Source organism: Ralstonia sp. PBBBR1, assembly GCF_002256165.1.
Taxonomy (GTDB): domain Bacteria; phylum Pseudomonadota; class Gammaproteobacteria; order Burkholderiales; family Burkholderiaceae; genus Ralstonia; species Ralstonia thomasii.
Map to the genome: position 1 here is coordinate 278,747 of NZ_NKIL01000003.1, position 115,343 is coordinate 394,089.

General features: G+C 61.8%; 95 protein-coding genes and 2 pseudogenes (2 of these 97 running past the window's edge). 48 read left to right on the forward strand and 49 right to left on the reverse strand.

Annotated features, from left to right (window positions below):
* From CFE42_RS04905 to mprA (CFE42_RS04925), 5 genes are all read left to right on the forward strand, one after another.
* A protein-coding gene (locus CFE42_RS04905) for an NAD kinase (RefSeq protein WP_004631655.1) crosses the window boundary here: on the forward strand, positions 1 to 19 show its final stretch. 920 nt of this gene lie to the left of the window's left edge; the window shows 19 of its 939 coding nt (coding positions 921–939); the start codon falls outside the window, past its left edge; it ends in the stop codon at positions 17 to 19.
* Positions 20 to 29: 10 nt separating this feature from the next.
* Positions 30 to 1,736, forward strand: coding sequence for a DNA repair protein RecN (gene recN, locus CFE42_RS04910; RefSeq protein ID WP_004631654.1), 1,707 nt, complete (start codon positions 30 to 32; stop codon positions 1,734 to 1,736).
* Between the two features lie 93 nt (positions 1,737 to 1,829).
* Entirely contained in the window at positions 1,830 to 2,288 is a 459-nt protein-coding gene (locus CFE42_RS04915; RefSeq protein ID WP_004631652.1) for a hypothetical protein, read from the forward strand.
* A 264-nt stretch (positions 2,289 to 2,552) separates the two neighbouring features.
* Entirely contained in the window at positions 2,553 to 4,196 is a 1,644-nt protein-coding gene (mprA, locus tag CFE42_RS04920) for an MprA protease, GlyGly-CTERM protein-sorting domain-containing form (RefSeq protein ID WP_004631650.1), read from the forward strand.
* A gap of 190 nt (positions 4,197 to 4,386) precedes the next feature.
* Entirely contained in the window at positions 4,387 to 6,354 is a 1,968-nt protein-coding gene (mprA, locus tag CFE42_RS04925) for an MprA protease, GlyGly-CTERM protein-sorting domain-containing form (protein ID WP_004631649.1), read from the forward strand.
* 97 nt (positions 6,355 to 6,451) lie between these two features.
* On the opposite strand, the gene rrtA is transcribed toward mprA (CFE42_RS04925), so the two are convergent.
* Together rrtA and glnE are read right to left on the reverse strand one after the other, a co-directional pair.
* On the reverse strand, positions 6,452 to 7,072 hold the full coding sequence (rrtA, locus tag CFE42_RS04930; protein WP_004631647.1) for a rhombosortase: 621 nt from the start codon (positions 7,070 to 7,072) through the stop codon (positions 6,452 to 6,454).
* The gene (gene glnE / locus CFE42_RS04935; protein ID WP_004631645.1) at positions 7,069 to 9,912 is read right to left on the reverse strand and encodes a bifunctional [glutamate--ammonia ligase]-adenylyl-L-tyrosine phosphorylase/[glutamate--ammonia-ligase] adenylyltransferase; all 2,844 of its coding nucleotides are present in this window, start codon (positions 9,910 to 9,912) and stop codon (positions 7,069 to 7,071) included. The genes rrtA and glnE overlap by 4 nt, the downstream gene beginning before the upstream one ends.
* Positions 9,913 to 10,088: 176 nt before the next feature.
* Between glnE and CFE42_RS04940 the strand changes: the two genes are divergently transcribed.
* The 5 genes from CFE42_RS04940 to CFE42_RS04960 all read left to right on the forward strand — a co-directional run bounded on the left by CFE42_RS04940 (position 10,089) and on the right by CFE42_RS04960 (position 19,289).
* Positions 10,089 to 14,369: a YhdP family protein gene (locus tag CFE42_RS04940; RefSeq protein WP_004631643.1), complete on the forward strand. Its 4,281-nt coding sequence runs from the start codon at positions 10,089 to 10,091 to the stop codon at positions 14,367 to 14,369.
* 5 nt (positions 14,370 to 14,374) lie between these two features.
* Positions 14,375 to 15,256, forward strand: a complete 882-nt coding sequence (locus CFE42_RS04945) for a carbon-nitrogen hydrolase family protein (protein ID WP_004631642.1) — start codon at positions 14,375 to 14,377, stop codon at positions 15,254 to 15,256.
* A 29-nt stretch (positions 15,257 to 15,285) separates the two neighbouring features.
* Complete coding sequence (gene tldD, locus CFE42_RS04950) at positions 15,286 to 16,749, forward strand: metalloprotease TldD (protein WP_004631641.1); 1,464 nt, start codon at positions 15,286 to 15,288, stop codon at positions 16,747 to 16,749.
* A gap of 388 nt (positions 16,750 to 17,137) precedes the next feature.
* The gene (aroG, locus tag CFE42_RS04955; RefSeq protein WP_004631640.1) at positions 17,138 to 18,217 is read left to right on the forward strand and encodes a 3-deoxy-7-phosphoheptulonate synthase AroG; all 1,080 of its coding nucleotides are present in this window, start codon (positions 17,138 to 17,140) and stop codon (positions 18,215 to 18,217) included.
* A 169-nt stretch (positions 18,218 to 18,386) separates the two neighbouring features.
* The gene (locus tag CFE42_RS04960) at positions 18,387 to 19,289 is read left to right on the forward strand and encodes a mechanosensitive ion channel family protein (RefSeq protein ID WP_004631639.1); all 903 of its coding nucleotides are present in this window, start codon (positions 18,387 to 18,389) and stop codon (positions 19,287 to 19,289) included.
* A 73-nt stretch (positions 19,290 to 19,362) separates the two neighbouring features.
* Here the strand turns inward: CFE42_RS04960 and CFE42_RS04965 are convergent, their stop codons facing one another.
* A complete protein-coding gene (locus CFE42_RS04965) occupies positions 19,363 to 19,920 on the reverse strand; it encodes a cob(I)yrinic acid a,c-diamide adenosyltransferase (RefSeq protein WP_004631638.1) in 558 nt (185 codons plus the stop codon).
* A gap of 118 nt (positions 19,921 to 20,038) precedes the next feature.
* Between CFE42_RS04965 and CFE42_RS04970 the strand changes: the two genes are divergently transcribed.
* The 10 genes from CFE42_RS04970 (at position 20,039) to CFE42_RS05015 (ending at position 29,838) form a co-directional block, all read left to right on the forward strand.
* On the forward strand, positions 20,039 to 21,457 hold the full coding sequence (locus CFE42_RS04970) for an FAD-linked oxidase C-terminal domain-containing protein (protein WP_004631637.1): 1,419 nt from the start codon (positions 20,039 to 20,041) through the stop codon (positions 21,455 to 21,457).
* Between the two features lie 27 nt (positions 21,458 to 21,484).
* The gene (locus CFE42_RS04975) at positions 21,485 to 22,375 is read left to right on the forward strand and encodes a LysR substrate-binding domain-containing protein (RefSeq protein WP_004631636.1); all 891 of its coding nucleotides are present in this window, start codon (positions 21,485 to 21,487) and stop codon (positions 22,373 to 22,375) included.
* A gap of 493 nt (positions 22,376 to 22,868) precedes the next feature.
* A complete protein-coding gene (locus CFE42_RS04980; RefSeq protein WP_004631634.1) occupies positions 22,869 to 24,362 on the forward strand; it encodes an FAD-linked oxidase C-terminal domain-containing protein in 1,494 nt (497 codons plus the stop codon).
* Positions 24,363 to 24,424: 62 nt separating this feature from the next.
* On the forward strand, positions 24,425 to 25,558 hold the full coding sequence (gene glcE / locus CFE42_RS04985) for a glycolate oxidase subunit GlcE (protein ID WP_004631633.1): 1,134 nt from the start codon (positions 24,425 to 24,427) through the stop codon (positions 25,556 to 25,558).
* 12 nt (positions 25,559 to 25,570) lie between these two features.
* Entirely contained in the window at positions 25,571 to 26,827 is a 1,257-nt protein-coding gene (gene glcF / locus CFE42_RS04990; protein ID WP_004631630.1) for a glycolate oxidase subunit GlcF, read from the forward strand.
* Between the two features lie 52 nt (positions 26,828 to 26,879).
* Positions 26,880 to 27,257, forward strand: coding sequence for a CidA/LrgA family protein (locus CFE42_RS04995; RefSeq protein WP_004631629.1), 378 nt, complete (start codon positions 26,880 to 26,882; stop codon positions 27,255 to 27,257).
* On the forward strand, positions 27,254 to 27,985 hold the full coding sequence (locus CFE42_RS05000) for an LrgB family protein (protein WP_004631621.1): 732 nt from the start codon (positions 27,254 to 27,256) through the stop codon (positions 27,983 to 27,985). The genes CFE42_RS04995 and CFE42_RS05000 overlap by 4 nt, the downstream gene beginning before the upstream one ends.
* 170 nt (positions 27,986 to 28,155) lie before the next feature.
* On the forward strand, positions 28,156 to 28,551 hold the full coding sequence (locus tag CFE42_RS05005; RefSeq protein WP_004631619.1) for a VOC family protein: 396 nt from the start codon (positions 28,156 to 28,158) through the stop codon (positions 28,549 to 28,551).
* A gap of 67 nt (positions 28,552 to 28,618) precedes the next feature.
* On the forward strand, positions 28,619 to 29,098 hold the full coding sequence (locus CFE42_RS05010) for a cupin domain-containing protein (RefSeq protein ID WP_004631617.1): 480 nt from the start codon (positions 28,619 to 28,621) through the stop codon (positions 29,096 to 29,098).
* 41 nt (positions 29,099 to 29,139) lie between these two features.
* A complete protein-coding gene (locus CFE42_RS05015) occupies positions 29,140 to 29,838 on the forward strand; it encodes a YafY family protein (protein ID WP_012436369.1) in 699 nt (232 codons plus the stop codon).
* Between the two features lie 11 nt (positions 29,839 to 29,849).
* Here the strand turns inward: CFE42_RS05015 and CFE42_RS05020 are convergent, their stop codons facing one another.
* The 9 genes from CFE42_RS05020 to CFE42_RS05060 all read right to left on the reverse strand — a co-directional run bounded on the left by CFE42_RS05020 (position 29,850) and on the right by CFE42_RS05060 (position 39,273).
* The gene (locus CFE42_RS05020) at positions 29,850 to 30,347 is read right to left on the reverse strand and encodes a glutathione peroxidase (protein ID WP_004631613.1); all 498 of its coding nucleotides are present in this window, start codon (positions 30,345 to 30,347) and stop codon (positions 29,850 to 29,852) included.
* Between the two features lie 94 nt (positions 30,348 to 30,441).
* Positions 30,442 to 33,678: a PilC/PilY family type IV pilus protein gene (locus CFE42_RS05025; RefSeq protein ID WP_004631611.1), complete on the reverse strand. Its 3,237-nt coding sequence runs from the start codon at positions 33,676 to 33,678 to the stop codon at positions 30,442 to 30,444.
* Between the two features lie 29 nt (positions 33,679 to 33,707).
* A complete protein-coding gene (locus CFE42_RS05030) occupies positions 33,708 to 34,277 on the reverse strand; it encodes a pilus assembly PilX N-terminal domain-containing protein (RefSeq protein ID WP_004631610.1) in 570 nt (189 codons plus the stop codon).
* A gap of 2 nt (positions 34,278 to 34,279) precedes the next feature.
* Positions 34,280 to 35,317, reverse strand: coding sequence for a PilW family protein (locus CFE42_RS05035; RefSeq protein ID WP_004631609.1), 1,038 nt, complete (start codon positions 35,315 to 35,317; stop codon positions 34,280 to 34,282).
* Complete coding sequence (gene pilV / locus CFE42_RS05040; RefSeq protein WP_004631607.1) at positions 35,314 to 35,910, reverse strand: type IV pilus modification protein PilV; 597 nt, start codon at positions 35,908 to 35,910, stop codon at positions 35,314 to 35,316. The genes CFE42_RS05035 and pilV overlap by 4 nt, the downstream gene beginning before the upstream one ends.
* Complete coding sequence (locus tag CFE42_RS05045; protein WP_004631605.1) at positions 35,907 to 36,380, reverse strand: GspH/FimT family pseudopilin; 474 nt, start codon at positions 36,378 to 36,380, stop codon at positions 35,907 to 35,909. Before CFE42_RS05045 ends, pilV begins: the two co-directional genes overlap by 4 nt.
* Before the next feature lie 8 nt (positions 36,381 to 36,388).
* Positions 36,389 to 36,826 carry a type IV pilin protein gene (locus CFE42_RS05050; protein WP_004631602.1) on the reverse strand — a complete coding sequence of 146 codons (438 nt, stop codon included), beginning with the start codon at positions 36,824 to 36,826 and terminating at the stop codon, positions 36,389 to 36,391.
* Positions 36,827 to 37,023: 197 nt separating this feature from the next.
* Positions 37,024 to 38,163, reverse strand: a complete 1,140-nt coding sequence (locus tag CFE42_RS05055) for a PilT/PilU family type 4a pilus ATPase (RefSeq protein ID WP_004631601.1) — start codon at positions 38,161 to 38,163, stop codon at positions 37,024 to 37,026.
* 66 nt (positions 38,164 to 38,229) lie between these two features.
* On the reverse strand, positions 38,230 to 39,273 hold the full coding sequence (locus tag CFE42_RS05060; RefSeq protein ID WP_004631600.1) for a type IV pilus twitching motility protein PilT: 1,044 nt from the start codon (positions 39,271 to 39,273) through the stop codon (positions 38,230 to 38,232).
* 122 nt (positions 39,274 to 39,395) lie between these two features.
* Here CFE42_RS05060 and CFE42_RS05065 point away from each other — a divergent pair, with 122 nt between their 5' ends.
* Entirely contained in the window at positions 39,396 to 40,112 is a 717-nt protein-coding gene (locus CFE42_RS05065; RefSeq protein WP_004631599.1) for a YggS family pyridoxal phosphate-dependent enzyme, read from the forward strand.
* A gap of 30 nt (positions 40,113 to 40,142) precedes the next feature.
* The gene (proC, locus tag CFE42_RS05070; protein WP_004631598.1) at positions 40,143 to 40,967 is read left to right on the forward strand and encodes a pyrroline-5-carboxylate reductase; all 825 of its coding nucleotides are present in this window, start codon (positions 40,143 to 40,145) and stop codon (positions 40,965 to 40,967) included.
* 65 nt (positions 40,968 to 41,032) lie between these two features.
* Here the strand turns inward: proC and ubiA are convergent, their stop codons facing one another.
* From ubiA to CFE42_RS05090, 4 genes are all read right to left on the reverse strand, one after another.
* Positions 41,033 to 41,908 (reverse strand): 4-hydroxybenzoate octaprenyltransferase, encoded by an 876-nt coding sequence (gene ubiA, locus CFE42_RS05075; RefSeq protein ID WP_004631597.1) that lies wholly within the window; start codon positions 41,906 to 41,908, stop codon positions 41,033 to 41,035.
* Between the two features lie 67 nt (positions 41,909 to 41,975).
* Positions 41,976 to 44,141, reverse strand: coding sequence for a catalase/peroxidase HPI (katG, locus tag CFE42_RS05080; protein ID WP_004631596.1), 2,166 nt, complete (start codon positions 44,139 to 44,141; stop codon positions 41,976 to 41,978).
* 128 nt (positions 44,142 to 44,269) lie between these two features.
* Positions 44,270 to 44,770, reverse strand: coding sequence for a Dps family protein (locus CFE42_RS05085; protein ID WP_004631595.1), 501 nt, complete (start codon positions 44,768 to 44,770; stop codon positions 44,270 to 44,272).
* 174 nt (positions 44,771 to 44,944) lie between these two features.
* Complete coding sequence (locus CFE42_RS05090; protein WP_004631590.1) at positions 44,945 to 45,187, reverse strand: hypothetical protein; 243 nt, start codon at positions 45,185 to 45,187, stop codon at positions 44,945 to 44,947.
* A gap of 760 nt (positions 45,188 to 45,947) precedes the next feature.
* Between CFE42_RS05090 and CFE42_RS05095 the strand changes: the two genes are divergently transcribed.
* Both CFE42_RS05095 and CFE42_RS05100 read left to right on the forward strand, forming a co-directional pair.
* Positions 45,948 to 47,156: an AAA family ATPase gene (locus CFE42_RS05095; protein WP_004637055.1), complete on the forward strand. Its 1,209-nt coding sequence runs from the start codon at positions 45,948 to 45,950 to the stop codon at positions 47,154 to 47,156.
* Between the two features lie 290 nt (positions 47,157 to 47,446).
* Positions 47,447 to 48,280: a metallophosphoesterase gene (locus tag CFE42_RS05100; protein WP_004637054.1), complete on the forward strand. Its 834-nt coding sequence runs from the start codon at positions 47,447 to 47,449 to the stop codon at positions 48,278 to 48,280.
* A 35-nt stretch (positions 48,281 to 48,315) separates the two neighbouring features.
* Here CFE42_RS05100 and CFE42_RS05105 read toward each other — a convergent pair whose 3' ends face one another.
* The 4 genes from CFE42_RS05105 to tcmP form a co-directional block, all read right to left on the reverse strand.
* On the reverse strand, positions 48,316 to 49,578 hold the full coding sequence (locus tag CFE42_RS05105; RefSeq protein WP_004637053.1) for a three-Cys-motif partner protein TcmP: 1,263 nt from the start codon (positions 49,576 to 49,578) through the stop codon (positions 48,316 to 48,318).
* Between the two features lie 79 nt (positions 49,579 to 49,657).
* Entirely contained in the window at positions 49,658 to 50,416 is a 759-nt protein-coding gene (locus tag CFE42_RS05110; RefSeq protein ID WP_004637052.1) for a phage Gp37/Gp68 family protein, read from the reverse strand.
* The gene (locus tag CFE42_RS05115) at positions 50,413 to 51,051 is read right to left on the reverse strand and encodes a S24 family peptidase (protein WP_004637051.1); all 639 of its coding nucleotides are present in this window, start codon (positions 51,049 to 51,051) and stop codon (positions 50,413 to 50,415) included. The genes CFE42_RS05110 and CFE42_RS05115 overlap by 4 nt, the downstream gene beginning before the upstream one ends.
* A gap of 100 nt (positions 51,052 to 51,151) precedes the next feature.
* Entirely contained in the window at positions 51,152 to 52,006 is an 855-nt protein-coding gene (gene tcmP / locus CFE42_RS05120; RefSeq protein WP_037045066.1) for a three-Cys-motif partner protein TcmP, read from the reverse strand.
* A gap of 462 nt (positions 52,007 to 52,468) precedes the next feature.
* Here tcmP and CFE42_RS05125 point away from each other — a divergent pair, with 462 nt between their 5' ends.
* Both CFE42_RS05125 and CFE42_RS05130 read left to right on the forward strand, forming a co-directional pair.
* Positions 52,469 to 52,822: a hypothetical protein gene (locus CFE42_RS05125; RefSeq protein WP_004637049.1), complete on the forward strand. Its 354-nt coding sequence runs from the start codon at positions 52,469 to 52,471 to the stop codon at positions 52,820 to 52,822.
* Between the two features lie 313 nt (positions 52,823 to 53,135).
* Entirely contained in the window at positions 53,136 to 54,593 is a 1,458-nt protein-coding gene (locus CFE42_RS05130; RefSeq protein ID WP_004637048.1) for a hypothetical protein, read from the forward strand.
* On the opposite strand, the gene CFE42_RS05135 is transcribed toward CFE42_RS05130, so the two are convergent.
* The 5 genes and pseudogenes from CFE42_RS05135 to CFE42_RS05155 all read right to left on the reverse strand — a co-directional run bounded on the left by CFE42_RS05135 (position 54,552) and on the right by CFE42_RS05155 (position 59,093).
* Positions 54,552 to 55,130 (reverse strand): hypothetical protein, encoded by a 579-nt coding sequence (locus CFE42_RS05135; RefSeq protein ID WP_037045063.1) that lies wholly within the window; start codon positions 55,128 to 55,130, stop codon positions 54,552 to 54,554. The two genes, CFE42_RS05130 and CFE42_RS05135, sit on opposite strands and share 42 nt — an antisense overlap.
* A 42-nt stretch (positions 55,131 to 55,172) precedes the next feature.
* A pseudogene (locus tag CFE42_RS05140) lies at positions 55,173 to 55,625 on the reverse strand (TniQ family protein); the annotation flags it as partial.
* Entirely contained in the window at positions 55,622 to 56,527 is a 906-nt protein-coding gene (locus CFE42_RS05145; protein ID WP_004637046.1) for a TniB family NTP-binding protein, read from the reverse strand. The gene CFE42_RS05145 and the pseudogene CFE42_RS05140, both read right to left, overlap by 4 nt.
* Positions 56,520 to 58,442, reverse strand: a complete 1,923-nt coding sequence (locus CFE42_RS05150) for a Mu transposase C-terminal domain-containing protein (RefSeq protein WP_004637045.1) — start codon at positions 58,440 to 58,442, stop codon at positions 56,520 to 56,522. Before CFE42_RS05150 ends, CFE42_RS05145 begins: the two co-directional genes overlap by 8 nt.
* A 3-nt stretch (positions 58,443 to 58,445) precedes the next feature.
* Entirely contained in the window at positions 58,446 to 59,093 is a 648-nt protein-coding gene (locus CFE42_RS05155; RefSeq protein WP_004637044.1) for a heteromeric transposase endonuclease subunit TnsA, read from the reverse strand.
* Between the two features lie 441 nt (positions 59,094 to 59,534).
* Between CFE42_RS05155 and CFE42_RS05160 the strand changes: the two genes are divergently transcribed.
* A complete protein-coding gene (locus tag CFE42_RS05160) occupies positions 59,535 to 60,458 on the forward strand; it encodes a cation diffusion facilitator family transporter (RefSeq protein WP_004637006.1) in 924 nt (307 codons plus the stop codon).
* Here CFE42_RS05160 and CFE42_RS05165 read toward each other — a convergent pair.
* Positions 60,455 to 62,062, reverse strand: a complete 1,608-nt coding sequence (locus tag CFE42_RS05165) for an ATP-binding protein (protein ID WP_004637004.1) — start codon at positions 62,060 to 62,062, stop codon at positions 60,455 to 60,457. The two genes, CFE42_RS05160 and CFE42_RS05165, sit on opposite strands and share 4 nt — an antisense overlap.
* A gap of 77 nt (positions 62,063 to 62,139) precedes the next feature.
* Here CFE42_RS05165 and CFE42_RS05170 point away from each other — a divergent pair, with 77 nt between their 5' ends.
* Complete coding sequence (locus CFE42_RS05170) at positions 62,140 to 62,745, forward strand: response regulator transcription factor (RefSeq protein ID WP_004637002.1); 606 nt, start codon at positions 62,140 to 62,142, stop codon at positions 62,743 to 62,745.
* Between the two features lie 29 nt (positions 62,746 to 62,774).
* On the opposite strand, the gene CFE42_RS05175 is transcribed toward CFE42_RS05170, so the two are convergent.
* Positions 62,775 to 65,942 carry a CusA/CzcA family heavy metal efflux RND transporter gene (locus CFE42_RS05175; RefSeq protein ID WP_004637000.1) on the reverse strand — a complete coding sequence of 1,056 codons (3,168 nt, stop codon included), beginning with the start codon at positions 65,940 to 65,942 and terminating at the stop codon, positions 62,775 to 62,777.
* Positions 65,943 to 65,954: 12 nt separating this feature from the next.
* A complete protein-coding gene (locus CFE42_RS05180) occupies positions 65,955 to 67,175 on the reverse strand; it encodes an efflux RND transporter periplasmic adaptor subunit (RefSeq protein ID WP_004636997.1) in 1,221 nt (406 codons plus the stop codon).
* Between the two features lie 136 nt (positions 67,176 to 67,311).
* Here CFE42_RS05180 and CFE42_RS05185 point away from each other — a divergent pair, with 136 nt between their 5' ends.
* Entirely contained in the window at positions 67,312 to 68,829 is a 1,518-nt protein-coding gene (locus CFE42_RS05185) for an efflux transporter outer membrane subunit (RefSeq protein ID WP_012436851.1), read from the forward strand.
* A gap of 53 nt (positions 68,830 to 68,882) precedes the next feature.
* Here the strand turns inward: CFE42_RS05185 and CFE42_RS05190 are convergent, their stop codons facing one another.
* The 4 genes from CFE42_RS05190 to CFE42_RS05205 all read right to left on the reverse strand — a co-directional run bounded on the left by CFE42_RS05190 (position 68,883) and on the right by CFE42_RS05205 (position 74,257).
* On the reverse strand, positions 68,883 to 69,671 hold the full coding sequence (locus CFE42_RS05190; RefSeq protein ID WP_004636992.1) for a hypothetical protein: 789 nt from the start codon (positions 69,669 to 69,671) through the stop codon (positions 68,883 to 68,885).
* Between the two features lie 801 nt (positions 69,672 to 70,472).
* A complete protein-coding gene (locus CFE42_RS05195) occupies positions 70,473 to 72,116 on the reverse strand; it encodes an Nramp family divalent metal transporter (protein ID WP_004636989.1) in 1,644 nt (547 codons plus the stop codon).
* Positions 72,117 to 72,159: 43 nt separating this feature from the next.
* Entirely contained in the window at positions 72,160 to 72,366 is a 207-nt protein-coding gene (locus CFE42_RS05200) for a hypothetical protein (RefSeq protein WP_004636987.1), read from the reverse strand.
* 394 nt (positions 72,367 to 72,760) lie between these two features.
* A complete protein-coding gene (locus tag CFE42_RS05205; RefSeq protein ID WP_004636985.1) occupies positions 72,761 to 74,257 on the reverse strand; it encodes a carbohydrate porin in 1,497 nt (498 codons plus the stop codon).
* 1,041 nt (positions 74,258 to 75,298) lie between these two features.
* Here CFE42_RS05205 and CFE42_RS05210 point away from each other — a divergent pair.
* From CFE42_RS05210 to CFE42_RS05235, 7 genes are all read left to right on the forward strand, one after another.
* Complete coding sequence (locus CFE42_RS05210) at positions 75,299 to 75,634, forward strand: universal stress protein (RefSeq protein WP_238563854.1); 336 nt, start codon at positions 75,299 to 75,301, stop codon at positions 75,632 to 75,634.
* A gap of 475 nt (positions 75,635 to 76,109) precedes the next feature.
* Positions 76,110 to 77,300: an AAA family ATPase gene (locus CFE42_RS05215; RefSeq protein WP_004632791.1), complete on the forward strand. Its 1,191-nt coding sequence runs from the start codon at positions 76,110 to 76,112 to the stop codon at positions 77,298 to 77,300.
* A gap of 107 nt (positions 77,301 to 77,407) precedes the next feature.
* The gene (locus tag CFE42_RS05220; protein ID WP_004632793.1) at positions 77,408 to 77,797 is read left to right on the forward strand and encodes a hypothetical protein; all 390 of its coding nucleotides are present in this window, start codon (positions 77,408 to 77,410) and stop codon (positions 77,795 to 77,797) included.
* A gap of 232 nt (positions 77,798 to 78,029) precedes the next feature.
* Positions 78,030 to 79,028, forward strand: coding sequence for an ABC-three component system protein (locus CFE42_RS05225; RefSeq protein WP_004632796.1), 999 nt, complete (start codon positions 78,030 to 78,032; stop codon positions 79,026 to 79,028).
* Complete coding sequence (locus CFE42_RS23885; RefSeq protein ID WP_004632798.1) at positions 78,982 to 79,209, forward strand: ABC-three component system middle component 6; 228 nt, start codon at positions 78,982 to 78,984, stop codon at positions 79,207 to 79,209. Before CFE42_RS05225 ends, CFE42_RS23885 begins: the two co-directional genes overlap by 47 nt.
* Positions 79,200 to 80,927 carry a DUF2326 domain-containing protein gene (locus CFE42_RS05230; protein WP_004632800.1) on the forward strand — a complete coding sequence of 576 codons (1,728 nt, stop codon included), beginning with the start codon at positions 79,200 to 79,202 and terminating at the stop codon, positions 80,925 to 80,927. The genes CFE42_RS23885 and CFE42_RS05230 overlap by 10 nt, the downstream gene beginning before the upstream one ends.
* Before the next feature lie 281 nt (positions 80,928 to 81,208).
* On the forward strand, positions 81,209 to 82,666 hold the full coding sequence (locus CFE42_RS05235) for a hypothetical protein (protein WP_238563818.1): 1,458 nt from the start codon (positions 81,209 to 81,211) through the stop codon (positions 82,664 to 82,666).
* Here CFE42_RS05235 and CFE42_RS05240 read toward each other — a convergent pair.
* From CFE42_RS05240 to CFE42_RS05265, 6 genes are all read right to left on the reverse strand, one after another.
* Entirely contained in the window at positions 82,625 to 83,695 is a 1,071-nt protein-coding gene (locus CFE42_RS05240; protein ID WP_004632804.1) for a TniQ family protein, read from the reverse strand. The two genes, CFE42_RS05235 and CFE42_RS05240, sit on opposite strands and share 42 nt — an antisense overlap.
* On the reverse strand, positions 83,692 to 84,588 hold the full coding sequence (locus CFE42_RS05245; RefSeq protein ID WP_238563819.1) for a TniB family NTP-binding protein: 897 nt from the start codon (positions 84,586 to 84,588) through the stop codon (positions 83,692 to 83,694). The genes CFE42_RS05240 and CFE42_RS05245 overlap by 4 nt, the downstream gene beginning before the upstream one ends.
* A 1-nt stretch (position 84,589) precedes the next feature.
* A complete protein-coding gene (locus tag CFE42_RS05250) occupies positions 84,590 to 86,512 on the reverse strand; it encodes a Mu transposase C-terminal domain-containing protein (protein WP_004632808.1) in 1,923 nt (640 codons plus the stop codon).
* Positions 86,513 to 86,515: 3 nt separating this feature from the next.
* Positions 86,516 to 87,160 (reverse strand): heteromeric transposase endonuclease subunit TnsA, encoded by a 645-nt coding sequence (locus CFE42_RS05255; RefSeq protein WP_004632810.1) that lies wholly within the window; start codon positions 87,158 to 87,160, stop codon positions 86,516 to 86,518.
* Positions 87,161 to 87,548: 388 nt separating this feature from the next.
* Positions 87,549 to 88,607 (reverse strand): DMT family transporter, encoded by a 1,059-nt coding sequence (locus tag CFE42_RS05260; protein ID WP_004632812.1) that lies wholly within the window; start codon positions 88,605 to 88,607, stop codon positions 87,549 to 87,551.
* A gap of 49 nt (positions 88,608 to 88,656) precedes the next feature.
* On the reverse strand, positions 88,657 to 88,878 hold the full coding sequence (locus tag CFE42_RS05265; RefSeq protein ID WP_004632814.1) for a hypothetical protein: 222 nt from the start codon (positions 88,876 to 88,878) through the stop codon (positions 88,657 to 88,659).
* A gap of 174 nt (positions 88,879 to 89,052) precedes the next feature.
* On the opposite strand from CFE42_RS05265, the gene CFE42_RS05270 reads away from it, so the two are divergent.
* The 4 genes from CFE42_RS05270 (at position 89,053) to CFE42_RS05285 (ending at position 92,991) form a co-directional block, all read left to right on the forward strand.
* The gene (locus tag CFE42_RS05270) at positions 89,053 to 89,331 is read left to right on the forward strand and encodes a metal/formaldehyde-sensitive transcriptional repressor (RefSeq protein WP_004632816.1); all 279 of its coding nucleotides are present in this window, start codon (positions 89,053 to 89,055) and stop codon (positions 89,329 to 89,331) included.
* A 7-nt stretch (positions 89,332 to 89,338) separates the two neighbouring features.
* Positions 89,339 to 90,643, forward strand: a complete 1,305-nt coding sequence (gene dmeF / locus CFE42_RS05275; protein WP_004632818.1) for a CDF family Co(II)/Ni(II) efflux transporter DmeF — start codon at positions 89,339 to 89,341, stop codon at positions 90,641 to 90,643.
* Between the two features lie 125 nt (positions 90,644 to 90,768).
* Positions 90,769 to 91,725: a hypothetical protein gene (locus tag CFE42_RS05280; protein WP_004632820.1), complete on the forward strand. Its 957-nt coding sequence runs from the start codon at positions 90,769 to 90,771 to the stop codon at positions 91,723 to 91,725.
* Between the two features lie 342 nt (positions 91,726 to 92,067).
* A complete protein-coding gene (locus CFE42_RS05285) occupies positions 92,068 to 92,991 on the forward strand; it encodes a cation diffusion facilitator family transporter (RefSeq protein ID WP_004632823.1) in 924 nt (307 codons plus the stop codon).
* Between the two features lie 62 nt (positions 92,992 to 93,053).
* Here CFE42_RS05285 and CFE42_RS05290 read toward each other — a convergent pair whose 3' ends face one another.
* From CFE42_RS05290 to CFE42_RS05315, 5 genes and pseudogenes are all read right to left on the reverse strand, one after another.
* Positions 93,054 to 94,697 carry an NRAMP family divalent metal transporter gene (locus tag CFE42_RS05290; RefSeq protein WP_004632824.1) on the reverse strand — a complete coding sequence of 548 codons (1,644 nt, stop codon included), beginning with the start codon at positions 94,695 to 94,697 and terminating at the stop codon, positions 93,054 to 93,056.
* Between the two features lie 43 nt (positions 94,698 to 94,740).
* Positions 94,741 to 94,947, reverse strand: a complete 207-nt coding sequence (locus tag CFE42_RS05295; RefSeq protein WP_004632825.1) for a hypothetical protein — start codon at positions 94,945 to 94,947, stop codon at positions 94,741 to 94,743.
* Positions 94,948 to 95,183: 236 nt separating this feature from the next.
* Entirely contained in the window at positions 95,184 to 96,614 is a 1,431-nt protein-coding gene (locus CFE42_RS05300) for a carbohydrate porin (protein WP_004632826.1), read from the reverse strand.
* 379 nt (positions 96,615 to 96,993) lie between these two features.
* Positions 96,994 to 97,420 (reverse strand): annotated as a pseudogene (locus CFE42_RS23890) (universal stress protein).
* A gap of 91 nt (positions 97,421 to 97,511) precedes the next feature.
* Positions 97,512 to 97,673 carry a hypothetical protein gene (locus CFE42_RS05315; protein WP_004632828.1) on the reverse strand — a complete coding sequence of 54 codons (162 nt, stop codon included), beginning with the start codon at positions 97,671 to 97,673 and terminating at the stop codon, positions 97,512 to 97,514.
* Between the two features lie 253 nt (positions 97,674 to 97,926).
* Between CFE42_RS05315 and CFE42_RS05320 the strand changes: the two genes are divergently transcribed.
* On the forward strand, positions 97,927 to 99,900 hold the full coding sequence (locus tag CFE42_RS05320; RefSeq protein WP_004632829.1) for an APC family permease: 1,974 nt from the start codon (positions 97,927 to 97,929) through the stop codon (positions 99,898 to 99,900).
* A 709-nt stretch (positions 99,901 to 100,609) separates the two neighbouring features.
* Here the strand turns inward: CFE42_RS05320 and CFE42_RS05325 are convergent.
* Positions 100,610 to 101,557 (reverse strand): LysR substrate-binding domain-containing protein, encoded by a 948-nt coding sequence (locus CFE42_RS05325; protein WP_004632830.1) that lies wholly within the window; start codon positions 101,555 to 101,557, stop codon positions 100,610 to 100,612.
* A gap of 159 nt (positions 101,558 to 101,716) precedes the next feature.
* Between CFE42_RS05325 and CFE42_RS05330 the strand changes: the two genes are divergently transcribed.
* A complete protein-coding gene (locus CFE42_RS05330; protein ID WP_004632831.1) occupies positions 101,717 to 102,880 on the forward strand; it encodes a metallophosphoesterase in 1,164 nt (387 codons plus the stop codon).
* A gap of 254 nt (positions 102,881 to 103,134) precedes the next feature.
* Here the strand turns inward: CFE42_RS05330 and recG are convergent, their stop codons facing one another.
* On the reverse strand, positions 103,135 to 105,282 hold the full coding sequence (recG, locus tag CFE42_RS05335) for an ATP-dependent DNA helicase RecG (protein ID WP_004632832.1): 2,148 nt from the start codon (positions 105,280 to 105,282) through the stop codon (positions 103,135 to 103,137).
* Between the two features lie 131 nt (positions 105,283 to 105,413).
* Between recG and queA the strand changes: the two genes are divergently transcribed.
* The 5 genes from queA (at position 105,414) to secF (ending at position 111,127) form a co-directional block, all read left to right on the forward strand.
* Complete coding sequence (gene queA, locus CFE42_RS05340; RefSeq protein WP_004632833.1) at positions 105,414 to 106,484, forward strand: tRNA preQ1(34) S-adenosylmethionine ribosyltransferase-isomerase QueA; 1,071 nt, start codon at positions 105,414 to 105,416, stop codon at positions 106,482 to 106,484.
* 2 nt (positions 106,485 to 106,486) lie between these two features.
* Positions 106,487 to 107,638, forward strand: coding sequence for a tRNA guanosine(34) transglycosylase Tgt (tgt, locus tag CFE42_RS05345; RefSeq protein WP_004632834.1), 1,152 nt, complete (start codon positions 106,487 to 106,489; stop codon positions 107,636 to 107,638).
* A 105-nt stretch (positions 107,639 to 107,743) separates the two neighbouring features.
* Positions 107,744 to 108,076 carry a preprotein translocase subunit YajC gene (gene yajC / locus CFE42_RS05350; protein WP_004632835.1) on the forward strand — a complete coding sequence of 111 codons (333 nt, stop codon included), beginning with the start codon at positions 107,744 to 107,746 and terminating at the stop codon, positions 108,074 to 108,076.
* 110 nt (positions 108,077 to 108,186) lie between these two features.
* On the forward strand, positions 108,187 to 110,076 hold the full coding sequence (gene secD / locus CFE42_RS05355; RefSeq protein WP_004632836.1) for a protein translocase subunit SecD: 1,890 nt from the start codon (positions 108,187 to 108,189) through the stop codon (positions 110,074 to 110,076).
* A 79-nt stretch (positions 110,077 to 110,155) separates the two neighbouring features.
* Positions 110,156 to 111,127 carry a protein translocase subunit SecF gene (gene secF / locus CFE42_RS05360; protein WP_004632837.1) on the forward strand — a complete coding sequence of 324 codons (972 nt, stop codon included), beginning with the start codon at positions 110,156 to 110,158 and terminating at the stop codon, positions 111,125 to 111,127.
* A gap of 99 nt (positions 111,128 to 111,226) precedes the next feature.
* Here secF and CFE42_RS05365 read toward each other — a convergent pair whose 3' ends face one another.
* The 4 genes from CFE42_RS05365 to purB form a co-directional block, all read right to left on the reverse strand.
* Entirely contained in the window at positions 111,227 to 111,823 is a 597-nt protein-coding gene (locus CFE42_RS05365) for a YceI family protein (protein WP_004632838.1), read from the reverse strand.
* A 63-nt stretch (positions 111,824 to 111,886) separates the two neighbouring features.
* The gene (locus CFE42_RS05370; RefSeq protein WP_004632839.1) at positions 111,887 to 112,459 is read right to left on the reverse strand and encodes a YceI family protein; all 573 of its coding nucleotides are present in this window, start codon (positions 112,457 to 112,459) and stop codon (positions 111,887 to 111,889) included.
* Between the two features lie 99 nt (positions 112,460 to 112,558).
* The gene (locus tag CFE42_RS05375; protein WP_004632840.1) at positions 112,559 to 113,140 is read right to left on the reverse strand and encodes a cytochrome b; all 582 of its coding nucleotides are present in this window, start codon (positions 113,138 to 113,140) and stop codon (positions 112,559 to 112,561) included.
* Positions 113,141 to 113,402: 262 nt separating this feature from the next.
* On the reverse strand, positions 113,403 to 114,776 hold the full coding sequence (gene purB / locus CFE42_RS05380; protein ID WP_004632841.1) for an adenylosuccinate lyase: 1,374 nt from the start codon (positions 114,774 to 114,776) through the stop codon (positions 113,403 to 113,405).
* A gap of 239 nt (positions 114,777 to 115,015) precedes the next feature.
* On the opposite strand from purB, the gene CFE42_RS05385 reads away from it, so the two are divergent.
* Positions 115,016 to 115,343: the 5' portion of a glutathione S-transferase gene (locus tag CFE42_RS05385; RefSeq protein WP_012436387.1), read on the forward strand. It continues 281 nt past the right edge of the window; the window shows 328 of its 609 coding nt (coding positions 1–328); it begins with the start codon at positions 115,016 to 115,018; its stop codon lies off the right edge, out of view.

Below are 115,343 nucleotides of genomic sequence, written 5' to 3' on the forward strand. Positions count from 1 at the left end.
TGAAGACAACCGGCTCTAACACCCTTTCCATGCTGCGCAGCCTCACCATCCGCGATTTCGTCATCGTTCACGCGCTGGATCTTGATCTGGCCGACGGTTTCACCGTGTTCACGGGCGAGACGGGCGCGGGCAAATCCATCCTGATCGACGCACTCGCACTCACGCTGGGCGAGCGCGCCGATGCGGCCGTCGTGCGCGAAGGCGCGCCGCGTGCCGACATCACCGCCGAGTTCGACGTGCATCCGCATGTGGCCGCATGGCTGGAGGCGCACGAACTGCACGACGACGAGGGCGTGATCCTGCTGCGCCGCACGGTCGATGCCGCCGGCCGCAGCAAAGCCTTCATCAACGGCGCGGCAGTCACGCTGGCGCAGTTGCGCGAAGTAGGCGAGCAACTGGTCGACATCCACGGCCAGCATGCCCATCAACTGCTGCTCAAGACGGATGCGCAGCGCAGCCTGCTCGACGCCCACGCAGGCCTGGAAGGTGCCGTGCGCGTCGTCAGCGAGCACTTCCGCGAATGGCACGCCGTGGTGCGCGCACGCGAAGCCGCCGAGCAGCAGTCGCGCGAAGCCCAGCTCGAACGCGAGCGCATCGAATGGCAGGTCAACGAATTGCAGAAGCTCGCCCCCCAACCCGGCGAGTGGGAAGAGGTCCAGGCCGAGCACCACCGTCTGTCACACGCAGCCAGCCTGATCGAAGGCACGCGCGCGGCGCTGGATGGCTTGTCCGAATCGGAAGGTGCGGTGCTCACGCAACTGGGCACGACGCTCCATACGCTGCGTGAACTGGCCGAGATCGATCCGGCGCTTGCCGATGTGCTGGCCGCGCTGGGGCCGGCCGAGGTGCAGATCCAGGAAGCGGTGCATACGCTCGCTCGCTATGCCGATCGCGCGGAACTGGATCCGGACCGCCTGGCCGAAGTCGATGCGCGCATGCAGGCCCTGCACACGATGGCGCGCAAATACCGCGTGGCTCCTGAAACGCTGCCGGCTGAACTGGCGGAGCGCCAGGCGCAACTCGCTGCGCTGCAAGCCGCGTCCGATCTGGATGCGCTGCAAGCCCAGGAAGCGCAAACGCACGCCGCATATATGTCGGTCGCGCAAGCGCTGTCGCGCGACCGCGCCAAGGCCGCGCGCGAGCTGGCGGACGCGGTGACCGGCGCCATGCAAGGCCTCTCCATGGCCGGTGGGCGCTTTGACATCGCGCTGCACGCGCTGGAACACGGCGGCGCGGCGGGGCTGGAGCAGGTCGAATTCCTCGTTGCCGGGCATGCGGGTGTTTCACCGCGGCCGCTGGCGAAGGTCGCCTCGGGCGGTGAGCTGGCGCGCATCAGCCTGGCCATCTCGGTGATCGCCAGCGAGGCGAGCCCGACGCCCACGCTCATCTTCGACGAAGTCGATTCCGGCATCGGCGGTGCAGTGGCCGAAGTCGTGGGACGACGCCTGCGCGAACTCGGCATGCGCCGCCAGGTGCTGTGCGTCACGCACCTGCCCCAGGTGGCGGCGCTCGCCAATCACCACATTCAGGTCGCCAAGCAGACGGTGGCCGGCAGCACGCGCTCTGACCTCGTGGTCCTGGACGCCACGGGCCGCGTGGACGAGATCGCCCGCATGCTGGGCGGGGCGTCGCTCACCGACACCACGCGCCGCCATGCAGACGAGATGCTCACCGCAGGCCGTGCACAATCGGCGCCAGAATCCTCGGCGCGGAAATCCCGCCGCGTGGCGCAGTGATCGCCTATACCGGAACCATGACTGCCATGGCTGGTAGGAAGGTTCCGGCAGCACTGGCCACAGACACCCACTATCGAATCCAAGGAGAACCTCATGGCCCGCATGGCCCAATCATCGGCTGCCCGCCCTCGATTCCTGCTGTCGTCCGCCAAGCCTGCGGTGGCGGTGGCTCTTGGCCTGTGCCTGCTGGCCGCGTGCAAGTCCGTGCCGGCCATTGATCCGGGCAAGCCGCCTGCCATGGACCCCGCCTCGGCCAACACCCAGCCGCCGGCTTCCGCGTCAGCTGCGCACAGTCTGGGCGACGTCATCATCGGCCTGAGCACGCCGACCACGTCGTCTGCCACCGTGCAAGGCCTGCTGGATGCTGCCGGCGCACGCGCAACGCCACGGCTGGCGTTTGCCGTGGTACGGCCGATGTCGGGCGGGTTCTGGGTGGTGCGCGCCAGTTCGGGCGATGCATCGGCCACGTTGGATGGCGCGGTGGCAGCGTTGCGCAGCACGCCCGGCATCGCTTCGGCCGACCCGGACCGCGTCGTGAAGATCCAACGCTGAACCGCCGCAAGATCGCTCCACACTGTGAATCATCGGGCGCCGTCTGGCGTCCGGTTTCCAGCTTCACATCCCCTCACCCGGCCCGTATTCTGCTTCGGTTGCGGCGCACAGACCGGCTCTTTTCCGCTCGCAAACGTGATCGGCCATCGCCACCACACCAGGTGGGCGAGTCGCGTGCTACCTTTGGTTTTGTGTAACGGTGTGTCAACGATCACATCGTGACGACGTTTCTCATGACAACGAGACACCACGGAGCACGTGCTGATGACCCCCTCCCTCTTCCGGTTGAAGTCTTGGCTCCGCGCAGGCGCCAGCCTTGCCTGTGTTGCCTGGGTGGCGAGCAGCCAATTCGCCACAGCTGCCACACCGCAGCCGCAATACACCGGTGACCTGATCATCAAATGGCGCGACGACACGAGCGGCACGCGCAAGACGCTCTCGGCCAGCGAGGCGAGCAACCGCTTGCTGTCGGTCGCGCAGGCCGCGGGTAGCACGCTGCAGGTCAAGCGCACGCTGGCCACCAACGCGCAACTCATGCGCACCGGCCTGACCGACGCCGCGAGCATCCAGGCCACCGTCGACAAGATCGCGCAGGACGCCCGCGTGGCCTATGTGGTGCCCGATCGCATCCTGCGGCCCAACACCGTTCCGAACGATCCGCTGTTCGCCACGCAGAACAACCTGGCCGCGCCGGCGCTGGTGCCGGGCGGCATCAACGCGGCCGCGGCATGGAGCATCACGCAGGGCTCGACGGGCATCGTGGTGGCGGTGGTCGATACCGGCTACACCGATCACCCCGATCTGTCCCCCAAGATCCTGCCGGGCTACAACTTCATCTCGGACCCGGCGCGCGCGGGTAACTCCTTTGGCCGAGGAACGGACGCGCACGACCTAGGCGACATCGTTACGTCAGCTGACGTTCCCAAGATTTCCGGCTGCACGACCAATGACATTAGCAATCCGCCTGCAAGTAGCTGGCACGGCACCGAGGTCAGCAGCGTGCTCGCCGCCCAGACAAACAATGCGCTCGATATCGCGGGGGTCGGCTGGAACACGCCGATCGTGCCGGTACGCGTGTCGGGCAAGTGCGGTGCGCTGCTGTCGGACACGGTCGACGGCATGTTGTGGGCGGGCGGCATCAACGTGTCTGGCGTGCCGGCCAACGCCAACCCGGCGCGTGTTGTGAACGTGAGCCTGGGCAGCGTTGGCCAATGTTCGGCCGCAGAACAAGACGCAGTGAATCAGTTGGCCGCACGCGGCACCATCGTCGTAGCTGCTGCCGGCAACGAAGCCGCGCAGACCGTTGACGCACCGGCCAATTGCTCAGGAGCGATCGCCGTCACCGCGCACGTCGACAGCGGCGAGAACGCCAGCTACGCGAACGTGGGGCCGCAGGTGGCGCTGTCCGCGCCGGGGGGTGGCTGCGGCAACTCGAAGGTCGTAACAACGACAAATCCCGCGACTTGTGCGGAGCCCGTTTCCGTCATCCAGGCCGACTCCAACGATGGCACACAAAGCGTCGGCAACCCCACGGTCAAGTCGGTGGCAGGTACAAGTTTCTCGACACCGGAAACCGCCGGCACTATCGCGCTGATGCTTAGCGTGCAACCCCAGTTGTCGAACGCGCAGATATTGGCTGGCCTGAAGCAGACCGCGCGGCCGCACCCGAGCGGCACGTTTTGCGCCGTAAACACCGGCATCTGCGGCGCAGGCCTGCTGGATACCGCCGGTGCCGTCGGCTATGCCCAGAACACGGCCCCGGCTGGCGCGGGCAGTGGCACGACGGGGTCGGGGGGATCGACCGGGAGTACTAGCAGCGGTGGCGGTGGTGCCATTCCGCTGGCCGGTGCCGCACTGCTGCTAGTGCTGGGGCTCGCATGCCGGCGCAAGCGTGCGTTACCACATTGACGCCGCCTTTGGCCTAGCAAGACCGCCTCGCCTGTCGAGGCGGTTTTCATTTGTACCGCTTCCGCACACCCCTTTTAGCGCCGGATATTAGGGTTTATACCTAATACGATCTACGCCACGCTGCCTCAATCCTTTTGGACAATGCAAACGTAAACGTTGCAATTCCTAACAAGAAGACAGGGCTGCTCTGATGAAGGCGATGGTTTCCGGGGGTGTAGCGCAGGCGCTGATGGCGCTTGGGCTGGTGTCGTATCACGTTGCGCCGGCGCTGGCCGTGGAAAAATCCACGACGTTCAATACGCAGCTGCAATGGGTGACGCAGCTGGTCGTGAAAGAAAAAAGCACGGGATTGAAGACGCAATCGATTGCAACCGACGGCGCGGCAACACGCGCAGACGTGGTAGCCGTGCAACGCTGGTCGGCGGCAGCGCAGTTGCCGATGACGTACAAACGCCCAATGTCGGGCGGGGCACACGTACTGACGCTGCCCAAGATCATGACGCTGGAAGACGCCCAGACCGTTGCGCAGCGCATGGAAGCCAGCGGCGAGTTCGAATATGTGTCGCCCGACCGCATCATGCGGCCGATGGCACTGGCCACCGATCCGCTGTTCGGCCAGCAATGGAACCTGCTGGCACCGACCGCCAGCGCGCCCGGCGGCGCCAACGTGACGGCCGCATGGGATACCACCACCGGCGTCAGTACCGTTGGCGTTGGCATTGTCGATACCGGCATCCGCGCAGACCATGCCGACTTTGTCGGGCTGAACTTCGGCACGGGCCGCAACTTCGTCAGTAGCACCGCCATGACCGGCAGCGCCGATCCGAAGACAGGCAACACGATTCCTTCCGGATTCGTCAACAACGGCGCCAACAACACGCTCACGAATACCGACCCGTCCGACCCGGGCGATTGGGTGAGCAGCAGCGACGCCGCGTCGTATCCGACGTTCTGCGGCAGTTCGGCAAGCAACAGCAGTTGGCATGGCACCTTCGTTGCCGGCCAGATCGGAGCGCAGCGCAACAACGGCATCGGCATCGCGGGCATTGCCCCTCATGTGCGTGTGCAGATGGCGCGGGCCATGGGTAAGTGCGGCGGCTCGACGTCCGACATCATGGACGCGGTGACGTGGCTGTCGGGCGGCTCGGTGCCGGGCGTCACCAACAACCCGACGCCGGTCAAGGTCATCAATATGAGCCTGGGCGGCCCCGGCAGTTGCTCGACGCTGGAGCAGAACAGGATCACCGCAGCGCGTGCGTTGGGCGTGACGATTGTGGTGGCCACCGGCAACGAGGCTGGGCCCGTGGATGCGCCCGCCAATTGCACGGGCACCATCGCCGTGACAGCGCACTCGCTGGAAGGCGACAACGCGTTCTATGCCAACGTCGGTGGACAAACGGCAATCAGCGCGCCTGGCGGAGGCTCGGGCACGGTCATTCCCGGTTCCGCCAGCAAAATTGTGTCGCTGTCCAACTCGGGCACGACAACGCCTGTGGCGTCGCCTGCGGGCGATGCCTACGCCCAGGACATCGGCACGTCGATGGCCACACCGCATGTGGCTGCGACCGCGGCGCTGATGCTGTCGGTTCAGCCTGCGCTCACGCCAGACAACATCACGGCGATCATCAAGCAATCGGCACGACCGTTCGTGGCCGGCACTTACTGTGCAACGCACGCGGGCGTGTGCGGCGCCGGTACGCTGGATGCCGGCGCAGCCGTCGCGCAGGCGCAAGGGTCACCGACCGTGCATGCGGCTGCATCGGCGTCGAGCGTCACTGCCAACACGGTCGTCACGCTGACGTCCGTCGGCGGCGCCGGCTACAACAAGACGACCAGCAGCACCGTCTGGGCCCAGACCGCCGGAACCCCCGTCACCCTGACGACCGCAGGCCCCGACGCAAACGGCGTCAGCACAGCCACGTTCACGCCGGGCGTTGCGGGCGTGTACAGCTTTAGCGTGACGTTGACGAACAGCTCCGGCGCTACCGCCTCCGATACAGCGAGCGTGACTGCTACGGCGGCGGCGGCGACATCGGGCTCGGGTAGCGGCACCGCGACGAATAGCAGCAGTGGCGGCGGCGGTGGCGCGCTTCCCCTGTGGCTGGCAGGCTTGCTGCTCGCCAGCGGAGTGGTCACCTTCCGCCGTCGCAAGGGCTGATCGAGCAATCTCGCGATCGTCTAAACGCAAAAACGGACACCCTAGCTCCACCAGCGTGTCCGTTTTTCCGTGCATCGGCACGTGACTTCTCTGCCGATCAGCGCGGCGCCTGCCTGCTGCCTTGCGAGCCCCACTCCCCCAGCACCCACACCAGCAATCCGCTCACCGCACCAAACGCATGAGCGATGCGCACCACGCCAAACCCCCAGTGCGGGTCATAGGCGACGGGCGACAGCCACGATTGCTCGAGCCACACTTTCACCAGCACGCCCACACACAGCGCCACGCCAATCCAGCGCGAGAAGCGATCTTCGGCCCCGTCGGCGGACGGTTTCAGCAGCCGCAGCCCGCCCCATGCCGCCAGACCATGCAGCGCGCCAGAGAGCCCGCCGTACCACTGCACCGTCGGCCGAGTGAGCAAAGCGATCTGTACGAGCACGCCGCACACCACCAACGCTCCAACGATGGCTTGCGGCCGCAACACGCGCGCCAGCAGCAGGATGAGCCCCACCGCGGCCATTGCATCCGCCAGCCAATGCCACGTGTCCAGATGCACCCACATGGCGGTCAAGATGCGCCACCACTGCCCCGCGCGCACGGCCTCGCGTTGATACAGCCCGAACGCGTACAGCCACGGCACGAACGAGAACGCCGCCGACAGCGCAGCCACAACGGCGCACGCGCCCCATGTGTGCAGCGCGTGCCGATGCGCCGTCATTGCGCGGGCCCGAACACCTGCTCCCACAATGCACGCACGTGGCCGGCTTCGCGCGCGCAGGTGCCGACGGGTACGCGCGCGGCGGACTGCCCGTCAAGCCGCAACTTGTGCTGGCGTGCGCGGAAATCACGGTAGGCATCGGCCACCTGCGCGGCCGCCGTCGCGTCAATCAACCCGAGTTCGCCAGCCATGCGTAGCAGCGCGATATTTCCCTTGTTGAGGGTCAGCTCGGCATGCGCCGCGCTGTGCAACAGCACCAGGAATTGCACGGTGAACTCGATATCGACCATGCCCCCGCGATCGTGCTTGAGATCAAACAGCCCGGTCGGGTTCGCATGGCCTTCCGCCACGCGTTCGCGCATGGCCACGATCTCGTCGCGCAGCGGCCCGGGATCGCGCTCCTGGCGCAACACGGCGGTACGCAGCGCCTCGAAACGCTCGCCGATTTCCGCATCGCCCGCGCAGAAGCGTGCACGCGTGAGCGCCTGGTGTTCCCACACCCACGCAGCGTTGTCGCCCTCGCGCATCTGATAGCGGCGGAAGGCTTCGAAGTGCGTGACCATCAAACCCGCCGCACCGTTCGGTCGCAAGCGCGTATCGACGTCGAACAGCGTGCCCGCGGCGGTATGGCTGGTCAGCCACGTGATGAGTTTGCGCGCGAATGACGCGTAGACATCGGGTGCGCGTTCGTCATCGTCGTCATACAGGAAGATGATGTCGAGGTCTGACGCATAGCCGAGTTCCTTGCCGCCCAGCCGCCCGTAGGCAACCACGGCAAAACGTGGCACCTCCCGATGGCGGGTGGCGACCTGCTGCCAGACGGTTTCAAGCGTGAGGTCCAGCACGGCGTCGGCCAGATCGGAGAGCCGGTCGCTGATGTGCTCGACACTCAGCATGCCCTGCAGGTCCTGTAGCAGCACGCGGAAAGTTTCTGCATGGTGCTCCTGGCGCAGGATGTCCATCTGCATCTCGACGTGGTCGGACGCTGCCTGCAGGCGCTCTCGCACGCGCGCCCTGAACGCTGGCCAGTCGGGCTCGGCCGACAGCGCTTCCACATCGAGCAGCTCATCGAGCAGTTGCGGATGGCGTGTGAGGTAGTCCGCCGCCCAGCGCGATGCATGGAGCGTGTGGGCCACGCGCTCCATGGCCTGCGGGTATTCGCTCAGCAGCGACAGGTACGACGAACGCCGGCTGATCGCATCAAAGAAATCGAGAAAGCGCGCGATGGTGACATCGGCATCGGTCTGCCGCGATGCCTGATCAAGCGCACGGTTGATCAGCAAGTCGAAACGCTGCCGGCTGACTTCGGACAACGCCCGATAACGCGGCGAATTGCGCGTTGCACGCAGCCGCTCCAGCACGCTCTCCGGATTTGCATAGCCGAGTTCGGCGAGTTGTACGCGGGCGGTTTCCGTGTGCTCGTCGTCGAGCAGGTCTGCGTGCCAGACCGCGGCGCACGGCGGCTGGCTGTCCTGCTTGTCGGAGAAGGTCTGCTCGAAATGCTGTGCAACTTCGTCCTGATACGTCTCAAGCGTGGTGACCAGCGCCGCATAGTCGTCAAAGCCCATCATGTGCGCCACGCGCAGTTGGTCTTCCGGCGAGCCCGGCAGGTTGTGCGTCTGCGCGTCTTCGATGTACTGCAGGCGATGTTCAAGCTGGCGCAGGAAGCGGTACGCCTCGGTCAGGCGCTCCACCGCTTCGGGCTCGATCAGGCCGCGCTCCGCCGCCACCCGCAGCACCTCCAGCGTGGGCCGCACGCGCAGCCCGAAATCCTGCCCGCCGCGAATGAGCTGAAACACCTGCGCGACAAATTCGATCTCGCGGATGCCGCCGCGCCCGAGCTTGATGTTGGGCGAGCGCGCCTGCAGGTGGCCCGTGTCATCGCGCTGCTGGTTGGCACCGTTGCTGCGCTTGGCTGCCTCGTTGCGGATCTGCGCATGCAGCGCGCGAATGGCGGAGATCACGCCGTAATCGAGATAGCGCCGGAACACAAACGGGCCCGTCACGCGATCCAGCTGCTGGATCACGCGGGCGGCATGCGGGCTGGTCGGGTCGGTGATCACGCGGCCCTTGATCCAGGCGTAGCGCTCCCATTCGCGGCCCTGCACAACGAAATACTCCTCCAACATGCCGAGGCTGCACGCGAGCGGCCCCGCATCGCCGTTCGGACGCAGGCGCATGTCGACGCGGAAGACGTAGCCATCCTCTGTCACATCGGCCAGCGCGTTGATCAGCCGCCGGCCAAGCTTCGTGAAATATTCATGATTGGAGAGGGGGCGCGCCCCCCCCTGGGTGTCGCCGTCGTCGTCGTAGAGAAAGATCAGGTCAATGTCGGACGAGACGTTTAGTTCCCGCCCACCCAGCTTGCCCATGCCGACCACCACCAGTTCCTGCACCTCGCCGGAGGATTGCCCGATCGGCTGGCCGTGCAGGGCGCTCAGTTCCTGGCCGATCACGGAAACGGCCGTGCGCACGGCAAACTCGGCCAGGTCGGTCATCGTGCCCGTCACCTCATCGAGCGTCGCGGCGCCGGACAGATCGCGCTCAACCAGTGCACCGAAGACTTCATTGCGCAACAGGCGCAAGGCGCGCTTGAGCGCCGCCTCAGCCTCCACGGCCCTGGTATCGAACAGTTCAGTGAAGCGCGCCAACAGCCACGCCATGTCAATCGGATGGCTGGCGCCAGCCTGCACACGCTCGGCCCATCCTTCGCGCGCTTGCGCCTGGCGCTGTAGATAACGGGAATAGGCGAGTGCAAAGGGCAGCGCGGCAGCGGCGCCCTGCGGCGCGCGGGCTGGAGCTTTCAGAAATGGCTGGGCGGACAAGGCGGAATCGGTCATGCGAACCCATCGAGCATTGGCGGAAGCATCCATTCTCGCTGAAATGCATGCAAGACCGGCAGTGGCCAGAGACTCCGCGGGCATCGGGTGTGCTTGCCCACTGCTTGCCGCTCCGCCAGCGCGCCGCCCGGGCTCCAAATGTGGCGCCGCCTCCTGAATATCGGATAATCCGCATCATGCCTCGCCCGTCCCAGCCCCCAGAATCGCCGAAGTCCGATGGTGGACACGCCAGCACCCTGTCCACACGCGGGGTGGGCCGGCCCTCGGCCTGGGCATGGCTGGTATGGCTCGCCCGCCGGGTCGGCGCGGGCATCGGGGCTGCTTTTCGCGCCCCGATCTGGCGCAAGCTGTGGCGGGTGCTCTGGAAGACGGCCGCCGCGCTGGCCGTCTTGGCCGTCGTCGGCATGCTGGCGGTGCGCTTCATCCTGTGGCCGCGCGCGAGCGTGGCGCGCGAATGGATGCAGCGCGAGGCGTCCAGCGCACTGCACGCCACGGTGGACATCGGCTCGCTTGAGACCTACTGGGAGGGCTGGCACCCGGCATTCCGCGCCCAGCGCATCGACGCGCACGACACCGCGGGCCGCCGCACCTTCGCGATACAGGACGTGCAGGCGCGGCTGTCCTGGCGCTCGTTGCTGCGCATGCAGATCACCTTTGCCGCCCTGCACGCCAGCCAGGCCGACGTGCTGGTACGGCGCGATACGCAGGGCGCCCTGCTCGTCGCCGGCATGCCGCTCGGCCCCGACACCGGCGGCGACAGCAATTTCCTTGATCAGTTGCTCTCCCAGGGCGACATCGATTTCCAGCAAGGCGCCGTCCGCTGGCTTGACGAACAGCAGAAGCTGCCTGAAGTGGCGCTGGGCAATGTGCGGGTGCAGCTACGCAGCGGCCCGACGCGCCACCGGCTGGAGGCCAGCGGAACCTCGGCCACGCTGTTCAACGGTCCCATCAAACTGCACGCCGATTTCCGTCACGACCTGCTCGCCCGGCCCGGCGACTGGCGCCACTGGCACGGCCAGGCCTCCTGGCAGGTCGATACGCTGCAGTTGGCTGCCGTGCAGCGCTACGTGCCCGTGCTGGCCGCCGCCAAGAGCGGCACGCTCACCTCCGACGGCTCGGTGGAGTTCGCCGGCGGCGTGTTCACGCGCAGCCAGGCACGCCTGACCGGGCAACAGCTTGATCTCCAGGTCCGCAAGGATCTGGACCCGCTGCAGCTGCGCAGCCTCCAGGCGCTGGCCACGCATCAGCGCAACGCGCGAGGCGAGCACGCCTTGCGCCTCGACACGCTGCTCTGGCAACCGCTGAACCCGCCCGCCCAACCGCCGTCGGTACCCGAACTGGCAGGCCCCGGCATCCAGGCGCCGACCAACCCGGCTGGCACGCCGCGCGGCGTGCGCAATGTCACCGTCGGGTGGGCGCTCGACGCGCGCGATGCGCTGCGCAGCCTGCAGGTCAAGGCCACGACACTGGATTTGGCCGACCTGCGCAACATCGCCACCGCGCTGCCGCTGCCCGCCGGCGTGCTCGAACCACTGCGGACAAAGCAGCCGTCCGGCCGCATCGACGATCTGGACATCAACTGGCAGCGCGATGTCTCCCGCTGGCGGCCAAATACGCCGGCGCCGGTGCACTTCACCGGCCGCGCCACGATGCGCCAGGTCTCGTTCGGCCCCGGTGCGCTGCCCGCGGTACCGCCGGGCCAGCATCCCGAGCCAGCCGTGCCCGGCGTTGAAAACCTCTCCGGCAACGCCGTCTTCTCCGACGACAAGGGCACGCTGCGCATCGAGTCCAACGACACCGCCCTACTGCTGCCTGGCACCTTTGCCGACGCGCGCGTGCCGCTGGACCGGCTACAGGGCACGTTCAACTGGACATATCGCAAGCAGGAACTGGTTGTCGCCAGCGACAACCTCGCGCTCTCCAACGACGACCTGTCAGCGCGTATCACGGGCAGCTATCGCCACGCGCCAGACACCAGCCATCTCGGCACCATCGACCTGAAAGGCACGCTCGACCGTGCCAACGTTCCGCGTGTGCCGCGCTACCTGCCGCTGTCGATCGGACAGCATCTGCGCGACTACCTGGGCGGTGCGCTGCAAGCCGGCACGGCGAATAACGTCGGGTTCGCACTGGCAGGTGATCTGCACGACTTTCCGTTCCGTCCGCCGCACAAAGGTGTCTTCCGCGTGGAAGTGCCGATCCAGGACGTAACTTACCAATCAGCGCCGGCCGAAGCCGGGCACAACCTGCCGGGCCGCGTGCCCACGCACCCGGGCGACTGGCCGGCGTTCACCAACATCGACGGGACAGTGATCTTCGATCGCGCGTCCCTGGCCTTCAAGGTTGCGCGCGCCAAGGTGATGGGTGTGAACTTGCAGGACGTGAATGGCAGGCTGCCCGACATGGGCGACCACAACCCGCTACTCACCATCGAGGGCCGCGGCGACGGCGCCACGCAAAACTTCCTGCAATACGTTGAGGCCAGCCCCATCGGCCAGTGGATCGGCCACTTCACCAAGGACGCGCGCGCCCAGGGCAACGCCACGCTGGCGCTCAAGCTGGACCTGCCGCTGCACGAGATGCATTCGACGCGCGCCCAGGGCAGCGTCACGTTCCTGCGCAATGACGTCACGCTGGTTCCGCAGGCGCCGCCGCTCACCGATGTCAACGGCGCGCTGACCTTCACGCAAAAAGGCATCGGTTTCGACAACCTGCGCGCGCGCTTTGCCGGCGGCGAAATCCGCCCCACGGGTGGCACCGCGCCCGATGGCACGATCCGCATCCAGGTGGCGGGCACCGCATCGGCGCAAGGGCTGCGTGAAACGACGCCGGAAAACAGCCCGGTGGCCGCCGTCGCCCGCTCGCTGGAGGGCAGCGCCCCGTACAGCGCGACCATCAGCGTCAAGCAGCATCGCCCCCTGATTCAGGTGCAGTCCGACCTCACGCCGATGACGGTGCGTCTGCCGGCGCCGCTCAACAAGGCCGCCGGGCAGCCGTTGCCGGTGCGTTTCGAGATGCAGCCGCTGGCTTCCAACAACGCCGTCGACGAAATCGTTTTGCAGGTCGGCAATATCGTCAGTGCGCGCTACGAGCAACGCAGCACGGGCAACGGCGTCGAGGTGCTGCGAGGCGGGATCGGCGTGCGGCAACCGGTGCCGCAACCGCAGGAGGGCGTGCAGGCCAACCTGGCGCTGGATCAACTGGACATCGACGCCTGGCGCCATGTCTTTGCCGCACCCGCCGCAGACAAGAGCGCCGGCCAGATTGCCGCCGAACATGCCACCAATGCTCCAAACGCCTCCGACAGCCACAGCGCGTATCTGCCCAGCCACCTGAGCGCCCGCGCGCAAACGCTGCGCATCCTGGGCCGCGACTTCAACGCCGTGCGCATCGATGCCACGCGCGACGGCCCCAACTGGCAATCGACCATCGATTCGCGCGAGATTGCAGGCAGCGCGCGCTGGCACGCCGAAAGCGCCGCCGTGCCCTTCGGCGAGCTGACGATGCGCCTGTCGCGCATGAGCATCCCAGACGCCAAGGAAGAGACGGCGCTCACCGAATCGCTGGCCAGCAGCTCGCAGGAAATTCCATCGCTCGACCTCGTCGCCGACAAATTCGACCTACGCGGCAAGGCGCTCGGCAAGCTGGAGATCAAGGCGCGCAGCCAGATCACCGACGGTGCGCCGGTGTGGACGCTCGAAACGCTGAAGATCGAGCAGCCTGCTGCCACGCTCACGGCCCACGGTACGTGGCGCATCCCGCGACGCCTGCGCGGCGGCGGTGATGATCCGGAGCGCCGGACGCTGCTCGACTTCAACCTTGACCTGCGCGACACCGGCGAGCTGCTGCAAAAAATGGGCTTCGCCAAGGTGATCGACGGTGCCAAGGGCAAGCTCGAAGGCCGCGTGGTCTGGCGCGGCTCGCCCATGTCGATCGACTACCCGACGCTCAACGGCCGCATGGCGCTGAACCTGGAGCGCGGCCAGTTCCTCCCGGTCGATCCGGGCCTGGCCAAGCTGGCGGGCGTGCTGAGCCTGCAGGGGCTGCTGCATTTCGCGACCGACCTGCGCAGCGCCACCGGGCGCGGCACGCCGTTCGAGAGCGTGGCAGCCACCGGCACAATCGCCAGCGGCATCGCCCACACTGAAGATTTTGCCGTCAAGGGCCCGCAATTCCAGGTGGCCATGCAGGGCTCGGCCAACATCCTGGATGAAACGCAGGACCTGCGCGTCAAGGTCACGCCCAAGGTGGACGCCACGTCGGCCTCGCTGGCGGCGGCGTTCATCAATCCGGCCATCGGGCTGGGCACGCTGGCCGCGCAGTTGGTCCTGGGCGATCAGCTGTCGAAGGCATTCGTCACGCAATACCGCGTGACCGGCAGCTGGGCCGATCCGAAGATCGAGAAAGTCGCATCCAACAGCAATTCGGGCAGCCAATCGCAAACCTCGGCAAAATAGGCGCCATGACCTCGACCACCGTTGCTCCGGCCCCCGTCGCATCCGGTATGGATGCGCCTTTCGATGCGCCTTTCGATGCACCTTTTCGCGTCGCCGCCATCCAGACCGTGACGGCCATCGACGTGGACGTCAACCTGGCGCGGGCAGACGCCCTGCTGGCCGAGGCGGCCGCCCAAGGTGCGCAACTCGCGCTGCTGCCCGAGTACTTCTGCATGATGGGCCGCAAGGACACCGACAAGGTCGGCATCCGCGAAGCCGACGAAGACGGCCCGATCCAGACCTTCCTTGCCGATGCCGCGCGCCGCCACAAGCTGTGGCTCGTCGGCGGCACGTTGCCGATGTGGTGCGAAGACGCACAGCGCGTGCGCAATACGTCGCTCGCATTCAACCCGGCCGGATTGCGGGTCGCACGCTACGACAAGATCCACCTGTTCAACTTCGTACGCGGCGAAGAACGCTACGACGAAGCCCGCACCATCGAGCCCGGCGCCACGCCGGTCGCCTTCGATGCGCCGTGCGGCCGCGTGGGCATGTCGGTGTGCTACGACCTGCGCTTTCCCGAGCTGTACCGGGCGCTGGCGTCGCAGGGCAACCTGAACTTGATTCTGATGCCGGCGGCCTTCACCTACGTGACGGGCGCCGCGCACTGGGAAATCCTGCTGCGCGCCCGCGCCATCGAGAACCAGTGTTATGTGCTGGCCTCCGCTCAGGGCGGGCGCCATGAAAACGGCCGCCGCACGTGGGGGCACTCCATGTTGATCGACCCGTGGGGGGAAATCATCGCCTCCGTTCCTGAGGGCGAAGGGGTTGCCATCGGCGACATGGACCCCGCCCGCATCGCCCAAGTGCGCCGGGATCTGCCGGCGCTCAAGCACCGCGTGATGTAAGCCAATCGAATTTTTTGCGAGAACCGACCATGAACGCAGGCGACATCGCCATCCAGAACCTGTCCATCGCGCGCCGCGTGCTGCTCGATCCGTACGGCCTTGATGAAGCGCATCTGCAGCGCGCGCTGGCCGACATCTTCACGCACCGCGTGAACTATGCCGACCTCTACTTCCAGTACACGCGCAACGAGGCGTGGAGCCTGGAAGAAGGCATCGTCAAATCCGGCAGCTTCAGCATCGACCAGGGTGTGGGCGTGCGCGCCGTCTCGGGCGACCGCACCGCGTTTGCGTATTCCGACGACATCAGCCTGCCCGCGCTGATGCAGGCTGCCGGTGCCACGCGCACCATCGGCAAAGCTGGCGCCGGCCGCGTGAAGGTGGCGGGCAGCCTTGCCAGCACCCCGGGCAGCCACTCGCTCTATGCACCGAACGACCCGCTCGATTCGATGACGGCCTCCGAAAAGGTTGCCCTGCTCGAGCGGATCGAAAAGCTCGCCCGCGCCAAAGACCCGCGCGTGGTGCAGGTGATGGCCGGCCTGGCCGGTGAATACGACGTGATGCTCGTTGCGCGCAGCGACGGCGTGATCGCCGCGGATGTGCGCCCGCTGGTGCGCATTTCCGTCACCGTCATCGCCGAGCAGAACGGGCGCCGTGAAATGGGTAGCTCCGGCGGCGGCGGCCGCTATGCCTATGGCTACTTCACCGACGAACTGCTGCGCGAATACGTGGACGAGGCGGTCTCTTCCGCGCTCGTCAACCTGGAAGCCAAGCCGGCACCGGCCGGCACGATGACGGTGGTGCTCGGCCCGGGCTGGCCCGGCGTGCTGCTGCACGAGGCCATCGGCCACGGGCTCGAAGGCGACTTCAACCGCAAGGGCTCGTCGGCGTTTTCCGGCCGCATGGGCGAACGCGTGGCGGCCAAGGGCGTCACCGTGGTCGACGACGGCACGCTGGCCAACCGCCGCGGCTCCCTGAACCTCGATGACGAAGGCAACCCCACGCAGTGCAACACGCTCATCGAAGACGGCATCCTCACCGGCTACATGCAGGACACGCTCAACGCGCGTCTGATGAAGATGCCCGTGACCGGCAACGCGCGCCGCGAGAGCTACGCCGCCCTGCCGATGCCGCGCATGACCAACACCTACATGCTGGGCGGCGACAAGGATCCGCAAGAGATCATCGCGAGCGTCAAGAAGGGCCTGTATGCGGTCAACTTTGGCGGCGGCCAGGTCGACATCACCAACGGCAAGTTCGTGTTCTCGGCCAGCGAGGCCTACATGATCGAGGACGGCAAGATCACCGCTCCGGTCAAGGGCGCGACGCTGGTCGGCAGCGGCCCGGAATCGCTCAAGCACGTGACCATGATCGGCAACGACATGCGCCTCGATTCGGGTATCGGCGTGTGCGGCAAGGAAGGCCAGAGCGTGCCGGTGGGCGTCGGTCAGCCGACGCTGCGCATGGAGAACATGACGGTGGGCGGCACGGCTTAATCGCCCTGAAACCGTCGTCTTGACGCCGCAGGCCCGGAAAATCCGCGCTTGCGGCCCTCAAAAAAAGGGTTTATAAAGACGGTTCGATTGGTGCGGCGCAGTAGTTCCAAGTCACCCGCGCGCCACAATTTTTCCTGCATTGCCTGGTTTTCCTCTCATGTCCTTCGCCAAGTTTTTTTACTTTTACTTTTGGCATCTCGCACCGCTGGCGGAAGGAGAGGGGCGCTTGCAGCAAAAATAAAGCACCCAGCAGATACCGAAAACCGCCAGCGACCCTGGCGGTTTTTTTTCGCCCAGTCACCTGCCCCACCCCGGCACCGACGCGAAACATGATCCGAACACAGTAGACGTTTCCAATAGAACTCAAGACACATCCCCGGAGCTTTCCATGCCGAAGAACACCGACGATTTGCGCATTCGCGAACTGAAAGAGCTGACGCCGCCCTCACATCTGATCCGCGAATTCCCGTGCAGCGACACCGTGTCCGACCTGATCTACCAAAGCCGGAACGCGATGCACCGCATCCTGCACGGCATGGACGACCGCCTGATCGTCATCATCGGCCCCTGCTCCATCCACGACACCAAGGCAGCGATGGACTACGCCCGCCGCCTGGTCGAGCAGCGCGAGCGCTTCAAGAACGAGCTGGAAATCGTGATGCGCGTGTACTTCGAGAAGCCGCGCACAACCGTCGGCTGGAAGGGTCTGATCAACGATCCGCACATGGACGGCAGCTTCAAGATCAACGACGGCCTGCGCACCGCGCGCGAGCTGCTGATGAACATCAACGAACTGGGCCTGCCCGCCGGCACCGAATACCTCGACGTGATCAGCCCGCAGTACATCGCCGATCTGGTGAGCTGGGGCGCCATCGGCGCGCGCACCACCGAAAGCCAGGTGCACCGCGAACTGGCTTCCGGCCTGTCGTGCCCGGTCGGCTTCAAGAACGGCACCGACGGCAACGTGAAGATCGCCGTGGACGCCATCAAGGCCGCATCGCAGCCGCACCACTTCCTGTCGGTCACCAAGGGCGGCCACTCGGCCATCGTGTCGACGGCAGGCAACGAGGATTGCCACATCATCCTGCGCGGCGGCAAGGCGCCCAACTATGACGCGGCCAGCGTGCAGGAAGCCTGCGACGCCATCTCCAAGTCGGGCCTGGCCGCGCGCCTGATGATCGACGCATCGCACGCCAACAGCAGCAAGAAGCACGAGAACCAGATTCCGGTGTGCGAAGACATCGCCCGCCAGATGGCTGCCGGTGACAACCGCATCGTCGGGGTGATGGTGGAATCGCACATCAATGCCGGCCGCCAGGACCACGTGCAAGGCACGCCGGTGTCCGACCTGGCCTACGGCCAGAGCGTGACCGACGCCTGCATCGGCTGGGACGATTCGGTGAAGGTGCTGGAAACGCTGGCCGACGCCGTGCGCAAGCGCCGTCTGGTACCGGGCAGCGGCAACTAAGACGCCCTCAGGCGTGATTGGAAAGGACGCCTGCGGGCGTCCTTTTTCTTTGCGCGCGCATCAAAGCGCAGATCTATAACAAATGTGAGCGAAGCGTATCAAAGTCACACAAGTGCGTTGTCTTTGACATATCGTAGGTGGGTTTCCCCCTGCTCTTTCGGAGGCACCCATGGCAGACAACCTGGCGGACACCGCCGTCAACACCGCAAGCAAGTACCAGGCAATCGTGGCGCAATACGCCACCGACGTCGGCATGAAGATCCTCGGCGCGATCGTTTTCTGGGTAGTCGGCCGCTGGCTGATCAATCTGGCGGTGCGCATGGTGGAAGGCTCGTTGAGCCGACAGAAGGTCGATCCGACCGTGCTGCGGTATGTCGGCTCCATCATCACCGTCACGCTGAATGTGCTGCTGGTGATCGGCATCCTCGGCTATTTCGGCATCCAGACGACGACGTTCGCGGCGCTGATTGCCGCAGCCGGTGTGGCGATCGGCATGGCATGGTCGGGCCTGCTGTCGAACTTTGCTGCGGGCGCGTTCCTGATCGTGCTGCGGCCGTTCAAGGTGGGCGACTTCGTGACGGCCGGCGGCGTGACGGGCACCATCAAGGAGATCGGCCTGTTTGCCACGACCATCAACACGCCAGACAACGTGGTCAGCATTGTCGGCAACGGCAAGATCTTCGCGGACACGATCCAGAACTACACCTCCAACCCCTTCCGCCGCGTCGAGCTGAAGGCACAACTGGCCGGAAGCGCCGACCACCGCGCCGCCATCGCGCTGCTCAAGGAGAAGGTGGCCGCCATTCCCAACGTGCTGACCGAACCGGCGGTCGATGTTGAAATCCTGGAATTCAACCTGGTTGGGCCGGTGCTGGCCGTGCGCCCGTACACGCACAACGACAACTACTGGCAGGTCTATTTCGACACCAACCGCACCATCAAGGAAGCGCTGGCCGAAGCCGGCTTCCCGGCGCCGACGCCATCGCAGGCGCTGACCATCACCACGCCGGGGCAATTGGCGGGGCTGGCCGCCGTGGCGCAAAGCACGACGACACCAACGAGCGTGAACTAAGTCAGCGCTGCAAGAAAATGGCCCGGCGAGTTGCCGTCACTCGCCGGGCCGTTTTGTTTGGTGCCGACGGTGATTACGCCGGCTTGTGCTCGTCGCGTTTCCAGAGGACGTCCGTGCCGCCATCTGCGCGATTGAGCACGCGCGCCAGCACGAACAGCAGGTCCGACAGTCGATTGACGTATTGGCGCGGCGCCTCGCCAATGGTCTCGGCGCGGCCGAGTGCGACGATGCTGCGCTCGGCACGGCGCGCGACGGTGCGGCAGACATGCGCCTGGGCCGCAGCGCGGCTGCCGCCGGGCAGGATGAATTCGGCCAACCGCGGAAGATCGGCGTTGTAGTCGGCCAGCCATTGGTCGAGCCGCAACACGTGCGCGGTCGTCACCATCGTGTAGCCCGGAATGCAGAGTTCGCCACCCAGATCGAACAGGTCGTGCTGGATGGCGGTGAGCGCCGTGCGCACGCCGTCGGGCAGCGTTTCCGTCAGCAGCACGCCGATGTGCGAGTTCAGCTCGTCGACGTCGCCGATGGCGGCGATGCGCAGGCTGTCCTTGTCCGTGCGGCTACCGTCGCCGAGGCCGGTGGTGCCGTCGTCGCCGGTGCGTGTGGCGATCTTCGATAAGCGGTTGCCCACGGTGCGTCTCCCTGTATCGCGTCAATGTTGGTGGCGCCATTATCGCAAGGGCGGTACGACCCCGGCGTTAGAATGACAGCCCGAGCCGGCTTCAGACCGCTGCCCCACGCGAGACGCCATGAACCATCCAGCCCCGCCCTCCCATATCATCCGCAAGCCGATTCCCCCGGCCATGCTCGACGCGCTGCGCACCCGCTTCGGCGATCGCGTCTCCATGAGCGAAGCCGTGCGCGCCCACCACGGCCGCGACGAATCCGCCTACGACCCGATGCTGCCCGACGCCGTCGTCTTCGCGCAGACCACCGAGGAAGTCGCTGCCGTCGCCAGGCTCTGCTTCGAGCACGAGATTCCGCTGATCCCGTATGGCGCCGGATCGTCGCTCGAAGGCCATCTGCTGGCCGTGGCCGGTGGCGTGAGCCTCGATCTCTCGCAGATGAACCACGTGCTGTCGGTGCACCCCGAAGACCTGACGGTGACGGTCGAGCCGGGCGTCACGCGCAAGCAGCTCAATACCGAGATTCGCGATACCGGTTTGTTCTTCCCGATCGACCCGGGCGCGGATGCATCCATCGGCGGCATGTGCGCGACGCGCGCTTCGGGCACCAACGCCGTGCGTTACGGCACGATGCGCGAAAACGTCCTGAACCTGACGGTGGTCACCGCTGACGGCCGCATCATCAAGACGGCCAACCGCGCACGTAAATCGTCGGCGGGGTATGACCTCACACGCCTGTTCATCGGCAGCGAGGGGACGCTTGGCATCATCACCGAGATCACGCTGAAGCTGTATCCGCAGCCCGAAGCGGTATCCGCGGCCGTGTGCGCCTTCCCGAGCATGGGCGATGCGGTGTCGGCAGTGATCGACACTATCCAGATGGGCGTGCCGATTGCGCGCGTGGAGTTTGTCGATGCGCTGGCCATCCGCGCGATCAACCAGTACGACAAGCTCACGCTGCCCGAGATGCCGACGCTGTTCTTCGAGTTTCACGGCTCGGAGCACGGCGTGCAGGAGCAGGCCGAGACCGTCCAGCAGATCGCTGCTGAACACAAGGGCCAAGGCTTCGAATGGGCCACGCGCCCCGAAGACCGCAGCCGCCTGTGGAACGCTCGCCACAACGCCTATTTCGCCTTTCTGCAACTCAAGCCGGGCTGCCGCGCCGTCACCACCGACGTATGCGTGCCGATCTCGCGCCTGGCTGAATGCGTGGTCGAGACCGAGAAGGACCTGCTTGCCAGCGCGCTGCAGCTGCCCGCCCCCATCGTCGGCCACGTGGGCGACGGCAACTTCCACGTTGCGCTGCTGATCGACCCAAACAAGCCGGAAGAACTGGAAGAGGCCGAGCGCATCAACCAGCGCATCGTCGCCCGTGCAATTGCCATGGACGGCACCTGCACGGGCGAGCATGGCGTGGGTCTGCACAAGATGGACTTCCTCATCGCCGAACACGGCAACGATGCGATCGACCTGATGCGCAGCATCAAGCAGGCGCTGGACCCGAAGCACGTCCTGAACCCCGGCAAGATCTTCCACCTGTAACCGATTCACCTACCAGCGACCGCCCGCATGTCTTCCGTCTTCAAGCGCGTTCCTCCGCTGCATCTGTTGATTGCCTTCGAGGCCGGGGCGCGCCATGCGAGCTTCGCGCGCGCGGCCGAAGAACTGTCCGTCACGCCCAGCGCGGTATCGCACCGCATCAAGAATCTGGAAGAGCTGTGGGGCGAAGACCTCTTCGTGCGCACGGGCACGGCGTTGCGGCTGACCGCCGCGGGCACGCGCTACCTGCGCAGTGTGCAAGTGGCGCTCGACACCCTGCACGAACTGGCACGGCCGGAATTCAGCAAACAGCGCGCGCGGCTGCGCGTGGCGATTCCGCCCACGTTCGGACGCCAGCACCTGGTGTCGCGTCTGCCGGAGTTCAACGCGCTGTACCCGCACATCGATCTGGAACTGCATCTCTCCATCCCGTTCCTCGACGTGAAAGCCGAGGACACCGATGTCGAAATCCGCTACGGCACCGGCCGCTATCCGGACCTGAAGACCACGCTGCTGCTCAACGAGCCGGTCTTCCCGGCGTGCGGGCGGGCCTACTTCGAGCAGATCAGCGGCAACACCATCACCGAAGCGTCGCAGTTGCTGAACCTCACGCTGCTGCGCAGCCCGCTGGAGCCCTGGCGCCCATGGTTCGAGGCGGCCGGGCTGGACGCGGCGGAGCCTGCGACCGGCTCGCTGTTCAACGACATCGGCCTAATGCTCGAAGCCGTCGCCTCCAACCAGGGCGTGGCGCTGGTGCGTCAAGCCATGGCGCGCAACTGGCTGGCTTCGGGGCAGATCGTGCGGCTGCTGGACATCGAATCGGCGTCGCCACATGCTTATTACATTGTCCAGCGCGAGCAGGCGCCGATGAAGCCCGAGGCGCGGCATTTTGTGGATTGGTTGCTTGGGCTGGATTGGTAAGCCGCTCAGCGGCCGGCCCCCGAGCCTCGCGGCTGGGTCTCGAACTACCGGATTCGAAACTTTTAGTTTCGACGTTGAAGCCCTGAACCCTCAGCGCTGATGAAAAAAACAGCAACGTCGGGGCAAAAAGCGTCATGGGTCGAGCCCCAGGGCCTCGAAGTTGACGTTCCGAACGTCATCGTTGCTGCTTTTTTCATCAACGCCGATCCTATTTGCCTCACGCGCGAGGTACCTGAACCTCGGATTCGATACTTTTAGTGTGAAGCTCGGTGCTTTGCACCCCACCGTCGGCGGTTGAAGGCTCGATCGTGGAGGTCAGGCTCGCGCGAATGGGCAATGAAACCTTGCTGCCCCGCGATGAACCGCATTGGCCGCTCCGGCGAGCCAAATTCATCGCAGCAAAAGTCCTTAACACGCCGCATGGCGCGGCGGCCGGGCTATAGTGCCCTCCATCCCGGCCACCGCTGCCGGGCACAACGATGAGAGACACCCCATGAACGCATCGCTGCCCGCCACCGCTCGCGATCCGTCTGCCCTGCAGGCTGAGCTGACCGCCGCGCTGTCCCAGATCGTGTCCGACGACGCGCTGCTCTGGGAGCGCGAAGACACCACCCCGTATGAATGCGACGGCTTGGCCGCTTACCGGCAGGTGCCGCTGGCCGTCGTGCTCCCGGATACCGAGGCGCAGGTCGTCGAAATCCTGCGCGTGTGCCACCGCATGGGCGTGCCCGTGGTGCCGCGCGGCGCGGGGACGAGCCTGTCGGGCGGTGCGATGCCGACGCCGGGCGGGCTGGTGCTGTCGCTGGCCAAGTTCAAGCGCATCATCAAGGTGGACCCATACACGCGTACGGCGGTGGTCCAGCCGGGCGTACGCAACCTCGCCATTTCGGAAGCCGCCAACCCGCACGGGTTGTATTACGCGCCCGATCCGTCATCGCAGATTGCCTGCACCATCGGCGGCAACGTGAACGAGAACTCCGGCGGCGTGCATTGCCTGAAGTACGGCCTGACCGTGCACAACGTGCTGCGCGTGCGCGCCGTGATGATGGACGGCGAGGTGGTTGAATTCGGCAGCGAGGCGCCCGACGCCCCCGGCCTGGACCTGCTGGCCACGGTGATCGGCTCCGAAGGCATGCTGGCCGTGGTGACGGAAGTGACCGTGCGCCTGATCCCCAAGCCGCAACTCGCGCAGGTGATCATGGCGAGCTTCGACGACGTGGAATCCGGCGGCAACGCCGTGGCCGACGTGATTGCCGCGGGCATCATCCCGGCGGGGCTGGAAATGATGGACAAGCCCGCCACCGCTGCCGTTGAGGAATTCGTCTGCGCCGGCTACGACCTCGACGCGGCCGCCATCCTGCTGTGCGAATCCGACGGCACGCCCGAAGAAGTGGCCGAAGAGATCGCGCGCATGAGCGAAGTGCTGCGCGCCTCCGGTGCCACGCGCATCCAGGTCTCGCAAAGCGAAGCCGAGCGCCTGAAGTTCTGGAGCGGTCGCAAGAATGCCTTCCCGGCAGCCGGGCGCATTTCGCCGGACTACTACTGCATGGACGGCACCATCCCGCGCAAGCACATTGGCACGCTGCTACGGCGCATCCAGCAGATGGAGCAGAAGTACGCCCTGCGCTGCATCAACGTGTTCCACGCGGGCGACGGCAACATGCACCCGCTCATCCTCTTCAACGGCGAAGACCAGGACGAATGGCACCGCGCCGAACTGTTCGGCTCCGACATCCTCGAGACCTGCGTGGAACTCGGCGGCACCGTAACGGGCGAGCACGGCGTGGGCGTGGAAAAGCTCAGTTCGATGTGCGTGCAGTTCTCGGCAGAAGAACGTGACGCATTTCTGCGCGTGAAGGCGGCTTTTGACCCGGTGCGTTTGCTGAACCCCGACAAGGCCATCCCCACGCTCGCGCGCTGCGCCGAATACGGCAAGCTGCACGTGCGCAACGGCCTGCTGCCCCACCCCGACTTGCCGCGTTTCTGATCGCCGCCTGACCATTCCGAAGCCGCACGCAGCGAACAAGCCGTTGCGCCCGAAGGTTCAACATGCCCATCACGTCTGACACCGCCCTTTCGCCCGCGCTCGCACGCTTTCGCGACGCCATTACGCAGGCCGCAAGCAACCGCACGCCGCTCACCCTGCGCGGCGGCGGCACAAAGGATTTCTATGGCCGCGCGCCCGCACCCGACGGCACCGTGCTCGACACGCGCGAGTGGTCCGGCATCGTCGATTACGACTGCGCAGAACTCGTCATCACAGCGCGCAGCGGTACACCGCTGGTCGAGATCGAAGCCGCACTGGCCGAGCACAAGCAGATGCTGGCGTTCGAGCCGCCCCACTTTGCTGCGAATGGCCGACAGGCAACGGTAGGCGGTGCGTTTTCATCCGGCCTGTCCGGCCCGCGCCGGCAGTCGGTGGGCGCGCTGCGCGACTTCGTGCTCGGCGCTGTCGTCATGGACGGCCGCGGCGACATGCTCAACTTTGGCGGCCAGGTGATGAAGAACGTGGCCGGGTACGACGTCTCGCGCCTGATGGCCGGTGCACTCGGCACGCTCGGCTTGATCGTGCAGGTGTCGCTCAAGGTGCTGCCGATGCCGTTCTGCGATGCGACGCTGCGCTTTGCCATGGCACAAGGCGAGGCCATCGACACACTCAACCGCTGGGGTGGCCAGCCGTTGCCGATTGCGGCGTCCGCGTGGATCGACGGTGCCCTGTGGGTGCGCCTGAGCGGTGCCGATGCGGCCGTGCGCGCAGCCATCGCCAAGCTCGGCGGCGAGCGTGTCGAGGACGCAGAAGGGACCGCGTTCTGGCGCGACCTGCGCGAGCAATCGCATGCGTTTTTCGCGCGTGCCGTGCAAGGCAGCCTGCCGTTGTGGCGCATCGCTTTGCCCCCTGCCACACCGCCGCTGGCGCTCGGCCATGCGTCGGCCGATGAGCAGCTCGTCGAATGGGGCGGCGGCCAGCGCTGGTGGATCGACACCGCCAACACCTCCGCCGACGCCATCCGCGATGCAGCACGCAAGGCCGGCGGCCACGCCACGCTGTTCCGCAACGGCGACCGCGCCAGCGACATCTTCACGCCCGTCGCCCCGCCGTTGATGGCCGTGCATAAACGCCTGAAGGACAGCTTCGATCCGCACGGCATCTTCAACCCGGGCCGTCTGTACGCCGACTTCTAACGCAAGCCCATCATGCAAATCACGCTCGCGGCGTTCCTGCGCAACACCCCCGACGGCGAAGAAGCCCAAAGCATCGTGCAGAAGTGCGTGCACTGCGGTTTCTGCACGGCCACCTGCCCGACCTACCAACTGCTCGGCGATGAGCTGGACGGCCCGCGCGGGCGCATCTACCTGATGAAGCAGGTGCTGGAGGGCCAGCCCGCCGGCGCCGCTACACGCCTGCACCTCGACCGCTGCCTGACCTGCCGCAACTGCGAATCGACCTGCCCGTCCGGCGTGACCTACGGGCGCCTGGTGGAGATCGGCCGCAAGATCGTCGATGACCAGCTCGACGCGAAAGGCGGGGTGGGCTCAATGCGACGCCCGTTGGGCGAGCGCGCCGTGCGCTGGGCGCTGCGCGAGGGCCTGACGCGGCCGGCGCTGTTCGGCTCCGCGCTCAAGCTCGGACAGGCGGTGCGGCCGATGTTGCCGCCAGTGCTGCGCAACAAGGTTCCGGCCCGGCAGCCGCACGCCGGCACGCGACCCGGCACCGTGCACGCTCGCAAGATGCTGCTGCTTGAAGGCTGCGTGCAACCCGCCATGTCGCCCAACATCAATGCCGCCACGGCGCGTGTCTTCGACAAGCTGGGCGTGCAGCTCATCAGCGCGGACCGCGCCGGCTGCTGCGGCGCCATCCGTTATCACATGAACGACCATGCGGGCGGCCTCGGCAACATGCGCGCCAACATCGACGCATGGTGGCCGCATATCGAGGCCGGCGCCGAGGCCATCGTCATGACGGCCTCCGGCTGCGGCGCGATGGTCAAGGAATACGGCCACCTGCTGCGCGATGACCCCGCCTATGCCGAACGCGCGGCGCGCGTGTCCGCGATGACGCGCGACCTGTGCGAGGTGCTGCCGGCGTTCTCGCAGCAGCTCCTGCAGAAGACCAAACCCGAAGCACAACGGCCACGCGTGGCGTGGCACCCGCCCTGCACGCTGCAACACGGCCAGCAGATTCGCGGCGCAGTGGAAACGCTGCTCGCCTCGCTGGGCGTGGACGTCAAGCTCTGCGCCGACAGCCACCTGTGCTGCGGCTCGGCCGGCACCTATTCGGTGCTGCAACCGGAACTTGCCTATCGCCTGCGCGATGACAAGCTCGCCAAGCTGCAAGCCACGCAGCCTGAGCGCATCGTCTCCGCCAACATCGGCTGCCTGACGCATCTGCAGAGCGGCACGGACACGCCGGTCGAACACTGGATCGAGCTGGTCGACCGCATGCTGGCCTGAAACGAACGCAGCCGGGTTCTATACTTGGCGCTTCGTTTTGCCCGGAGGCCCCATGCTGCAAACCTTCGCGATCCTGTTGACGTTCCAGTCGGTGGGAGAGTTGTTGACGTATTCGCTGCACCTGCCGGTGCCCGGTCCGGTGATCGGCATGGTGTTGCTGGTCATCTACCTGCTGGTGGACAAGGGCCGCGTGCTCGAAGTCATGCAGGGCACCGTCCGTGAACTGCTGCGTCACCTGACCATCCTGTTCGTGCCGGCCGGCGTGGGCGTCATGACGCAACTGAACCGCATCGGGCAGGAATGGCTGCCAATCGTGGTGGCGACCGTCGTATCGACGTGGCTGTCGATTGCCGCCGGTGCGCTCGTGACGCGCGCGCTGATGCGCCGCACGGGGGACCACGGCGAAGGCCAGGAGGAGCTGGCCCCATGAACGCGATGGCTCCCAACCTGCACCAACTCTGGGTCTATCTGGCCGCCAGCCCGCTGCTCGGCCTGACCGCCACGCTCATCGCGTACCTGATCGGCGTGCGCCTTCATGAACGCAGCCGCTTTAACCCGATGGTCAACCCGCTGCTGATTGCGGTTGTCATCCTGGGCACGCTGCTGACCGTGACGGGCACGCCGTACAAGACCTACTTTGACGGCGCGCAGTTCGTGCACTTCCTGCTGGGGCCGGCGACGGTGGCGCTGGCGGTGCCGTTGTTTCAGCAGTGGGCGAAGCTGCGCCGCCACGCGGTGCCGCTGATGGCTGGGCTCCTTGCAGGGTCGGTCGTCGCGGTGGTGTCAGCCGTGGGCATCGCGTGGCTGTTGGGCGCATCGCCGGAAACGCTGCGCTCGATGGCGCCGAAATCGGTGACGATCCCGATCGCCATGGGCATCTCGGAGAAGATTGGCGGCGCGCCGACCATCACGGCGGTGCTGGTGCTCATTACCGGCATTGTCGGGGCGACGACCACGACGCGGCTGCTGAACCTGCTGCGCGTGCGCGAGTACAGCGTGCGTGGTTTTGCCACCGGCATCGCGGCGCACGGCATTGGTACGGCCCGCGCGTTTCAGGTCAATCCGGAAGCGGGGGCGTTCTCGGCGCTGGGCATGGGCCTGAACGGCGTGCTGACGGCCGTGCTGGTGCCGCTGCTGGCGGGTTGGATTCCGCACTGAATCGCTCCTCCCTCCGCCCGGTATTCACTGCCTGGGCAATCTGCAACACGCTTTGCCACCCTCCTGAACGCTCCTGACAGAACGCTGTCAGGAGCCCCCCGCCAGAATCGCTCCACCTTAACCGGCAACGGCACTCCCAACCGCCTGAGCCACCTAACGGAGCGAACATCATGGCAAGCGTCATCAACTGGTTTGAAATTCCCGCCAACGATTTCCCGCGTGCGGTGAAGTTTTACGAGAACGTCTTCGACACGCAGCTCAAGCAGGAAGATATGGGCGACCTGACCATGGGCGTGTTTCCGGCGGGTGAGACGACCATCCACGGTGCGCTGGTCAAGGGGGAGGGCTTTGCGCCGTCCGACAAGGGCAGCGTGGTCTACCTGAACGCGCCCAACCTGGATGCCGTGCTCGAGCGCGTGAACGGCAGCGGCGGCCAATGCGTCTTTGGGCCGATGACGCTGCCCGACCACATGGGCCGCATCGCCCACATCGTCGACACCGAAGGCAACCGCATCGGCCTGCACGAGCCGGATGCCAAGACGCAGGCGTACCTGCTGCAGCAGTAACAGCAGTAACGCTCCCCAAGGCCAGTGCGCGGGCGCCGGCCTTCACCAAGAGACAGAGAAGAACACCATGCCGAGCCAATCCCCGTATCTCATGCGTGCCGCGGATGTCACCGCGCGCACGCAGTCGTTTTCGCACCCCTGGAACAGCCTGTCGGAAATTCACGGCACCATGATGGGCCGGCTGCTCGGGCTCAAACGTACCGGCGTGAATTTCGCGCGCGTGCCGCCGGGCAAGGAGTCGTTCGTCTATCACTCGCACCAGCGCGAGGAGGAATGGATCTACATCCTTTCCGGCGAAGCGCAGGCCGAGATCGACGACAGCATCTTCACCGTGCGCGGCGGCGATTTCATGGCCTTCCCCACAGGCGTCGCGCATCACCTGCGCAACTGCGGCAAGGACGATCTCGTCTATCTGTGCGGCGGCGAACATCTCAACATCGAGATTGCCGATTTCCCGCGACTGGGCAAGCGCATGCTGCGCCGTGGGGAGCAGGTCGATATCGTCGACATCCACCCGCAGCGCGAGTTGACGCCCTTCGGCGCGTAGGGGATATGGCGCGCATTGCACCCGGGCCCAAGCCCACTACAATGCCGCGCATGACCCGCCGCGCCGACCGCCTGTTCCAGATTGCCCAGATCCTGCGAGGCCGCCGTTTGACCACGGCGGCCATGCTGGCCGACCGCCTCGGCGTGTCGGAGCGCACGGTGTATCGCGATATCCGCGATCTATCCGTCTCAGGCGTACCGATCGAAGGGGAGGCCGGTATCGGCTACCGCATGCGGGCAGGCTACGACCTTGCGCCGCTCATGTTCACCGCCGACGAAGTCGAAGCGCTCGTGGCCGGCGCACGGATGATCAAGGCGTGGAGTGGTGGCACCATGGCCGACTCGGTGGAAGCCGCACTGGAAAAGCTCATGGGCGCCCTGCCCGCGGAGCGCCGCTCCGAGGCCGAGACCACGCGCATCTTCGCGCCCGGCTACGGCATGGGCAGCGAGGTCAAGCAGGTATTCGACACGCTGCATGCAGCGCTTGGCCGCCACGCTGTTGCGCGGCTTGCTTACCGCGACGCGCAGGGCCAGTTGACCGAGCGCTGCATCCAACCGCTCGGCCTGTTCTTCTGGGGACAAGTCTGGCTGGTGGCCGCCTGGTGCGAACATCGTCAGGACTACCGCACCTTCCGCCTCGACCGCTGCGTCAAGGTCGACATTCTGGAGCGCCACTTTGCCGAATCCGCCGAGCGCTCGCTGGCGGATTTCATGCGCAAGGTGCGAGGCTCGTCGGATTGACGACCGCAACGTCAGGCGGGATCGGGCTCCGCCAGCAGCCGCTCAATATCGTCGGCAATCTCTTCCGGCTTGGTCATGGGCGCGTAGCGCTTGTAGACCGTGCCGTCGCGGCGCAGCAGGAACTTGGTGAAATTCCATTTGATGGCTCCGATACCGAGCACGCCGGGCTTTTCCGAGGTCAGCCACTTGTAGAGCGGATGCGCGGTGGAGCCATTCACGTCGATCTTGCCGAACATCGGAAACGAGACGCCGTAGTTCTTTTCGCAGAAGGCGCCGATTTCGTCTTCGCCGCCCGGTTCCTGCTTGCCGAACTGGTTGCACGGAAAGCCGAGCACCTCCAGCCCTTTGTCGTGCAGCCGCTTGTACACCGCCTCCAGCCCCGCGTACTGCGGGGTGAATCCGCACTTGCTCGCCGTGTTCACGATCAGCAGGACCTTGCCCTTGTACTGCGACAGCGGCACGCGCTGGCCGGTTAACGAATCGGCCTCGAATGCATAGACGTCACTCATGGCTACTCTCCGGATGGTTGCGGGAACGGAAATGCTCCGGCATCTGGCCGGAATTGTAACGGCCCGCGCGGGGCGGGCCGTTGGGAGATGCAGGTCAGTGCCTGTCGGTTTCGGAGAACCAGAATGTGCGCTTGCGTTTGCCAAGGCCTTTAGGTGTCACCTGGACGGGCGCCAGCGCGGAGCCGCCTGCGCCCGTTCCCGTCTGGTTGCCACACCCGAAGCACACCGGCACCGGCGTCGTACCGCCACTGCCGTTGTTCACCAGCACCACGCCATAGACCGACGAGGGCGGGAACCCGCCACCGTCCAGCACCACCGAGCGATTCGGGTTCTGGCCAGTGCCTGTCAGGAAGCTCACCGAATACGTGCGGGCGATGCCCAAGTTCGGGTAGCACGCGCCGGCGGACGGAACCGCCGGGGTGTTGGTCCCGAACGTGGTGTAGCCAGCCACCGTGAGGGGGGCGTTCACGACCTTCTCGCCCGGATTCGGCAGCGTGATGTAGAAGCCTGAGCCCGTCCCGCTGTACGCCGTCGAAGTCGAATCTACGAGGTTGGCTTCCGTCAATGGCACCCAACCAGCCGGCACGGGGCCAAGATTCGGGTCTTTCAACATATAGAAGCGGTTGACCACGTTGTAGGCGGTGCCCGGCGTTGTAGAAGCCGAATATAGCGGGTGCTCGCGATCGCCGGTGCCGGCAATGACGGCGTTGAAACCGGCGGTGGGCACGACATCGGGCGCATAGAAGAACTTGCGCGCGTTGTTGGTGTTGGCAGCGCCGCCGAGCGACGCGAACTGCGTCAGTGCCCAGTTGGCGGGGGCGTTGCCAGCGGAGCTTTGGAAGTCCACCCGCCAGATGTTGCCACCAACGTCGCCCACGTAGGCCATCTGGATGTAACCGCTACCTGTGCGATCGACCGTAGTGACATCCGAGGCAATCGAACGGGTCAGGCCGGTGTTCTTCACACACACGCCCGCCATGCCAGCGCAGTTCGGCAAGGCGCTCCAGACCGGCGCGCCGCTGTAGGCATCGAGCACAATGATGCCTCGACCCATGGTATCGGTGCCGGGTGCGGGGTCGCTGTCTTCGGAAGACGCATCGTAGCCGGCGCCCATGATCAGTACAGGGTTGGCGTAACCGGCCACGCGCATCAGTCTCGGCTTGGACCACGTCTGACCCAGCTCCGGAATATCGGTGTTGCTGCGCGACCAGAGATAGCGCGGGTTGGCGGGGTCGGTTACCTCCAGGGCGTAAATCAAGCTACCGCCACGCCGTGCGGTCAAGTAGATGATGGTGCGGGCGCTTCCCGAAATGCGCTGGTCTTGCATGACGGTCGTACTGCCGTCGAAAAAGTCATCACGCATCGTCGGTGTCGGCGTAATGCCGTTCGGCGTAGTGGACAGCTTCACCTGTGGCGAGTTGGCATAGAGCCGGCTCAGCTTGCCAATGAACTCGGGCGGGATGAAGCCCCACAGCTCGCCACCAGGTCGCACCCCGTTGATACCCGTCGTCTGATTGCCATTAATGGCATGGAAGACACCATCATTGGCGCCATAGAACACCACGATGCCGGTGCTGCCTCCGTAGTTGATGACCACCGGCCGGGAATGCAGCACATCACCGTGGATGGACGGGCGGATCGTCACGGGCGAGCCCGGGCCAGTTTCGGCTTCCTGCCCCGCGACCGTCGAATTGTCCAGCGCCTGAACATCGCGGCCGCGCACCCAGTTGATGAAGTTGGTCTGCTCGCTCGACGCGATGGTGGGCGCGCCGTTCGTGCTGTTGTATGAGTTGATGGCGTTGAGCCCGCTGGTGCCGGTCAGCCATGTGTTGGCCGTGTCGAACGTTGGCATAGCCGTGCTGGTCGGGCAAGTGCCCTTGCCGTTGCAGGTAAGCAGCGTGCGGCTGCCCTGGCTGGTCAGGAATAATGCGCGCAGCATTTCACCAGCGCCGCCTTTTTCGACGATCTCACCGTCGGGTGAGTCAAAGGCCCAACCCTTGCTGGACGGGCTGTTTTGCCAGAAACCCTTGGTCGGCCAATTGCTGATGCTGCTGCCATAACCGCTTGAGCCAAAAGACAGCGGCGGGTCGGCGGTCCAGAAGCTGATGGCGCTGGGCGACATGAACCCCGTGCCCGCATTGCTCAGCGCGGCCTTGCCGACTGAATCCAGCAACTGGAGGTTACCGTTGGTGTCGAAGCCCACCTGGTACTGCTTGAGGTTGCCCATCCAGCGCGGGGCTGCCGTCGCATCGGGGCGAAACATCCCGATGTACACCTGGTTCAGGAACTGGCCTTGCGCGTTCACGGCAGCCGGCAAGCTGACCGATGCGAACACACTGTTGACCGCCTGGATTTCATTGAGGATCGACAGCAGCGCATCCTGAAGGCCCGCCACATCGCCAAGCTGAACGGTGTAGGCCTTGCCGCCACCATTGGTGGCCATGCTGTTATCGAAGTTGACGTAGTCCTGATTCTTGCCGTCCGTCACCGTGATGGCGTAGGTGATGACGTTCTGCGGGTTGGCCGTGTTGGCCGTGCCTTGCAGGTCGCTCTGGTACATATAGCGCGACCACTCGTCACCCCAGTTCGACGCGTACTTGCTATTGATCGCGATTTGCGTCGTCTGTGCAGCCGTGGGCGTGGGCACGGCCGCTTGAAGCGCCGCCAACATCTTCGGATCGCTCTCGGCAGGGTGGCCGCTGTTGGTCGCGTTGCCAATGTAGATGACGAAATTTCGTTGGCAAGGGTTACTGATGGGCGATGTGTACTGCGTGCCAGACAGGCCCGCCACCTTGGTGTTCTGGTAACCCGCGTAGAACGCCCAGGCTTCCTGCATGGCGCCGGCTGTCTGCACATTGTTGCCGCCGGTCAGGTCCGTAGCGAACTGGTTTTGGATGTACGACAGCAGGCTGTTGACGCCGTTGTTGTCCATCAATTGCAGCGTCTGCGCCGACCTGGGATTCGCAGAAGGGAACGTGAACAATCCGCCGGGGCTCTTGGGGTCAAACAACATCAGACCCAGATTGACGTTGCCCAGCAAAGACGGATTGCTCGCAATCGACTGTGCGGCGCCGTAGAGGGCACACTGCTCAGCGCCGGAGCTCTTTGTTGGGTTGGCCACAGTCAGCCCAGTCGCCGAGCAGGTGAACGTCGCGTTGGCGTCTGAGTTAGAGCCATCGTCAAAGATGATCACAACGTTGGGCTTGCCGGCGTTCTGCTGCAGCCCCGTGTACAGATCAATGTCTTCGGCACTGGCAAGTTGAGCGCCTGACAGCGCGAGTGCAAAAGTTGCCGTCGCGGCAAAGGCAAGTCGTTGGGCAAAGGAGCGCATATGGGTTCTTCCTGGCTTTGCGCGTGGGCTTACGGACATGCCGCGCCGGTCAGCACGCGAACCGCAACGCCCTGATGCAGCGTCGTGTTCACGGCCGTACCGTTGGCATCGTTGACGGTGGCGGCAACATCCCACTGCGTCGCACTGCAATTCGACATCCCGCCTGGCGTACCGGCGGCGGTGAGGATGCCCGTGTCCGAGTTGTTGTTTACGCCGCTGAAGCAGGACGAGTCAGCGGCAAAGTTCGGGCTCGTCGTATTTGTAGTCAGCTGCGTATTTGCAATGGGCTTGGTGGCAACACAAGCAGGCGCAGCAACCTGCGCGGTGTAGTCCGCCTTGCCATCGCCGTTGACGTCCACCGGCACGTTGGTGGCGACCGGGTTGGAGGTGAAATCCGCGCTGATGACCTGCTCAATGCCCTGCTGCGCCGCGCTGCGGGCCTCCAGACCATATTGCTGGTTGGCGGCGATCTTGGTGTTGATCACGCCCGAGTTCATCATCATCACGACAATGCCCATGAAAATCGCCAGGAAGATCAGCGTGACAACGAGGGTCACGCCCGACTGACGTGCCGATTGGCGAACCGATAAGCGCCGCATGGCTACTCCCGTGGGCCGGCCACATTGGCGACGCGCGCGAGTTGCGCGTAGACGTGCCGTTTGTAGCCATCTTTGAAAGGTGGGGTGAGCGTACCGCGGCCCAGATCGTAGGACCGCGTATCCGTCCAGCCCGGTGACACGCCCAGCGTGCGCGCAAGCACGTTGATGCGCACGGCCGTCACGTTGCTCCAGTTGGTCGCGGCAGACGCGAGCCAGTTGTAGCCCCCCACGTTGTTGCATGCAGTGCTGTTGTCGATGCCGGGATTGGCAACGTAGCAATCGGGCGAACCGTTGCCGTCCATATCCACGCCATAGGCGAAATGCACGTCGTCGATGCCCTGGGCGACCGAGTTTGGGGGCTGCATTGCGCCGCTGGAAAACTCAACCATCTTGAGCGTGGGAATGCTGTCGCCGCCCGTGCCACAGCGGTCACACGTGGCCAGGTAGAACGCACGCACACTGACCTGGCGAAGGTCTGCGGGCTTGCTGCAGGTCTTTTCCTTGAGCGTGAAGTCCGTTGCGGTGGCGCTGAATACAAAAGGCGCCGTGTCGGTGCCGCAGAACGAATCCTGCAGATAAGCCTGCCCTGCCGCTACGGCGCTCGCAGAAGTAATGGTGCTCGACACGCGACGCACCACCAGGATTTCCGAGTTGGGCGACAGGTTGGGCAAGCATGGCGCCGCATTCGCACCGGGCACGTAACCGTAGATGGCCACGGGCACCGTTGCCGGGCTATTGCTGAAGCCGAGCGCATTGATGGCAGCGGCGCAGACATCGGGCGTGGCAACGGCGGAGGTACCCAGCAGATTCAGATCACCGAGGAAGCCGCCGAGCCCAACTTCCTGGCTGATGATGTCGAGCGCATAGCGCCCATTCTCGATCTGCGTGGCGCTGTTGCCCAGCTGCACGCGCGATTGCGAGGTCGAGGCATACAAGCTCGCCAGCGCGGTCAGCAGCAGCAGCCCCAGCGTCATGCCGACCATCAATTCGATCAGCGACATCCCGCGCTGCAGACGCCGCAGCGTGCGATTGCCCATCATGACAGCACCCCCATGCGCACCTGCACGCTGATGGCGCGGCGGTAGCCATCGCTACCGAAATTGCCGCTGCCGCATGGCAGTGACGGCACCACGGTCTTGACCAGGCCTTGCCACGCGACCGTCACGCGATAGACCTGGTTGACGGTGTCGATGGCTTCGATGCAGCCGCGCGCGCCAATCATGGCGCCCAGGGCAACGGTGCCGCTTGCAGCGGTCTCGGTATTGCCCAGCAGCGCATTGTTCCAAGCTGTGAGATCGGATGTGACAGTGGCTTGCTGTGCGGCCGAGCCCGTCGTGCAGCTGGGCGCCGAGATGCCACCCGTGCCGGCAGTGGTCATCGCGCCGGCCACAGCGTAGCAGGCGGCCACCTGGCGGTTGGCATTGAGCCGCGCCGCCATGTCCTGCAGCAGCGTCAGGGCCTGCACGCGCTGGTAGGACTCCATCTCGGACTGGTTCGAGCGGACCATCATTCCGGCCGCGCCCAACAGCGCCACCAGCAGGATCACCACCGAAATCAGGATCTCGATCAGGGTCGTGCCGCGCTGCCCGCGCTTGCCCAACCGGCGATGTGACAACCGTGCAATGGCGCTCATGAGCACGTCCCCGAAACCACGGCGATGCGGCCGCTGCCGCCCACTTGCACGCAGCTAGGCGAGACCGATTGCGACGAACTCGTCGGCGTAACCTGGAACGTGACACCGCCTGCAGTGGGGCGACCATCGTTGCCGAACGACAGCGTGTTGCCGTTGCTCGCCGCAATGGTGACGCCGCTGTACGGCCCGAACGTGCGGATCACCGTGGCGGACGGGCCTACCTTCAGTGTCCAGCCGCTCGCCCAAGTGCTCGTGGTCGAAACGGTGGCGATGGCGTTCTGCTTGACCGCTTCCGCACGCGCCAACGACACGGCGGACGACAGGTCGAACGATGCATTGCGTGTTGCCTGGGTCGCGATCATGCCGGAGAACGACGGCACCGCAATCGTCACGAGGATGGCGAGCACGGCCAGCGTGACCATCAGCTCGGTGAGCGTGAAACCTTGAGTGGGCTTGCGCAGAGTAGTCATGGCTCGCCTCACTTCCAGCAGTTGGAGGCGCCTGTGGACGCCACCTTGGCACCGGTGTTGGTCAGCGTGAGTGTGCCGCAGGCGGCGTCGTTCGCCTGCTGCGAGCCCTGCGGAGTCGCCGCCAGTTGGTAAGACGGCGGCACGCTGCTGGCGCTCAGCGTGAAGGTGTAGTTGGGTGAAACGTTCGCCGGGACGTTGCTGGCGTATTGCAGCGTTGTCAGGTCAGGCGCATAGGCGCGATTGTCGAGCAGGAAGCGCTCCTGCGCGGCCGCCACTTCCTGCATGAAGGATTCCGCCGCTGCCCGATTGGAGCGGACGATGTACTGGACGTAGCTGGGATACGCAATGATCGCCAGGATGCCGACAATGGCCACTGTGATCATGAGCTCAATCAGCGTAAAGCCCCGCGCCGCCCGCGCGCGCTGACACCTCGGCTTGCTTGCCACGTTTTCACCCACCCGGATTTGCTGTTGCTTTTATCGTTTTGATGCGCGCCCGCCGATGACCTGGCAAGCCCACCCACCGCTTATACGGCAATTCTCAGCAAATATTAAGAAAAGTTAATGACGACGGGTGGGTACAGGGCGAAGCGCAAACGTTGTGCGCCGCAAATTACCTCAAATGGTGTAGCGCCTGGACCACATCAGACGACATTCAAATGCTCGGTGCCGGCAGACAGGTCCGTCTGCCCGCCCCGCTTGCTGTGCAGTTTGATCTGCAGCCGCAGATCGTTGAGAGAGTCGGCATTACGCAGCGCGTCTTCGTACGTGATCTTGTTTTCTTCGTACAAATCGAACAGCGCCTGGTCGAACGAGATCATCCCTTGCTCGCGGGATTTCTTCATGACCTCCTTCAGCTCGTGCACCTCGCCCTTGAAGATGAGGTCTTGCACCAGCGGGGTCGCCAGCATGATCTCGACGGCCGGTACGCGCCCCTTCTTGCCCTGACGCGGCAGCAGGCGTTGCGCAATCATCGCGCGCAGGTTCAGCGACAGGTCGATCAGCAGCTGCTGACGCTTCTCTTCCGGGAAGAAGTTGATGATCCGGTCGATCGCCTGGTTCGAGCTGTTGGCGTGCAGCGTGGCAAGGCACAGGTGGCCGGTTTCCGCGTACTGGATGGCGTATTCCATCGTGTCGCGATCCCGGATTTCGCCGATCAGGATCACGTCCGGCGCCTGCCGCAGCGTGTTCTTCAGCGCCACGTGCCACGACTCGGTATCCACACCCACCTCGCGCTGCGTCACCACGCAGTTCTGGTGCGCGTGAACGTATTCCACCGGGTCTTCAATGGTGATGATGTGGCCGTACGAATTCGCATTGCGATAACCCACCATCGCGGCCAGCGAGGTCGACTTGCCCGAGCCCGTGGCGCCCACGACGATCACGAGGCCGCGCTTGCTCATCACGATCTCATTGAGGATCGGCGGCAGGTCCAACTCGCCCAGCGTCGGGATCTTCGTGTTGATGGTCCGCAGCACCATGCCGGCGCGACCTTGCTGCATGAACGCCGACACGCGGAATCGCCCGGCGCCCGGCGCCGTGATGGCGAAGTTGCATTCCGAGCTGTCTTCGTACTCGCGCAGCTGCTTCTCGTTCATGATCGCCTTGACCAGACCGACGGCCTGCTGGGCATTCAGCGGCTGCTGCGAGATCGGCGTGACCTTGCCGTCCACCTTGATCGCGGGCGGAAATTCTGCCGTGATGAACAAGTCCGAGCCACGGCTGTTCACCATCAACTGCAAGAGTTCGTGGATGTATTTGGTGGCGGCTTCGCGGTCCAGCATGGCGTGCCCCTCCTGGAAAGAATTGGAAAGCGCGCTGACGTGTCAGTCAGCGCATCCGTTCGCGCATCAGCTCACGAACGCGTCTGGGTTCTTGGCAATGGCGCGCGCGTCTGCGTAGTTGATCGCCGAGCGCTTGATCAGCTCCGACAGGCACTGGTCGAGCGTCTGCATGCCCATGCCGCTGCTGGTCTGCATCATCGAGTACATCTGCGAGATCTTGTTCTCGCGGATCAAGTGACGAATGGCCGGCGTGGCAATCATGATTTCGTGCGCCGCGATCCGGCCCGAACCATCGCGCGTCTTGAGCAGCGTCTGCGAGATCACCGCCTCCAGCGATTCGGAAAGCATGGTCCGGACCATCTCTTTTTCGTCCGACGGAAACACGTCGACGACCCGGTCGATGGTCTTGGCTGCCGAGCTGGTGTGCAGCGTGCCGAACACCAAGTGGCCGGTTTCTGCGGCGGTAAGCGCGAGGCGAATGGTTTCAAGGTCACGCAATTCGCCGACCAGCACCACATCCGGGTCTTCACGCAGCGCCGACTTCAGCGCGTTGGCGAACGAATGGGTATGGGGCCCTAGTTCACGCTGGTTGATCAGGCTCTTCTTCGATTCGTGCACGAATTCGATCGGGTCCTCCACCGTGAGGATGTGGCCCATGTCGTTTTCGTTGCGGTGGTTGACCATCGCGGCAAGCGTCGTCGACTTGCCCGAACCGGTCGGGCCCGTGACAAGCACCAGGCCGCGCGGCTTCATCGCCAGGTCGGCAAACACGGCGGGCGCTTTCAGGTCGTCCAGCGAGAGCACCTTCGACGGAATCGTCCGGAACACGGCCGAAGCGCCGCGATTCTGGTTGAACGCGTTGACCCGGAAACGCGAGAGCCCCGGGATCTCAAACGAGAAGTCGACTTCCAGGTTTTCTTCGTAGACCTTGCGCTGCCCGTCGCTCATGATGTCGTACACCATGGAGTGCACGTCCTGGTGCGTGAGCGGGGGCACGTTGATCCGGCGCATGTCGCCGTGGATCCGGATCATCGGCGGCAGTCCGGCCGACAGGTGCAAGTCCGACGCCTTGTTCTTGGCGGAAAACGCCAGAAGCTGCGCGATGTCCATTTTATAATGACCCCCGACTTTTTTATGTCGCCCGGGCGTCGCAATGGCGCCTCCAGACGCGCTCCGAGCCGTTCTTTCGACGTGCCGGAACCTTGTTTATTTGTAACAAACGTCGCCGGATTATGTCTGTAATCGCCGCCAACTTGCAAGCCGTGCGTCAACGGATCACAACGGCCTGCACACTGGCTTCGCGCGATGCTGCAGGTGTCACATTGTTGGCTGTATCCAAGACGTTCGACGCCGATGCCGTACGTGCCGCACATGCCGCCGGGCAACGCCTCTTTGGCGAAAACTATGTGCAGGAAGGCATCGCCAAGATCGACGCGCTGGCCGACCTGCGCACGGGCGCCGACCCGATCCGCTGGCACTTCATCGGCCCCCTGCAGAGCAACAAGACACGCGCCGTGGCCGAGCAGTTCGACTGGGTGCACAGCATCGACCGCCTCAAGATCGCCGAGCGCCTGTCGGCCCAGCGCCCCAACACGTTACCGCCGCTGCAGGTCTGTCTTGAGATCAACATCAGCCGCCAGGCCAGCAAGCATGGCCTGCTGCCCGATTTCGATGAAGTGCTTGCCGTGGCACGAGCCGTCTCGGCGCTGCCACGTCTGCAATTGCGCGGTCTGATGGCCGTGCCCGAGCCGAGCGATGACCCCGCCGCGCAGCGCAAGCCCTTTGCTGATCTGCGAGCCCTGGCGGATCGGCTGCGCGAGACCGGCATCCCGCTCGATACGCTGTCGATGGGCATGTCCGCCGACCTGGAAGATGCGATTGCCGAAGGCGCCACGATTGTGCGCGTCGGCAGCGCCATCTTCGGCGCGCGGCATTATGCAAACGCCTGAATTCCTGTTTTTTTTCACACCACCACACTCATGCTCGACACTCTGAAACTCGGCTTCATCGGCGGCGGCAACATGGCGGCGGCCCTCATCGGCGGCCTGATCGCCAAAGGCGCACACGGCGCCAACATCGTGGTGGTGGACCCGACCGAACCGGCCCGCAGCCGCGCCGAACACACCTGGGCCGCTCGCACCGCTGCCGCCCCCGGCGCAGAACTGGCCGACCGCGACGTGATCGTCCTGGCAGTCAAACCGCAGCAGATGCGCGAGGTCTGTGCGCAACTCGCGCCGCATCTGGGCGACAGCCTGGTGCTGTCGGTGGCGGCGGGCATCCGCATCCAGGATCTGTCGCGCTGGCTGAATGGCCATGCACGTGTGGTGCGGGCAATGCCGAATACGCCGGCGCTCTCGGGGCTGGGTATGACCGGCTTGGCCGCCAACGCTGGCTTGTCCGACGCCGACCGCGCAACCGCCAGCGCCATCGCCAATGCCGTGGGCAAGAGCGTTTGGGTGCCAGCCGAAGCGCAGATTGATGCGGTGACTGCCATCTCGGGCAGCGGCCCCGCATACGTGTTCTATTTCATCGAGGCCATGCAGCAGGCGGCGCAGGAGCTTGGGCTGTCGGCTGAGGATGGGCGCACGTTGGCGGTGGAGACGTTTATTGGCGCGGCCACGCTGGCAGGCCAATCGTCCGAGCCGGTGGAGGTGCTGCGCGAGCGTGTGACGTCCAAGGGCGGGACGACGTATGCGGCGCTCACTTCAATGGAAGGCGCCGATATCAAGGCAGCCTTTGTGCGGGCCATGCATGCTGCGGCGGCTCGCGGCAAGGAGATGGGGGAGGAGTTTGGGCGGGATTGAGGGTACTGGTCCATCCCCGGTATCGTCCCCGGCAGGGGATGAAATCGGGGACGCACCACCAACACCTAGCGCAGCAAATACGCCCCCGCCACCCCGGCAAACAAACAGGCCCCCAGCCAATTGTTATGCCGGAAAACAAAAAAGCACTTCATCCGATCACGCGTCTGTAGCATCGGGAAATACCAAAGCGACAACGCCACGGCAGCGGCAAACCCAATCCAGTACGCCACGCTGAGTGCCATCACATGGCCAGCCCAGGCCATGATCCCGAAGAACCCCGCGTAGCACAGCATGATCGCCGCCACGTCAAAACGTCCAAAAGTAATGGCTGAGGTTTTGATGCCGATGAGCAAATCGTCATCGCGGTCGACCATCGCGTACGCCGTGTCGTAGGCGACGGCCCAGAAGACATTGCCGGCAAGCATCAGCCACGCCAGCACCGGCACCTGATCCTGCACCGCCGCGTACGCCATCGGAATCCCAAACCCGAACGCAATGCCGAGGTACGCCTGCGGAATCGCGAAGAACCGCTTGAAGAACGGATACGTGCCGGCAATCACGATGGCGGCCACCGACATCCACTTGGTCAGCGCATTGAGTGGCAGGATCAACGTGAAGGCGATGAGCGAGAGCACCGCGGCTACCGCCAGCGCCTCCCAGGGGGCAATCAGGCCCGCGGTGATCGGCCGCTCCTTGGTGCGTTTGACGTGCTTGTCAAAGTCACGATCCGCCCAGTCGTTGACCGCGCAACCGGCCGAGCGCATCAGGAACGTGCCGACCGTGAAGATCACCACCAGCGACACCGGCGGATGGCCATCGGCGGCCATCCATAGCGCCCACAGCGTCGGCCACAGCAGCAGCAGCGTGCCGATCGGTTTGTCCATGCGCATCAGGCGCGCATAGAGCATGAGGCGGCTGGGTTGGGCAGCGGACGATTGCATGGAAATCACCAAAGAAAAATGGCGCCTGCACGAGGCAAGGCGCCATTTTAGTCCCGCCGAAAGCAGCTTAGGCGGCGGCCAGATCGAACCGGTCGAGATTCATCACCTTGACCCACGCGGCCACGAACTCGCTGATGAACCGCTCCTTACCGTCGGCGCTGCCGAACACCTCGGCCAGCGCACGCAGGATCGAGTTCGAACCGAACACCAGATCGACGCGCGTGCCGGTCCACTTGCGCTCGCCCGTCTTGCGGTCATAGCCCTCGTAGATGTCGCCGGCAGGCTTCCATTCGGTGTTCATGTCGAGCAGGTTGACGAAGAAGTCGTTCGTCAGCGCGCCGGGCGTGCTGGTAAAGACGCCATGCTGGCTGCCATCCGCGTTGATGTTGATGGCGCGCAGGCCACCGATCAGCACGGTCAACTCCGGTGCCGTCAGCGTCAGGAGTTGAGCCCTGTCGAGCAGCAGCACTTCGCCCGGCACCGCAAACTGCGTCTTCTGGTAATTGCGGAAACCGTCGGCCACGGGTTCGAGCACCGAGAAGGACGTGGCATCGGTCTGCTCGGCCGTCGCATCCACGCGGCCCGGCGTGAACGGCACGGTGATCGTCGTGCCGGCGGCCTTGGCGGCCAGCTCGATACCAACGCTGCCTGCCAGCACGATCACATCCGCCAGCGAAGCCTTGCCGGAGGCGCGTTGAATTTCCTCCAGCTTGGCCAGCGTGCCGGCCACCGGCTGGTTGACCGCCCAATCTTTCTGCGGCGCCAGCCGAATGCGCGCGCCGTTGGCGCCGCCACGCTTGTCCGACCCGCGGAAGGTCGAGGCAGACGCCCACGCCACGGCAACCAGTTCGGATGCCGACAGACCAGAAGCGGCAATCTTTGCTTTGAGATCGGCGATATCGGCCTCGGTCGGCTTGTGCGTCGCCGTCGGCAGCGGGTCTTGCCAGATCAGGTCTTCACGCGGCACTTCGGGGCCGAGGTAACGCGACTTCGGGCCGAGGTCACGGTGCGTGAGCTTGAACCAAGCGCGGGCAAAGGCTTCAGCAAACGCCTGCGGGTTGTCCAGGAAGCGGCGCGAGATCTTTTCGTATGCCGGATCAAAACGCAGCGACAAGTCGGTCGTCAGCATCGTCGGGCGGCGCTTGGGCGAATCGGGCGTCGGGCCCGGAATGATCGCCTCGGCGTCTTTGGCCACCCATTGCAGCGCGCCGGCGGGGCTCTTTTCCTGCACCCATTCGTACTTGAACAGGTTCTCGAAGAAGAAGTTGCTCCATTGCGCGGGTGTTTGCGTCCAGGTGACTTCGAGCCCGCTGGTGATCGCATCCGCGCCCTTGCCGGTGCCAAAGGTGCTGGCCCAGCCCAGGCCTTGGGCTTCCAGCGGCGCGGCCTCGACATCGGCGCCAACGTGGCTTGCTGGGCCCGCGCCGTGGGTCTTGCCGAAGGTGTGACCGCCGGCGATCAGCGCAACGGTTTCTTCGTCGTCCATCGCCATGCGGGCGAAGGTCTCGCGGATGTCCTTGGCGGCCGCGAGCGGATCACCATGGGCGTGCTCCGGGCCTTCCGGGTTCACGTAGATCAAGCCCATCTGCACGGCGGCGAGCGGGTTCGCGAGGTTGCGCTCGCCCGAATAGCGCGTGGCTTCCAACCACTTGGTCTCGTTGCCCCAATACACATCGTTGTCCGGTTCCCACGTGTCTTCACGGCCGGCGGCAAAGCCGAACGTGCGGAAGCCCATGGTTTCAAGCGCAACGTTGCCGGTCAGGATCAGCAGGTCGGCCCACGAGATGGCCTGGCCGTACTTCTGCTTGATCGGCCACAGCAGGCGGCGCGACTTGTCGATGTTGACGTTGTCGGGCCAGGAGTTGAGGGGTGCAAAACGTTGCTGGCCGCGCCCTGCGCCGCCACGGCCATCGCCCGTGCGGTACGTGCCGGCGGCATGCCAGGCCATGCGGATGAACTGCGGGCCATAGTGGCCAAAGTCTGCCGGCCACCAGTCTTGCGAATCGGTCATGAGGCGGCGCAGATCGGCCTTGAGCGCGTCGTAGTCGATCGCATTGAACGACTTGCGGTAGTTGAAGTTCGACCCGAGCGGATCAGACTTCTCGGAATGCTGGTTCAGCAGATCGACGCGCAGCTGATTGGGCCACCAGTCCTTGTTGGCCGTACCGCCACCGAAGGCGTGGGAAGCAGCGGGAGAATGGCCGGAAAACGGGCATTTGGCTTCAGTCGTCATGATTCTCTCGGTTAGGTCATGGGGGGTGATGCCGCCCCAACCGCAACGCAACGGGCTCGCGGGAGGGGCGCAATTCGCTGCTGCCGAAACGCCTGTCGCAAACGTGGCGAACGGCCTTCAGGCCAGCCTTAAGCCAGGAGCGAGCGCAGCATCCACGCGGTCTTTTCGTGAATGTCCATGCGTTGCGTCAGCAGATCGGCGGTCGGTTCGTCGGCGGCCTTGTCGACGTCGGGGAACAGGCTGCGCGCGGTACGCGTCACGGCTTCGTGGCCCGCCACCAGCTCGCGCACCATGTCCATCGCCTCGGGAATGCCCTTCGATTCCGGAATCGACGACAGCTTGGCGAACTCCGAATACGAGCCCGGCGCGGGATAACCCAGCGCGCGGATGCGCTCGGCCACCGGGTCGACGGCATTCCACAGTTCGTTGTACTGCGTCTCGAACATCAGGTGCAGCGTGTTGAACATCGGGCCGGTGACGTTCCAGTGGAAGTAATGCGTCTTCAGGTAGAGCGAGTAGGTATCGGCCAGCAGGCGCGACAGGCCGTCGGCGATCTTCTTGCGATCCTTGTCAGCAATGCCGATGTTGATCTGGGCTGCGGCAGTCGCGCCGCTGTTCTTCTTTGCCATCTGGATTCCCCTATGAAGTGGTGTGCAAAAACGCGATGCCGTCCGCTGGATTCAGCGTCGGGCCGCGCGTGCTTCCAGCCTTCTTTCGGTTGCCCCTCGCGCAGCAAGTTCCGATCGTCGCATCGTCCTGTGACGAAACGCAAAGCGGATGGCAACCGAGCATCAGGCCGGTCATCAGACCATGAGCTGCACCATACCGTGCAGGAACACGATCATAGCGCCGGCAGCCACGATGGTTAGACCGACCTGCTTGCGCACCCACTTGCGTTGCAGGCGGGCGGATTCTGTGGCGCGCGTGCCGTGGCCGCCGGCCGCACTGCCCGGCATGCCCGACAGCGTCAGCACCTCGACCTGCGAGGCGCGCACTGTGCCCGCAAACCCCTGCCATTCCGAAACAAACATCCGCACCATTGCCATGCCTTTTCTCCTTGCGACCCTGCGCGTTCCTGGCGCCTACACCACACGCGCAGGCAACTTCATGCATCCGTCAGGTCAGTGCGATTCACCATAGCTAGCGAGCCATGCCAGCACGGTCGTAACGGTGTTCGAGGCAAGCGGCAGGGACATGTCGGGCTCCACGGTGATTTAGGGAATGAGCGATGCGCTCAACATGGAAGACAGTCTATTCAAATACTATCGAAACGTATATTTGATTGTTTTTATCTATCAATTAGGCGTGCGCTATAGCCGTCATGAGGTGACGTGTCGACGTAGCGAAGGAAATTTCAAAATAGCGAAGTAGCCTGCAAAATATCGAAGCTGGAGATTGCGTGTTTCCCATGAAATCCCCTTAGTAAGGCCATTCCTCGCGTTCATTCCAGACCCACAAATAATGCGTCGCACAATTCTCCATACGGCACACGTGCACGCCGAAGCCGCTTAGCCATCACTTTCGCCACGCCTCGTTACTTCACCGGATAGCCCTAACCGAGCCGGTGTTGTATGGTCGAACAACGTAGCAATACGAACCCATCACACCTCCCAAATCTCCATGGCTGCCGCAGACATTCAGCGTCACCAATCGACCCATGCGGTCGGTTCGGGCAGCCTCGCGTTCGTTCCTCTCGAACGAACCCGTACGCGAATAGTCGGCTGATCCCCAGCCCTTTTCGGTCCCGGCACTACCCGGTTCGACAACTGCGGCTTCACGCAGCCAGTTCGCGTATGGAGAAACATCATGTCCGCTCCCGAGCACCCCTCAGAGCATCCGCCCGGGTTTTTGCCCTTAGGCGATCTCGCAGCACTACGCAGCGCCGCAACATGGCGGTTGCTCATCCCCTCGGACATGCGTTCAGCTCTAGCCGCCGCCCGGCAAGACAAGGAACCCAAAGAGGAGATCCCCGGATTCACTGTTGAGGAACCATCCTCAGTTGCGTCGGCAGCGCAAGCACCGGCGACTCGTCGAGCAAGGCTCAAGCATATTCAAGTGTTTGGGCCCGCAGCGCTAGCGCTGGCCAGCGAGAACTTGCAAGGTGTCGACCGCAACCAACAGCGGTACGCACAGTTGTTATTGGAGCAAGCCCGGACCAATGACGGCTATAGAGCGTTACCGCGTGCCCGCTCGGCATTGAAGAAGCTCGAAACAGCGCTGACGTTGTTTGGCAACCTGCGCGAGCCAATTCAAAAGTTGAGAATTGACCTCACGCTTATGAGCGCTATGCGGGCGAAGGACTTTCGCGTTCGGCCGATCCTGCTGACAGGGCAACCTGGCGTCGGCAAAACACACTTCGCGCTGAAGTTGGCGGAGATTTTGAATGTGCCGATGCGAAAGTGGTCTGCTGGAAGTGCCCAAGCAAGCTTCCAACTGACGGGCAGCGATAGCGCCTGGCACCATGCTCGGCCAGGGATGATTGTTGAGATGCTTGCCGGCGGTAAGTCGGCGACACCTGTCCTTATGCTGGACGAAGTGGACAAAATTGGCAGCGATGGCCGCTACCCGGTTACGCCAGTACTGCTGGATCTACTTGAGTCGGGAACAGCGAGCGCGTTCCAAGACGCGTTTTTCCGCATGACATTTGACGCCAGCCGAATCATCTATGTCCTGACAGCGAACGATCCCGACGCTGTGCCTGCGCCTCTACTGAGTCGCGTAGAGGTATTCGACATCCCGGCACCCGAGCCCGAGCAACGGCTGCAGCTCATCTTGGCGGAAGTTCGTCGGCTGCAGCGGGCTACCGGCAAACGCATTGAACTGGACGCCAGTGCGGCAGAAGCCTTGTCAGAGAGAAGTGATGTCGATCTGCGCGCAACGCATCGCCTGGTGCAGGACGCGTTTGCGACAGCAATGGCCTCCGGAAAGGCCGTCGCCGTGCTCAAGGTGCCGCGGCGCGCTGCGCGGCTGGCGATCGGCTTCGCAGCGTACGGCCAAACGGGCGAGCGAGCCTAGGGCGTGGCGGCATTGAATCCGCTGATGTCCAACGACTTGCGCTGCTGGAAGGCAGCCCGAGCAGGGTCACCTCGTTGAACGGCACGCTCGGCCGCGAAAGCGTGGAGGGAGTACTCTTGGGGCACGACAAATGGAGCAAGCCATGCCGGCAGACAAACTCGGCCGATTCATGACCAGCGGCACATTCCTGGAACGCGCGAACGCAGCAGTTGCCAAGGCAGTGCGTCGCCTCGAAAAGCGAGGCATCGCACCGGCTTACATCCAGCGCCAACCAAGCCAGCAATCGAAAATTGACGCTGGCCCAGGCGACAGCGCCCAAGAAGGAAGCCCAGACGTTGCTGGACAGCATGAATCTCCTCGTTCTAAGTGACCTTCATCTCGAATTCTCCACCCTCGACATCGACACGACCGACGTAGATGTGGTCGTGCTTGCCGGCGACATTCATCTGGGCAAGCGCGGAATGCCTTGGATTGAAACCCAGAGCCGCGGCCTACCGGTTATCTACGTACCCGGCAACCACGAATTCTACAAAGGTGAGCACAGTCGAGTGCTTCGAGATCTGCGTGCGGCGTGCGCCGCGACGCCGAACGTCCACCTTCTCGACACGGACAAGATCACGATCGGGGACGTGGAATTCTTGGGCGCCACACTCTGGACAGACTTCGCGCTGTACGGTGGTGCAGAAGAAAAAGTGCGTGCTGCCGAGAGCTACGCTGCTCGGGGCATGACCGACTTCACCGGAGCCATTCGCTTCGAATCGCGCGGAGTGTTCAGAAAGCTGCAGCCACAGGACACAGCTCAAATGCACCACGCCGCACGCGAGTGGCTGACCACAGAGTTGATGACCCCGTCACAATGCAGACGAGTAGTCGTCACTCATCATGCTCCATCTGCGCGCAGTGTGTCCCCGAGATTTCAAGATGACCCGCTCACGCCGGCGTATGCGAGCCACATGGATGATGTAATCAAACTCGCCGATCTGTGGATTCATGGCCATATGCACGGGAGCTCTGACTACAGCGCCGGAGCATGTCGGGTCATCTGCAATCCGCGAGGCTATGCGCCCAAGGGGCGGAGCACAGAAAACGGCGCATTCGATCTGAGGCTGATCTTGCAGGTCTAAAGCATTTCTGTGTCGTCCAGCAAGCCTTGACGCCCTCAAGAAAACAAGAAGGAGCGCTGCGACGGCAAGCGCAGAACATGATCGCTCTTCAGGCTGACGCGCGCCCTGGAGGGGGCGCCGGATTCATCGACCACGACGATCTCACCGCCTTGGTGAAGCTCTAGCAGACTGGCCTCCACCATTTCGCGAGTAGCAGGCGTTGTGTTGATCAGCTTCAGGAAGAACTGCTCGAAGGTCATCCCCTCAGCGCCATCGAACAACATCTCGGGGATCTGTTCGAGCATGGTTTCTTTGCTCACTGCTGCCGCCACTTCGCTGAAATCAAATCCTGCCTGCAGCTTGTGCTCATCGTCGATCTTGCTGATGTAGCCCGTGCTGAACATGTGGAAGCCGGCGTCCCCATAGTGAGAGAAATGGTTGTTGTGCTGCCAGTGCGTGGAGGCCATCACATCCCGAGCTTTCCAATGCTGCGAGAGATGCAGCAACCAGAAATCTCCGTGCCCGCGCTCAGGGCGAATAAAGAACGGCGTGTAAAACTGGGCCGAGCATTGATCGGTGAGATTCTGGTAGAGCGAGGACTGGAGATGTACGCGCCAGCGTGGCGACTGCTTGATCTCATCGAGCTCGGACGCCCGCACCGATGTACTGACGCCTGTGGCCTTTTGGAAGGCCGCTAGGTTGCGCTCATTCAAGTACTTGATCAGCGCATCAACATAAAAGGTGAGGATCACCTCGGCGTGCTTGAGCTTGGCAAAAATATCGCGCAAACAGTGCATCGGCACGTCGGAATAGCCGTACTGATCAAGAACAAACAACGCTCGCCCTGAACGGCGGCTTCGATCATGGCACCGTTGAATGGCCGCGCCGCAATGATCGACAAATTCGCCTTTGACCAAGCGCACCTTACCGTTGGCGAGTGCGGCTCCGTACCCGCGCTCTTCCAGCAAACGCCTAAGATAGTCCAACGACCGCATCTTGGCGTCAACGCAGATGAGTTCGACGTCGATCAGGATCGGCTTGCGACGCTCCTGCCGAACATTCAGGAGCGTTTCGGCCTCGCGTATGGCCTCAAGAATGACAAGAGGTGAACCCGGAACTTCCTGGCCATCCTCGTTGAGATAGAGCCCACCACCACAGAAGCCATCAACGATGGTCAGTTGGATCTTGTCCTGGTGCGGCAGCGGCACCAGCGTAAGGAAATAGTCGATCAAGTAGTTGCGCAGGAGCGCATGCTTGACCTCGCTGTGTCGCTTAAGCAGCGGCGGCGGACTTCCCCAGACCCATGTGTAGTGTGGCATTGAGTGGCAGCGCTCTTGTGACCCCTGCCTATCAATGTGCGCCCGCGACCTCGCAAAATCAAGTGCGCATCAATGCCTCTCAGGAAGATGCCATGCGCTCGATGACGGTGACGGGCATTTCGTCCCAGGTCCGGCCATTTAATTCGCGGCCGTTGGCCGCCTTCGCCCGTTTTTTTCCGTCTGCGCCCCATCCGCCCCACTGCTTGAAGAAAAAGGCGACTCCCTGCTCCTGGCATTGTGCCCGAACGGCCTCTGCCCATTCCATCTTCATTGGGCGCGCCTTCGGGCCAGACTCACCACCCACAATCACCCAATGAATGTCCGTCAAGTTGAGCTCACCAACATCGGCCAGTAGCGGTTCAACTGATAGGAACCGGATGGTCGCGGGCACTTGGCGTAGGTAGTCGATACGGGGAACGCCGTACTTCCGGTCCTCGACAGAGACTCCAAGCCACGCATTCGTCGGCACTGAACGCTTCCGGAAATAGCGCGCCATCCGAGCGGCTCGTTTGGTAAGTATTTGATATGTATGGTGCGGTGTTTGTGCAATAACTTCGAATACTTTGTCGATATACGCGTCCGGCACCCGCTCGTGGAACAGATCCGACATGGAGTTTACAAAATAAACTGTCGGCTTCTTGCGTTTGATCGGGTCGTTGAAGCGCTCAGGCAAAAGAGTGAGCGCAAAGCCGTTCTCATAGCCAGGCGTCCCCATTGCTTTCAGACGCTTGGCCATGGCCTCCGCATAGCAATGCTTGCACCCGGGCGAGATCTTGGTGCACCCGACTGTCGGGTTCCAGGTTTGCTCAGTCCACTCAATCTTGCTGATGGTTGTCATCGAGATATTCCCTGTTTTTTTATCTTAGCCCCACCGGCCAACTGCGGCCTATAACTTCGGACAATCCCCCTGACGACACCGATGATGTTCAGGGTCTTCTCGGGAGTCACCGTCTTGCCGTCCATCCCGTGCGACACAAGGCGCGGCTGGCCCCGATCATTCCTGAATTCCTTGATGGTCTGGCTACCGTCGATTTCGGCCACCACGATGTCGCCAGTCAAAGCCTGCGAACTCGTCTCAACCACGGCCACGTCGCCACTCAGGATCCCTACGTTCAGCATTGAATCGCCGCGCACCTTCACCAGCACCGTCTTCGAAGGTTTCGCCATCAACAGTTGATCGAGAGCCTGCGCTTGCACAAGGCCCGTAGCGTCGCCATCCGCGCCAAAGCCTGCTCGCACTTCATCGTCGCTCAACTCCAGCGTGAAAAAGGCGGGACCTGGTGCCAAGCGCCCGCCCACAGACTTCGTCAGATGGCCGGAGGCAATCAGCCGCTGCGTCAGTTTGAAAGCTGCATTCTTCGCCTTGAAACCAAGCGCTTTGGCGATCTGGCTGTACGAGGGCACGCACCCCATCTGCGCATAGGTGTCGCGAAGTCGGCGCAAATGCGCCTGGTCATTGTTGGTTCGAGCCATTTCGTTATTTTGGTGGACAATCGTCCACTAATCAAGAAAAATAATCGGACGCGGCGGTAGCCGCGCCCGTCAGATCAACGAAGCAGATATAGACACCCGATCAGGAATCGAACAGGTTCAGGTTAGGACTGCGAACAATGTCATCCCAAATGCGGTCTGGCAACTCGTGCCGGGACAGGAACACCATTCGATAGATGATCCGCCCGTTACCATCGGTAATCTTCGGCATCTGAACACTGACCTTGAAACCCAGGCCCCGCACCGCGTCACACCATGCGTTAAAGAACCACCCCGGCAAGCTGGCCTTGGACAACCCATCGGTAGGCACCCTGGACCTCCAGCCAGGCAGAGCATGGTCGAACCGATCCCGCTGGGGATCCAGCTCCATATCAATATTGCGCGTTAGATCCATCAGACTGAAGTGGATGGCGAAATCCACGTGCTGCAGTTTGGATAGGCGCTCGATGATTGAGAACGACAAGTGCTCCAGGTTGTAAGGGTCGATGTAGGCCAAAGCAAGCGCTCCGAACGGAACTGCCTTGATCATGGCATCGACTGTGTCAGTCGCAGCCCCAACGAAGCCCTGTACAGCGGCGCCGGCGGCACCAAGGCGCAACTGATTTGCTCGCACTCGCTCCGCTTCGATGTCGCCGATCAGGACACGTGTGAAGGGCGCGCCAGAGGCGGCGGATTGACGGTACGCCACTACCGAGCCGCCACTACGGGTAAAGGATTCGCCAACAACTTGAATGCGACCAGGACCGCAGAATGGATCAATCAGTACCCGCTGCTTGAACTTCGCCTGGGCCTTACGCGTGGCATGAAGATACTGTTTGAGGTAGAGGTGCTTCTCATCCGGAACCCACCTACCAACCCCACGCCCATGCGGGCCACGCTCGACTGGCAGCTCAGGATAGGGATCTGGGTACTCATCAACTAGCTTATCTGCGTTCAATTGATTTCTCAGAGGCATGATGGGACTGGAAGTGACCACGCGGTCAGTGTCACGCTCAAAAATGTAAGCCGAAAAATGCCAATGTGCACCCCACCTTAGTATGGAAACCTTGGCAAAGGCAGCGATTACCGACGCGATAACAAAGAGAGGAAGACCCAGCCATCATGGCTTTTATATCTGATATTAGAGGCACGAAATTTCGGTACTGTGCAAAGGTGATGCCCCCCCTCAGCGCCTGAGACCGTCTACTGCAACTGCTGCCCAGCGTGCAGCTTGCACGCGCTATTGCAGTGGCCTGATTTCGCGTAAGTGGCGCCCCCAACTAGAGAAGGGTGCAGCACGGTCGATTAATGTCGTTTCATTGACATCCAGGCACGCTCGCGATTGCGTTTGACCGCGATCTGAGCCATGCCCCTGCGACCAACTTGAATCCGCATTTGTACCCGACCAACCACACAGAAAATGCAATCTATCTTCGCCAAGACTTTCGGTGGGCTATCTCGTCCTTACTACTTCCGCCACTTCCTGTTCGGGTTGATCTTTCCCGCGTTCTTCTTTTTCTTTGTAAGCCACGCTGGAAAACCGGCTCCCTTCCCAGTCGTTCTATTCTTTATTGTCAACACGTTCCTCTATCCATACGCCCGGTTCGTGTACGAAGGCGTGATGGGTTTCATCCTCGGTAGCAACATCTTCTTCGTGAACGCGATCGTGATGCTGTTTGCCAAGTTCACCACGATGCTGATTTGCTGGGCTTTCGCAATCTTCATTGCACCGATTGGACTGGTTTACCTGTACTTCCGTCATAGCAGGGCATAGCAATAGCGGAAGTCTTAGTGAGCGGCACAACCGCTGCGGCCAGGCGGTTCCGCAGTACATGGCGTCGGTTTGACGACACAATCAGAGCCACATGGTTCGCATAAACGCGTTTCCTAAAAGCGGGGACCTTTGGCGCGTGGACTGGTTCGGCCCCATCGCCTTTCCCGATCGCATGTTGCGGCGGCGCCATCCATCCGTGCTGGTCTCGCTTTCCAAGGCCAACGCCCCTGATGGTGCCGGTCGCTTATCGCCCCTATCGCTTCACAAAGCGGAAAGGCAAACAACCCGATGCTGGGTCTCAGTCGGAACCACAATGCTCTTGCGCATCGGTGACCTGTGGCGCGAGCAAGGCTTGGAATCCCGTGCGGCTGACGAAGAGTTGCTCTGCGAAGACCTGGCGATCAGCCGAGACACCTGCGATCTCGTAAAAGCCGGATCGAGCTTCGACGAAGGCTGTTTCATGCTGCCGCTCCACGAGCATGCGGGACATCGCGAAAACACTCACTCCTATTGCGTCCGGGTCGCGCTACCAAATGGAAAGCTCCTCGTCGTACCGTGCATGGAGTTAATCCGCTTCTACTTTGGCTCGTCCAGTGAACTCCTCAACCGACTGTTTGTGCCCCCACTCCAGAGGGAGAATCTCTACACAGGCATAACAATCGATCGGCGCAACCGGATGACGCTGCAGCTTGCCGACCGCATTCCGCGTGCAAGCGCCGAGGACATCGCCCGAATCGCCGGAAGCCGACTCGCCTGGCGTGCGGCCGCGATGATCGGTACCTCCTGTGTCAGTGCCGCGCAGGCGCGCCAGGATATCTACCCGCAGACCCTGTTCCCGTTCGAAGGAACGACAACACTTCGGGCCGCTGGGAAGTGGCTGTCGCGAGGCGACGATCCAAAAGGGACGTTCCTCGTCTACCAACTCCTGAGTTGCTCGCACCCGTTTCCTTTCAAGTCATTGCAATTCCGCGTGACGGGCGCAAAGAAAGCTCGCAGCAGCGGCATGGCGCCCGAGACCCCACCACCGGAAGCCGCGTCAACGGCCCGGAAAGCCCAGGAACCTTCCAAGATCAGCCTGGAGGAACACGACCCTTCATCGCAGCTTGCTCCAGCTACGATGCCCATGCGCGGCAATCGACGATTTGTCGACCTGGAGAACAAGTGGGTCTTCGCAGACAAAACCATTGCCGGGAAAACACCTCGTGCCAGCGCCTCGTCTGGTGAACCGATCAGCGAGCATGCGATCGGCGAACCGGGCTCCACGAAGCGCATCCGAGAAGCGCAGATCGTCGAGGGCGACAACGAAGTCCCAGACCCACCCGCATTCCTGGAGCATGCTGTCAAAGCGCTATCCACACTGGACAACGCTTCCGTAAGAGTCCTGACAGCGAGCCGCGACGACGGGTGGTCCGTTCCCGTGCCGCTGATCGCGGATGAGGACGGAGTACTTGACGAGCATCTCCTGGTTCCGCAGGACATGCGCCGCCTGAAGCGCGTGGCCGCCTTCGCAGTTTCCTCAAAGGAAGCTTCCACGTTGTTCATGGTTCACGAAGCGAGTCCAGCCATATCGTTTGCTGTCCCGCTGGAAGACAAGAGTGACGAGGCAATACAGCGCGCAATTCAGGCAGCGACGGGAGCATTCATCGCCGTCCAAAACGGCACCGACTATCACGTAGTGGCTTTGGAGCACACACTGGCAAACGCTCCCGACGAGCTGCGCTCCTGGATCTCAATGCAACTCAACCACGCGGCCATCGCGTACCTTCGATGATGAGGCGCGCCCGTCTGCTGGTGCCCCGACTGGCGAATCAAGACGCGCGGGCGAACCCGCGTCGCGCCGGTACTGGTTCAGGATGTCCTTGACGAATTGGTGATGTAGTGGAGCAATCGGCTTGACCGGTACGCCCTGCGCCTCGGTGTCGTGCTGAAGGAGCCAAAGCGACCACAACAGCACCGCGTGGCGAGTTAGTACAGGTTGCAGCTCCAGTGCCGGCTTTCTTGGCTGTTCAATCTCCAAGTCGGAGTAGCCGAAGCTGCAGGCTAGGCAATTGCAGAGCCGAGGCTTGACCTTGCATGACAACACAGTCACTGCGATAGCGTGCAGACGCTCCAACAGGTCACGCTGACGCACTGTGTTCAAAACAGAAAGCTCGCGCGTCAACTGCTGCAACTCAGGAAATAGACCACTCCCTCGATCGTCTATGACGGGCGCCTCCGCCAATCGGAGGTCGTAGTCGCAGTTGTGGCAATGGCAAATGCCATCGATTTCCGCATGACACCAGTTCGCGTCTACCCGCTGGATGAACAAGCAAGCGCCGCAGCTTGGGCATCGATCAAGCAGTAGACATTGGTGTCGCTCGCAGAAGGTTTGAAGTGCAACTCGCCAGCAGAGGCGGAAGTACGGTATCGGGTCGCTCTTCAGACAGTAAGGGCAGAACTGAAGGCCCGGACCGAACCGGGAGTTTCGCGGCAGATTGATAGAGATCACCCACCGGAGGGATCCTCCCATGTGAAACTGTGGGTACAGGATCCGCTCGTAGGCCCGCAGCGTGGCCTGACGAACTACCTCCAGATGGGTTCCTGTGTGGAATGCCAGTGATGTCAATAGCGACTCGGGGCCGTGTCGGTCGATATCCACCGTTAGCACCCGAGCCGCAGGGCGGAGTGCCAGATTGCAGAACGGCATCACACTCATTCCATGGCCATGGGCCAATCGCACGATCCAGCTCGACAGAAGCTCACCTGGTATGGGCTTGTACCGAACTGGCCAAAGCGGCGTCTTTGCACATGCCCACGTTTTCATAGCCGTCGTGTGTACGTCCTGCGCTTGGAGGGTGGGACCCAGTCCAACTCGGTGAGCTGCAGTTCGGTGATCGCCTCCTTCCCGGACCGAATGGCGTCCACTGCAGCAGTCTTCACGAGGTCGAAGATGTCACCAAGGGTGGACTCGCTCTTCATGTAGATCGCTTGCATCATCTCCGGACGATGGAGCCCTGACGGTTGGCGCAACGGCGTCCGGTGCTCCAAGGTCTTCAGCAACGTTCCCAACTGCCTGCCTGGTATCCAACTAGGCATCTCAATCGGTACGAATCGACTCGACATCTGCGGATCAGCGTTGAACGCGTTGTACGCCTCTTCAATCCCCGAGGCGACGATGCTGATCTTTGCTTCATTGCTCAGGCTTTTGAGGGCATTGCGAAACTCGCGTTGCTTGGTAAGGCCACCGGCGATGAGATGGTGGATCTCATCGATGATGAGGATGCGCACATCCATCTCGCCAAAGAGACGCTTGACCTGCGAGTACTTTTCATAGACCGGAGCCGTCGGCTTGTACGGCGCCATCAGACTATCCATGATCCGGCTGTAGAAGTCGGACAGATCAGGCTTGGGCGGCGCATCGACCATCACCACCGGGCACCGCGTAACCTCCTGCTCAGGATCCAAATCGGGAAGGTGTTGATCGCGAAAACGCTCAAGAATGGAAGTCTTTCCGCTGTATGAAGGACCTACGATGAGATAGCTCGGCATCCGCGTTACCTTTGGGTAGTCGAGCAAGTCCTCCAACTTCTGAAGCGTCGTCTTTGCATGATCGAGTGGGAGCCACGTGCCAGCCTGGATCAGGCGAATCCGATCCTTGTCTGGTAGGGTCAGCTGTTCCTGCGCCTTCGGGCTGAGGTGACTGTACTCGGCTGTCGTGCTAGTCATCGTCGCTCAGCGGTTGGATTTCGTCAGGGTCATACCCTCGTATCGCCGGTGCAAGTCTGGTCGGCTCAAGCTTCGAAACTTGCGGCAAGTCTTGAGGCTTTTGCGCCCGAGCTTTGGCCTGCTGCTTACGCTGCTGCTCGGCACGACGCGCCGCCTTCGTCTTGGTAGCAGCAGACGCTTCAATCTCACGCTGTCGCGCGATCAGCGCGAAAAGGTCACGCTCGCGGTACTTCTCCATGCCCGTATCTCGTGCCATCTTCTTGGCCGCGCGAATCTCCCAAATACTCGCCGCTGGGAGACTCATGTCTCGATAGGGAATCGGGAAATAACGTTTGAGGTCGGGATCGAAAAAGTACAGGACGCTCATATCGCTCGGATCGTAGCGAAATCGGAACTGTCTGGTCTGCCTTGAATTCTTTGTGTCGCGAGCGTTCACCCACGGGCGCAAGATGTCATGGAAGTAGTGAATTCCATCAATGGCGACCCCGTAGTCTTGGATCGTCCGGTCCACGTACGGCATGAAATCGATGCGGACTTTCTCTGCATCGGTGCGTATCGGTGGCAATCCGCGGCCGATCTTTTCCCGTGTTCCAAGAATGCCTTCACGCCACTTGGTCAATGGTGTTGTGCCGATACCCGAGTGCACGGCGCGGTGGTACCGCGCGAACATGAGGACAAGCCACTTTTCCAGCTCATCGAACGTCATGCAAGCGTTACCCTCGGCGTCGTATTCCCCTTTCTGCCGCGGGTTCGCGAAGGTTGCGCCTTTCAGCCCCTTCAACTCTTCCGACACCGTGCCCATGAGCCGTTCGATGTGCCCGCCATAGCGCGGCTGCTTGACCGGTCGCAGATGAATATCGATGTGGTACTCCCTTGCGGCGAGCGCCAGCATCTTGCCCCTGAATTCGCGTGCGTTGTCCAGATGAAGCACATCCATGACCCCATAGAACGGCCACTCAACGTCCCCACACCCCATCCGAGCCATCCAAGCATCTTTTGTCAGAATGGCATGCGAGATGCACATGCCGGCGGACATCGCGGACGGGGCATCAAAAGTTAGGTACATGCCGAGGCAAACGCGACTGAATACATCGATCGCCAAGGTGATCCAAGCACGGCCGATGGATTTTCGATGCTTGTCATCGACAATGATGACGGGCAGTAAGGTGTGATCGACTTGAACCAGCGCAAGCGGCCAGCCTGCATCCGGGATGGATCCCTTGTTCACATGGAATCGCTGTTCAGCAGCTCGCCTACCTTCTCGGTGTTTAAGCGACTCTTGCTCATTCAACCAACTGAGATGCCGATATACAGTCGACGCTGCAGGAAGAGGCTCGATGCCTGCGTCGTAGCAAAGGCGGCGTATTTCGCGAGCGGCCTTGGCGACTGATGGCTTTTGCTTGGTTAGATGGTGCTCCCGAACATAGTTATCCAGGATTAACTTCACCTCTGGCGAGAGCCGACTGCGCCCTCGGCCACCGTTCTTGCGCGTCGGTAGCAACGAAGACAACAATTCAGAAGCTGAATATGCGCTCAGCCAGTTGTAGATCGTTCGAACGCCTACACCTGCTTTGATGGCTGCAGCAGCGTAGTCAGCTTTTGCACGATTTGGCCGATTGTCCAGCAGAGGGCCAATCGCTTCCAAACGCATTTGTGCAACCTCCCATTCTTCGCTGGATACGTCTTCCAGATCAACTTGATCATTGCCTTCTGCTGGATCGCCACTGCTCCTGAACGGGGCCTCAAGTGAACCCAGCTTCAGCACAACAAGTTCATCCGACGCCTTCTCACGCGCGAGAACCTTGTTCAAATCGGCATGGCGGAGAACTATATATTCGCGCCCGTCATGAGTGACGGTGCTGCCCTTCCTAACGTGTAGAAGAGTAGGCATCTTTGCTCGTGAATTGCCCGTCATGACCTAGCTCGGTAGAGATAGTGGCGTGCTTTCCGACAGCGGAACCTGCAGATCCGCTTGAATTGCGCCATGGGCCACAAGATGCCAAAGCACGGGAATCCACGTTGCACGCGTCTCCAAGTTGTCTGTCAGACAGCCGAGCAATGCTGCCGGCGTCATCGGACTCCCCTCTTGACGCATCGCCTCAAGTAGATGTTCAACTGCCACCGGATCTGCCGGCGTATGGCGATATCGATGCAGATATTTCAGGTTCTGGATAAGAGGCGTCCTGACATCCAGCTCTGTTCGGGTAACGAAGATCCAGCCTCGCTCTTCAGCAAACACCACTGCCGCGGCGAACTTCTCTCGGTATTTGTCAGCGTACCGATCCAGATGCTCTTGCGTTTTGATCTCTACCAGCTCAGGTGGTCGGAGATTTCCGGAAGGCGTGGGACGATATGTCACCAGCAGGTCCGGGACATAAATTCGGCCACGGGACAGTGGAATTTCGACAGGCTGGACGTCGTACGATTCGAGGTAAGGATCCGAGTCCAGCAGGAGCATGTACTCCTTCTCCAAGATCGACTCGAACTCAACCACCTCGTCCGCCTGCGGAGAGGCGTGTCGTCCCGTGACAAAGAGGAAATTCTTGGGGATCCGGCGCACCGGCATAAAGCGCTCCACAAATCACACATCCGTGGATTCTTGCTTTCCCCACCAAGACTTGTCGACCCTCCATCGCGAGGGGGCTCAGCGTCGTGAGCGTCTTCCAGTCTAGGTCGGCTCGGAACACTTATGTAGTGCACACATGGCGATCGGACCATTGCAGGCGCGAGCTGCCTGCTCGCCAACACAGTCCGGTGGTCGACACCGTGACCGATTGCAAAGACACATGCGTTAAAAAACGGAGCAATCTTGGCTCATATGCCCCATAAATGAGGCAGGGAATGGGCCCTCAGAGGAGATGCGCAGAATGAGAACGCCTCTCATGCGGATTCTTTTCTGCAGCTCCCGGTAATTACCAAAATGGCCAGTTCTGCCCCTATGATCGCGGACAAATTCGGGCACGCGCCCTCAAGGTGACCTGTCCTCGAACATCGGACGAACAAAACCATGCAACAGCCAACCGAGATCGATCTCGACAGCGAGACGCCCGCCATGAGGCGCGCGGCGAAACGCAGCACGCTCGTGAGCGTGGGTGTCAATTTGACCCTAACAGCTGCGCAGCTGATTGCTGGCGTTCTTGCCCATTCACAGGCGTTGATAGCCGACGCGATTCACTCGCTTTCCGACCTGGTTTCGGATTTCGTTGTTCTCTTCGCTGGACACCATAGCCAGAAGGAACCGGACGCGGAACATCACTATGGTCACCTTCGATTCGAGACAGCGGCGTCCCTGGTATTGGGCTTGCTGCTACTCGCCGTCGGCATCGGGATGCTTTGGAGCTCGGTGACCAAGCTTGAGCATCCGGAGTCGATCTCACATGTAAAGTTGATCGGTTTGTGGGTCGCACTTGGCGCCCTGGTGAGCAAAGAACTGTTGTTCCGGTACATGCTGGCCATCGCGGAGCGCGCGCGCTCCAGCATGCTGATAGCGAACGCTTGGCACGCTCGCTCCGACGCGGCTTCCTCGTTGGTGGTCGCGCTCGGCATCGTCGGCAATTTGCTTGGATTCCATCTGCTCGACCCAGTGGCCGCACTCGTTGTTGGGTTAATGGTATCGAGAACGGGCTGGCAGTTTGGCTCGAATGCACTACACGATCTCATGGACAGAGCTGTCGATGAAGAGACAGCGACCGAAATTCGGGATGTGATACTCGGCACGCCGGGCGTGCTTGGCGTTCATGACGTACGGACACGCAAAATGGGCGACATGATCCTGGTGGACGCACACCTCGAGATCGCAGGCACCGCAACCGTGAAGGTCGGTCACGACATCGCGCTCGAAGCCAGGCGACGCGTCATGGAAAGACGTGATGTACTCAATGTCATGACCCACGTCGATCCCGTAGTCGAGCTCCCACCCGGCACAAGCTAGCTTTTCAGGCGGGGTAAGAACACGTTGAATGTTGAGCCTTTGCCTTCTTCGCTGGTCACGGTGATCGTCCCTCGGTGCAGTTCCACTACCAGCTTCACCAAATAAAGCCCTACACCTGCCCCGACCGTCCCCGCAACGTTGCCCCCACGCACGTAGCGCTCGAACAAACGCTCGATATCGCGTTCGGGTATGCCCATGCCCCGGTCTTCAACCGTCACCGACACACCGTCGGCATCGCTGCGCACACGCACACTGACCGGTGTGCCTGGCGGTGAGTACTTGACGGCGTTGCCGACAAGATTGCTGAAGGCCTGGAACAGAAGCCGGGCATCGCCGAAGAATGTGTTCGGCTCATCAGCCTCTACGCACTCGTCGATCCGTGCGCTTGGCGTACTTTCCCGGTGCATCTCACAAACCTCGTGCAAAAGTGCCGCAAGCGGGAAATCGGTGCGCCGCATCGCTGCGGGCGTCGTGGAATCTAACCAGTGCGAAGAGTCGAGCAGGTGATCCATGAGGTGCGTCATGCGCTGCACCGCCGCGCGAATTTTCCCGCAACGCTCTTCCAGCGTCTCAGGCGGCAAAGCGTCACGCATGCGCATCAACCGCTGGGCCTGACCATCAATCACGCCTAGTGGTGTGCGGAATTCATGCGAAGCCATTGAGACGAAATTGCGCTGCAGCTCGGCCATGCGACGCTCCTTGTCGAGCGTCTCCTGCAATACGGCGGCTTGGGCAATCAGTGCATCCTTGCTGCGTCCCAATTCGATTGTGTTTTCTCGAAAGCGCGCCACGGCCTGCGCAATATCGCCAATCTCGTCGTGGCGCTCCAAGCCAGGGATGTCGATCCGGGTGTCGTTGTTGGCAATGTGGTGCATGCGATCGACCAACGCAGCAATAGGCCGCGACACAGCGTAGACAAGGTAGATCACAGCCAGCACGACCAGCCATGCCGCTACTACGATCGCCCCAATGATGAGTTGCCGCGCGTCGTGGTAGGCCTGTGCCTCACGCTCGGTTTCTGCTGCCGCGCCAGCGACACTGCGCTCGGTCATCACGCCCAGTGTGTCGTTGGCCAAGTCGAATGCATGCTTGGAGTCCGTGTGGTAGAGCCGCGTACCGCCCGCTACGTCGCCTGCCTTGGCAGTAATCATCAGCCGTTTCGCGAGCTCACGATACGTATTCCATTGGGTGACAAACTGGCTGTAGAGCTCGTGTTCGGCACTATCGTGCTCGATCTTGTCGTAGCGGGCCTGGGACGTGGCAATCAACTTGTCGAGCATGGCGACCTGTTCGTCGGCGGCTCGCAGATCAGCGCGCGATGAGGCGATGAGAAAATCGCCTTCGGCCGCGCGGTAATCCGAGATGTAGTTGTTCAGGTCCCCTAGAATTCGGCTGTTCTGAAGCCAGCGCCCGCTGATCTGCGCAGATACGCTGTGGAAACTCGCCAATTGGTCGATACTGAAAGCGCCGACGCCAACCACCAACAGTAAAAAAACCACGAACACCAGCGTCAGCCGCACCCGGATAGGGCGCAAGATCGACGGTGAAGCGATTCCAAAGCGCCGCCCGTCTGGCGCGTCGGAGACCGGTTTTGGCGAGTGCATAGGTAGTGTCCTGCGCAGTGTTCCTTGGCCCCGTCGTGAGCGGAGCATCAGTCACCATACCATCACGTGGAATATCCATGAAGCCAGTCAGCGCCAAGATTCTTTGCATTGAAGACGATATTGAAACCGCCGAACTGATCGCCGAAGAGTTGGCTGAACATGGCTATACCATCGTCACGGCGCACGACGGAGAGTCCGGTCTGGCGATGCTCCTGCGCGAAGCCCCCGATCTTGTGCTATGCGACGTGGGCATGCCGGGCATGACAGGGTTCGAGTTGCTGGAGCAGTTGCGCACGCTCGCGCCACGGTATGCCGAGATTCCGTTCGTCTTTCTGACGGCGATGGCGCAACGCGACTCCGAACTGCGCGGGCGGCGCCTGGGGGCCGATGACTACGTGACCAAGCCGGTCGATTTCGAAATCCTGATTAGCATCGTGCAGACCCGGCTCGCCAGACGGCCGCGCACGCATGCCGCGCATCCGCCCGTACAACTGAGCGAGCGCGAGGCCGAGGTGCTGGCATGGTCTGCGCGCGGCAAGACATCGGGTGAGATCGCCACGATTCTTGGGCTCTCCAAGCGAACGGTCGATTTCCATATGGACAATGCGCGCGAAAAGCTGGGCGTCGCCACGCGCATAGAAGCCGTGGTCAGGGCATCCAGTGCAGGGATCATTAAGCCGTAAGCGCCGCCGCACGAAGCGGCGACCATCGCTCAGACCGGCGCTTCCTCAAGGGGCGGGTCTTCAGACGGCGGCTCCTTGCCGAGGAAGACCATCCGCAACGCAGGCACGATCACCAGCAGCATCAACGGGCCCACAAGCATGCCGCCCACGACCACGGTGGCCAGTGGCCGCTGCACCTGGCTGCCGATGCCCGTGGAAATAGCCGCCGGGAACAAGCCGATACATGCCGACAGCGCGGTCATCAGCATGGGCCGCATCCGCTGTTGCGCCGCATGGAACATGGCTTCCGTGGGCTGGAGGCCGCGCTCTCGGCGCAGGTCGTTGTAGTAGGTGATCATCAGAATACCGTCCATCACGGACACCCCAAACAACGAGACAAAGCCGATTGCCGCCGAGACGCTGAAGTCCAACCCCGTCAGGAACAGCGCTGCCACCCCACCGGTAATCGCAAATGGAATCCCGGCCAGCGCCATCAGACTATCGCGCAGCGAATTGAACAGCCCATAGAGCAGCACCAGGATCAACAGAATGCTGATCGGCACCATGACCGCCAGCCGCTGCTTGGCTTGCTCCAGTTCTTCAAATTCACCCGCCCATTCAATGCGGTAACCCTGCGGCAGCTTGACATGCTGGGCGATGCGTTGCTGTGCTTCTTCCACCGTGCCACCCAGATCGCGCCCACGCACGCTGAACTTGACCGGAATATAGCGGGCATTCTTCTCGTGATAGATGTACGACGCACCCGTATCCAGCGTGATATCAGCCAGGGCCGATAGCGGAATGTATGAGTTGCCGCCGTTAGCGTTTGTGTAGGCGACGCGGATGTTGCGCACCGCATCGATAGTGGCGCGGTACTCCGGGGCCAGCCGCACCGTCAGGGCAAACTGCCGATCACCTTCCAGGATGGTGGTGGCCTGCGAGCCCGACAAGGCAGCCTGCACCACGGTGTTCACGTCCCCTGTGTTCAGCCCATAGCGCGCGGCCGCCTCCCGGTTAATGCGCACGTTCAGGTTCGGTTGACCCAGCACACGAAAGATACCCAGGTCTGTGATCCCTTTGACCTTGCTCATTTCGCTTTGCACCTGGTCGGCCAACCTTTCCAGCACTTGCAAGTCCGGGCCGATGATCTTGACCGAGTTGGCCCCCTTCACGCCAGACAACCCCTCTTCCACGTTGTCCTGAATGTACTGCGAGAAATTCAGCCCGACCCCAGTGAACTCGCTGGTGAATTCTTTTTGGATCTGCGCGATCAACTTCTCCTTGGTCATCCCGGCCGACCATTGATCGAACGGCTTAAGTGGTACGAAGAATTCAGCGTTGTAGAAGCCAGCGGCATCACTGCCATCGTCAGGGCGTCCGTGAGCCGACACCACCGTGCGCACCTCGGGGTGCTTGAGCAGGATCTGGCGCATGCGCGAGACCGGTACCACGCCGGATTCCAGCGAGGCCGTTTGCGGCATGGTCAGCCGGATCCACAGGTTGCCTTCTTCAAGGGCGGGCAGGAACTCGGTGCCCAGCAGAGGCATAAGTGCCGCGGTTGCCGCAAGCACGACCGCACCGATCGTCACGGCAATGCGCCGGTTGGATAGCGACCACGTCAGCGCAGGCTGATAAGCCTTATGCAACATGCGGACGAGCCAAGTTTCCGTCTCTTCAATCTTCTTGGGCAGCAGGTACGAGCACAATGCTGGAGTGACCGTGAACGTGGCGATCAGTGCGCCGGCCAGTGCATAGCCGTAGGTACGCGCCATGGGGCCGAAGATCTGACCTTCCACCCCCTGCATGGTGAACAGGGGAACGAACGCCGCCACCGTTATGAGCGCCGAGAAGAACACCGCGCGATCAACCTGCAAGGCACTGACGAAAATCATGCGCAGGCGTTCGGGCACGCGGAATCCAAGCATCTTCGCGTCACGGCTCATCAGCAGGCGCGTCTGCTCTGCGGCCGGCATCTGGAAGTTGCGAAAGATGTTCTCCACCAGGATGACGGATGAATCCACGATGATCCCGAAGTCCACCGCCCCGACCGAGAGCAGGTTGGCGGACTCCCCCGTCAGCAGCAGGATCAGTATGCTGAAGAACAGCGCAAACGGAATGTTCGCGCTGACAATGATGGCGCTGCGCAGATCGCCCAGAAATATCCATTGAATAAAGAACACCAGCAGGCAGCCAAACAGCAGCGCGTGCATGACCGTATGCGTGGTGACGGAGACGAGCTCCGAGCGATCGTAGTAGCGCTCGACCTTCACACCCGCCGGCAGCGTGCCATCGGCATTGATCTTGTCCAGCTCTGCCTTGACGCGCGCCACCACGTCGTTGGTCTGCATGGTGCGGTTCATCACCACGATGGCGGTGACGACGTCGCTTTCGTTGTCACGGCCGGCAATGCCCAGACGGGGCGCGAAGCCGATCTTCGTCTTCGCAACATCCTTGACCTGCACGGGCACCCCGTTGGTCTGCGTGAGGACGATCTTGTCGATGTCCTTCACGTCTTGGATGAGACCCACGCCGCGGATGTTGACGGACTGCTGCCCAAAATTGATCGTGCGCCCGCCGACGTTGATGTTGGCATTGCCCAGCGCCGTCATCATCTGCGGCAGGGTGACGCCATAGGCTTCCAGCTTCTTTGGGTCGACCTCGACGTCGTACTCCTTGGTCGTGCCTCCCCAGCTGACCACCTGGGCCACGCCCGGTACGGTCTTCAGGCGGCGCTGCAATACCCAATCCTGCAAGGTTCGCAGGTTGGTCAGCCCAAAGTGGGGCGGTCCTTTCAACTGATAGCGCACCACCTCGCCGACCAGGCTGGACGCCTGAATCTGCGGTTGCACGTTATTGGGCAAGCTGACGTTCTGCTGGAGGGCAAGTGCCGCCTGCGTGTAAGCAAAGTAGTAGTCAATCCCGTACTTGAAGGTCACGCGCACGAACGACAGACCGTAGAACGACGTGGAGCGGATATTCTCCACACCGGGTGTCGCGGCCAAGCCGATTTCCATTGGCACCGTGTAGTACCGCTCCATTTCTTCGGCCGATAGGCCCGGCGTTTGTGCGGTAATTTCGAGAATAACGGGCGCAGGGTTGGGGTACGCCTCGATATTCAGCTTGGAGTACGCGAACAACCCTGCTGCCACGAACGCCAGCAGGAACAACAGGATCAGCGGCCGTCGCAGCAGCGACAGCTTGAGAATCGCTTTGAGCACGGTGAACTCCCTTCAGTCAGCGCTATTGACGCTGCCGGAAGCAGCCGTGCTCAGGTACAACGCACCCTCATTGGCGACCAGTTCGCCGGCGTTCAGACCCTCAAGGATCTGCACGAAGCCGTCCTGCTCAAGGCCGAGCTTGATCACGCGCCGCGCAAAGCGCTTGCGGTCGGTGGTGACCCAGGCGGTCATGGTGCCGTCACCCTCGCGCACTAGGCCGTCCATCGCCAATGCTGGAGATTGGATGGGCGCGCCGGTGGTGATGTCGAACGAGGTGAACATGCCGGGGCGCAATTCGTGCTTAGGGTCGTCGATTTCCGAGCGCACCAGGATACGGTGCGTATTGGCGTCGACCGACGCGCCCACGGTGGTGATCTTGCCGTTGAAGACCCGGCCGGGGAATGCCATGACGTGAATCTTGACAGGCTGTCCAACATGCAGAAGCGGCACGTCGGCTTCCGGCACAAAGGCCTGCATCCACATGGTTGACACGTCAGCCACCGTGAATGGCGCCGTGCCGTTGCCCGGTTGCAAGAGCAAGCCCGGCTGGGCGCTGCGCGCAGTCACCTGACCCGAGATCGGACTGACCACTGTCAGCAGCGAATCGGTCTTGCGCGTCTGGACGATCTGGTCCATCTGCGCGGGTGTCTTGCCAAATACCGCCAGGGCTTCACGCGCGGCCTTGTAGGCAGCCTCAGCGGCTTGCTGGTCGGAGATAGCCTGGTCCAGATCCTTCTGTGCCAAGCCCTGAATCTCATACAACTGGCGCGCACGGGCCAGCGCATCGGTCGTCAGCTTGCGCGTGCCAGCAGTGGAGATCAGCGTGGATTCTGCCTGCACCAGATCGGGGCTCTCGATATCAAACAGCGGCTTGCCCTTGGCAACGGTGTCGCCCACCTTGGCATACGTGTTGCGGATCTTGCCCTGGTATGACGTGAAGACCTGCACCGCGTGGTCCTCGTTGAAATCGACATTGCCCGCGGCTTCACGCCGGCTGGCGAATGCACGCAGCTCCACAGGTGCGACCTTGATGTACTGCAATTGGCCCTGGCTCAAAGTGACGGCTTGGCCATCACGCGACGGCGACGCAGGCACAGCGACGGGCGCGCCTGTGTACGATGGAGCGAGCGCGGCTTCCGAGCGATTCTGGCTCCCGATTCCCCACATCAGGCCACCAACGACCAACGCAGCAACGGCGCCCCCAATGGCAGCGGACTTGTAATCGACCTGCACAGCAATACCCCAGACGATAGAAATTTGCCCGCATGATGCTGCTCACCCACGGATCGGTCTACTGTGATGAATCACAGTTCGCAATGATTCGCCGCTCTCATAGAATCGCCGCCATTCGATCAGACTGGGTGCCTCCATGCCCGCCAACACTGCCCTTGGCACGCCATCTTCCGCCTCCGTTCTTCTACGCCTGACTACCATGGCGGCGGCATGCCTGTTGACCACCGCCTGCGCGGTCGGACCGGATTTCAAAACACCCGAAGCCCCCAAGGTAAGCGGCTATACGCCGCAGCCACTGCCGCACCAGACGTCGACCGCCGCCACGCAGGGTGGAGAGGCGCAGCGCTTCGTGTCGGGGATGCCGGTGTCCGACCAATGGTGGAAGACGTTTCAGTCGGAAAAGCTGAACAAGACAATCGCCAATGCAATTGCCGCCAGCCCGACTCTTGCCGCCGCCCAGGCTGCCCTGCGCGTGGCGCAGCAGCAGACGCGGGCACAACAGGGAGCGTTCTTCCCGATGCTGCAGGGCTCTTATCAGCCCAGCCGCCAACAGAATGCCGTGGGCACGATTTCGCCCACGCTCACCTCCGGTGCGCCGATCTACACCCTGCACACCGCGCAGCTCACGGTGAGCTATGCACCGGATGTCTTCGGGCTGAATCGCCGCCAGGTGGAATCGCTCAAGGCAACCGAAGATGCGCAGTATTTCCAGATGGAGGCGGCTTATCTCACACTGGCGTCCAACATCGTGGTGGCTGCCGTGCAGGAAGCCTCGCTGCGCGCACAGATCGCGGCGCAGCAACGCATTGTCGATATCAATACGCAGTTGCTCGACAACCTGCACAAGCAGTTCCAACTTGGCGCTGTGACGGGGCTGGATGTAGCAGCCGCCGAGACGGCGCTGGCGCAAGCGGAGCAGGCGCTGCCCAATCTGCAAAAGCAACTGGCGGTGCAGCGCGATCTGTTGGCCGCTCTGGCCGGCAAACTACCCAGCGAAGGCATCCCCGACACCTTCACGTTTGCGGACTTCACGCTGCCGAAGGAGTTGCCGGTGTCGCTGCCGTCGGATCTCGTGCGACAACGCCCTGACGTGCGTGCCGCCGAAGAACAACTGCACGCCGCGACTGCACAGGTAGGTGTGGCCATCGCCAATATGCTGCCGCAGTTGACGATTACCGGGACCAAAGGCGGCACCGCCGAAATCTTCAGCCAGATGTTCCGTGACGGGAACGTCTTTTGGAGCCTGGTCGGCAACGTAGCACAGACGTTCTTTGACGGCGGGGCGCTGCTGGCGAAAAAGCGGGCGGCGGATGCGGGCGTCGATCAAGCGGAGGCGCAGTACCGTGGCACCGTGGTCACCGCTTTCCAGAACGTCGCCGACACCCTACACGCGCTGGATGCCGACGCCGACGTGCTGAAAGCCTCGCTCAAATCCGAGCAGGCCGCACGCAAGACGTTGAACATCACAGACAAGCAGCGGGCAATCGGCCAAGTCAACCTCCTCGCCGTGCTGAACGCCGAGCAGGCCTATCAGACAGCAACGCAGGCCACTATCGCGGCGCGCGCAAACCGACTCTCGGACACGGCTGCGCTATTTCAAGCGCTAGGGGGCGGGTGGTGGAACCGGGGCGGAGGTGACATCGCACAGCGCTGATGCTGACGAGGCGTGGGCCTTCCAATTGAGAATTGAAGCCCACCAACTGATGATCAGCTCAAGGGGATTTCGAAAATCCACTTAAACGTCCATCGGTCGGTAGCGCGCGTCAAACCTCGGCCCACGCCAAAGTTGAAAACGAACGGCTTGCGATCCACGTCAAACGCAAGAAAGGCGGTGTGCTGCTGTTCTTGCAATGGCAAAACATGGTCGACGCGCCCCAGCCCAGCGTAGTACTCCAATCCAGCGCGAACACCTGTTGCCAATGTCCGCGCGACCTTGAAGGCAGGTGCGACTTCGGGCACCCCGCTGCGGTCAGGGCCAGAGAGGTTCCAGTCGAGCACTGGGTTGAACGCCCATAGCCACTGTTCATTCTGGTAACCGTAGATTGGTCGCAACTCGGCCGCTTGCTGCGATTGATCAAACCGATTTGCAACGTGAGCGAGCTCGACGTTGACACCGGCGAAGTAACCGACGCCTTCTTCCGGTCGAACGGGCATCCACTTCACGCGCACTTTTGGCCCCGTGACGTAGTAGGTGTTCTCGCGTGTGAGCGCGGTCGGGACGTACAGGCCAAGCTCTACCGACGACGTCAGGCCGTAAGAAAACTCGGCCGTAGCCCGCCAACCATGCGGCGTTGTGACTTCGCGCGGATAGGACGGTTCCGAAATGCCGCTTGGCGTTGTGTTGAGGTGCAGCTCAAGACCAAACTCGCCAGGTGCGTTGATGTCACCGGTGTAGACCTGAATCTCATCTGGAAGGACGGCATGCGCCGGAAGCGCCGATAGACCCAGTAATGTAACGATGAGCCCGACAAGGCTGGAGAGGCGTGCATGCAGCATGGATGGCTCCGATTTCTAGCCGCGCAAGCATAGACGCGACGCAAGTTCTTTTGCGGAATAACCCGGTGCCGCAAACAAAAACCGGCATGAGATGCGTTTTCGTTTGCACTACTCCGGTCCACCTCCGTACGGTATCCGACACGTATGGCACTGTGATTTGTACGGTATCACTGTGTGAAGGACCTGCCCTAAACTGAATATAGGGCTTGGACTTTCAGCATATGCGCAACGACTATCGAACAGGTCCGTGGCCGCGGGTCCAATATCGAGGAACAAGGGGCCGATGATGAAAGGAACTCCGAGGAAGCTTGCTCTTCATTCGACACTGCGCGTGGCAGCACTCAGCACCCTATTGATCATGACCCTCGCCGGTTGCACGACCATCTATGAAGGCAAATATGCGTACGACGAGGGATGGAGAGTCGGAGAAATCGAAAAGGTTGGAGCGCCTGCCGATCTGGGGAGGTTCGTGGCGCTGTGTCAGCAAGGGGTAGGCCAATCCAGCGCGTCGCAACTGTTTGCTGTCGTGAGGTTTGACTTCGGAACCATGGCCGGCAAATACATGCATAGCGGGCGGAAATTGCGCCACGTGGTGGTACCGCTACCCGCGGGTAGTACGTTGAGGAAGGACACTCCCGTATACGTGAACATTCACGATTGCGAGCAACCTCTGGTCCCCGTTGCCCAACTGGACTCACAACCGCTTCAGTTACCCCGCGCGTGAAGCAGGAAGTACGCCGAAGCTCTCGCCGGAACGCGCCGAAGCTGAGCAAATGCAAGTAAATAGCAGTTGGCCTGGCCTTACCCTGTCAGCAGTCCGGCAATCCGCACCAGCACCAGCCCCGCCGCCACCACAAGGTAGCCGCGCAGCACAGACATCCACGTGCGCTTGAGCGGCGTCCAGCGGGCCGGCGTCAATTGCTCCAGCGGCGGCATCGTCCAGCGATCACGGTCCAGCACGCTCACGCGCTGCGGGTGCTGCGGCCGGCGGGTTTTTCGTTCGATGCGCCACAGCACCAGCGACATGACGATGGCGATGAGCGAACCGCCCACCAGGATCGCGCCGATCTCGAACTCGCCAATGCCGGGAAACAGCACCGCCGCAGTGAGGATGACGGACAGCATCACCAGCACCGCCACCACGCCGCCCGTGAAGATGTTCATGGCGCGGCCGTTCGTCCATGGGCCGAGCACGGCCTTGTCGTTACACAACAGCAGCAGAAACACCGTCGCGCTTGGCAGCAGCACACCGGCCAGCGACTGCACCGCGTTGGTCAGCAACCCCAGCGGTACACCAGGCGTCAGCACCAAGCCGGCAGCCAGCAAGGTCAGCCCGAAGTAGATCGCGTAGAAGCCCTTGGCCTCCGTCGGCTTGCGATGCAGCGAGTGCCGCACGGCAAACACATCACCAATCGCATACGCCGTGGACAACGACACCGCGCACGCGCCGATGATGCTGGCATCCAGCAGCGCAATCGCAAACAGCACCCCGGCCCAGCGGCCTGAATGGGCTTCCAACCCTTTCGCCGTACCCAGCGCATCGGTGTAGTTGCCGAACGCGGGCGTGCCGTGGAAGGCCTGCGCGCTGAACGCGATCATCGCCACCGCTCCGGCAATCACCAGCACGATGCCCAGCCACAGGTCCGCACGCTCATAGCGGATGAAGCGCGCGGTGATGCGCTTGTCGATCACGTAGCTCTGCTGGAAGAACAACTGCCACGGCGCCACCGTCGTCCCAACGATGGCGATGATCAGCAGCATCACCTCCGCCAGCGGTGCGCCGGTCGGCAGCGCAGGCACGAAAAAGTCGCGCGCCACCTGCCCCATCGGCGGATGCACCATCACGAACACGGGAATGAGCGTGAGGCTGCCGGCCACCAGCGCCAGCGCAAAGCGCTCGAAGCGGCGGAAGTCTCCGGTGGACGCGGCCAGCATCACCAGCGCGGCCGCCGCACACACGCCCCAATGGCGCGGGATGCCGAGGTACTCCAGCGCGAGGCTGATGCCGATGAACTCCGTCACCAGCGTCAGCGCATTCACGAGAAACAGATCGATGACGGAGAAGCTGCCCCAAAACTTGCCGAAGCGCGCAAAGATGAGCCGCGCATGGCCCACACGGGTGACGGCGCCCAGGCGCAGCACCATCTCCTGGTTCACGTAAAGCACAGGGATGAGCAACAGCAACGTCCAGAGCAGCGTGGTGCCGTAGTTCTGCCCGGCCTGCGTGTAGGTGCCGAAGGCACCGGCATCGTTGTCGCCGACCATGACGATCAGGCCGGGGCCGAGGATGGCGAGCAGCGTCCGCAAACGCGCACGCCAGCTATCCCGTGCGCCGGTGTCATGGTGGGCGATGGTGCCGAGTGCACCGCGGATGTCACCCACGTGGGCGTCGTCGAGCGCGGCATGACGCGGTGGTGCGTCGATGCCCGAAGCGAAATGGGTCATATCGACCTCCGTTTGTTGGTGTTGTTGGATGCCCCGCGTGGGCCTACCAGTAGGTGCGCGACAGCCGGATAGCGGCCGCGGCGTAGCCGTGGTTGGAGAGCGATTGGCCGCCATCTCCGGCGCGCTGGTTGGCCGCGACAGACGTCGCTTCGGCACGCTCGGGCGCACCGGCCCGCGCTTGCACGAACGGCGAGCTGAACGGCAGTGCAATCGCCGAGAAACGACGGGCTGGGATGTTGAATTTGCGCATGGGTCACTCCTGGCCGCATGGGCACCTCACGTGCACGGCATGCGGCAATCGCCGCGCAAGGGCGTGGACCCCGAGCGGCGGATTCAAACGATCAAGGAGCGACGAGAGACACCGCTGCCTTGCCTGGACGGCAAGTCAGCAGCAGGGAACAACCGTGCGGCGGACTCGCCTAGTGGGATGAAAATGTCGGGTAAGGTCGACTCGGACTGTCCATATGGGTCCTCCGATTGCAAAAGTGCCGCTTAGTAATCAATGCGCATCAGCAGGAGCGCAGCACGGACGCTCTCGCGCAATTGCCGCGCCGGTCCGATGCAAATAAGCACGCTTCAGGGATGCAATGCCGCCTGCTTCGCGTGCCCGTTACTCAAAACGCTAGTTGGACAGAAATTCTGCATCAAAAATCCAGATGAAGGCGTGCGGCTACGACTGAAACAGGTCCCCGGTCCCGGTTATAGGCGGGGTGGACAATGTACTGGTAGTCGAGCCCAGCAGTGACATGAGGCATGACTGCCCAAGTGTAGTAAATTTCAGCGATCCGCTCAGTACCGTAGTTCAGTGCGCCGTCCCCGATCAGGACGCCCAACCCGCCGGCCGCAAAATACTGCCTCGCCGCCTTGGACAAACCGTTAACTGCAAAAGCAACGCCAAGCCTGTCTTTGGAACGCCCCCAGCAGCTACCGGACATGGAAAGGCCCGCAGAAACTGACTGATTGATATCGGTGAAGTCAAAGGTCTCTTTGTTGCCGTCATTCATGCTGGCCCGAGCAAAGAAACCCAGATCATTTGCCAGTTCTTGCTCAACATTGAGCGCGACGCCACGTCGGGAGGCGAACTGCCTGACCAAGGATGTATCTGGCGTCGATCCTGTCTGCTGCGCCAGACTCACCGCATCGTCATAGCGGCCCATATAGCCGCGGTTCACGAAGGCCAGGAATTTCAACTTGCCCGGACGGCCCAACAACTGATGGCGCGCTTCGATTTCGCCGACCCATTCATGCTGCTTGAAGCCTACATCGATGGACTCGCTATTCGGTGTCGTTGACAGGGCAAAGAAGCCCCCGCGCACGGTCCACCAAGATTGTGTCCACTCCACCGCAGCACCGCGCGTGTACCCCCACGCGTCCGCCGCATAATCGAAAGCACCGGCTTCGATAACAGACCAGTTCAAGAAGTCTGCACGTGGATCATGCGCGTAGCTGTTGGTGTCAAAGACGTCCACTACGGCAAATTTGCCGACGGTGACGGTGATGTTGTCAGCGGATCTCGACCCAGCGAGTTGATTTGCCGCTGACTCCAACGGTTCAGACTCCCCCCCCAGGTTGATGGTCTGTCGCAGGAAAAGCCGCGGCAGCTTATGGTAAGGCGTGTTGTTGCCGACTTTGTATGCACCTCCGCTAGGAAAGCCGGCCACACCGAGCGTGTTGCTCAAGCCAAAGCCCTGATCAATTTCGGGGTTCGCATACAACTCGGCTCCATGCCAAAGACGCAGCCCAACGAAGAGCGTCATGTCGGTGGTTTCACTGCTCTCGCCGTCGGAGGCCAAAGAGTTCGCGCCAGCGTAGGGGGCTCGGAACTTGGAGTGCCACTGGGTGATATGAGTGGCCTGCGCGTGGAAATTCCACCACTGTGCCTCCGGCATTGCCGGCGCTTGCTCGGCAGAAGCAGGCGATTTAGAACCCACGGCATTCTGATCCTCCGCCGAAGAAGTAGGCGGGGTTTCGGCCAGGACGGTATTTTCTGCGTGGGCAACGCAAGCCAAGGCAGACATCAGCACTGCCATGGACAGCTGAGCTGAACGGCGACGGGCGACCTGGCTAAGGACTGTGGCTCGCACTACAGAAAGCGAACGCACTGCCACCCAAATGTGTTGAATAAGGGGAAAAAACAGCATGGGGCCTCCCTCGTTCGCTTCTGTGACGAACGTAGGCAACGACCGGCCACGGACCTCCCAATAGCGACGCGCACGAAAACGCGCGGCCACATGGCCGTACCGGAGAACAACAATCGAATTCAGGAAGAGGCTCGCGCAGAGAACCTACGCAAGAACCACCACCTGCCGTGCAATGCGGCTAGGCAGTGGCGGGAAGGGCAACCAACGCGCCTGGACTGCTTAGCCGTTCAGAGTGCGATCCAAGATCGACTAGAACAACTGTCCATGGAAATTATTCCGTAGTTGTGACGGCGCGCAGATTAGCAAGTCTCACGCAAGCCAGCAAGGCATTTCTTCGCGTATGCCATGTACAACAATTAGGCAGTCCTGAGGGTCGGCGGGTCAATAGCGCGCACTAGGGAATCCAAAGATAACAATCAGTGCGAACAGCGCATATAGAGAACTCATGGCCAACAGTGTCCGCCCATTCACAACGCCACGCCGGAAAAGCGCCCACAGGAATAGGATGGCCAGCGCGGGCGCAATACGCACCAACTGAAATGGAACTGCTAGCTCGATGGCTGCTCAGTGTAGGTGCCATGGTCACCATCATCGCCTTGTTCGTCGCTGTCTACATTACTGACAGGCGCGCGGAGCAACGTTATGGGCGAGCAATTGAGCAGCGTGAGGTCTCGGATTTGAGCACTGCGGACCCGTCTTAAGCGCGCGTGGCGCCCGACCTATCCCGGCACTTGCAGGCAATTACCCGACTCACCCTGCCACCGGCCGATCAACGTGATTAGACCTTGCAATGCTTAAACTTCTTATGCCCTTCAACGGCTCCCGCCCCGCCACGCACTGGATGCGGTGCGCCATGCGGCCTTCCGCTGCCAGGACCGTTGTGCGTCGCATATCGTGCTGCTGAATGTGCAGACGCCGCTCGAAAGGGGCCGCGCCAGCGCCTACTACTCTCTTGAGGTGCTACGCTAGCTTGAAGAACAGGGCGGCGAAGAGGCACTGCGTCATGCGCGCGCCATCTTGGACGACGCTGGCTCCCACTACGTGGCACAGATCAGCGTCGGCCGCGAGGCCGAAACCATCGTGCAAACTGCTGCTGCCAACCAATGCGACATGATCGTGATGGGCTCGGCAGCTCGCACGCCGCTGGGCTCATTAATGGCAGCTAGGCTCTCGAATCAGCTGATGCGCCTGTCGCGCACTCCGGTAACGCTGATACGCCGAGTCGGCCGGCCTAGCGCAGTGGCTTGCGCTGGAATCAGGGCAGTTCGTTCAGCCAAATTTGGTTGCAATCATCTTCGCTATTTTTTGCAGCATAGTTCGCTATTTCCTGGGCAAACGGCGGGGTTTTTTGCAGTTTCCTTCGCTACATCGACATGACGGTTGTTGGCTCAGCGAAGAAAATTAGAAAGTAGCGAAGTAGGCTAGAAAATATCGAAGCGGGAACGGATACGTTTTGGCAGGAAAGCCTTGTGGCACAGCCATTTCTATCGGTTTCGCCAGCGTAGAGAATGACGCGTCGCACAACCCCTACGCGACGTACGTGGATGCAATGACCCTCTGGCAGCGCCGCTTTCCTGCGCCTCGATACTTCGCCGGATAGCCCCAACCCCACCTGTGTTCTATGGTGGAGGGAGGTAGCAACACAACCCAATATTCCCCCATCTCCATGGCTGCCACGGACATCCGCCGTCACCAATCGACCCCAGCGGTCGGTATTGGCAGCCGCATGCTTGCTCCACCCGAGCGAGTTCGTACGCGAATAGTCAGCTGACTCCCAGCCCTATAGGTCCCGGGCATTGCCCGATTGGACAGCTGCGGTTGCATGCCGCAAGTTCGCGTATGGAGAAAGATCATGTCTGCTTCCGAGCGCTCCTCGGATCACCCCCCTGGGTTTCTGCCCTTGGGCGATCTCACAGCGTGGCCCAGTGCCGCGGCATGGCGGTTACTTATCCCCTCTGACACTCGCACAGCTCTTGCCGCGGCCCGACAAAGCAAGGAGTCCCAGGAGGAAATCCCCGGATTCTCAATTGAGGAGCCCCCCGCGGCCGCGCCGGTGGCTGTACCTGCACCACCTCGTCGAAATCGGCGCGGGCATGTTCAAATTTTTCGGCCTGAGACGCTGGCGCTCGCCGCCGAGAACCTTCAAGGTGCCGACCGGCACCAGGAGCGATATGCACAACCATTGCTAGCGCAAGCCGGCATTGATGACGGCTACAGAGCCCTGCCTCGCACCCGCTCCACGCTGAAGAGGCTCGAAACGACCCAGGACTTGTTTGACAACCTGCGCGAGCCAATTCAGAAGCTGAAGATCGACCTCACGCTCATGAGTGCGATGCGGACGAAGGACTTTCGCGTTCGGCCGATCCTGTTGACGGGACAGCCTGGTGTCGGAAAAACGCACTTCGCGCTGAAGCTGGCCGAAATCTTGGGTGTGCCGATGCGGAAATGGTCTGCGGGAAGCGCACAAGCAGGTTTCCAACTGACGGGCGGTGATAGCGCATGGCGCGACGCTCGGCCAGGGATGATCTTTGAGGTGCTCGCTCGCGGCGATTCAGCGACGCCCGTGTTGGTCCTGGATGAGGTGGACAAGCTTGGAGAAGGCGGCCGCTATCCGGTAACTCCAGTACTGCTGGACCTCCTTGAGTCCGGAACAGCACGCATGTTCGAGGACACATTTCTGCGTATCGCATTTGACGCCAGTCGGATCATCTATGTCCTCACTGCGAACGATCTCGCCGCGGTGCCTGCGCCGCTATTGAGCCGCGTGGAAGTATTCGACATCCCTGCACCCGAGCCCGAGCAACGGTTGCGGCTCGTCTTGGCAGAAGTTCGTCGGCTGCAGCGGGCCACCGGCAGATGCATTGAACTAGACGCCAATGCGGCAGACGCCTTGTCCGAGCGAAGCGACATCGACCTGCGCGCAACCCATCGCTTAGTGCAGGATGCGTTCGCGACCGCGATGGCGTCTGGCAAGAACATCGCCGTGCCGAAGGTACCGCGGCATGTTACGCAGATGTCGATTGGTTTCGTACCCAACACATAGATTTTGGTGGCGGTGGCTGCGATTGCAGGATGGCGTTATTCCCCAAATAAACGCTTAACCACCGTTGCCGCACTGGTTCCACGGTATAGAACTCGGAGCGCATCACTATGAAGCCAACATATAGAGAACGTCAGGAACTCAGGAGGCAGTTCCCCGATGATGTTGACCGGATGCTGCGATGCCTGAAAGAAGCCGGTTTCACGGCAACGGACGACGAGGCGGTTGGAGCTTGGGCGGAGTATTCGGATGACAGATTCGCGGGTTGGTTGGAGCTTCCCGAGTCCGATGCAACCTTACGAGTGATTCTCCTCAAGCATCTGCCGAGCGCGAGATCACAGGCTGCTTGGCGCATCACAGTAGTCGGCGCACCCGATGGCATCGGCGACCCGGTCATCCCGCTTGCCTCCGAACTGTTTGAACAGATGGGGTGGAAGGTTGGCGACGAGTTGTCGATCGAAAGAGTTGATCCCGACACCTTGCTATTACGGCGGATCTAGTTCGCGCTCACGGCGAGAGCGAGACGTGAGCGAAACCAGCCATATATCCTCACCACCAGTCCGAGAAACACAACCCCACTAAAGGATGGGTATTCCAAATAACTAAAATGAGAAGTAAATAAATCAAAACTCTCGGAATGATTTATTTGGCAAAGCCATCTAGTGCCCCAGCATGTCCCCCATGTAAAATCGCTCACTCAAACAATGAAAACCATGATACTGGGGTAGGGACATGCAGAGACCTGTCTATTTTAGCATTTGCGAAGAGAAATTATCCTTACTGTGCACAAGGATAAAAAATCGCGGAAAACTCAACATCCTCGATTATCACAACCACTCAGAAGATTTTTATCTTCATTTTCTTAACGAGCTCTATGGCTACGAGCTCGAGAACATCAATCAATTCCAACAGAATGTTGAAGGGATTGATCTTTGCGACAAGAAGAACCTCATAGTGCTGCAGGTTTCCTCAACCGCAACCAAACAGAAGATTGAATCTGCGTTATCCAAGAATCTAAATTCATACAACGGATACTCCTTCAAATTCGTCCCCATCTCCGACGACGCAGACTCCTTGCGAACGAAAAAATACAAAAACCCTCATCAACTGACATTCTCCCCAGCGTCAGACATTTATGATATACCAGCAATTCTTAAAAAAATCAAAAGCCTAGATATCATCAAGCAAAGGGCCATTTCCGAATTCCTAAAGCGAGAACTCGACGCGATCCCGGTAAATCGCTTTACCGAAACCAATCTCGCAGAGGTAATCAACTCCCTTTCCCTCGAAGACTTGTCGGACGGATTTTCCCTCAACAAACCAATTCCATTCCGTTACGACGACAAGATCGAATTCAACGGCCTAGATGTCGCGGCCGTACTAATCGACGATTACAAGGATCACTATCATAGAATTTCCAGAATCTATGAAGAGTTTGATGCCGCCGGCAAGAACAAGAGTAATTTTGTCTTCCAATCCCTAAGAACCGCATATCTAAAACTCAACAAAAAGCACTCTGGAGATGAACTCTTCTTTAAAATTGTGGAAGAAATGGTAACAGTCGCGCAAAATAGCTCGAATTGCGTTACAATGCCATTAGATGAACTCGAGCAGCATGTTAGCCTGATCGCCGTTGATGCTTTCATTCGCTGCAAGATCTTCAAGAACCCATCTAAAGATCAATATGCTGCTGCCAGAGAACATACACCCCCATCACAGTCTGTTCTTTAACGGCTCAATTATTCTTAAGGCTCTCAAGGGAACTGGCGAGACGAGCATGCTGGACTTGTTCGCAGAGACCCGAAAGCTCCGAGAAATTCAGATGCCAATTTTCACGCTCTCTCTGGATTGGCTTTTCCTTGCAGAGCTGGTTAACTTCAATGATCGTGGAAATATCGAGCCATGTTTCTAAAGTCGCTTCGAATTGAGAATGAAAACGGTGTCATTCGACATATACCTTTTCATGCAGGTCTCAATCTCATTGTTGATGAAACGCCGGACAGCAATAACGAGGCGACAGGAAACAATGTTGGCAAAACGACAGTACTACGCTTGATAGATTTCTGCTTTGGTGGCAGTCCGAAAGAGATTTACACGGACCCGGAAGACAGGAAGAGCGAGCATCAGATCGTCAAAAATTTCCTGCAAAAAACGTATGTTTTGATTACATTGACACTCACGTCGGATCTTTCGAATCCTCGCTCGGAGGAGATTGTCATCGAAAGAAATTTTCTCCCTAGAAAGGGAATGATCCGTCGAATCAACGGCAATCAATTAACAGAAGAAGAATTCACGCACACCCTCACAGAGAAACTTTTTCCTGGCCAATCCGGCAAAAAGCCCTCGTTGGGTCAGCTAATTTCACACAATATCCGTTACAAGGATTTCTCGCTTACAAACACCCTTCGTCATGTTCATCCCATGACAAAGGATGAGGAATACGAAGCACTTCACCTCTACATGCTGGGGTGTGATTTCTCACGTGGGGATGAGAGACAAAAGCTCATCGGCGATTTGCGTGTTGAGAATGCTTTTAAGGCAAGATTGGAGGCCGCTGGATCAAAGTTCGTATATGAGACGCTTCTTTCGCGAATCCAACGCGAAATCGAAAAACTCAATCACCGAAGAGCCTCCTTTAACATCAATCCAGATTTTGAAAGAGATTTGCAGCGTCTCGATGAAATCAAGTACGGAATCAACACCGAGTCGTCCATAATTGGAGCAATAAAGCTGCGGCGCAATTTGCTGACCGAAGCAGTCGCCGATACGCAAGCACGTCGATTTCAAGTAGACACAGTTCAGTTAAAAGCACTTTACGCGGAAGTATCCTCTCGGCTATCTGGGGTGCAAAAGACATTTGATGAATTGGTTGAATTTCACAACAAAATGGTCGACGAGAAATCTAGATACATTTCTCGGGACATACCTTTGTTGGAAGAGGAGATAGCGAACCGAGAGGCTGAACTGAGTCGTCTACTCGACTTGGAAAGAAATCTTGCCGCCAAGCTGGCCAAAAGTGGTTCGCTCAATGAGCTTGAACTTGTAATATCGGAACTGAACGAGAAACATCGGCTGCTTGGAGAGTATCAAACTGTTATCAGACAGATCGACGCAACGAGCGAAAGAATAGGAAAAATTGAGGGACAACTATCGGAGATTGACGGCGATTTGTTTTCAGGCGAAACACAATCCGTCATTCAATCTCAGGTACATAGATTCAATGAATTTTTCTCGAAAATATCCGAAGAACTTTACGATGAGCAATACGCACTCACTTTTGAAATTGTAAAAACAAGGTCAGGAAGACAGGTTTACAAGTTCAAAACGTTCAACATGAACATGAGTTCCGGAAAGAAGCAAGGTGAGATATCTTGCTTTGATATCGCATATACACTATTCGCGGACGACGAAAATATTCCATGCATGCATTTCTTACTAAACGACAAGAAAGAGCTCATGCATGACAATCAGTTATTAAAAATCGCCAACCTCGTAGAAAGAGAGAAAACGCATATCCAATTTGTGGCCTCGATGCTAAGAGATAAATTGCCGCCCGAGCTCAACAGCGACAATTTTATTGTCCTAAAACTTTCACAAGATGATATGCTCTTTAATATTGAATCCAATTAAATGGTTCAAGCCCCTCGCGAAAGCGCATGATCGTGATTTGAAAGCGAAATCAAGGGTGCATGCTTCGCATAAACGCGTTCCCCAAAAGCGAGGACCTTTGGCGCGTGGACTGGTTCGGTCCCATCGCCTTTCCCGATCGCATGGTGCGGCGGCGCCATCCGTCCGTGCTGGTCTCGCTGTCCAAAGGCAACGGCCGGGACACTTCCGCTCGCCTATCGCTTCCCTCGCTCCGTCACGCGGAAAGACAGTCAACCCGATGCTGGGTTTCAGTCGGAACCGCGATGCTCTTGCGCATCGGCGACCAGTGGCGCGAGCAGGCCCTGGAATCCCGTGCGGCAGACGAAGAGTTGCTCTGTGAGGATCTGGAGATCAGCCGAGACACCTGCGAGCTTGTAAAGGCGGGATCGAGCTTCGAGGATGGCGGCTTCATGTTGCCACTTCACGAGCATGCGGGGCATCGCGAGAACACGCACTCCTATTGCGTCCGGGTCACTCTCCCGAACGGCAAGCTACTTGTCGTCCCCTGCATGGAGTTGATCCGCTTCTACTTTGGGTCGTCCAGCGAACTGCTGAATAGGCTGTTCTCTCCCCAACTCCGGAAAGAGCATCTCTACACGGGGATGACAATCGATCGGCACAACCGGATGACGCTCCAGCTGGCAGACCGCATTCCGCGTGCGAGCGCCGAAGACATCGCGCGAATTGCCGGCGGCCGCCTCGCATGGCATGCGGCCGCAATGATCGGTGCATCCTGTGCTCGAGCTGCACAAGCGCGGCAGGAGATCTATCCGCAGACCCTCTTTCCGTTCGAAGGAACGACAACGCTGCGAGCCTCCGGGAAGTGGCTATCGCGCGGCAACGATCAGAAAGGAACGTTTCTCGTCTATCAGCTGCTGAGTTGCTCGCACCCTTTCCCCTTCAAATCATTGCGATTCCGTGTGACCGGCACAAGGAAGAATCTCGGCAGCAAGGTAGCGCCCGAGACCCCGCCGCAGGCTACAGTCCCATCAGCTCGAAAACCCAAGGAACCCTCCAAAGTCAGCCTGGAAGAGCATGACCCTTCATCGCAGCTTGCTCCGGCTACGATGCCTATGCGCGGCAATCGGCGGTTCGTCGACCTAGAGAACAAGTGGGTCTTCGCGGACCGCGCCATTGGTGGACAGAAACCTCGTACCACTACCTCGTCCGGCGAACCCATCAGCGAGCATGCGATTGGCGAGCCGGGCTCCACGAAGCGCATCCGAGAAGCGCAAATCGTCGATGGCGACAACGAGGTTCCGGACCCACCGGCATTCTTGGCGCACGCAGTCAAAGCGCTATCTGGGCTGAACGACGCGTCCGTGCGCGTCCTGACGGCAAGCCGCGACGACGGGTGGTCTGTCCCCATGCCACTAATCGCGGACGAGGACGGGGTACTGGACGAACATCTGCTGGTTCCGGATGACGAAAACCGGATGAAGCGCGTAGCAGCATTCGCTGTTTCATCAAAGGAAGCATCCACCTTGCTCATGGTTCACGAGGCCAGCCCACCTGTTTCATTCGCGGTGCCCCTGGCGAACAAGAGTGACGAAGCGATTCAACATGCGATTCAGGCGGCGACGGGGGCGTTTATCTCGGTGCAGAATGGAACTGGTTATCAGGTGATGGCCTTGGAGCACACTCAGGTCAGTGCCCCTGACGAGTTACGCTCCTGGATCTCAATGCAGCTGTACCACGCGGCCATCGCGTATCTGCGCTGAACTCTCCCCTGCGATTGAAAGGTCTCCGAACGAGTCGCAGCCCGTCTGACCACCCGCATCGATTCGTGGCTGCGTCAGGATCTCTTTGATGAACCGATGGTGTAGCGGAGCGACCGGCTTGACCGGCCGCTCGTACGCATCGGGGTCGCGTTGAAGAAGCCAGAGGGACCAAAGAAGCACCGCATGCCGTGTCACTACAGATTGCAGTTCGAACGCCGGCATTCTGGCCTGTTGAATTTCCAGGTCAGCGTAGCCGAAGCGACACGCAAGGCTATTGCAGAGGCGCGGCTTGGCCTTGCCCGACAACAGCGTCACCGCCATAGCGTGTAGACGCTCTAACAGGCCTGGCAGACCTATCGCGTTCACGACAGAAAGCTCGCGGGTCAGTTGCTGCAGCAGAGCTAAAAGCCCGCTCCCTCGATCGTCTACTGCAGGTGCCTCCGCCAATCGGAGGTCGAAATCGCAGTTGTGGCAATGGCAAATACCATCTATTTCCGCGTGGCACCAGTTTGAATCGACCCTCTGAACAAACAAGCAAGCGCCACAGCCTGGGCACCGATCCAGCAACAAGCATTGGTGCCGCTCACAGAAGGTTTGAAGTGCAACCCTCCAGGAGAGACGGAAGTACGGTACCGGGTCACTTCTGAGACAGTACGGGCAAAACTGGAGACCTGGGCCAAGCCTGACGCTCCGCGGCAGATTGATAGCGATCACCCAAGGGAGGAATCCCCCAACGTGAAACTGTCGATAGAGAACCCCCTCGTAGACGCGCAGCGTGGCTTGATGCACTGCGTCCGGATGCGTTCCTGTGTGCAACGCCAACGCCTTCAGAAGGGACTCTCGACTGCGTCGGTCGATATCCATCGTCAGTTGCAGAGCCATGGGACCAAGCGCCACGTTGCAGAACGGCATCACGCCCATTCCATGGCCATGCGCTAGCCGCACGATCCAGCTCGATAATAGCTCACCAGGTATGGGCTTGTATCGTATCGGCCAGAGCTGCGTCTTTGCGCATGACCACGTTTTCATAGTCTCCGCCTGTAGGTCTTACGCTTGGAGGGCGGAACCCAATCCAGATCGGCAAGCAACTTCTCCGTAATCGCTTCTTCACCGGACCTAACTGCCTCCACTGCCGCCGCTTTCACTAGATCGAAGATGTCCCCAAGGGTGGATTCGCTCTTTACATAGATCGCCTGCATCATCTCGGGGTAATGCAGGCCTGACGGCTTGCGCAGTGGTGTCCGCCGCTCCAGAGTCATCAGCAACGTCCCTAGCTGCTTGCCAGGCGTCCAACTGGGCATCTCGATCGGGACGAACCGACTCGACATCTGCGGATCGGAGTTAAACGCGTTGTACGCCTCTTCAATCCCTGAAGCGACGATGCTGATCTTTGCCTCATTGCTCAGGCTCTTGAGGGCATTGCGAAACTCGCGCTGCTTGGTAAGGCCACCGGCAATCAGATGGTGGATCTCGTCGATGATCAGGATGCGCACATCCATCTCGCCGAAAAGACGTTTGACCTGCGAATACTTTTCGTAGACCGGAGCCGTCGGCTTGTACGGCGTCATCAGACTATCCATGATCCGACTATAGAAGTCGGACAGGTCGGGTTTCGGTGGCGCATCGACCATCACCACCGGACATCGTGTGACCTCCTTGTGGGGATCCATATCAGGAAGGTGGTCAGCGCGGAACCGCTCAAGAATAGACGTCTTGCCGCTGTATGAGGGGCCCACGATGAGGTAGCTCGGCATCCGCGTCACCTTTGGATAGTCGAGCAACTCCTCTAGTTTCTGAAGTGTCGTCTTCGCATGGTCGAGGGGCAGCCACGTGCCTGTCTGGATCTCTCGAATGCGGTCCTTGTCCGGCAGCGCCAGGTGCGTCTGTGCTGTCGGGCTGAGGTGAGCATACTGAGTCATCATGCTATTCATCATCGCTCAGCGGTTGGACATCGTCAGGGTCGTATCCCCGGATGCTTGGCGCTAGTCTGGAGGGATCCACCTTCGAAGCACGCGGCAAATCTTGAGGCTTCCGCGCGCGTGCCTTCTCTTGCTGCTTGCGTTGCTGCTCTGCTCGACGCGCCGCCTTGCTCCGTGCAGCGGCAGCCTCTTCGAGTTCACGCTGCCGAGTGATCAGCGCAAAAAGATCTCGCTCGCTGTAGTCCTTCATGCCGGCGTCCTTCGCCGCTTTGTTGGCCGCGCGAATCTCCCAAAAACTTGCAGGCGGCAAGCTCGAATCTCGATAGGGAATCGCCTGGTAACGTTTGAGATCCGAATCGAAGAAGTACAGCACGCTCATGTCGCGCGGGTCATAGCGAAACCGGAACTGCTTGCCCTTCCTCGGATTATCAGGATCACGCTCGCCGATCCATGGCCGCAACACGTCATGGAAGTAGTGAACTCTTTCGTTGACGACGCCATCGCCTTGGATCGTTCGCTCCACATATGGCATGAAGTCGATGCGGAGCTTCTCGGGGTCGGTGACTATTGGTGGGATTCCACGCCCCATCTTTCCCCGTGTGCCGAGAATGCCCTCAGTCCATTTGGTCAATGGCGTCGTGCCAATGCCGGCGTGAACGTCTCGATGATATCGAGCGAACATTAGGACAAGCCATTTCTCCAGTTCGTCGATGGTCATGCAGGCATTGCCCTCGGCGTCGTACTCTCCTTTCTGCTGGGGATTTGCGAAGGTTGCCCCTTTGAGTTCTTTCAACTCCTCGGATACGGTACCCATGAGCCGCTCGATATGCGCACCATAGCGAGGCTGCTTGACCGGCCGGAGATGAATGTCGATGTGGTACTCCCGCGTAGCAACGGCCAGCATCTTGCCTCTGAACTCCTTGGCATTGTCCATATGCAGGACGTCTATGGGGCCGCGGAAGGGCCACTCAATATCGCCACATCCCAGCCGTGCCATCCATTCGCCCTTGTCCAACATGGCGTGCGAGATACACATACCCGCAGACATCGCTGAAGGTGGATCCAGAGACAAATACATACCCAAACAGGCGCGGCTGAACACATCGATTGCCAAGGTGATCCAGGCCCGGCCGATCGACTTACGGTGCTTCTCGTCCACGATGATGACGGGCAACAAAGTGTGATCGACCTGAACCAGGGCAAGCGGCCATTCGGCGTCCGGAATGGATCCCTTGTTCACACCAAATCGTTGTTCAGCGGCGCGGCGCCCCTCACGGCGCTTCAGCGCTTCCTGCTCGTCCAACCAACTTAGATGTCGGTAGATGGTCGACACGGCTGGGAGAGGCTCAAGCGCTGCGACATGGCACAAGCGGCGGACCTCCCTGGCGGCCTTCGCTGCCGACGGCTTCTGCTTGGTTAGATAGTGCTCTTGAACGTACTGGTCCAAGATCAGTTTCACTTCAGGCGCTAGCCGGCTGCGCCCGCGACCACCGCTCTTGCGCGTCGGTATCAGCGAGGACAACTGCTCGGACGAAAGGTAGGTTCGCAGCCAGTTATAGAGCGTCGGGACACTCACGCCTGCGTTGGCTGCCACAGCGACATAGTCCGCCTTAGTCCGGTTCCGCCGGAGAGCGAGCAGAGGACTAATGATGTCCAGTCGGCTTTGCGCGATTTCCCAGTCATCCTCCGATACGTCTTCAAGGTCGATATGCTCTCTGGGCTCCGGGAAGCCCTCAAGGCCCTTAAACGGTGCCTTGAGCGACCCCACGTTGAGGATAACCATCGCTCCTGATGCATCCTCGCGCGCGATAACGCTGTCCAAGCCAGCGTAGTGGAGAATCGCGTATGTACGCCCATCGTGGCTGTAGCTGCCCCCCTTCTTAATCGATAGAAGGGTCGGCGTCTTTGCTAACGGCTTGCTTGCCATGACCTAGCTCGGTAGAAACAGTTGCGTGCTTTCCAGCGGGATCTGCAAATCCACGTGAATTTCGCCATGGGCAACAAGATGCCAAAGCACCGGAATCAACTCTGCGCGCGTCTCTAAACTGTCCGTCAAACTGCCCAGTAGCGTCTCCGGAGTCGTTGGGCTACCCAACCGGCGCATCGCGTCAAGCACCCGTTCCACCTCAATGGGATCTGCGGGCGTATGGCGATACCTGTGCAGGTACTTCAAGTTTTGAATGCGCGGCGTCCTGATGTCATCCTCTGTTCGAGTGACGAAGATCCAGCCTCGCTCTTCTGCAAATACAGCTGCTGCAGCGAACTTCTCCCGATACGTCTCGGCATGCTGGTCAAGGTGCTCTTGTATTTTGATTTCCACCAACTCAGGTGGCCGCTGGTCGCCCGAGGAGGAGTCACGATATTTCACCAGCAGATCTGGGACATAGACTCGCCCGCGAGACAGCGGGATTTCGACAGGCTGTGCTTCGTATGAGTCGACGCGGGGATCGGAGTCGAGCAGGAGCATGTACTCCTTCTCCAGAATTGACTCGAACTCGATGACTTCGTCCGCCTGAGGAGATGCGTGACGGCCGGTGACAAAGAGGTAATTTTTGGGGATCCGGCGGGCCGGCATAAGGCGCTCCACAAACCATACATACGTGGATTCTTGCGTTCCCCACCCTGACCTGTCGACCCTCCATCGCGAGGGTTCCTGGTCCAGGCGAATATCAGTCTAGGTCGCTGAACGCAACTTACATAGTGCACACAGGACCTTAGTTCCCTTTCGGATGTACATATGGCTCCGATCACGGAGAATGACTCATAAACAGTGCAAACCTGCGCCGAATGCCACATAAACTGAGCAATCCGACCATTGGGGCAGCGAACCAAATCGGAAAATGGTCGTTCGGCCGAAACCACCCCGGCACGGCATCGGCGCTTCGTACTTGGTCGATTCACGTACTTTTGGCGAAACGTGGGCTCGAGACCGCTGCGTTCGCAACACTGGTTGCTGCCTGCGCCTAGTGTGTATGGCGATGGTGAATATCCGGGTAATGCGGATGTTTGTGGACTAAAGGCTCGTGCTGATGCACATGCACGTGCGGCTCCTTGCCGTCCCACGGGAAATCGTGCTCGTGCTGGTGGTGCTCGTCATGTCGGTGCGCGTGCGTATGCTCCATCGGCTCGTGCACGTGCTCATGTTCATGCCGCTCGCGCAGGTGCAGCCACACGCCAAGCGCCATCAACACGGCCGCCAGCCAGAACAACACCCCAGGAATTTCCGGCCAGATCAGGAAGGAAATCACCACGCCGAATAACGGCGCAACGGAGAAATATGCCCCCGTCCGGGCAGTCCCCAGATGCCGCAAGGCCACCACGAACAACGCCAGGCTCACGCCATACCCAGCGAACCCAACCGCCATCGCCGACGCAAGCGGTAGCGCAGAAGGCAATGCATTGCCGGCGGCCAGCGCGAAGCCGGTATTGCAGGTGCCGGCCACCAGGCCTTTGAGGCACGCGATCAGTACCGCATCGTTGGAGGAGACGTTGCGCGTCAGGTTGTTGTCGACCGCCCAGCAGGCGCAGGCCGCCACAATCAGCAAGGCGCTTGGCGACAAGCTGGCCGCATCCGGTTGCCATGACAGCAGCACACCGCCCGCAACAATGGCAATCATCCCGAGCACGATCTGCCGGTCAGCGTTTTCCTTGAACACGAGCCACGCGATCAACGCGGTGAAGACGCCTTCGACGTTGAGTAGCAGCGATGCGGGGGCGGCCCCCGTTTGCGTCAACCCCGTCATCAATAGCGCCGGTCCCGCTACTCCGCCAGCCAGGATGGCGCCGAGCAGCCAAGGAATCTCGCGGCGGGGGATGGTCGGTCCCGGCTGCGGCGTCTCAGCGGGCTTCCGCGTCAGCCACCGAGCCAACAACACGCCTGCCAGGCCAAGGCCACTTCCCAGGTAGAGCAGCCCTGCCAGCAGGATTGGCGAAATTCCGCCAGTCAGAGTTTTGGCCAGGGGCGTGCTCGCGCCAAATAACAGCGCGGCGGCCAAAGCAGGGCTAGCGGTGCGAATGGACATAACGATAGTTGGTTGAGCAGACGGCCCTGCTGTCGTGCGTTCATAGGTGTTAGGCGCCAAGTCGCATGACACGCATCATGGTGTGGCGGTCGATGTCCTTCAAGCGAAAGCAAATTTCACGTGTGGCTGGGTTGATCGCCAAGCTGTGCGCGTTCGGCCCCACCAAGCCTTCGCCGATTTTGGTCACACCCGTCGCGGCGGCATGGAAGATCGACAGCACACCGGATTCACCGGCCACATAGAGCTGCCCGAAATCAAGGTCGTAGTCCACACATCAGGCGCCCTTCCGAGATCGAGGCATGCAGGGAGCTGCTTGGTCTTCATATTCAGGACGAGCAAGCGACTGTTGTCCTCGCCGGCAATGAATACGAATCGCTTGGCCATCACGGCGACTTGAATCTTATGTAGTATACTCCCCTACAGTATATTTTGATGAGGCAATGGGATGAGCCACACCATCCGTGAGAAGCAGAAGCTACTCAACCGCGTTCGCCGGATTCGGGGCCAGCTCGATGCCATCGAGCGCGCACTGGAGGAGGAGCAAGGGTGCGCCCCCGTACTGCAGCAGATCACGAGCTGCCGCGGCGCCATGAATGGCCTGCTCGCCGTCGTGCTGGAAGACCACATCCGCACCCACCTGACCGAGGTGGATGACGAACATGAGCACGCCGACGGCAGCGCCAAGGAGCAGCTGATCGAGGTCGTGCATAGCTATTTCAAGTGAGTCGGCTATGAGCAATTTCTACGACACGCCGTTCGGCGCGAGCCATGACCACGTGTTCCTGGGCGAGGGACACGAAAAGAACGAGCGCAAAACCTGGGCCGTGATCGTGCTCTGCACGCTCATGATGGCCGCCGAGATCATCGGCGGAAGCATGTTTGGCTCGCTGGCACTGGTGGCCGATGGGTTGCATATGTCGACGCACGCAGGCGCCATGCTGATCGCGGCACTGGCCTACACCTATGCGCGACGTCATGCGAACGACCCGCGCTTCGTGTTCGGGACGGGCAAGCTTGGTGATCTGGCCGGCTTCACCAGCGCCATCATCCTGGCGATGATCGCGCTGTTGATCGGCTACGAAGCGGTGGTGCGGTTCCTCTCGCCGGTGCCCATCCACTTTAGTGAGGCGATCCCGATTGCGATCGTCGGTTTGCTGGTGAATATCGCCAGCGCCTGGCTGCTGAGCGGTGGCGACCACGGTGGTCACAGCCATGGCCACAGTCATCACCATGGTCACGCCCACGGACACGATCACGACGCAGCCGGACTTGGCGACACGCATCCGCATGGCAAGGAAGTGCAGCACATCGACGCGCCCGCGGGCGTGTTCGCACTGTCGATCTTTGAAGAAGGCGTACCGCCAGTGTTCCGCCTGGCTGGAGAAACTGCTCCGCTGCCCGGCGATGTGGCGACGGTGACCACGTTCCGGCCGGACGGAAGCCGCCAGGAATTCCTGCTGGTCCGCAAGGCAAACTATCTGGAATCCACCACAGAGATTCCGGAGCCACATGCCTTCACTGCGGTGCTCGGCATCGGTGGTCAGGAATACAGCGTGGATTTCGAAGAGCATGACCACGACCACGCCGACGGACACGGGGCACACCATCGCGACCACAACATGCGCGCAGCTTATGTGCACGTTCTGGCCGACGCCGCCGTCTCTGTGCTAGCCATTGTTGGGCTGTTGTTAGCAAGAGCTTTCGGCTGGCTGTGGATGGACCCCCTTGCAGGCGTCGTCGGTGCGTTGGTCATCGCCAACTGGGCGTACGGATTGATGCGCGACACGGGCGGCATCCTGGTCGACATGACCCCAGACAAACATATCGGCAGGCGCATCAAGACGGCGCTGGAGTCCGATGGCGACACGCTGCTCGACCTGCACGTGTGGCGCATCGGCCCTGGCCACCTGGGCGCGGTGGTCTCGGTGAGCACAGGCCAAGCGCATCGCGGGCCGCAGTTTTATCACCAACGGTTGCGGCGACTTCAGGCACTCTCGCATATCACGGTGGAGGTTCACGCGTTGCCAGGCAACTAGCCTAACGGCCGACTCGGACATTTCCTCCGCATCCCCAAACATGGGGCGCGGCACCCTGCCAGGTGTGCCGCATCTGCCCGACCACAACAAAAACATTCGCGGGCTGACCGCAGATTCTCTCGACCATGTACCGCCCATCCGCATTTGTTCGCATTTGCGCAGCAGCGCTCGCCCTTGCTGCGTGCGGCGTCTCCGGCCCATCGCATGCGCACGGGATCGCGGGCAACCGCTTCTTTCCGGGCACACTCAATTTCGATGACCCAGCCGTTGCTGACGAACTCTCGATCACCGCGGGCGCTGTAAAACACCCTGATGACAGCGGAAACGTCACGGATCGCGGTGCAACGATCTCGTTCGCGAGGCTGCTGACACCCGAGGTCTCGATCGGTTTTGACACGGGCGTCATCCGGCGCGACTGGGGCAACACGCGACAGCCCGGCGCAACCGGTTCCGACGTGGTACTCAAGTCCAGGCTCTACGAAGATGACCTGAACGAAACGCTTGTTGCCGGTTCGCTAATCTATGGACTGCCCCATACCGGGGCCAAACGGCTCGGCGCCAACACTTCAGCGACCATCGCCCCCAGCCTTTATATAGGCCAGGGGTTCGGCGCCTTGCCTGACGCATGGTCTTGGCTGCGGCCATTCGGCATCACAGCGGGCGTCAGCGTGGCCGTGCCGACCAGCAAGACGTCGGACAACTTGAGCTATGACCCGACGACGCGGCAGTTCAACACTGTAAGGACAGCCAATGTCACCACGGTGCACTGGGGATTCGCGCTGGAGTACAGCACGCTCTATTTGACGGATCGATTTGTACCAGGCGTGCTGCCCAAGGACGAACCCCTGCACCAATGGATTCCCTTGATTGAGTTCGCTTTCGACTCGCCACGGGGGCAACGCACGCGCGGCACCGTCAACCCAGGGGTCGCCTATGTCAAGGATACGTGGCAGGTTGCCGCGGAAATGGTGCTTCCTGCAACGCACGGATCGACGCGAGGTGTCGGCGCAAATATTCAGGTGTTGTTCTTCCTTGATGATTTCCTGCCGTCGCTGTTCGGCAAGCCGATCCTGGCTCACTAGTGGATAGTCTTGATGCGCATGTTCACGATGGGGGTAGGGACTTAGATTCGCCCCGCGCCAATGGCATCTGGCATGAAGTACTTGTGGGGGACGAAAACGCTTTCTGGTCTCGAGGCAATCTGATGCGGCTTAAGGCTGAAAGCGCCTCTTTGCTGGATCACGGATCCCGGTATTGCAATTGTGCTAACCAATGCAACAGCGAATGCGAACGCCTCTCATGCGGATTCTTTTCTGCGGCTCCCGGTTATTTCCCAAACGGCTAGCTCTCCCCCTATGATCTTGGACAAATTCAGGCACTCGCCCGCAAGGTGATCTGTCCTCGACCATCAGACGAACAAGACCATGCAACAGCCGACCGAGATCGATGTCGACAGCGAGACGCCCGCCATGAAGCGCGCGGCGAAACGCAGCACTCTCGTGAGCGTGGGTGTAAATTTGGCCCTAACAGCCGCGCAACTGGTTGCTGGCGTTCTTGCCCATTCACAAGCGTTGATAGCCGACGCGATTCACTCGCTTTCCGACCTGGTTTCGGATTTCGTCGTTCTCTTTGCCGGACACCATAGCCAGAAGGAACCGGACGCAGAACATCACTATGGTCACCTTCGGTTCGAGACAGCGGCATCCCTGGTTTTGGGCTTGCTGCTACTTGCCGTAGGCATCGGAATGCTTTGGAGCTCGGTCACCAAGCTGGAGCATCCGGAATCAATTTCACATGTGAAGTTGATTGGTTTGTGGGTTGCACTTGGCGCACTGGTAAGCAAAGAGCTGTTGTTCCGGTACATGCTGGCTATCGCCGAGCGCGTGCGCTCCAGCATGCTGATAGCGAACGCCTGGCATGCTCGCTCCGACGCAGCCTCCTCGTTGGTGGTCGCACTCGGCATCATTGGCAATTTGCTTGGATTCCACCTGCTCGACCCGGTGGCCGCACTCATTGTGGGGCTGATGGTATCCAGAATGGGGTGGCAGTTTGGCTCGAATGCTCTGCACGATCTCATGGACAGAGCCGTCGATGAACAGACAGCGACCGAAATTCAGCAAGTAATGCTCGGCACGCCAGGCGTGCTTGGCGTTCACGACGTTCGGACACGCAAGATGGGCGACATGATCCTGGTGGACGCGCACTTGGAGATCGAAAGCACCGCAACCGTGAAAGTCGGTCACGACATCGCGCTCGAAGCCAGGCGACGCGTCTTGGAACGACGTGACGTACTCAATGTCATGACCCACGTCGATCCCGTAGACAGGCTTCCACCCTGTGCAGGCTAGCTCACGACGGCCGCGCGCACGTCAGAAGCGAGCAAAAGCAACTAATGGCTGCTGGCCTAGCATTAACCGGTCAACAACCCGGCAATCCGCACCAAAACCAATCCAGCCGCCACCACAAGATAGCCACGTAGCACAAACATCCACGTGCGCTTGAGCGGTGTCCAACGTGCTGGCGTGAGCTGTTCCAGCGGCGGCATGGTCCAGTGGTCGCGATCCAGCACGCTCACGCGCAGTGGATGCTGGGGTCGATGACTGCGCCGCTCGATGTGCCACAGCACCAGCGACATGACGATGGCGATGAGCGAACCGCCGATCAGGATCGCGCCGATTTCGAACTCGCCGATGCCTGGAAACAGCACCGCCGCCGTCAGGATGACGGAGAGCATCACCAGCACCGCCACCACCCCGCCGGTGAAGATGTTCATGGCGCGTCCGTTCGTCCATGGGCCCAGCACGGCCTTGTCATTGCACAACAGCAGCAGAAACACCGTGGCGCTCGGCAGCAGCACGCCGGCCAGTGATTGCACCGCGTTGGTCAGCAGCCCGAGCGGCACACCCGGCGTCAGCACCAACCCTGCGGCCAGCAGCGTCAGCCCGAAGTAGATCGCATAGAAACCCTTGGCCTCCGTCGGCTTGCGATGCAGCGAATGCCGTACAGCGAACACATCGCCGATCGCATAGGCCGTGGACAGCGACACCGCGCATGCGCCGATAATGCTGGCGTCCAACAGCGCGATCGCAAACAGCACACCGGCCCAGCGGCCCGAGTGCGCTTCCAACCCTTTCGCCGTGCCCAGTGCATCGGTGTAGTTGCCAACCTCTGGCGTACCGTGGAAGGCCTGCGCGCTGAAGGCGATCATCGCCACGGCACCGGCAATCACCAGCACGATGCCAAGCCAGAGGTCCGCACGCTCATAGCGGATGAAGCGCGCCGTGATGCGCTTGTCGATCACGTAGCTCTGCTGGAAGAACAATTGCCACGGCGCCACCGTCGTCCCTACGATGGCGATGATCAGCAGCATCACCTCGGCCAGCGGTACACCGGCCGGAAGCGCAGGCACGAAGAAATCGCGCGCCACCTGCCCCATCGGCGGATGCACCATCACAAAGATGGGTATGAGCGTGAGGCTGCCCGCCACCAATATCAGCGCGAAGCGCTCGAAGCGGCGGAAGTCGCCGGTGGACGCCGCCAGCATCACCAGCGCGGCCGCCGCACACACGCCCCAGTGGCGCGGGATGCCGAGATATTCCAGCGCGAGGCTGATGCCGATGAACTCCGTCACCAGTGTCAGCGCGTTCACCAGGAACAGATCGATGACGGAGAAGGTGCCCCAGAACTTGCCGAAGCGCGCAAAGATCAGCCGCGCATGGCCGACGCGCGTGACGGCGCCCAGGCGCAGCACCATCTCCTGGTTCACGTAGAGCACGGGAATGAGCAGCAATAGCGTCCACAGCAGCGTGGTGCCGTAGTTCTGCCCGGCCTGCGTGTACGTACCGAACGCGCCAGCATCGTTGTCGCCGACCATGACGATCAGGCCGGGCCCGAGAATGGCGAGCAACGTGCGCAGGCGCGCGCGCCAGCTATCGCGTGCGCCGGTATCGTGGTGGGCGATGGTGCCCAGCGCACCGCGGATGTCGCCCACATGGGCGCTATCAAGAGCGGCATGACGGATTGGTGTGTCAATGCCCGGAGTCAGTTGGGTCATAGCGACCTCCGATTTGTTATTGGGTGGTGGGGCTACCCGCCGGTTACCAGTAGGTGCGCGACAGTCGGATAGCGGCAGCGGCGTAGCCGTGGCCGGAGAGCGGTTGACCGCCGTCATCCGCACGCCGATTGGCGGTGGCGGGCACGGCGTTGGCACGCTCGGGCGCACCGGCGCGGGCCTGCACGAACGGCGAGCTGAACGGCAGCGCGATGGCCGAGAAACGGCGGGCGGGAATGTTGAATTTGCGCATGGCAACTCCTCGCCACATGGGTGCAACAGATGCGCGGCATGCGGCAATCGCCGCACAGGGGTCGTCTTACCCTAGCGGCAGATTCAAACAATCAAGGAGCGATGCAGACACCGCTGCCTTGCCTAGGCGGCAAGTCAACAGCAGGGAAAACCGTGCGGCAGACTCGCCTAGTGGGAAACAGATGTGGATGTCGGATAAGGTCGACTCGGACTGTCCATATGGGTCCTCCGTAGGCGTTAGAACTCCGCGTGGGCACGAATGCCAAAGAACTTGGCAGGCCCGCGGTCCCGGTTGTAACCGGGGTTCTGGATCAACTGAAAATCGGGGCTGAGCGTGATGCCCTTGACCGGTTGAAAGCTGTAGAACACTTCGAGTATGCGCTCGTGGCCATAGTTCAGCGCGCCGTCACCCAGGAAGGCGCCGCTGCCGCCCGCCGCCAGATAGGCACGATGATCCGGGCCCAGCATGTTGAGCGAAAAGGCCGCTCCCAGCACATCATTCGGCCGCCGCCAGGACGTGCCCTTGAGCAGACCGCCGAACGACACGTTGCGGCCCGCCTCGGTAAAAGCATAGGTCTCAGTCTTGTCATCCGACCAGTTCAGGCGGGTGAACAGGCCCAGGTTTTCGCCCACTTTCTGCTCGAACGACAGGCCCACGCCCACCTTGGCGTGCTCGCGCCGCACCTGGCTCAGGTCTGGCGCGGCACCGGTGGCCTGCCCGAGCGCAATCGCATCATCAAAGCGGCCCATGCGCGCTAAGTTGCGCCAACCCAGCAGGCGCACCTTGCCCTCCTGGCCGAACAGCGTGTAGCTCTTTTCCAGCTCGAGCATGTCGCCATAGTGCTTGAGAAAGCGCGTGTCGAGCGGCAAACCATTGGACTCCACCGGTTGCAGGAAACGGCCTGCGCGGACAGCCCAGCCGAGTTCGCTGTCGATATATTCCAGCGCCACGCCCCAGCTGTAGCCGCGCGCATCGGCGGGATAGTCGAAAGATGGATGCGTCATGAATGACCAGTTCAGAAACTGTGTGCGCGGGTCATGCGCATGTTCCACGGCATCGAACACATCGAGCACTGGCAGGTTGCCCACGGTCAGTACCACGCGGCGCTTGTCGACCACATCGGCGAACTGGTTGAAGTCGGCGTCGACCTTTTCCGTATCGCCGCCCAGTCCCCAGGTCTGACGCATGAAAACACGGGCGCGATACAGCGTCGGGTCGGTGCCAGTGACCTTGGCCAACTCCCCGTTGGTTGGGCCGCCCAAACCATGCAGATCGGAGAAAGCCTTGCCCATCACCACTTCCGGGTTGAAGTGGAACTCCCCGCCCTTCCACAGCCGCATGCCCAAATCCAGCGTGGTGCTGAAGGAATAGCTGGTGGCGCGGCCCGGTGTCAGGCTGTTGTCGCCGCTGTACGGCGCGTTGAATGCCGGCTTGGCTTGCCAGACCCACGTCGATTGGCCATGGAATCCAAAGCGATCGCCCAATTCACCACTGGCGATCAGCGGTGCATCGGCAACCGGGGCCTCTTCCGCGCGGGCAGCCTGCGCACAAACCGACAGCAGCGTGATCACAGCCAACAACGCTGGACGGCCAAGCGCTGCGGCGCGTGCCAGAACCAGCGGACGTACTGCGACCCAAGCGTATTGCAGCATCGAAAGAAACAACATGAGACCTCCCCCGTTCGCTTCTATGACGAACGTAGGCACGAGCCGACCACGGCCCTCCCAGGAAACCACGCACGCAAGCGCGCACGCAGCCACATGGCCGTGTCGGTAAAACAATCGAATTGGGGAAGAGACTTGCGTAGAGAACCCACACAAGTGCCACTGCCCGCCGTGCAATGCGGCTAGGCAGTGGTGAGGTGCGCACGCGGCACGCCGAGACTGTCTAGCCGTTCAATGTGCGATCGAAGATCGACTAGAACAACTGTCCATGGAAATTAATCCGTAGTTGTGACGGCGCGCAGGTTAGCAACTCCGACCAAATTGGACAAGAAATTTCTTCGCGTATCGCGCATACAACGGCCATAGGGCTAGATATCTGCATTCAGCGCACCAACATCACCGGGATGCGCGATAAGCGCATCAGCCGATTTGACAGCCTGGCTCTGATCAAAGAGCCCAGGGGGGTACGCGCTGCTGAACCCATCACGATCATGTCGCATTGATTGGCCGCAGCGCTCTGGGCGATCGTTTCGGCCACGCGGCCGACTCGGATCTGCGCCACGTAACGCGCCCCCGGCATCGTCCAGGATGGCGCGCGCTTGTCGAAGCGCGGCTTCTCCGTCCTGTTCTTCGAGCTGGCGCAGCGCCTCCAGTGAGTGGTAAGCGCTGGCGCGACCGCCTTCGAGTGGCGCCTGCACGTTCAGCAGCACGATGTCCGACGCGCAGCGATCTTGGCAGAGGAAGGCGGCGTGGCGCACGGCATCCAGTGCGTGGCGGGAGCCGTTAACCGGTACGAGAAGTTTCAGCATGGCAAGGTTTGATCACGTTGATCGGCCGGCGGCAGGGTGAGTCGGGTGGTTGCCTGCGGGTACCGGGATACGTTGGGCTCTGAGCGCTTCGTTAAGACAGGTCCGCCGTGTTCGAGTCCGAAGCGCCGTGCTGCTCGATGGCGCGACCATAGCGTTCCTCCGCGCGCCGATCCGTGAGGTAGACAGCGATGAACAATGCGATAACGGCGACCATGGCGCCGATGCCGAGCAACCATCTGGCTAGGATGTCCATCTCGATGATGGCGCATGGCGCCCGCGTAGTGGTGATAGCTGAAGCGTAGCCAGCCGACCGTCAAAAACGTGTAGAGAGATCACCCGCGCGTGAAAAAATCGCGTAAACAAACCACCCTGGATGCCCTGTTTAAGCCAGTTCACGGGCAAAGGCCGCCTTGGCAGGCATCGGTGGCATTTGTGCGGACGCTGCTCTAGATTGAGCAGTACAGCCAACTTGGCCCCCATAAGACCACTCGCTGCACGGAGACGCCATGGCAAGCATGACCAAGATGTGGCAACTGCTGGTGGGTAAGCCCCTGGACCCGCTGGACCCGCGCACACGCCATGCCATTGCGGTGACGCCGTTGCTGGCGTGGGTCGGGCTGGGGGCGGATGGGTTGTCTTCCTCCTGCTACGGCCCGGAAGAAGCCTTTCTGGCGCTGGGCCAGCACACGCCGCTCGCGCTGTTTCTCGCGCTGGCCACGGCTGCCACGGTGTTCATCATCGCGCTGGGCTACAACCAGGTGATCGAGCTGTTCCCGACCGGCGGGGGTGGCTACCGGGTGGCCACGGCACTACTCGGGCCGCGCCCCGGGTTGGTGTCGGGGGCGGCGCTGCTGGTGGACTACGTGTTGACCGTCGCCACCTCGTTGGCAAGCGGCGTGGACGCGTTCTTCAGCCTGCTGCCCGTGAGCGCGCAAGCGTTCAAGCTGGGCACCGAAATCGTGTTGGTCGTGTTGATGACCGGGCTCAACTTCCGGGGCATGCGGGAATCCATCCTGGTGTTGCTGCCGATCTTCATCGGCTTTGTGGTGCTGCATCTCGGGTTGATCGTCTATGGCGTGGCCGTGCACGGCGACCACTTGGTGACGGTAGTGCCGGACGCAGTCAGCGAGGCGCATGGCATGTCACAGGCGCTTGGGCCGCTGGTGATGCTCGGCTTGCTGATGCGCGCGTTCTCGATGGGCGGCGGTACCTATACCGGCCTGGAAGCCGTCTCGAACAACGTCAACATGCTGGCCGAGCCGCGCGTGCCTGCCGGCAAGCGCACCATGTTGTACATGGCGACGTCGCTGGCCTTTACGGCGGGCGGCATCATCCTGCTGTACATGCTGTGGCAGGCCAAGCCAGTGGAAGGCCAGACGCTTAACGCGGTGGTGTTCGGCAGCGTGATCGACCACATGGGGCTCGACTCAGCGCTTGCGCGCAGTGTGCTGCTGGCAGCCGTGCTGGCGTTCGAGGCGGGCCTGTTGCTGGTGGGCGCGCAGACGGGTTTTCTGGATGGCCCTGCGGTGCTGTCGAACATGGCGCAAGACTCCTGGGTGCCGCGGCATTTCCGCGATCTGTCGACGCGGCTGGTGCGGCAGAACGGCATCATCGTGATGGGCGTGGCCAGCGTCATCATCTTGCTGTGGACGCACGGCGAGGTGGCGGTGCTGGTGGTGCTGTACAGCATCAACGTGTTTCTGACGTTCAGCCTGTCACTGCTGGGCCTGTGTACGTACTGGTGGCGCCGCCGCAAGGACAGTGGCAACTGGCTCAAGCACTTCGCACTGTCCGCCCTGGGCCTGTCGGTCACCAGCACGGTGCTGGTTATCACGCTGGTCGAGAAATTCACGGCGGGCGGCTGGTTGACAGTGCTGGTCACCAGCGCGGTCGTGGCGCTGTGCGTCCTGATCCGGCGGCACTATGACGAAACCCGCGCACAGATCGCCAAGGAAGATGCGTTGTTTGGCGGAGCCCCCCCTGCGGTGGACGAAAGCAGCGCCCCGGCCAAACCAGACCCTTCACAGCCGACTGCCATTCTGCTGGTCGGCAAGCATCTTGGGGCGAGCATGCATGCGCTGCTGTGGGTGAACCGGCTGTTTCCCGGCCACTTCAAGAACGTGATCTTCCTGGCCGTGGGCGAGGTGGACGCACAGAGCTATGAAGGCGCTGAACATCTGGACCACCTGCGCCAGACCATCAGCGCATCGTTGGCGTACTACGTGGCGCACTGCCGGCGCCACGGCATGGCGGCGGACTACCGCATCGCCTTCGGCACGCACCCGATTGCGGAATTCACGCGCCTGGCCGAAACCACGATGGACGCCTTCCCGAACAGCGTGTGCTTTGCCAGCAAGCTCATCTTCAAACAGGTCAATTTCCTGACCGCCTGGTTGCACAACCAGACGCCGCTTGAGATCCAGACGCGCCTACACGTGCAGGGCAAACAGATGGTGTTGTTGCCGATGAACGTGGGGTAGCGCGGGAGATTGCTCACGCATTATTGAAACTGGGCGCACACCCGGCGTCCTGGCTCCTGTCATTTCTTGACGTTGCTTCCGCGGCATGTAAAGTGCTCCGCCTCGGGCGTGGCCCGCAATTGGACATGCACCATGCGGTAGGCAGCGTTTTTTGTCAGTTAAGGCGGTGAGCTATGCGGTTTATCACGCGGCGCAAAGTCCGAGCTCTGCTTGTCTTGTGCATATTTGTAGGCGTCACAACTGCCGCTATCGTGTGGCGATGGGACACTAAGCTATGGACAGCCATCCTTTGTGCTCCGCCGTGACGCGTCGGCATTCACGCCGGTTGACGCTCGTTCATCTAAGCGGAAACCCCGGGGATATGTGGACCAAGGAGTACAAAACCAACACGAGCCTATCGCAGTCTAGGGACATCTGATAGGCCTCCAACCTTCCAGCGCACTAATCTGTGGCCTCTGCTTCTTCAGTGACGTGGCTAGCTGCCATTTACGGCGAGCGCCTGAGGATCCAACAATGAAGCATTTAAGGCAGTTTTCCCGTCACCACCCGCCCTCCAACAAGAACGAGGAAGGGAACTGCGAACGCCACATGGCAATCTGATCAGCTTCGCTATTTTTTCTAGCCAACTTCGCTAATTCTCAGCGAAAAAGCGTCGCTTTTTCTAATTCCCTTCGCTAAGCCGACAACGGTCAACGCACCACTCAGGAGATCAGTGAACGAGCGGCGTGGGCGGCAACAGCTTGATGCCGGGCAGGTTGCATTGCGCGACCGCCTTGGCCACCGCTTCGATCGCGGCGATGCGGGTGAAACTCTTGCGCCAGGCCAGCACAACGCGGCGGTCGGGCACCGGCTCCTGAAAGGGCACGTAGGTCAGCAGATCGGTGGCGGCAGGCCGCATGTTCGGCACCGACGTACGCGGCAGGACGGTAATGCCCACGCCGCTGGCGACCATATGGCGAATCGTTTCCAGCGACGAACCCTCGAAGGTTTTCTGGATGCCGTCCGCATTCTGCGAGAAACGCGACAGCTCCGGGCACACGCCCAGCACGTGGTCGCGGAAGCAATGGCCGTTGCCGAGCAGCAGCATGGTTTGCTGCTTAAGCGCCGCTGGGTCCACCGACGACGCCTTCGCCAGTTCGTGGCCGCGCGGCACCGCCACGACAAAGGGCTCGTCGTACAGCGGCACCGTCATCAGGCCGGCTTCCGGAAACGGCTCGGCCATGATGGCGCAGTCGATCTCGCCCTGCTTGAGCAGCTCCACCAGCCGCACAGTGAAGTTCTCCTGCAGCATCAGCGGCATCTGCGGGACGGTGTCGATCATCTGCTTGACCAGCGCGGGCAGCAGATACGGGCCGATCGTATAAATCACCCCGAGCCGCAGCGGCCCGGCCAGGGGGTCCATCCCCTGCTTGGCGATCTCGCGGATCGCCATCGTCTGTTCAAGCACACGCTGCGCCTGCGTGACGATCTGCTCGCCGACAGGCGTGACGCTCACTTCCGACGCGCCGCGCTCGAAGATCTGCACGGCCAGCTCGTCTTCCAGCTTCTTGATGGCGACCGACAGCGTCGGCTGCGAGACGAAGCAGGCCTCGGCGGCACGCCCAAAGTGGCGTTCCCGCGCAACGGCGACGATGTATTTGAGTTCGGTGAGCGTCATGGCGATCAATCGACTTGGGGATGTCGATAGATTTTACCAAGGGACGTGCGATGTTGCTTGGGGTTCGAATGGCGGTCCGGCATTGACAACGCTGCCATCCGCCCCATCTCCCGTGAATGCGTTTCACCGAAACACAAAACAGTAAGGAGCCGCCCCAGCATGCGTGACGAACCTAACGGCAGTCGATCCCTGCCCCGCGGCAGACGCCGCTTCCTGATGACGACGGTCGGGCTCATGGCAGCGCTGCATGTCTACATTGGATGGCGGCTGCTGCCGGATCTGGGCTGGAATGGCGCCGGCTGGGCTGCGGGCATCATCTTCCTACTCATATCGACGGTGATGATTCCCACTGGGATGGCGGCGCGCTTCGTGATCCGCCCCATCTCGCTGGCCGATCGCGTGTCTTGGTTCGGTGCGTTGCTGATGGGCCTGTTCTCTTCGCTGTTCGTGCTGACGCTGCTGCGCGACATCGCGCTGATCGTGCTGCCACAGGCTTATCGGCATGACTCGGCCCTGCTCGTCGTCGCGCTCACCTTGCTGGTGACGTTGATCGGCTATGTCAACGCGCGTCGCATCCCCCGCGTCGCGCGGGTGACGGTGCCCATCGCAGGCCTGCCGGCGCCGCTGCACGGCTTCACCATCGCGCAAATCACCGATCTGCATGTCGGCCCCACCATCAAGCGTGCGTATGTGGCGGGCGTGGTCGACCGGCTCAATGCACTGCAACCCGATGTCATCGCCGTGACGGGCGATCTGGTGGACGGCGAGGTCGAAGTGCTGCGACCACATATCGCGCCGCTGGCCGGCATGTCGGCTCGGCACGGCGTTTTTGCGGTAACGGGTAATCATGAGTACTACTCGGGCGTCGGCCCGTGGGTATCCGAGTTCGAGCGGCTCGGCATGCGGGTGCTGATGAACGAGCATGCGGTGCTCGAACATGACGGCGCGCCACTGGTGATCGCAGGCGTGACCGATTTCAGTGCGGGTAAGTTCGACACTGCGCACACGAGCGATCCGACGCGAGCGCTGGCGGGGTCGCCGTCCGGCGTGACGCCCACGATCCTGCTCGCGCATCAACCGCGTAGCGCCCCGGCCGCGGCAGAGGCCGGCTTCGACCTGCAACTGTCAGGACACACGCATGGTGGCCAGTTCTGGCCGTGGAGTTTGTTTGTCCCGCTGCAGCAGCCATTTACGGCCGGATTGCACAAGCTGGGGCGTCTGTGGATCTACACCAGCCGTGGCACCGGATATTGGGGCCCGCCCAAGCGGTTCGGTGCGCCGTCGGAGATCACGCTGATTCGGCTGGAGCCGACTATCGGCTAAGCCGTGAGGGCGAGCGTCGGACGAAGAGCGATGGGACATCAACGTCTCGCGCCCGGCCGAGTCCACCCGCGCCGTCGCAGAGCATACGAAAGTTGTAACGGCGCCTCATACGGGCGACATGCCGGTCCGTGTCGTTCAGCTGACGGAGAGACGGAGATCGCCGCCCCGCTCAAGCAGGCCGATCGTGCGATGGACACGGCCAAGCGCTTGCGCAAGCAGGCACAGCTGGCGTACCGAAGCGTGCGCCTCAGCCCTTAAACACGCAGGTAGTGCTCGCGCTCGCCCAGCCAGCGCTTGAGATGGGTGTCGACGGCTTCAGGAAAGCGCGCGAGCATCTCGTCCGCGGTGCCCTGCGCAAACTCGACGAGCCACGCATCTTGGTTCAGGTCGGCAAAGCGCAGCATCGCTTCGCCCGATTGCCTCGCCCCCAGGAACTCGCCAGGGCCGCGGATCTCCAGATCGCGCCGGGCGATTTCGAAACCGTCGGTGATCTCGCGCATGGTCTGCAGGCGTTGCTTGGCCGTCGGGGACAGTGGCGCCTGATACAGCAGCACGCAGACCGATTCCGCCGTGCCGCGCCCCACCCGCCCGCGCAGTTGATGCAGTTGCGCAAGGCCAAAGCGCTCGGCGTGCTCGATCACCATCAATGAGGCATTGGGCACGTCCACGCCCACTTCGATGACGGTGGTGGCCACCAGCACGTGCAGGTCGCCGCCGGCGAAGGCGCTCATCACGGCGGCCTTCTCGGCCGATGGCAGGCGTCCATGCACGAGGCCCACCTTCAGGCCTTGCAGACTTTGCGAAAGCGTCTCGAAGGTTTCAACGGCAGTCTGCAGCTGCAGCGCTTCGCTTTCCTCGATCAGCGGGCAAACCCAGTAGACCTGTCGCCCTTCGCGTGCTGCGGCGTAGATGCGTTCAATCACTTCGTCGCGCCGCGCATCATTCACCAGGCGCGTCACGATGGGCGTGCGGCCGGGCGGCAACTCGTCGATGGCAGAGACGTCGAGATCGGCGTAATACGTCATCGCCAGCGTGCGCGGGATCGGCGTGGCGGACATCATCAGTTGGTGCGGCACCTGGACGTTGGCGGCGGGGCCGTCGCCGTTGCTCGCCTTGCCGCGCAGGGCGAGCCGCTGCGCCACGCCGAAGCGATGCTGTTCATCGACCACCGCCAGGCCGAGCCGCGCGAACGTGACCGCATCCTGGATCAGCGCGTGCGTGCCGATCACGAGTTGCGCCGTGCCGGCCGCCACGCGCGCCGCCGCCTCGTCCTTCTGCTTGCGCTTGAGGCTGCCGGCCAGCCAGACGATGTCCACGCCCAGCGGCTCCAGCCACGCAGAAAGCTTGCGGTAGTGCTGCTCGGCCAGCAGTTCGGTCGGCGCCATCAGCGCCGCCTGCCAGCCCGCATCGATGGCCTGGCACGCTGCCAGCGCGGCAATGACGGTCTTGCCGCTGCCTACGTCGCCCTGCAGCAACCGCTGCATCGGGTACGGGTGCGCCAGATCGGCGCGAATCTCTTCCCACACGCGGGCCTGGGCGCCGGTCAGCTTGAACGGCAGCGCATCCATGAAGCGCGCGAGCAGCCCATCCTTGCCGCTGTCGCGCAGGATGGGCGCGTTGCGCATGCGGCGCGCGGCCTGCGCACGCTTGAGCGACAACTGCTGCGACAGCAGTTCATCAAACTTGATGCGCAGCCACGCCGGGTGCGTGCGCTCGACGAGGCTGTGCTCATCGACATCGGGCATCGGCTGATGCAGCAGGCGCACGGCGTCGGCCGGCGTCATCAGCTTGAGCGGCGCGAGCGGGCCGGTGACGAGGCTGTTCGGCAGCGTTTCCGGCAGCGGCGTGCGCGTGAGCGCGTTCAGGATTGCCTTGCGCAGATAGGCCTGCGCCACGCCGGCCGTGCTCGGATACACCGGTGTCAGGCGATCGGGCAGCGGCTCATCGTCCGCCACGGCGCGCACGGTCGGGTGCACCATCTCGGCGCCGAAGAAGCCGCCGCGCACTTCGCCGCGCACGCGCAGGCGCACGCCTTCGGCCATCTGCTTGACCTGGCTGCCGTAGAAATTGAGAAAGCGCAGGACCAGTTCGCCCGAGTCATCGGCGATATGCACGACGAGCTGCCGACGCGGCCGAAACGCCACTTCATTGCGCGTGACCGTGCCTTCCACCTGCGCAGCCCAGCCGGTGTTGGCGCGGGCCGTGGCCTCGGCAATGGTCAGCAGCGTGGTTTCATCCTCGTAGCGCATCGGCAGATGGAGGACGAGATCGACGTCGCGGTGCAGGCCGAGCTTGGCGAGCTTGTCTGCTGGGCGGGCAGTTTTGGCCGTTGCCTTGGCTGGCTTGTCTGCCGTGGCCGCGCGTTTTGGCTTCGGCGCCGGCGCAGTATCAGCGTCGGGCATAGGAGCAGCATCAGTGGCGGAACGGGCGCGAGACGGCACAGGACGTTTACAATGGCGAACTTTGCGAGTCGCCCGATTGTACCGGCGCCCGCGACCATCACTTGGCGCAATCCACGTCTGCGCCACTTTTCATGCTGACGCTGTCCGATTTCGATTTCGATCTGCCGCCTGAGCTGATCGCACAAACCGCCCTGCCCGACCGCACCGCGAGCCGCCTGCTGGCCGTACGCCGTACGGAAGATGCCGTGCATTTTGAAGACCGCCAGTTTGCCGACCTGGTCGACTACCTGCGCCCCGGCGACCTGCTGGTCTTCAACGACACGCGCGTCATCAAGGCACGCTTTTTTGGCCACAAAGCCAGCGGCGGCAAGGTGGAGGTGCTTGTCGAGCGCCTGCTGGACGAACACACGGTGCTGGCGCAGATCCGCTCCAGCAAGTCGCCCGTCGAGGGCACCTCGCTGCGCCTGGCCGACGCCTTTGACGTGACGGTCGGACCGCGCGCCGAGCCGTTCTTTACGTTGCGTTTCCCGCAGCCGGCGCTCGATCTGATCGAGCAGTACGGCCGCCTGCCGCTGCCGCCCTACATCGAGCACGACCCCGACAGCTTCGACGAGACGCGCTACCAGACCGTCTATGCGCGCAACCCGGGCGCCGTCGCGGCACCCACGGCCGGTCTGCATTTCGACGATGCGCTGTTCGCCAAGCTGGACGCCATGGGCATCCGGCGCGGTTTTCTCACGCTGCACGTCGGTGCCGGCACGTTCCAGCCGGTGCGCGTGGAAAACATTGCCGAGCACCGCATGCACAGCGAGTGGTACGAAATTACGCCCGAACTGGCCGAAGCGATCCGCGCCACGCGCGCAGCCGGCGGCCGCGTGATCGCGGTCGGCACAACGTCGATGCGCGCGCTTGAATCGGCCGCGCAGCCGGATGGCACGCTCAATGCCTGCAGCGGCGAGACCGACATCTTCATAACCCCCGGCTACCGCTTCCGCGCCGTCGACCTGCTGGTGACGAACTTCCACCTGCCCAAGTCGACCTTGCTGATGCTGGTATCGGCGTTTGCCGGCATGAGCGCCATCCGTGAGGCCTATCAGCACGCCATCGCCCAGCGCTACCGCTTCTTCAGTTACGGCGACGCCATGCTGCTGACGCGCGCCCCCACCGAACCCGGCGAACCCGGCGAAACCCAATCGCTCTGACCATGCTCAAGTACGAACTGCTCACCACTGATGGCCTCGCCCGACGCGGCCGCATGACCCTGAACCACGGCGTGGTCGAAACGCCCATCTTCATGCCGGTGGGCACCTATGGCGCGGTCAAGGCGATGTCCCCGGCGGAGCTGAAGGACATCGGCGCGCAGATCATCCTTGGCAACACGTTCCACCTGTGGCTGCGCCCCGGTCTGGAAGTGATGGACGCGCACAAGGGCCTGCACGGCTTCAACGGCTGGGACAAGCCCATCCTGACCGATTCGGGTGGTTTTCAGGTGTTTTCGCTGGGTGATCTGCGCAAGATCACCGAAGATGGCGTGACGTTTGCGTCGCCCATCAATGGCGACAAGCTGTTCCTGTCGCCCGAGATCTCGATGCAGATCCAGCGCCGGCTGAACTCCGACATCGTCATGCAGTTCGACGAATGCACGCCATACAAGATCGGCGATCGCCCCGCCACCGAGGCCGAAGCCGCCGCCTCGATGCGCATGAGCCTGCGTTGGGCCCAGCGCTCACGCAACGAATTCGAGCGCGAGAAGAATCCGAACGCGCTGTTCGCCATCGTCCAGGGCGGCATGTTCGAGAACCTGCGCGATGAATCGCTGGCCGGTTTGCAAGCGATTGACGCCGATGCGGGCGGCGAAGGTTTCGGCGGCTACGCCATCGGTGGCCTGTCGGTCGGCGAACCCAAGGAAGACATGATGCGCGTGCTGCAGCACGTGGCGCCTCGCCTGCCTGCAAACAAGCCGCATTACCTGATGGGCGTTGGCACGCCGGAAGACCTGGTGGCAGGCGTTGCCGCCGGCGTCGACATGTTCGACTGCGTGATGCCGACCCGCAACGCGCGCAACGGCTGGCTCTTCACCCGCTTTGGCGACATCAAGATCAAGAACGCGGTGCACCGCAACGATCCGCGCCCGCTGGACGAGACCTGCGGTTGCTACACCTGCAGCAATTTCTCCCGCGCCTACCTGCACCATTTGCAGCGCGTCGGCGAGATTCTGGGTGCCCGCCTGAACACCATCCACAACCTCTATTACTACCTGGAATTGATGGCCGAAATGCGCACCGCCATCGAGTCGCACGGCTTTGCCGCATTCCAGGCGCGCTTTGCTGCAGACCGCGCGCGCGGAGCGTTGTAACGCGCCTGCCCAGGGTGCCCGGCGCGCCCATTTGCCGCAGCATCGCAATGGTAGAATGCTCGGTCCGATTTTTGACCGATTGACGAACCATTACGGAGTTCTGACGTGTTCCTGATTTCCGACGCTTACGCGCAAACTGCACCGGCAGCCGGTGGTGCCGCGGGTGGCCTGATGAGCTTCCTGCCCATCATCCTGATGTTCGTGGTGCTGTGGTTCATCATGATCCGCCCGCAAATGAAGCGCCAGAAGGAAACCAAGGCGATGCTCGAAGCCCTGGCCAAGGGCGACGAAGTGGTCACCGCCGGCGGCATCCTCGGTAAGGTCAGCAAGGTGGCCGAGCAGTACGTCACCGTGGAAATCGCTGCCAACACCGAAATCACTGTCCAGAAGAGTGCCGTGACCACCGTGCTGCCCAAGGGCACGCTCAAGGCGCTGTAATCGCCACATCCAGGCGCCGCGCACGATTGTGCCGGCGCCGGAACCCCAGGCAGCGCCTATTCTAAGAATCCGCGCCCGCGCCCTTCGGCGTCGCCTCTCTGCATTCCAAGATGAATCGCTATCCGCTCTGGAAATACCTTGTGATCCTGGTGGCGCTTGCCATTGGGTTCCTCTATACGCTGCCGAACTTCTTCGGTGAGGCGCCTGCTGTGCAGGTGTCTTCGGGCAAGGCCACCGTCAAGGTCGACCTGAACGTGCAAAAGCAGGTCGAGAGCCTGCTGGCTGCGGCCAGCATTCAGCCCGACGGCGTGTTCTTCGACAACAACGGCACCTCCGCCAGCGTGCGCGTGCGTTTTGCCGACACCGACACGCAGCTCAAGGCCAAGGACATCCTGGCCCGCGGCCTGAACACCGATCAAGCCGATCCGACCTACATCGTGGCGCTGAACCTGCTGCCCGGTTCGCCGCGCTGGTTGAGCGGGGCACCGTTCTTTGCCAAGCCCATGTTCCTGGGCCTCGATTTGCGCGGTGGCGTGCACTTCCTGCTGCAGGTCGACATGAACGGCGCCGTGACGAAGAAGCTCGACTCGCTGGCCGGCGACATCCGCACGCAACTGCGTGACAAGGGCATTCGACACAGCGGCATCGACCGCAACGGCAACACCATCACGATCAAGTTCAGCACCCCGGACGACGCCGACCGCGCCCGCACGCTGCTGGCCGATTCGACCCGCGAACTGGCCTACACCGTGGACAAGAGCGCCGACGGCGCCACGCTCACCGGCACCTTCACCGCCGCTGCGATGAAGGAAGTGCAGGACAACGCAGTCAAGCAGAACATCGTCACGCTGCATAACCGAGTGAACGAACTCGGCGTGGCCGAGCCGGTGATCCAACAGCAGGGCCCGGACCGCATCGTTGTGCAATTGCCCGGCGTGCAGGACACCGCCAAGGCCAAGGACATCATCGGCCGCACCGCTACGCTGGAAGCGCGCCTGGCCGATCCGAACGCGCCGCTCGCGCCCCGCCCCGGCGACCCGGTACCGCTGGGCGACGAGCTGTTCACGCAAGGGCGCAGCGCTCCCGTCCTGCTGCAGAAGCAGGTGATCTTCACGGGCGATCGCATCACCAGCGCCTCGGCGGGCTTCGACCAAAATCACAATTCGTCGGTCGACATCACGCTCGACGGCCAGGGCGGCCGCATGCTGCGCGATGTCTCGCGTGACAACATCGGCAAGCGCATGGGTATCGTGCTCTTTGAAAAGGGCAAGGGCGAAGTGCTGACGGTGGCGACCATCCAGTCCGAACTGGGCTCGCGCTTCCAGATCACCGGCATGGGCTCGACCGAGGCGGCTTCCGACCTGGCGCTGCTGCTGCGTGCAGGCTCGCTGGCCGCGCCAATGGAAATCATCGAAGAACGCACCATCGGCCCATCGCTGGGTGCCGACAACATCAAGAAGGGCTTCGATTCGGCGCTGTACGGCTTCCTCGCCATCTCGGTGTTCATGGTGCTGTACTACATGCTGTTCGGCGCGTTCTCGGTGGCGGCCCTGGGCGTCAACGTGTTCCTGCTGATCGCACTGCTCTCCATGCTGCAGGCCACGCTCACGTTGCCCGGTATTGCAGCTATCGCACTGGCGCTCGGTATGGCCATTGACGCGAACGTGTTGATCAACGAGCGCGTGCGTGAAGAGCTGCGCTGCGGCGCGTCGGCACAGATGGCCATCGCCGCCGGCTTTGACCGTGCCTGGGCGACCATCCTCGATTCGAACGTGACGACGCTCATCGCCGGTCTGGCGCTGATCGCCTTCGGTTCGGGCCCGGTACGCGGCTTCGCGATCGTGCACTGCCTGGGGATCGGCACGTCCATGTTCTCGGCGGTGTTCTTCAACCGCGGTCTCGTGAACCTCTGGTACGGCCGCAAGAAGAAGCTCCAGAGCGTCGCCATCGGGCAGGTGTGGAAGCCGGGCAATACGAACGCGGAATCGCCCGCCAAGTAATCACGCCACCCACAACGAATCTCGCATAAAACCGGCACCGCCCCCAACATGAAGGGGCGGTCGCCACAAAGGGCAGACCATGGAGTTTTTCCGCATCCGCCGCGACATTCCGTTCATGAAGCACGCGTTGATCCTCAACGCGCTGTCGTTCCTGACGTTTATCGCCGCTGTCTTCTTCCTGTTCCACAAGGGGCTGCACCTGTCGGTGGAGTTCACCGGCGGTACGGTGATGGAAGTCGCTTACACCCAGGCCGCCGATCTGCCGAAGATCCGCGGCGACGTTGAGAAGCTCGGCTACGCCGATGCGCAGGTGCAGAACTTCGGCACCTCGCGCGACGTGATGATCCGTCTGCCGCTCAAGACCGGCCCGGACGGCAAGCCCATCGCCTCGGCCGTGCAAAGCCAGCAGGTGATGACAGCCCTGAACGCAGTGAACCCCGACGCCAAGCTGCAGCGCGTTGAGTTCGTCGGCCCGCAAGTGGGCAAGGAGCTCGCCACCGACGGCCTGCTGGCGCTCCTGTTCGTTGTGGTCGGCATCGTGATCTACCTGTCGATCCGCTTCGAATGGAAGTTTGCCGTTGCGGGCGTGATCGCCAACCTGCACGACGTTGTGATCATCCTGGGCTTCTTCGCCTTCTTCCAGTGGGAGTTTTCGTTGTCGGTGCTGGCGGGGGTGCTGGCGGTGCTGGGCTATTCGGTTAACGAATCCGTGGTGATTTTCGACCGGATCCGCGAAGCCTTCCGCAAGTACCGCAAGATGAACACGCACGAGGTGATCGATCACGCGATTACCAGCACCATCTCGCGCACGATCATCACCCACGGCTCGACCGAAATGATGGTGGTGTCGATGCTGGTGTTCGGCGGCCCGACGCTGCACTACTTCGCCCTGGCGCTGACGATCGGTATTCTGTTCGGTATCTACTCGTCGGTGTTCGTGGCAGCCGCGCTGTGCATGTGGCTCGGCGTCAAGCGTGAAGACCTGGTCAAGTCCGAGAAGAAGGCCGGTGGCCCGAAGGAAGACGATCCGAACTTCGGCGCGCAAGTCTGAAGACTCGGCTCTTCCAATGCCCAGAGGATGCATTCCTCGGGCAACAAAAAAGCCCCGCAATTGCGGGGCTTTTTCTTTGGCTGTGGCGTGTCGCCAGACTTACTGCTGCGCGACGTTGGCGTCTTGCTTGATGCCTTCCACCTGGATCTTCAGCTTGGTTTCCATGTTGAAGCCATAGGCCTTGCCGTAGTCGACACCGAAGTCGTCGCGCTTGAACTTCATCTCGGCATCGGCGCCGCAGACTTCACGCTTGAGCATCGGGTGCTGCATGCACTTGAACGCGTCGATTTCCAGCTTGGCCGGCTTGGTCACGCCATGCAGCGTCAACTGGCCTTCGGCTTCGGTCGGCACGTCGCCCTTGAACTTCGTGAAGTTGCCCTTGAACGTGGCGGTCGGGTACTTGGCCACGTCGAAAATCTCGGCGCTCTTGGCGTGCTCGTTCATCTTGGCTAGACCGAAGTCGATGCTGTCAGTCTGCACGGTCACGTCGATGCTGCCGGTCTTGGCGGCGCGATCCAGCGTCACGGTGCCGCTGGACTTTTCGAACTTGCCGCGCCACTTCGACAGACCGCCCATGTGGTCAGCTTCGAAGCTTGGGTAGGTGTGGCTCGGATCGAGTTGGTACGTGGCCGGTGCAGCAAAGGCGGCGGTGGCAGCAATGGCCGACAGTGCGGCAACGAGGGTACGCAATTTCATGAGAACTCCTGCGGATAAAAGCGGCACACGAGGGCCGGAAAAACGTTGGGTTGGAACTGCTGATTACTTCTTGGCGATGACGACGCGGAACTTGATCGTTACGTCGTCAGAGACGACCGACGTGTCCTTCCACTCACCGTCACCCACCTTGAATGCGTTGCGCTTGACCGGCAGTGCGCCTTCAAATATCTGCGTGGCGCCTTCCTGCCTGAAGGTGAAAGGTGCCGTCACATCTTGCGTAATGCCCTTGATGGTCAGCTTACCGACCACGTCAACCTTGCCGCCCGCACCGGGCTTGAACGCAGACGACACGAACGTCGCCTTCGGATACTTGGCGGTGTCGAACCAATCCTTCTTCTTGAGTTCGTCGTTGTATTCCTTACTGCCCACGTCGACGCTGGTGACATCGATGTCGACTTTGGCAGTCGATGCCGCCACGTTGGCCGGGTTGTAGTTCACCGCCGCGTCGAACTTGCCGAACTTGATGTCCATCGGCACACCGAGCTGCTTGCCGGTGGCGGTGACGCTGCTCTTGGCGGCATCCACCTGGGCGATGGCCGATACCGACACGGCAGCGATCGCCAGCGCGCCGGCAGCAACCAGGGCGATGACGCGGGGGCGCACAACACGTTTCATCATCAGACTCCTTCAGTCAGGCCGGATCATGCCGGCAGTCTTGGTCAGGATGGACAGGCAGGAGCACCGACACACACCGTGCATCGGCGCATTTGGAAATCAGCGGAGGAAAGGCACCATGCGACGCAGCGTGCCGTCACGCTCGACGACGTGGTGCTTGAGCGCAGCCAGGATGTGCACCACGACGATGGCCGCCATGGTCCAGTTCAGCCATTCGTGCGCCATGCCGAAGATGTCTTTCAGCGTGTCGCTCTTGTCGAACGGCATCGGCAGTTCCCACAGGCCAAGATAGACAACCTTGACGCCGGCCGCGACGCTGAGCAGATAGCCGGTCAGCGGCACCGCAAGAATCAAAAGATACAACCCGACGTGCGCGGCTTCCGCGGCGGCGTGTTGCCACTTCGGCATGCCCGGCACAGGGCCCGGTGCGGGATGCGTCAAGCGCCACAGCACGCGCAGCACCGCAAAGATCAGCACCGTGATACCGATCCATTTGTGATACGAGAACAGTTTCAGCTTGGTAGGCGTAAAGCCCGGGATATCGGTCATGTACAGACCGAGCCCGAAGGCCGCGAAGATCAGCAGCGCGACGATCCAGTGCATCGCAATGGCCGGCTTGGTATAGGCGCCGTGGTCAGCGGCGCCGCGCATGGCGCGATTCGAGTGGGCGGCTTGTGACATCGGTTCCCTCGGTATTTTGGAGCGCTCGGTGGCGGCGCCTGTGGGTAGGGCCACGGCGCCAAACAGTTGTGCATTATTTGCGCAATCCGACCGGTCAAGTCAGCGCGAAGTTCACCAAGCAATTCAAATTTTTTGATTAACTAAGCATATTAATGCCAGCGGCTCAGCGGATAGCTCTGCGGAGGACGCCAACCAAAACGGCCCGCCCTCGGATTCGGGAGCGGGCCGTTCTTCAGACCACACCACCAAATTTTTGCAACAATCAGGCGATACGGCGCGCCAGTTCTTCTGCCTTGCCGATATAGCTGCCGGGCGTCATGTCCAGCAGCAGCTTGCGAGCGTCTTCGGGAATCGCCAGCGTGCCGATGAACTCACGCAGCGCATCTCGCGAAATGCCCTTGCCGCGCGTCAGTTCCTTGAGTTGCTCGTACGGGTTGGCAATGCCGTAGCGACGCATCACGGTCTGCACCGGCTCGGCCAGCACTTCCCAGCAGGCGTCGAGGTCTTCGGCCAGACGGGCCGGGTTGGTTTCGAGCTTGCCGAGGCCGCGCAGGCAGGCGTCGTATGCGAGCAGGCTATAGCCGAACGCCACGCCGATGTTGCGCAGCACGGTCGAATCGGTCAGATCACGCTGCCAGCGCGATACCGGCAGCTTTTCCGACAGATGGCGCAGCACCGCGTTGGCCAGGCCGACGTTGCCTTCGGAGTTTTCGAAGTCGATCGGGTTGACCTTGTGTGGCATCGTCGACGAGCCGATCTCGCCGGCCTTGGTCTTCTGTTTGAAGTAGCCCTGCGAGATGTAGCCCCAGACGTCGCGGTCCAGATCCAGGATGATCGTGTTGGCGCGCGCCACGGCGTCGAACAGCTCCGCCATGTAATCGTGCGGCTCGATCTGGATGGTGTACGGGTTGAACGTCAGGCCCAGGCGCGTCTCGATCACGTTCTTCGAGAAGGCTTCCCAGTCCAGCGACGGATACGCCGACAGGTGCGCATTGTAGTTGCCCACGGCGCCGTTCATCTTGCCCAGCAATTCAACGGCTTCGATGCGGCGGATGGCGCGGTCCAGGCGCGCGGCTACGTTGGCCATTTCCTTGCCCAGCGTGGTCGGGCTGGCCGGCTGGCCGTGCGTGCGCGACAGCATCGGCACGTCGGCGTTGGCATGAGCCAGCTCCACCAGGCGAGCCTGAACGCGGCGCAGCGTCGGCACGATCACGGTGTCACGCGCACCCTTGAGCATCATCCCGTGGGAGGTGTTATTGATGTCTTCCGACGTGCAGGCGAAGTGGATGAACTCGCTGGCGGCTTCCAGCTCGGCATTGCCGCGCACGCGCTCCTTCATCCAGTACTCGACGGCCTTCACGTCATGGTTGGTGACGGCTTCGATCTCTTTGATGCGGGCGGCGTCTGCCTCGGCAAAGTTCTCCACCAGAGCCAGCAGTGCGCCCTCGGCGGCGGCCGAGAAGCGCGGAATCTCTGCCAGGCCAGCCTGCGACAGGGCGATCAGCCAATGCACCTCCACCTTCACGCGATTGCGCATGAAAGCGGCTTCCGACAGCCACTCGCGCAGCGGATCGGCCTTGGCAGCGTAGCGGCCATCGATGGGAGACAGAGCGGTCAGGGCAGAAAGCGACGACATGGCAGGCGGGGAAAAATGTGAAGGGAATCTCAATCCGGACAACCCGGACGCGGCGTTGCGCGTTGAACCAAGGTGCATACGCGCACCCAAGCGAGCCCGCGATTTTACCACCCGGCACCTGTCTTTCATGGCCAATCCAGCCTAAAGCAAGCCTCCGTTTGGTTGAGTTGGGGCCAGGCGCCGCCCAGCGCACTCGGGAAAGTGCGCGGCTATACTTCCGCCTCCAACATGACATGCCTATGAAACTGATCGGATCGCACGCCAGCCCGTACACCCGCAAGGTGCGCGTCGTCCTGGCTGAAAAGAAAATCGACTACCAGTTCGTGCTGGAAGACGTGTGGAGCGCAGATACGCAGATCCACCAGTTCAACCCGCTGGGCAAGGTGCCCTGCCTGGTGATGGACGACGGCGGCGCCCTGTTCGACTCGCGCGTCATTGCGGAATACGCCGATACGCTGTCGCCGGTGGCGCGCCTCATTCCGCCTTCGAGCCGTGAACGCGTAGAAGTGCGCTGCTGGGAAGCGCTGGCCGACGGCCTGCTCGACGCCGCGCTCATGCTGCGCATTG

Coding starts and splice junctions, on each gene's coding strand:
- recN (WP_004631654.1), top strand. CDS start 30: ATGCTGCGCAGCCTCACCATCCGCGATTTCGTCATCGTTCACGCGCTG.
- CFE42_RS04915 (WP_004631652.1), top strand. CDS start 1,830: ATGGCCCGCATGGCCCAATCATCGGCTGCCCGCCCTCGATTCCTGCTG.
- mprA (WP_004631650.1), top strand. CDS start 2,553: ATGACCCCCTCCCTCTTCCGGTTGAAGTCTTGGCTCCGCGCAGGCGCC.
- mprA (WP_004631649.1), top strand. CDS start 4,387: ATGAAGGCGATGGTTTCCGGGGGTGTAGCGCAGGCGCTGATGGCGCTT.
- rrtA (WP_004631647.1), bottom strand. CDS start 7,072: ATGACGGCGCATCGGCACGCGCTGCACACATGGGGCGCGTGCGCCGTT.
- glnE (WP_004631645.1), bottom strand. CDS start 9,912: ATGACCGATTCCGCCTTGTCCGCCCAGCCATTTCTGAAAGCTCCAGCC.
- CFE42_RS04940 (WP_004631643.1), top strand. CDS start 10,089: ATGCCTCGCCCGTCCCAGCCCCCAGAATCGCCGAAGTCCGATGGTGGA.
- CFE42_RS04945 (WP_004631642.1), top strand. CDS start 14,375: ATGACCTCGACCACCGTTGCTCCGGCCCCCGTCGCATCCGGTATGGAT.
- tldD (WP_004631641.1), top strand. CDS start 15,286: ATGAACGCAGGCGACATCGCCATCCAGAACCTGTCCATCGCGCGCCGC.
- aroG (WP_004631640.1), top strand. CDS start 17,138: ATGCCGAAGAACACCGACGATTTGCGCATTCGCGAACTGAAAGAGCTG.
- CFE42_RS04960 (WP_004631639.1), top strand. CDS start 18,387: ATGGCAGACAACCTGGCGGACACCGCCGTCAACACCGCAAGCAAGTAC.
- CFE42_RS04970 (WP_004631637.1), top strand. CDS start 20,039: ATGAACCATCCAGCCCCGCCCTCCCATATCATCCGCAAGCCGATTCCC.
- CFE42_RS04975 (WP_004631636.1), top strand. CDS start 21,485: ATGTCTTCCGTCTTCAAGCGCGTTCCTCCGCTGCATCTGTTGATTGCC.
- CFE42_RS04980 (WP_004631634.1), top strand. CDS start 22,869: ATGAACGCATCGCTGCCCGCCACCGCTCGCGATCCGTCTGCCCTGCAG.
- glcE (WP_004631633.1), top strand. CDS start 24,425: ATGCCCATCACGTCTGACACCGCCCTTTCGCCCGCGCTCGCACGCTTT.
- glcF (WP_004631630.1), top strand. CDS start 25,571: ATGCAAATCACGCTCGCGGCGTTCCTGCGCAACACCCCCGACGGCGAA.
- CFE42_RS04995 (WP_004631629.1), top strand. CDS start 26,880: ATGCTGCAAACCTTCGCGATCCTGTTGACGTTCCAGTCGGTGGGAGAG.
- CFE42_RS05000 (WP_004631621.1), top strand. CDS start 27,254: ATGAACGCGATGGCTCCCAACCTGCACCAACTCTGGGTCTATCTGGCC.
- CFE42_RS05005 (WP_004631619.1), top strand. CDS start 28,156: ATGGCAAGCGTCATCAACTGGTTTGAAATTCCCGCCAACGATTTCCCG.
- CFE42_RS05010 (WP_004631617.1), top strand. CDS start 28,619: ATGCCGAGCCAATCCCCGTATCTCATGCGTGCCGCGGATGTCACCGCG.
- CFE42_RS05015 (WP_012436369.1), top strand. CDS start 29,140: ATGCCGCGCATGACCCGCCGCGCCGACCGCCTGTTCCAGATTGCCCAG.
- CFE42_RS05020 (WP_004631613.1), bottom strand. CDS start 30,347: ATGAGTGACGTCTATGCATTCGAGGCCGATTCGTTAACCGGCCAGCGC.
- CFE42_RS05025 (WP_004631611.1), bottom strand. CDS start 33,678: ATGCGCTCCTTTGCCCAACGACTTGCCTTTGCCGCGACGGCAACTTTT.
- CFE42_RS05030 (WP_004631610.1), bottom strand. CDS start 34,277: ATGCGGCGCTTATCGGTTCGCCAATCGGCACGTCAGTCGGGCGTGACC.
- CFE42_RS05035 (WP_004631609.1), bottom strand. CDS start 35,317: ATGATGGGCAATCGCACGCTGCGGCGTCTGCAGCGCGGGATGTCGCTG.
- pilV (WP_004631607.1), bottom strand. CDS start 35,910: ATGAGCGCCATTGCACGGTTGTCACATCGCCGGTTGGGCAAGCGCGGG.
- CFE42_RS05045 (WP_004631605.1), bottom strand. CDS start 36,380: ATGACTACTCTGCGCAAGCCCACTCAAGGTTTCACGCTCACCGAGCTG.
- CFE42_RS05055 (WP_004631601.1), bottom strand. CDS start 38,163: ATGCTGGACCGCGAAGCCGCCACCAAATACATCCACGAACTCTTGCAG.
- CFE42_RS05060 (WP_004631600.1), bottom strand. CDS start 39,273: ATGGACATCGCGCAGCTTCTGGCGTTTTCCGCCAAGAACAAGGCGTCG.
- CFE42_RS05065 (WP_004631599.1), top strand. CDS start 39,396: ATGTCTGTAATCGCCGCCAACTTGCAAGCCGTGCGTCAACGGATCACA.
- proC (WP_004631598.1), top strand. CDS start 40,143: ATGCTCGACACTCTGAAACTCGGCTTCATCGGCGGCGGCAACATGGCG.
- ubiA (WP_004631597.1), bottom strand. CDS start 41,908: ATGCAATCGTCCGCTGCCCAACCCAGCCGCCTCATGCTCTATGCGCGC.
- katG (WP_004631596.1), bottom strand. CDS start 44,141: ATGACGACTGAAGCCAAATGCCCGTTTTCCGGCCATTCTCCCGCTGCT.
- CFE42_RS05085 (WP_004631595.1), bottom strand. CDS start 44,770: ATGGCAAAGAAGAACAGCGGCGCGACTGCCGCAGCCCAGATCAACATC.
- CFE42_RS05090 (WP_004631590.1), bottom strand. CDS start 45,187: ATGGCAATGGTGCGGATGTTTGTTTCGGAATGGCAGGGGTTTGCGGGC.
- CFE42_RS05095 (WP_004637055.1), top strand. CDS start 45,948: ATGTCCGCTCCCGAGCACCCCTCAGAGCATCCGCCCGGGTTTTTGCCC.
- CFE42_RS05105 (WP_004637053.1), bottom strand. CDS start 49,578: ATGCCACACTACACATGGGTCTGGGGAAGTCCGCCGCCGCTGCTTAAG.
- CFE42_RS05110 (WP_004637052.1), bottom strand. CDS start 50,416: ATGACAACCATCAGCAAGATTGAGTGGACTGAGCAAACCTGGAACCCG.
- CFE42_RS05115 (WP_004637051.1), bottom strand. CDS start 51,051: ATGGCTCGAACCAACAATGACCAGGCGCATTTGCGCCGACTTCGCGAC.
- CFE42_RS05125 (WP_004637049.1), top strand. CDS start 52,469: ATGCAATCTATCTTCGCCAAGACTTTCGGTGGGCTATCTCGTCCTTAC.
- CFE42_RS05130 (WP_004637048.1), top strand. CDS start 53,136: ATGCTCTTGCGCATCGGTGACCTGTGGCGCGAGCAAGGCTTGGAATCC.
- CFE42_RS05145 (WP_004637046.1), bottom strand. CDS start 56,527: ATGACTAGCACGACAGCCGAGTACAGTCACCTCAGCCCGAAGGCGCAG.
- CFE42_RS05150 (WP_004637045.1), bottom strand. CDS start 58,442: ATGACGGGCAATTCACGAGCAAAGATGCCTACTCTTCTACACGTTAGG.
- CFE42_RS05155 (WP_004637044.1), bottom strand. CDS start 59,093: ATGCCGGTGCGCCGGATCCCCAAGAATTTCCTCTTTGTCACGGGACGA.
- CFE42_RS05160 (WP_004637006.1), top strand. CDS start 59,535: ATGCAACAGCCAACCGAGATCGATCTCGACAGCGAGACGCCCGCCATG.
- CFE42_RS05165 (WP_004637004.1), bottom strand. CDS start 62,062: ATGCACTCGCCAAAACCGGTCTCCGACGCGCCAGACGGGCGGCGCTTT.
- CFE42_RS05170 (WP_004637002.1), top strand. CDS start 62,140: ATGAAGCCAGTCAGCGCCAAGATTCTTTGCATTGAAGACGATATTGAA.
- CFE42_RS05185 (WP_012436851.1), top strand. CDS start 67,312: ATGCCCGCCAACACTGCCCTTGGCACGCCATCTTCCGCCTCCGTTCTT.
- CFE42_RS05190 (WP_004636992.1), bottom strand. CDS start 69,671: ATGCTGCATGCACGCCTCTCCAGCCTTGTCGGGCTCATCGTTACATTA.
- CFE42_RS05195 (WP_004636989.1), bottom strand. CDS start 72,116: ATGACCCATTTCGCTTCGGGCATCGACGCACCACCGCGTCATGCCGCG.
- CFE42_RS05200 (WP_004636987.1), bottom strand. CDS start 72,366: ATGCGCAAATTCAACATCCCAGCCCGTCGTTTCTCGGCGATTGCACTG.
- CFE42_RS05205 (WP_004636985.1), bottom strand. CDS start 74,257: ATGCTGTTTTTTCCCCTTATTCAACACATTTGGGTGGCAGTGCGTTCG.
- CFE42_RS05215 (WP_004632791.1), top strand. CDS start 76,110: ATGTCTGCTTCCGAGCGCTCCTCGGATCACCCCCCTGGGTTTCTGCCC.
- CFE42_RS05220 (WP_004632793.1), top strand. CDS start 77,408: ATGAAGCCAACATATAGAGAACGTCAGGAACTCAGGAGGCAGTTCCCC.
- CFE42_RS05225 (WP_004632796.1), top strand. CDS start 78,030: ATGCAGAGACCTGTCTATTTTAGCATTTGCGAAGAGAAATTATCCTTA.
- CFE42_RS23885 (WP_004632798.1), top strand. CDS start 78,982: ATGCTGCTGCCAGAGAACATACACCCCCATCACAGTCTGTTCTTTAAC.
- CFE42_RS05230 (WP_004632800.1), top strand. CDS start 79,200: ATGTTTCTAAAGTCGCTTCGAATTGAGAATGAAAACGGTGTCATTCGA.
- CFE42_RS05235 (WP_238563818.1), top strand. CDS start 81,209: ATGCTCTTGCGCATCGGCGACCAGTGGCGCGAGCAGGCCCTGGAATCC.
- CFE42_RS05240 (WP_004632804.1), bottom strand. CDS start 83,695: ATGAAAACGTGGTCATGCGCAAAGACGCAGCTCTGGCCGATACGATAC.
- CFE42_RS05245 (WP_238563819.1), bottom strand. CDS start 84,588: ATGATGACTCAGTATGCTCACCTCAGCCCGACAGCACAGACGCACCTG.
- CFE42_RS05250 (WP_004632808.1), bottom strand. CDS start 86,512: ATGGCAAGCAAGCCGTTAGCAAAGACGCCGACCCTTCTATCGATTAAG.
- CFE42_RS05255 (WP_004632810.1), bottom strand. CDS start 87,160: ATGCCGGCCCGCCGGATCCCCAAAAATTACCTCTTTGTCACCGGCCGT.
- CFE42_RS05260 (WP_004632812.1), bottom strand. CDS start 88,607: ATGTCCATTCGCACCGCTAGCCCTGCTTTGGCCGCCGCGCTGTTATTT.
- CFE42_RS05270 (WP_004632816.1), top strand. CDS start 89,053: ATGAGCCACACCATCCGTGAGAAGCAGAAGCTACTCAACCGCGTTCGC.
- dmeF (WP_004632818.1), top strand. CDS start 89,339: ATGAGCAATTTCTACGACACGCCGTTCGGCGCGAGCCATGACCACGTG.
- CFE42_RS05280 (WP_004632820.1), top strand. CDS start 90,769: ATGTACCGCCCATCCGCATTTGTTCGCATTTGCGCAGCAGCGCTCGCC.
- CFE42_RS05285 (WP_004632823.1), top strand. CDS start 92,068: ATGCAACAGCCGACCGAGATCGATGTCGACAGCGAGACGCCCGCCATG.
- CFE42_RS05290 (WP_004632824.1), bottom strand. CDS start 94,697: ATGACCCAACTGACTCCGGGCATTGACACACCAATCCGTCATGCCGCT.
- CFE42_RS05295 (WP_004632825.1), bottom strand. CDS start 94,947: ATGCGCAAATTCAACATTCCCGCCCGCCGTTTCTCGGCCATCGCGCTG.
- CFE42_RS05300 (WP_004632826.1), bottom strand. CDS start 96,614: ATGTTGTTTCTTTCGATGCTGCAATACGCTTGGGTCGCAGTACGTCCG.
- CFE42_RS05315 (WP_004632828.1), bottom strand. CDS start 97,673: ATGGACATCCTAGCCAGATGGTTGCTCGGCATCGGCGCCATGGTCGCC.
- CFE42_RS05320 (WP_004632829.1), top strand. CDS start 97,927: ATGGCAAGCATGACCAAGATGTGGCAACTGCTGGTGGGTAAGCCCCTG.
- CFE42_RS05325 (WP_004632830.1), bottom strand. CDS start 101,557: ATGACGCTCACCGAACTCAAATACATCGTCGCCGTTGCGCGGGAACGC.
- CFE42_RS05330 (WP_004632831.1), top strand. CDS start 101,717: ATGCGTGACGAACCTAACGGCAGTCGATCCCTGCCCCGCGGCAGACGC.
- recG (WP_004632832.1), bottom strand. CDS start 105,282: ATGCCCGACGCTGATACTGCGCCGGCGCCGAAGCCAAAACGCGCGGCC.
- queA (WP_004632833.1), top strand. CDS start 105,414: ATGCTGACGCTGTCCGATTTCGATTTCGATCTGCCGCCTGAGCTGATC.
- tgt (WP_004632834.1), top strand. CDS start 106,487: ATGCTCAAGTACGAACTGCTCACCACTGATGGCCTCGCCCGACGCGGC.
- secD (WP_004632836.1), top strand. CDS start 108,187: ATGAATCGCTATCCGCTCTGGAAATACCTTGTGATCCTGGTGGCGCTT.
- secF (WP_004632837.1), top strand. CDS start 110,156: ATGGAGTTTTTCCGCATCCGCCGCGACATTCCGTTCATGAAGCACGCG.
- CFE42_RS05365 (WP_004632838.1), bottom strand. CDS start 111,823: ATGAAATTGCGTACCCTCGTTGCCGCACTGTCGGCCATTGCTGCCACC.
- CFE42_RS05370 (WP_004632839.1), bottom strand. CDS start 112,459: ATGAAACGTGTTGTGCGCCCCCGCGTCATCGCCCTGGTTGCTGCCGGC.
- CFE42_RS05375 (WP_004632840.1), bottom strand. CDS start 113,140: ATGTCACAAGCCGCCCACTCGAATCGCGCCATGCGCGGCGCCGCTGAC.
- purB (WP_004632841.1), bottom strand. CDS start 114,776: ATGTCGTCGCTTTCTGCCCTGACCGCTCTGTCTCCCATCGATGGCCGC.